This is a genomic window from Micromonospora sp. CNZ309 (assembly GCF_002846525.1).
Genome location: NZ_PJNG01000001.1, coordinates 5,739,272 through 5,853,019, shown reverse-complemented (window position 1 = coordinate 5,853,019; position 113,748 = coordinate 5,739,272). Strand labels below are relative to the sequence as shown.

The following is a 113,748-nucleotide window of genomic DNA, read 5'->3' as shown; positions in this document are numbered from 1 at the left end:
GAGGCCGATGCCGACGCCGATCGCCGTCTTCATCTGCGTCGGCACCGAGCGGAACACCGCCGTACGCAGGCCGGTCAGCACCAGCACCGCGATGATCACACCCTCGATCACCACGAGGCCCATCGCGTCCGCCCAGGTCATCTCCGGGGCGATCTCGTACGCGACCAGCGCGTTGACGCCGAGGCCCGCGGCGAGCGCCAGCGGGAACCGGCCGACCACGCCCATCAGGATGGTCATCAGGCCGGCGACCAGGGCGGTTGCCGCGGCGAGGGCGGCGATGGAGAGCTTCTTGCCGTCGCCGTCGACGGCACCACCGATGATGAGCGGGTTGAGCACCACGATGTACGCCATCGTGAAGAAGGTCGCCAGGCCACCGCGTACCTCGCGGCTCATCGTCGAGCCACGGGCGGAGATCTCGAAGTACCGGTCGAAACCGTTACGCGGGTGCGCTGGATCGGGTGGTGTGCCGTTCTCGGGCGGCGCTACTGACATCAGGTCCTCGCAGGTGATCTTCCGTTGTCGCGCGCATCGTCGCAGATCACCGGCCAGCAGGAAAAGTTGATCGCGTACGCTTGCCGCGTGCCGAAGGAGCAACCACCGCGGCCCGAGCCGCTCGACCCGCCGATGGTGCCGTTCGCCCTCGCGGGGATGGCCGCCTGGGCGCTCGCCGGGCTGGTGCTGCTGGTCTTCTTCCGCGACTGGCTGACCGCGCACGATCACCAGGACTGGCTGTGGACCTGCCTGGCCGGTTTTCTGTGGGGTTTCCCCGGTCTCGCCGTGATGATGCGGCACGACGCCAACCGGCGCCGCCGCCGCGCAGGCCGCTGACCTGCGACGACGTCGACCCGTCGGGCCGGCCCGCGCCCGGTCGCGTCAGGGGTGCCCGTACGGCTCCGCCGGCTCGGCCGCCTCGACGGAGCCCGGTGCCCGGCTGACCGCCACGGGCTCGACCGCGCTGTCGTCGTAGACCGTCGGCAGCTCCTCGACCGGGGTCTCGGCGGCCTCGATCAGGGTCTCCGAGTGTGCCCCGCAGCCGTGGTCGGCGCTGACCACCCGACCGTCGTCGGGGGCGTAGAAGTTGCCGCACGCCCCGAAGGCCTGCCGCAGGGCGCCGGCGAGCGGCAGGTAGAAGCCGCAGGTGCCGCAGCGGGCGGCGGCGGGGGCGGCGGCCGAGATCGCGGCGGACGGGCCGTGGTCGCCGTCGTACCAGCGCTGGGCGGCCTCGCTGCGCCCCTCGCGGGAGAGCACCCGGGCCCGGCCGAGACCGAGCTCCCACGCGGTCTCCTCGACCGCCGGGTCGTCGGAGAGCAGGTAGCCGGGCTGGAGCCGGTCGTCGTCGGCCGGGGTGGGCAGCAGGTCGCCGGGGCCGAGGTCGCCCGGCTTGAGCCGCTCCTGCCACGGCAGCCAGCCGGGCGCGAGCATCGCGTCCGTGCCGGGCAGCAGCACGGTCTCGCAGACCGTGACGTTGCGGCTGCGCGGCACGCGGGTGACGGTGACCGCCCAGCGCCAGCCCCGGTAGCCGGCGAGCCGACACTCGAAGTAGTGCGTGACGAGCCGGTCGCCCTCCGCGACAGCCTGCAGGTGGTCGCCGACGTCCGAGGCGTCGACCTCGGTGATGGCGTCACGCGCCACCTCGACGGCGGCGGCACAGACCTGGTCGAGACGAGCGGCACGGGCGGAGGCGGGCCTGGTCACCAGACCATTGTTCCCCATGCGTACGGCAGACCGACAGGCACCCGCCGATGACGTTCTGGGACAGTGGTGCGGCACGGACGGACCGGATGGGTGAGGATGGTGGGCATGCCGCTGTTCTCCCGCTCCGGGCGGTCCGTACTCGGGCGGACCGTCGGCACCGGCATCAAGGCCGTCCGCCTGCTGTTCCGGGGCTCGGTCAGCGGTGGGCGCTGGATGACCCGCCGGGCGGGCCGGGCGCGCGCCCGGGGCGCCGGGGGCGAGGTCGGCATGGTCCGCCTCTTCGACCTGCACGCGCTCTCCTGCGCCGGCGACACGCTGATCGCCATCGGCCTCGCCGGGACGATCTTCTTCAACGTCCCGCTCGGCGAGGCACGCAGCAAGGTCGCGCTCTACCTGCTGGTGACCATGGTGCCGTTCGCCATGCTCGCCCCGGTGGTCGGCCCGCTGCTCGACCACTTCCGCCACGGCCGGCGGTACGCGCTGGCCGCCACCATGCTCGGTCGGGCCTTCCTGGCCTGGCTGATCTCCGACTACATCCACGGCTTCGGCCTCTATCCGGCGGCCTTCGGTGTGCTGGCGCTCTCCCGGGCGTACGGGGTGGCCCGCTCGGCGGCGGTCCCGCGCCTGCTGCCCGAGGGGCTGGGCCTGTCCCAGGTGGGCGCCCGGGCCAGCGTCTACGGCACGGTGGCCGGCGCCCTGGTCGCCCCGATCGGGCTGGCTGCCTTCTGGTTCGGGCCGCAGTGGCCGCTCCGGGTCGCCTCGGTCATCTTCCTGGTCGGCATGGTGATCTCCCTGCGGCTGCCGCCGAAGGCCGACTCCGAGCCGCCGGAGCGGGTGCCCCGACCGCTGCGGGTGCTCGGCCGACGCAACGGCGACCGCCCGCTGGGCCGGGGACGACCGGCGGGCCGGCTCGTGATCGCCACCCTGATCGGCGCCGCGACGCTGCGCGGCCTGTACGGCTTCCTGCTGCTCTTCCTCGCCTTCGCGATCAAGGCCGGCGACCTGACCACCGTCGTCTTCGGCCGCGACCTGGGCGACGAGGGGGCGCTGGGCCTCGTCGGCGCGGCGCTGGCCGTGGGCACCTTCCTCGCCACCGCGATCGGCACCCGGCTGCGCATCCACCGACCCGTGGCGATCCAGTCCAGCGGCATGATCATCGTGGGCGGGGTGGCGGTCCTCGCGGCGCTGATGTTCTCGCTGCCGATGGTCGCCCTGCTCTGCCTGGTGGCCGCGCTGGTCAGCGGCATCGCCAAGCTCGCCGTGGACGCCTCGATCCAGGAGCGCATCCCGGAACGGCTGCGGGCCAGCTCGTTCGCCCACTCCGAGACCGTGCTGATGCTCGCGTTCGTCGCCGGGGGCGGGCTGGGGCTCGTACCCTTCGACGGCCGGATCGGCATCGCCGTCGCCGCCGGGGTCGGCACGCTGGCCGCCGTGCGCGGTGTGGTGGTGGCGGGCCGCCTGCGTGCCGAGCGGCTGGCCGGCCGCCCGCTCGCCGACGACGAACTGGCCGACGACGCGGGCGGGGACGACGGCAACGGCGGCAACGGCGCGCGCGACACTGCCGGCGCGCACACCGGCACGGCAGACGCGACCGGCACGCGCGGCACGGGCGGCGGCGCCGGCACGCGCACCGAGGCGCAGGCCGGTCCCGAGACCGGGGTCGCGCCCGTCTCGCCCGCCCCGGCGCAGGCCGGCCGGCCGCTGGACGACCCGTCCCTGGCCCCGCCCGGGTACCACATCTACCGGCCGTCCTCTGCCGTCGCCGGGACGGGCGGACCGGGCGGGACGGACGACGAGACCCGCCGGGAGCCGCAGGGACCCCTGCCGTGACGGGCCTGCTGGTCGTCACGGCGGTGCCCGCCGAGGCCGAGGCGGTCCGCGCGGGCCTTCCGGACCCGTCGACGGTGGTGCTGCCGGTCGGGGTCGGGCCCGCCGTCGCCGCCGCCACCACCGCCCGGCTGCTGGCGCTAGCCGAGGCGGCCGGGCGCTCGTACCGCGGTGTGGTCAGCGCGGGCGTGGCGGGCGGCTTCGCCGGCCGGGCGGAAGTCGGCGCGACGGTGCTGGGCTCCGTGTCCGTCGCCGCCGACCTGGGCGCCGAGTCGCCGGCGGGCTTCCTCCCGGTGGACGAACTGGGCATGCCGCCGGAGTGGCTCGGTGGCGGCCTCGCGCTCGCCGCCGACCCGGGGCTGCTGGCCGCGCTGCGGGCCGGGCTGCCGACGGCGACGGTGGGCGCGGTGCTCACCGTCAGCACGGTGACCGGCACCGCCGCGAGCACGGACGCCCTGCGCCGGCGTCACCCCGACGCCGTCGCCGAGGCCATGGAGGGGTACGGCGTGGCCGTCGCCGCCGCGCAGGCCGGCGTCCCGTTCGCCGAGCTGCGCACCGTCTCCAACCCCGTCGGTCCCCGCGACCGCGACGCCTGGCGCATGCGCGAGGCGCTCGCCGCCCTCACCACCGCCGCCGCGGCCCTGACCTGAGCCCGCCGGTCTGCCTGCTCCTGTGCCTGCCGGCCTCGGCTGCCGACCGGCCCAGCGATCATTCTCTGGGCCTCGGCCGTTGGTCGAACCGCAGGACCGCCGGCCGACTCGCCTCCATCTGATAGCCGCAGGCGATCAGGAAGTCGACGCCACCGACGCCGGCGATGGCGCGCACAGTTCGGATACCGGTCCGGTCCAGTTCCTCGCCGAGGAGCTGGAGCAACCGACGGCCGATGCCCAGGAAACGCAGCTGGGGCGCTACGAGGACACCGTCCAACACCATCTCCCGCCGATCGCCCAGGTCCTCGCCGAGCAGGAGGTCCTCGCTGCGTTCGTGTGCCCGGAGTTCGCCGACCAGCTCACCGCCCGGCAGTTGGGCCACGAGCCGCCAGCACCCGTCCGGCACCCCTTCCGTCACCCGACGAAAGCAGACGGCGGCGCGCGCCCGCTCCCGCACCCGTCGCTCGTCGCGTCGCCCACGATGAAGGTCGTACGTCATCTCCGGCACCCGCACCGGCCACTGCTCCCGCGGCACGTACCAGTGGCCCCACCACGCACCCGGCCAGTCCTTGAGCGTCCGGACCTCCCGGATGTCGAGGTGCGCGGGATAGCGGCGGCCACCCTCGTCGCGTCGTTCGTCGTGCGGAACGGGCCCCAGCGCGCCGCCGGTCCCCGGGCCGTCGGCGGTGGTGCGCTGGCCAGCGGTCGCGACGCCGACCGCCAGTTCCCCACCAGCGGCCCGGACCAACCGCTCCACCGTCCGCAGCCTCAGATCGACTCCCGGATCGGCCTCGATCCGCGCCACTGTGCTCTTGGGTACGCCCGACCGGCGCGCCAGCTCCCGCTGGCTCAGGTCTGCCCGGCGCCGGAGAGCGCGCAGCACCGTCCCCACCTCGATCGGACCGCCCCGCTCCGTCATGTGTTCGATCGTGACGACGGCACGAGCGCATTTCAACAAGCGCGGCACACCTGTGGATAAGCCTGTGGATAACCGCCTTGGGGTTGTGCAGCGGCGCGTCGCTTGTCGCGCGGCCCTCGGCCGGGTGCTCTTCGGCGCGCTGTCGAGCTGCCCCGTTTGTGCGACCACGTCGAACCAGGGCCAGCGAGACCCGTGGGGAGCCGGTCCACCAGCACCACTCGCTCATCTGCCGCGTCGCGGCTACCCCATCCATGAGGGCAGCTCGACAGGGCCGAACGGGGACATCAGTGCCGCCCCGCGTCTTCGCCGTCGAGGTCCCGCTCGGCCCATGACTCGCGCGTCGGCGGCAGCCCGGCTCGGCGCCCGCGTACCGGCTCGGCGTGCCAGTGGTGGCAGGGGCTCGGCCGCCCTCACCGCCAGGCCGCCGACGGCGGGGATACGGTGAGGGCGTGGCGCTCTCGCTGGCTATCTCGCCCTGCCCCAACGACACGTTCGTCTTCCACGCCCTGGTGCACGGCCTCGTGCCCGGCGCACCGCCGGTCGACGTCACGTACGCCGACGTGGACGTGACCAACACGGCTGCCGAGCGGGGGGCGTTCGACCTGGTCAAGGTGAGCTACGCGGCGCTGCCGTGGCTGCTGGACGACTACCACCTGCTGCCCTGCGGGGGTGCGCTCGGCCGCGGCTGCGGTCCGCTGGTGCTGACCCGCGGCGACCGCGACCCCGGCCAGCCCGACGGCTCCGCGCGGCCCGACGGCACGGACGCCCCCGACCTGAGTGGTGCCACGGTGGCGGTGCCGGGCGACCGGACCACGGCGTACCTGCTCTTCCGGCTCTGGGCTGCCGAGCGGCCCCCCGCGCGGATCGAGGTCGTGCCGTTCCACGAGATCATGCCGGGCGTCGCGGCCGGCCGGTACGACGCCGGGCTGGTCATCCACGAGGCCCGGTTCACCTACCCGCGGCACGGCCTGACCGCCCTGGTCGACCTCGGCGAGTGGTGGGAGGCCGACACCGGCCTGCCCATCCCCCTCGGGGCCATCCTGGCCCGGCGCGGCGCGGTCGACCCGGAGGCCGCCGCCGGGTGGATCCGCGAGTCGGTGCGCCGGGCCTGGGCCGATCCCGCCGCCAGCCGGGAGTACGTGCTGGCGCACGCCCAGGAGATGGAGCCCGACGTGGTGGACCGGCACATCGGGCTCTACGTGAACGAGTTCACCGCCGACCTGGGGGACGCGGGGTTCGCCGCCGTCCAGGCGTTGCTCGGCCGGGCCGCCGACGCCGGGCTGGTGCCTCAGACCTCCAGCTCGTTGGCGACCGCGTGGACCAGCTGAGCGATCTTCTGCGCCGTCTTGCGGTCCGGGAAGCGACCTCGGCGCAGGTCCGGCTGGACCTTCGCCTCCAGCACCTTAATCATGTCCTCGACGAGGCCGTGCAGCTCCTCCGCCGGCCGGCGGCGCAGCTCCGCCATCGACGGCGGGGCGTCGAGCAGCTTGACCCCCATCGCCTGCGCGCCCCGGCGGCTGTCCACCACGCTGAAGTCGACCCGCTGACCGCCCTTGAGGTCGGTGACACCCGTCGGTAGCGCGCCCTTGGGCAGGAACACGTCGCCACCTTCGTCGCTGGTGACGAACCCGTATCCCTTGGCCGCGTCAAACCACTTCACTCGACCCGTCGGCACCTGAGAACCCCTGCTTCGCTTGAGCTTGAGACGTCTACCGCTCCAAGGCTAGCCGGATCATCCCGTCGAGCGCCGCCGGGAATCCGGTGAGATCATCCAGCACCACCGCCGCCCCGGCCGCGCGCAGCTCGTCGGGGGTGCACGGGCCGGTAGCGACCGCGATCCCGGGTACGCCCGCCGCCCCCGCGGCCACCATGTCGGCCACGTGGTCGCCGACGTAGTGGGTCGCGCCGTGCTGCCGCAGCGCGGTCGCCTTCCCCTCCGCGAACAGGTCGCCGGCCACCTCGTCGACCACCAGCCCGAGGTGGTCGAGGTGCAGCCGGGCCAGGCGGCCGTGCTTGGCGGTCACCACCAGCACGCGGCCTCCGCTGTCGCGTACGGCGTCGAGCGCGGCGACGGCGCCGGGGAGCGGGACGGTGGGCGTGATGGCGTACGCCGGGTAGAGCTCGCGGTACGTCCGGACGACCTCGTCGACCTGCTCCGGCGGGAACCAGCGGGCGATCTCGGTACGCAGCGGCGGACCGAGCCGGGACACGACGGCCTCGACGTCCACGTACACCCCCGTGCGGGCGATCAACGCCCGGAAGGTGTCGGCGATGCCGGGACGGGAGTCGACGAGGGTCATGTCGAGGTCGAAGCCGACCGTGAGCGCTGCCATGCGGGAGAACGTACCCGCCCATCCCCGGGTCAGCCGGACGTCCGAGGGGCGCGAGGACCACCTGCCGGGCTAGCGTGGAACGACGATGACCACCTCACTCGCCGACCACCTGCGGTCGCTGCCCGACGAGTCGCTCGCCGCCCTCCTCCAGCTGCGGCCCGACCTCGTCGTACCCGTGCCGGCCGACGTCTCCGCGCTCGCCACCCGGGCCCAGTCCCGGGTCTCGGTGGCTCGCGCCCTCGACGCGCTGGACCAGTTCACGCTGCTGATGCTGGACGCCGCCCGGCTGACCCGGGACGCGGCCGAGCGGACCACCTCCACCGACACGATCCTCGCCATGGCGACCGCCGGGCCGCAGCCGCCCGCCCCCACCACCGTCCGCGCCGCCGTGAACCGGCTGCGCGCGCTCTTCGTGCTGTACGGCCCCGAGAACGCCCTGCGCGTGGTGGCGAGCGTCGACGAGGTCTCCCCGTACCCGGCGGGGCTGGGACGACCGGCGACGGAGCTGGACGCGCGGGCGGCGGCGCTCTGCGCGGACCCGGCGAAGCTGCGGCGGACGCTGCTGGCCGCGCCGCCCTCGGCCCGGGCGATCCTGGACCGGCTGGCCGCCGGACCGCCCGTCGGAAGCGTGCCGGCGGGCGCGTTGCAGGCGCCCGCGCTCGGCGCGGAGGACGACCTGCCGCCCGACCCGACCAACGGCGGCGCGCCGACCGGCTCGCCGGTGCGCTGGCTCGTCGACCACCACCTGCTGGTGCCGGTCTCCGGCGGCCGGGCCGGCGTCACCGGCACCGTCGAGCTGCCCCGCGAGGTGGGCCTGCTGCTGCGCCGCGACAGCGGCCCGCTCGGCCCGCTGCGCAGCAGCCCACCGCCGGTGGCCACCGCGCCGCGCGAGCCGAAGGCCGCCGACTCCGCCGGGGCCGGGCAGACCATGGAGGTGGTACGCCACACCGAGGCGCTGCTGGAGCAGCTCGCCGCCGAACCGGCGCCGGTGCTGCGCTCGGGCGGCCTGGGCGTCCGTGACCTGCGCCGGCTCGCCAAGGCCGTCGGGGTGGACGAGTCGGCGGCGGCCCTGCTGCTGGAGACGGCGTACGCGGGCGGGCTCGTCGGCGAGGTCGACCTGCCCGGGGCCACCACCACCCGGCACGGCGCCGACCAGCAGGTCCTGCCCACCGCCGGGTACGAGGTGTGGCGGGCCGGGACGCTCGCGCAGCGCTGGGAGCAGCTCGCCCGGGCCTGGCTGACCATGACGCGGCAGGCCGGGCTGGTGGGGCAGCGCGACGACCGGGACCGGCCGATCACGGTGCTCTCCGCCGAGGCGGAACGGGCCGGCGCGCCGGCCGCCCGACGGGCCGTGCTGGAGGTCCTCGCCGACCTGGAACCGGCCACCGGGCCCACCCCCGAGGAGGTGCTGGCGCTGCTCGACTGGCGGGCGCCACGGCGCAGCCGGGGGCGGGAGGCCGCGCACCGCGAGGTGCTGGCCGAGGCGGCCACGCTGGGCGTGACGGGGCTGGGGGCGCTCACCTCGTACGGGCGGCTGCTGCTCGCCGACGTGACGGCGGCCGACGAGCGTGGCGGCGACGACCCGCTCGGGCTGCGTTCCGACGCCGAGAGCGGCGACGCGTCCAACGCCGTACGCGCGCTCGACGCGCTGCTGCCCGCCCCGGTCGACCACTTCCTCGTGCAGGCGGACCTGACGGTGGTGGTGCCCGGCCCGCCCGATCCGGCGCTGGCCGCCGAGTTGGAGGTGGTGGCGGAGCACGAGTCGGCCGGTGGCGCGAGCGTGCACCGGGTCACCCCGGCGAGCGTGCGCCGGGCCCTGGACGCCGGCTACTCGGCCGACGACCTGCACGCCCTGTTCCGGCGGCGGTCCCGCACCCCCGTCCCGCAGGGGCTGACGTACCTGGTGGACGACGTGGCCCGCAAGCACGGCGGGCTGCGGGTCGGCTCCGCCGGTGGTTACGTGCGCAGCGACGACGAGGCGCTGCTGACGGAGGTGCTCGCCGACCGACGGTTGGAGCCGCTGGCGCTGCGCCGGCTGGCGCCGACGGTGCTGTCGACGCCGTACCAGGTGGGCCGGATGCTGATGGCGCTGCGCGACGCCGGGTACGCCCCGGTGCCGGAGGACGCGAGCGGGGCCGCGGTGCTGGCCCGCCCGAAGGCCCGGCGGGCCCCGGCCCGGGTGCCGGTGACGACCAGGACGCTCGACCCGCTGACCGCACCGAAGCTGGCGATGCCCCGCCTGCTGGGGGTGGTGGAGCAGATCCGGCGCGGCGACGCGGCGGCACGGGCCGCGCGGCGGGCGCCGGCCGTGGTCCGGGGCGGGGTGGGGCGCACCGGTCCGGCGCCGGTGCCCTCCCACAGCGACGCGATCGCCGTGCTCCAGCAGGCGGTCCGGGACCGGGCGCTGGTCTGGGTGGGGTACGTCGACGCGCACGGGGCGACCGCGTCCCGGCTCGTCCGGCCGGTCTCGATGGGCGCGGGCTACCTGCGCGCCGAGGACGACCGCACGGAGATGCTGCACACCTTCGCCCTGCACCGGATCACGGCGGCGGTGCTGGAGGACTGAGCGGGTCGGGTCAGCGCCGGCTGCGGCGTACGGTCCCGACGACGGAGACGATCAGCAGCAGCGTGAACCCGGCGCCGGCCGACTCGCCGACCGAGTCGACGAAGCCCTGTTCGAGCACCAGCCAGCCGAAGAGGAACCAGCCGACGAGCACCACCGCCGCCACCGCGTACGCGACCACGGTGGCGGTGGAGACCTCCTCCACGGGCGACCGGTCGTGCGCGGGACTGTGCTCCGGGACCACTTCGCGGTCGACCGTCATCTCCAGCCTCCCCGTCCGGTTCGACGCCTGAGGTCCAGCGTGACACCGCCGAGGCGCGAGTGACAGGGGATAAAACCCGGATCGGACGAGTTGTGCGATGCCGCGCAAGGCGTGTCGGGGTGGCCCGGGTGCCCCGGGCGGCTCAGGTGCCGGGGCGCCGCCCGACCAGCACGACCTTGCTGCCCACCTTGCCCAGCTCCCAGAAGCGGACGGCGTCGCCGGGGAGCAGGTTGACGCAGCCGTGCGAGCCGATCGACTTCTCGTGCAGGTAGGTGGTGGTCTGGTGAAAGCCCATGCCCCGGGTGAAGTGCTGCCAGTACGGCAGCCACACCTCGTACGGGTCGGACCACTCCTTGACGTTGCGGTAGTTGATCGTGAACGTGCCGGCCGGGGTGCGGTAGCCGGGCATGCCGGTGCGGGTGACGGTCGGCTTGACGAGCACCTTGCCGTTGCGCATGACCCAGGTGGTCTGCCGGGTCAGGTCGATGCAGAAGGTGGTGCCCGAGCCGGCCCGGCAGCGCGCCGTGTCGGTGGTGGCGAGCCGCTTCGCCACGTCGTACGTCGTGGGGCCGGCGCGGCCGTGGGCGGGGCGGATGTCGTACCGCTTCTGGAACTTCTTGATGGCCGCGCAGTCGGCGGCGGACTGGCGGCCGTCGACGGTCACCCGCCCGAACCCGCCCAGCCGGGCGAGGTGCGTCTCCACCGCGCGCTGGTGCTCGCCCTGCGGGCAGCCGGCGGCGGACGGCGACGTGGTGGGCTTCGTCGCGGGGCGCGTCGGCTTCACCGTGGGGCGCGTCGGTGCCGGCGTGCCCCGCGTCGGCTTGACCTTGGGCTTCGGCGGCGCCTTGCTGGGTTGCGCCCGCTGGTCCGGCCCGGGCGCACCGCTCGCCCCCGTTACCCGCTCCGCAGCCCCGGCCGCGACGGGTCCCCCGCCCCCGCCGCCGTCGGCCTGCGGATCGAACGTGCACGCACCGGCACCGACCAGCGTGACCACTGCCAGGGCGACGAGCCGGCTGCTGATCCGGACGTGTTTCATGCTGCCTCCCTGACAGGTGTCCCCTTTGCTAGACGTTGCGAGCGCCGCTCCGGTTGCTCCAGGTGAGCAGATTTTTCTGCCGTCACCCGGGTGCGTGCAACACTGGTGGGTCGGCCTGGGCGCGTCTATCGCCTCCCGGACAGCCGGCGACCCGAGGCGGAGGAGAGGCACTGGCGTGAGCGGTGGACCCCTGATCGTGCAGTCGGACAAGACCCTGCTGCTGGAGATCGACCACCCCGACGCGCAGGCGTGCCGGATGGCCATCGCGCCCTTCGCCGAGCTGGAGCGCTCCCCCGAGCACGTGCACACCTACCGGCTGACCCCGCTCGGGTTGTGGAACGCGCGCGCCGCCGGCCACGACGCCGAGGGCGTGGTCGACTCCCTGATCAAGTACTCGCGCTACCCGGTGCCGCACGCGCTGCTGGTCGACGTGGCCGAGACGATGGACCGGTACGGCCGCCTCCAACTCGCCAACGACCCGGCGCACGGCCTGGTGCTGCGGGCGCTGGACCGGGTGGTGCTGATCGAGGTCGCGAAGAGCAAGAAGCTCGCCGGGATGCTCGGCGCGAAGCTCGACGACGACACGATCGCGGTGCACCCGTCGGAGCGCGGCCGGCTCAAGCAGGCGCTGCTCAAGCTCGGCTGGCCGGCGGAGGACCTGGCCGGCTACGTCGACGGCGAGGCGCACCCCATCGAGCTGGCCGAGGCCGGCAAGGACGGTGGGAAGCCGTGGACGCTGCGGTCGTACCAGCGGGAGGCCGTGGAGGCGTTCTGGGCCGGCGGGTCGGGTGTCGTGGTGCTGCCCTGCGGCGCCGGCAAGACGCTGGTCGGGGCGGCGGCGATGGCCGAGGCGAAGGCGACCACGCTGATCCTCGTCACGAACACGGTCGCCGGCCGGCAGTGGAAGCGCGAGCTGATCGCGCGCACGTCGCTGACGGAGGAGGAGATCGGCGAGTACTCGGGCGAGCGCAAGGAGATCCGCCCGGTCACCATCGCCACGTACCAGGTGCTCACCTCGCGCAAGAAGGGCGCGTTCACCCACCTGGACCTGTTCGGTGCCCGCGACTGGGGCCTGGTCGTCTACGACGAGGTGCACCTGCTGCCCGCGCCGATCTTCCGCTTCACGGCGGACCTCCAGGCCCGCCGCCGGCTGGGCCTCACGGCGACTCTGGTACGCGAGGACGGCCGCGAGGGCGACGTGTTCAGCCTGATCGGCCCGAAGCGGTACGACGCGCCCTGGAAGGACATCGAGCAGCAGGGCTGGATCGCCCCGGCCCAGTGCACCGAGGTACGCGTGACCCTCACCGACGCGGAGCGCATGTCGTACGCGACGGCGGAGGCCGAGGAGCGCTACCGGATGGCGGCGACCGCCCGCACGAAGCTGCCCGTGGTGAAGGCGCTGGTGGACCGGCACCCGGACGAGCAGGTGCTCGTCATCGGCGGCTACATCGACCAGCTCCACCAACTCGGCGAATACCTGGACGCCCCGATCGTGCAGGGCTCGACCACCAACAAGGAACGCGAGCGGCTCTTCGACGCCTTCCGCTCCGGCGAGGTCCGCACCCTGGTCATCTCGAAGGTCGGCAACTTCTCCATCGACCTGCCCGAGGCAGCGGTGGCGATCCAGGTCTCCGGCACGTTCGGCTCCCGTCAGGAGGAGGCGCAGCGGCTCGGCCGGGTCCTGCGACCGAAGGCCGACGGTCGGCAGGCGCACTTCTACACGGTCGTCTCCCGGGACACCATCGACACGGAGTACGCGGCCCACCGGCAGCGCTTCCTGGCCGAGCAGGGGTACGCGTACACGATCGTCGACGCCGACGACGTCCTCGGCCCGAAGCTGCCGACGGTCGACTGACCTGCGCAACGTAGTCGGCTCAGTGCGCTTCGGCGGGCTCCTGACACACCCCGCGCTCGCTGTGGAGCTGATGTCGTAGACGATTCAGCCGCCCTCGACGGTCAGGCCGTGACTGGCTGTGCCGGACCTCGGCTGCCGGCGATGTAGTCCCCCCTCGCCTCGATACCCCACAGGTATTCTTATGCCGCGCAGGTATCAGCGCGCGGGGCCTCCGGTTGCGGTGTCGGCCGGAGTCAACGATTGCCACGGGGCGAGCGTGGCGCGTTGTCCGCGACGAAGACGCCCCGCCCCGGGCGGCCGACCAGCACACCCTGCTCCCGCAGCGTGGCGACCGCTCGCTGGATCGTCGAGTGGGAGACATCGTAGGAGTCGGCGAGAACGCGGCCTGACGGCAACTGACTGCCCGGCGGATACGTCCCGTCCTTGATCTTGCTTCGCAGATCGTCCAGCAGTTCATCCATGGTGGGCGGAATGGGCACAGCGGGGCCCCTTGCAGTCGGTTGGCCCACCCAGTATTGATCCATGGCCGACGAACTCGCCGTCGCGCAGACCGCCCTGGTCGCGGTGCAAGAGGAAAACGTACGGATCAAGAACGGGCTGCGCGCCTGGCAGAGCGCCCAGTCGACAAACCATCTCTACCGATGACCGACCGTTGGGTGATCCACCTGCCGGTCACCGCGCCCGACCTGCTCCGGGCCCGGATCCTCGCCCGGACCGCCGCCCGGGTGCTGGCGCGGCTCAGCGCCCGCGTCGAGCCCGGCGGGGTCACCGTGTCGGCCGAGGACCAGCAGGGCGTACGCCATTGGGTCTTCTGCGACCGGCCACCGCCCGGCGGCGCGCGGTGGCCGCTGCCGACCGACCACCTGTCGCCCTGCGCGAGGCGGGTGCGGCCGGGCATCTGATCCGTAGTTGGTGAACCAGATCGGGGAGCTTTCGCCCCAGATGCACGCGTGGGAACTGCCGTGCTCACCGTGGCCCGGATGCCGCCTTCTCGATGCGCGGGCGGTTGCGGGTCGCACCGGTACGGACGTGCGTCGCGTAGAGGGCGAGCCCCACGAAGACCAGGCCGCCCACGAGGTTGCCGACCACCGTCGGAATTTCGTTCCACAACAGGTAGTCGGTGAGCGAGAAGTCGCCGCCGAGCATCAGGCCAGCCGGGAACAGGAACATGTTCACCACGGAGTGCTCGAATCCCATGTAGAAGAAGACCAGAATCGGCATCCACATGCCGATCACCTTCCCCGACACCGACGTCGAGATCATCGCGGCGACGACGCCGGTGGAGACCATCCAGTTGCACAGGACACCACGGATGAAGAGGGTCAGCATCCCGGCGGCCCCGTGGTCGGCGTACCCGACCGTCCGCGACTCGCCGATCGTCCCGAGCCGCTGGCCGACCTCGTTCGGGTCCACGCTGAAGGCGAAGGTCAGAATCACGGCCATCATGAACGCGACGGTGAGCGCGCCGGCGAAGTTGCCGACGAAGACCAGGCCCCAGTTACGCAGGACCGAACGCACCCTGACGCCCGGCCGCCGGTCGATCAGCGCGAGGGGAACGAGGGTGAACACACCGGTCAGGAGGTCGAACCCGAGCAGGTAGAGCAGGCAGAATCCGACGGGGAAGAGAAGGGCCCCGACGAGGGGTTGACCCGTCTCCACGGTGACGCTGACCGCGAACGCCGCGGCGAGCGCGAGGATGGCACCCGCCATGTACGCGCGGATCACCGTGTCCCGGGTGGACATGAACACCTTCGACTCGCCCGCGTCGATCATCTTCGCGACGAACTCCGCCGGGGCCACGTAGGACATGGACGTCGCTCCCGTCAGACGTGGGCGAGTCGATTCGGCACCGCGCAGGCACGCACCGGCATCGACCCTCCCCAGGGCTTCGCAGCCAACGGACGACCCGCACCGTCGGCACCCGCCGGTCGGAGTGTGCATGATCCTCGATCGGCCCCGGGGTCCGCAATACCTACCGCTGGTTCACCGGCACGCTCCGCGGCCGAACTGGTCGAGCACCGCGTCCGGGACGGCGCTGAAGACCAGGAACCAGCCGAGCCAGAGCCCGGCGACCCAGGCCCCGAAGGTTCCCATCAGCACGCTGGTGCCGGCCCAGCGCAGCAGTCGGTGCCGTCGAGGGCCACGACCGGCAAGCCGGCGGGTCAGCCACCACATCCCCTGCGACACGCGCCGGGTGACCGGCCCCGCCCCGCCGGCCAGCGACAGGGTCGTCAGCGCCGCGTCCACGAGGACGATTCCCACCACCAGGACGCCGACCAGTACCGACAACACACGCACCGCTCCGCCCCCCCACCACAACTAGCGCCCGCCCGACCCCAGGTCGCCGCATTCGCTCAGGCCAACCGCTCCAACCTCAGGCCTTCCACGTGCCTGCGCAACTCGGACCGGGGCCGTGGCCAGGCCGGCAGGCCGTGGAGTCGCCGCGTGCGGCTGGACCGCAAAACAGCAACCACGTTGCTGCGATCACCGTCAGAACCAGAGCGGGACCGGCGACGACCTCCGTCACGACAGCCCAGGCCGGGAACGGGCCCCCGTCGTTCGGGACGCTCACGAGAAAGCCGCCATATGCCGATCGGACGAGGATCGGACCGATCGATAGATGAAGCAGGGCACGGCCGGGCCTGAGACGATGACGAACCAGCAGCCCACCGGCGGCGATCAGAACGGCCGCGCTGGTCACCGAGGTGACCAGCAGCATCAGCAGCAGGACGACGTCCGTTCCGCCGCCGTACATCGCCTCCGCGTCGAGCGCGTCACGCAGGACGATGCGGGCTCCGCTTGCTGTTTGCGCGAGAGCCAGCGCACCACCGACGAACAGCAGGAGGGAAGGACGCACGGGGCACGCTATCAAGCCGGACCGGGATCGAATTGCGTCGATAGTGGAACAGAGCGATGCACCCTCGAGTCACCTGGCCCCTGCCGGTTCCGGCTCACCGGCTCAGCACGATCTCCCTCTCCATGTGGGACAGCTTCTCGGGATTGCGTACCGCGTAGATCCCGGTGATGAGGCCGCCGTCGATGCGCACGGCCAGGACCGTGTCCATCTCGCCCCCGAGTTGGACGATCAGCGCCGGGTGGCCGTTGACCTGCGCCGGCCGCCACGACGTGCTGCCCGCGACCTTGCCCCACCCGCCGGCCAGCAGGCGGGCCACCTTGTCGGCTCCGAGGATGGGCCTCGGGACCGCCTGCTTGATACCGCCACCGTCGCCGAGCAGGACCACGTCCGGCGCGAGGATGTCGAGCAGGCTCTGCAGGTCGCCGGTCTCGACCGCCCGCTGGAACGCGTCGAGCGCGTACCGGGTCTCGGCGGCGGAGACGACGCGGCGGGGCCGGCGCGCCGCGACGTGTGCCCGTGCCCGGTGGACGATCTGCCGGACAGCGGCGGGGTTCTTGTCGACGGCTTCGGCGATCTCCTCGTAACCGAGGTCGAACACCTCGCGCAGCAGGAACACCGCCCGTTCGGTCGGTGCCAGCGTCTCCAGCACCAGCAGCATCGCCATCGAGACGCTCTCGGCCAGCGCGACGTCCTCGGCGACGTCCGGAGCGGTGAGCAGCGGCTCGGGCAGCCAGGGGCCGACGTAGGACTCCCTGCGGCGGCTGAGCGTACGCAGCCGGACGAGTGCCTGGCGGGTGGTGATGCGGACCAGGTAGGCGCGCCGGTCCCGGACCGTGCCCAGGTCGACGCCCGCCCACCGCAGCCAGGTCTCCTGGAGGACATCCTCCGCGTCGGCGGCGGAGCCGAGCATCTCGTACGCGACGGTGAAGAGCAGGTTGCGGTGGGCGAGGAACGCCTCGGTGGCCGGGTCCGGGCGATCGTCGGCGGCGGTCTGCGGCGTACCCACCATGGGTGGCTCCTGTTCCTCGCGACTGCGTCACCCATCAGATGCCGGACCGGGCCGTGCTGTGACACCTCCAGCTGTGGCAGTCGTCACCCCGGCCGCGCCGTCACACGGCGCTGCACGCCGGCATCTCGTGTTCGTCCAACCGAACCCCAGGAGTGAAGGACGGAAGCATGGACGCCCGATTCAACTTGTTCGACAACGAGGTCGCCGGGAAGTTCGCCAAGCGGTTCGCGAACGCCGGCCTGGTGATCCAGCAGTCGCCGCTGCCCAAGGCCACGCAGGAGCTGGTGTCGCTGCGGGCCAGCCAGATCAACGGCTGCGGCTGGTGCATCGACATGCACACCAAGGAGGCCGCAGCGGCCGGCGAGAGCGCGGTCCGGCTCAACCTGGTCGCCGCCTGGCGCGAGTCGACCGTCTTCACCGAGGCCGAGCAGGCCGCGCTGGCGCTCGCCGAGGAGGGCACCCGGCTCGCCGACGCCTACCAGGGCGTGTCCGACGAGACCTGGGCCGAGGTGCGCAGGCACTACGACGACGACCAGGTCGCCGCGCTGGTCGCGCTGGTCGCCCTGATCAACGCGGCAAATCGCCTCGCCGTGATCGTGCATCAGCGGGGCGGTTCCTACCAGCCGGGCATGTTCGCCGCCGCGTTCGACTGAATCGAGATCCGGCCCGGCCCGGGATCAGCCGGTCCGGGGCCGACGGTGGCGGCCGGTCGACGACCGGCCGCCACCCGCGCACTGCGTCAGCCGGCGCCGCCGGCCCGGAACGCGACCCAGGCGTCGCTCATCCGGTCCGCCTGGCCCGGCGTGAACATGTTCATGCAGGAGTCCTGCGTGTAGTCCATGAAGTTGTGGATCGGGTCCAGGCCGGGTGCGGTGCAGGAGTCCGCGCCCACCGGGCAGTTGAACTGCGGCGCCGCCTCGCGCGGGGTGTCCGCGACGAAGTCGCCGGAGGCAGAGCAGCCGTGCGCGAAGGTGTGCTCCAGCATCAGCCAGTGCCCGACCTCGTGCGTCAGCGTGTCGCCGAGGGCGTACTTGCCGGCCGTGCCGCCCGGCATCGACTCGTCGAGCATGACCACGCCGTCGATGTAGTCGCGGCCGTTGTTGTAGCCCTTCGGGAAGTACGCCCAGCCGAGCAGGCCGCCGCCGATGTTGGCCGCGTACACGTTGAGGGTCTCGGAGTCGCCGGTGTACAGCGCCTTCTTCATGTCGCGCTCGTTCTTGCCCGGCACGACCGTGTACCAGTCGCTGTTCACCGTCCACGTCGTGTCGACGAGGTCGAACCGGAACGGCGTGTCGGAGGCGTTGGCGGCGGTACGGCCCGCGAACGAGTCGTTGAGCACCTTCATCTGCGCCGCGATCAGGGTGTTCCACCTGGTCGTCTCGGCAGCGGTGAGCGGGTGGTCGGAGATCATGTGGAAGACCGTCGGCACGGTGACGCTGCCGTTGGCCAGGCGCGGGGCGTCCTTGATGACGCCGTAGGCGTTCGCCTCGTTCTTGGAGTACAGCTCCGGCTCCTGGGCGGTGGCGCCCTCGGCGAGGCGGGCCGCGCCGTGCCCGTGGGCGTCCGGCTCGCACTCGGCGGCACCCGGGGAGACGGGCACGGGCGCCGCCGACACCGCGCCGTAGGCGCCACCGGACGCCAGGAGCGTCGCGGCGGTGGCGGTGAGGACCGCAAGTCGGAAGATCGGTCTCCTGTGCATCGGTGCACCTTTCAGGAGGATGGGGGCGGTGCGGAGTCGACGCGGGGTTGCCACGACCAGGTCGATGACGTCGTCTTCCCGGTATGAGAACACGCCGATCGCGCATGCAACAGACCTGCGGAAAGGGCCTTCTCTTCCCTGTAACGCCAGGGGGCCGGGGAGCGCTGATCGAAGGTGCGCGGGGCGATCCGTGGGCCGCGCCGCGCCTGTTCGGGGCGTACCGGCGAGGCTCGTTTCGTCCTTTCGGACGGCTACGGTCGGCGGACCCGGTAGTAGAGGTGGGTGACCCGGTCGCCCTCGACGACCGTCGGGTCGGACAGCTCGACGGGGGCGTCGCGGACGTGGTCGAAGAACGGCACGCCGTCGCCGAGCAGCACCGGCACCAGGTTGACCCGGATCTCGTCGAGGAGCCCGGCCGCCAGGCACTGGCGGGCGATGCTGCCGCCGTTGACCGCGACCCAGCGCCCGCCCGCCAGCTCGCGGGCCCGCGCGACGGCGGCCTCGACGCCCCCGGTGACGAAGGTGAACGGCGCGCCCGGCCGGGGCCAGCCGTCCGGCACGTGGTGGGTGACGACCACGACCGGCTTGTCCATGGGGTGCCGGCCGTCCCAGCCGCCGACGAGGTCGAACAGTCGCCGGCCGACGACCAGGGCGCCGGTGTCGTCCAGGGTGTGCCGCAGGTGCCCGGCGCTCGCCTGCGAGGTGCGGAACGTCATCTCCGGCTTGGCGGTCGCCGTGGCGACGTCGCCGTTGCCGTACCACTGGAAGAGCCGGTCGAAGCCACTCTCGCCCGGGCCGGCGATGTAGCCGTCCAGCGACATGCTCGCCTCGGTGTAGACCCCGCCCATCTACAGCACCCGGGTGATCTGCTCGGCGGCGAGCCGGGCGTCGAGCCGGGCCGGGTCGAGGTTGGCACAGAGCACCACCGACGCGCCGACGGCCAGCGGCGCCAGCAGCCAGTAGACGGGCTGCTCGTGCTCGGCGACGTCGACCAGCAGCCGGTCGCCCGCCCGCAGGTCGAGCCGCTCCGCGACGGCCAGCGCCACGCTGCCCCACTGGCGGTAGCTCGTGCCGTCCGGGCTGGCCGCGTCGGTGCTGGTCAGCGGGGTGGACGCAGGCAGCGCGTCGGTGTGCCGGCCCACCTCGGCGAGCCAGTCCAGGTAGCCCAGGGGCCGCTCCCCGCGCGGCGTGGCGCCGAGGGAGAGCACGTAGCGGTGCCGCGCCTCGGGTACGTCCTCCAGCCAGTCGTCCAGCCGCTCCGCGCTGACGAAGAGCGCGTCGTACGGCCGGTCGGCGCCCGGTTCGAGCGACGGCAGTCCGGCGGTCGCCCGGGGCCGGAACGACACCGCCACCCCGGCCGACCAGGCGCCCAGCAGCACCGCGGCGCTCTGCCAGTGCGCCGGGAGCAGCACGGCCGCCCGGTCGCCGACGCCCAGCCCGCAGCCCTCGCGCAGCAGCCCGGCGGCCCGCGCCGCCCAGCCGCCCAGCTCCGTGGCGGTCAGGTCGACCCGCTCACCGGTCGCGTCGTCGAGGTAGGTGAGCAGCGGCCGGTCCACCTCCGCCGCCCGGCCTCCGGCCAGCGGCTCCCGGACGAGGGCATCGGTCATGTCCATGTCGTACTCCTCGGCAGGCTGCGGCCAGCCTACTGAAGTGCCAACGCGTCGGCGGGGCACCGACGCGCCCGCCCTGGACATTGACCGGCGTTGCCACACTCGGAACGCGGACGGTCCGCCGGCCGGGCCGGGAGTCGCCCCCGCGCCGTCGGGGCTGAGGGCGGCGACGTAGAGGCCAGGGAGGCTGCGTCATGCAGACGGACGAACGAGTGCCCCGACCCCGTCGAGGCAGGACGCTACGGGACGCCGTGGCGCTGGCCGTGCTGCTCGCCGGGGCGGCCCTGGCCCGGCCGGTGCCCGCCGCGGCGGAGCCGCTGCCGGACCCCAACCCCACGGTGACCGCCACGGTCTGGGCGCACTCCCCGACCACGGCCGAGTACCGCATCACCGGCGGCTACAGCGCCCACTCCGGCGACGGCGGCGTCGTCGTGCGGCGCACCGGCACCGGGGCCTACACGGTGGTGCTGGAGGGGGCGGCGACCAGCGGCGGGGTGGCGCACGCGGTGGCGTACGGGGGCGGGCCGGTCCTCTGCACGGTGGTGAGCTGGTACCGCAGCCCGATCGGCGCCCCCGACCTGCTGCTCCAGGTGCGCTGCTTCGCCGCGACCGGCAGCCCCGTGGACAGCCGCTTCGTGGTCACCTTCACCAACGTCCGGCAGGTCGGCCAGGGCCGGCTGGCGTGGTTCGTCACCGACCAGGCGCAGCCGACCGGCGTACGCACCCTGCCCGCCGCCTACCGCTACGACTCGACCGGCGGCACGATCTCCTACGAGCGCCTCGACAAGGGCCGGTACCGCTTCCTGATGAACCCGAACCCGCCCAGCGAGGGCGGGGCGACCTTCCCGATGGCGCACGTGACCGCGCTGGGCGGCACCGCCGTGCACTGCCAGCTCGATCCGCCGGACGTGTGGGTGGTGCACTGCGCGAACGCCGCCGGCAACCCGGTGGACGCCCGCTTCGTGGTCACCTACGGCTCCCGGGTGGACCTGCTGGGCCGGGCGTTCGGGCCGCGCTTCGCCAGCGGCGTGTTCTACGGCGAGGACGTACGCGACACCTGGATCGGCGGGGAGAGCTACAACTCGACGATCCCGGGCTTCGGCGGCGCGGCGGGCACGGTGCTCGGCACCGGCCGCTACCAGGTGCGTTTCGCCGGCACCGGGACCGGCTACGGCACCGCCTTCGTGAACTCCTTCGTGACCAGTCTCGATCGTCCGCCGCGCGGCTACTGCGTACTGGCCGGCTGGTCCGCGTCCGGGGCCGACACCGTCATCTCGGTCAACTGCTACGCCTGGCTGGGCGTGCCGGCCAACCTGAACGCGCGGATCTCGTACACCACCTGGCCGGCCGCCTGACGTCGCTGCCCGGCCGGCCCGCTCCCGCCGGCCGGGTGCTGTCAGGGGGCGGGCAGTTCGGGGCCGCCGTCGAGCAGCGGGGCCAGCAGGTCGCCCTGCTTCTCCACCCGCTTGAGCACCTCGCCCGCCGTGTACGGCTTCGTCGCCGGCCGCTTCCCCGCCGCGCCCGCCTCGACCTCGTCCCAGGTCAGCGGGGTGGAGACGGACGGCACGGACTGCGCCCGCAGCGAGTACGGCGACACGGTCGTCTTGGCCGCGTTGTTCTGGCTCCAGTCGATGAAGACCTTGCCGGGCCGCAGGTTCTTCGCCATCTTCGACACGATGAGCTTCGGGTGCGCCCGCTCCAACTCCTGCGCGATCCGCTTGGCGTAGGCCGAGACGTCCTCGGCGTCCTGGGTGCCGGCGACCGGGCAGCAGAGCTGCATGCCCTTCTTCCCGGACGTCTTCGGATACGCGGAGATGCCGTCGTCGGCGAGCCGGTCGCGCATCAGCAGCGCCACCTGGCAGCACTGGCGCAGCGCCGCCGGCGGACCGGGATCGAGGTCGACGACCATCATGTCGGGGTGCCCGCCGACCTTCCACTGCGGTGTGTGCAGTTCCAGCGCGGCGAGGTTCGCCAGCCAGACCAGGGTGGGCAGGTCGTCGGCGACCACGTAGTCGATGGTGTCCCGGCCCTTGCTGGACCCGGGCGCGGGCAGCGTCTCGGTGCGTACCCAGCCGGGGGTGGCGGCGGGGGCGTTCTTCTCGAAGAACGAGCCGCCCGTGACCCCGTTGGGGAAGCGGATGCGGGTGAGCGCCCGGTCGGCCAGGTGCGGCAGGAGCACCGGGGCGATCCGGGTGTAGTAGTCGATCACCTCGCCCTTGGTGAACCCGGCCTCGGGATAGAGCACCTTGTCCAGGTTGGACAGCTCCAGCGCGCGCCCCTCCACGTCCACCCGGAACCGCTCAGCCGGCATCGTCGACCTCCTCGGCGGGTTTGTCCGGCCGCAGCCGGAGCACCCGGGGGAACCGCAGTCGCCCGTCCGGGGTGCGCTGGCCGTACTTCACCTCCACCACGACCCGTGGTGTTACCCAGATCGCGCCCCGGGCATCCTCGCGCGGCACGTCCCCGGCGAACGGCGACGCCCCGCTGCGCAGCGGCTCCAGCTCGCGCAGCAGCTCCCGCTCGATGGCCGCGCCGATGCCGCCACCCACGCGCCCCCGGTAGGTGAGCCGGCCGCCCGGGCCCGGCACCCCGACCAGCAGACCGCCGATCCGGCGCGCACCGGGCCGCCAGCCGCCGACCACGAAGTCGCCGGTGACCTCCAGCTTGACCTTCATCCAGTCCGGGGAGCGCACGCCCGGCCGGTAGACCGAGTCGACCCGCTTGGCCATCACCCCCTCCAGGCCGTGCTCGCCGGCCGCCTCGTAGGTGGCCGGGCCGTCGCCGAAGACCGGCGACACCGCCCACCGGGCGCCGCCGAGCGCCAGGCCGTCCAGGGCCTCCCGCCGGCGGGCGTACGACCGGCCGGTCAGGTACTCGCCGTCGAGCCGGAGCAGGTCGAAGATCATGTACGTCACCGGGGCGACCGCCGCCAGCCGGGCGGCCTTGTTCCGGTCGCGCACGTGCATCCGCTCCGCCAGGGCCGTGAACGAGGGCTGGCCGGTCTCGCCGAGCAGCACCACCTCGCCGTCGAGCAGCGCGTCGCCCACCTGCTCGTGCAGGGTCGCCAGTTCGGGGTACGCGACGGTGATCTCCACGCCGCTGCGGGCGTACAGGTGCTGCCGGCCGCCGGAGATGTCGGCCAGCGCGCGGACGCCGTCCCACTTGAACTCGTACGCCCAGCCGGCACCCGCCGGGAGCTGCCCGGTCATCGCGAGCATCGGCTTGAGCGGCGCGCCGGGCACGTCCCGACTGTACTTGCGCACCGAAGCGCTCGCGTGGCCTTCGATCATTTGCGATCCTGGGCTGTACCGGCGAGAGGAGCACGGGGATGCGGGCCATCTGGAAGGGAGCCGTCTCGTTCGGCCTCGTCTCGATCGGGGTCAAGCTCTACTCGGCCACCGAGGAGAAGGACATCCGCTTCCACCAGGTGCACCGGGAGGACGGCGGCCGCATCCGCTACAAGCGCACCTGCCAGGTCTGCGGCGAGGAGGTCACCTACGACGACATCGCCAAGGGCTACGACATCGGCGGCGGCGAGATGGTGATCCTCACCGACGAGGACTTCGCCGAGCTGCCGCTGTCCAGCTCGCGCGCGATCGACGTGCTGGAGTTCGTGCCGGCCGAGCAGGTCGACCCGATCCTCTACAACAAGGCGTACTTCCTGGAGCCGGAGGGCACCGCCACCAAGCCGTACGTGCTGCTGCGCGACGCGCTCGCCGACTCGGAGCGGGTGGCGATCGTCAAGGTGGCGCTGCGCCAGCGGGAACAGCTCGCCACGCTGCGGGTCCGCGAGGGCGTGCTGCTGCTCAACACCATGCTGTGGCCGGACGAGATCCGCAGACCCGACTTCGGCTTCCTCGACGAGGACCTGAAGGTCCGCCCGCCGGAGCTGGCGATGGCCAGCTCGCTGATCGACTCGATGGCCGGCGAGTTCGAGCCGGACGCGTTCACCGACGACTACCGGGCGGCATTGCAGGAGGTCATCGACGCCAAGGTGGAGGGCCGCGAGGTCGTCCAGCCGGAGGAGGTCGAGGAGGCGCCGGCCGCCGCGGTGGACCTGATGGCGGCGCTGAAGGCGTCCGTGGAGCGCGCCCGCTCCGCCCGGGGCGAGGCGCCGGCCGGCGGCGGGGAGCCGACCCCGATCTCGGCCGCCCGCTCGGCGCAGAAGAAGGCCGCCGAGAAGAAGGCGGCGAAGGCCCCCGCCAGGAAGACCGCCGAGAAGAAGGCCGCGCCGAAGAAGGCCGCCGCCAGGAAGGCCGCCCCGAAGAAGGCCGCCGAGGGCGAGAAGAAGCCGGCGGCGAAGAAGGCCGCGCCGAAGAAGGCCGCCCGCAAGACCGCCTGACCCCGGTGGGTCGCGTCCCCCGTACGTCGGAGGCGTGGCGTACGCCGGAGGCGCCGCGCGGTCCGACGTTTGCCTTGACGCCGGTGGCAAGGTCTAGCGTCGGTCGGGTCGGACGAGGGAGGTCGGATGCTGATCGGTGAGCTGGCGGAACGCGCCGGCACGAGCACCCGGGCCCTGCGCTACTACGAGACGCACGGCCTTCTCCGGGCGGCCCGCTCGGCCAACGGCTACCGGGTCTACGACGAGGCGGAGCTGCCCGTCGTACGCGAGATCCGGGCCCTGCTCGCGGTGGGCTTCGGCCTGGACGACATCCGCCCGTTCGTCGCCTGCCTGCGGGCCGGCAACGCCTCCGGTCATGTCTGCCCGGACTCGGTGGCAGTGCTGCGACGCAAGCTGGCCGAGGTCGACGCCGGCATCGACCGGCTGCACGCGGTCCGCCGGGAGCTGCGCGACCAGCTAGCCCACGCCATCACCCACCGGGAGGAAACATGCTCGAGACTGCGTCGGACGGCTCGCTGACCGTCGTCACCGACGACACCTTCGCCACCGTGGTGCTCGCCGCCGACCGCCCGGTCGTGGTCGACTTCTGGGCCGACTGGTGCCCGCCGTGCCGGGCCGTCTCCCGCAGCCTCGCCGAACTCGCCAGGGAGTTCGCCGGGCGGATGGTCGTCGCCACGATCGACACCGACGCCAACCCGGCGGCCACCCGCGCGTACTCGGTGATGTCCCTGCCCACCCTCCTGGTGTTCCGCCACGGCACGGTGGTCGGCTCGATCGTCGGGTCCCGCCCCAAGCACCACCTGCGCCAGTCCCTGGCCCGGCATCTGGAGGGCTGAGCCACCGGCCGGTGTGGGCGGTCTCGCCCGCCACCGGCCACCGCGGGTACGCTCCGCCGGCCCCCGCCGCGAGAGGAACCCCATGCCGTACACCCCCGATCTGGACCGGCTGCTGACGCCCGGCGCCCGCTTCGCCGACGAGCACGCCACGTACGTCATGGAGGTGCACCCGGTGGGCGACGTCGTGCTGCCGACGGGGCGGGTGGTCGGCTGCGACCCGGTGGCCTGCCCCGAGGACGAACCGTTCACGGTCGAGGTGGCCCCCGGCCGCTACCCGGCGCGGGCGTGGGTGGCCGTGGTCCGGGGCGAGGACACCGAGGCGGACCGGCGGGTGGCCGCCCTCGAACTGGTGATCCACGACGAGCCGGCGGCCCGCTGGGAGATGGCGCTGGTCGGCGACCAGGACGTCGCGGACCTCAAGTCCGACGGCTGGTTCGGCTACGGGGTGGACACCGGCATCGGCACCCTGGCCGACCCCACCGCGCTGGCCGCCCTGGAAACGTGGGACGAGGACGCGGTGACGGACGTGTTCGTCGCGGACGAGCCGGCGGGCGGGCCGGTGCCGGGGCACGTCGCCGCGGTGCTCGACGAGACGACCGGGGCCAACGTGGTGACGGTCTGGTCCGGCTGGGGCGACGGCTGCTACGGCACCTGGATCGGGCGTACGGCCGACGGCCGGATCACCTCGTTCGTGACCGACTTCATGGTGGTGCCGGGGCCGGCGTGACCTGTGCGGTGAGGGCGGCCACCGTCGAGGGGGCGCGGTGGGCGGCCGGGCGGGTACCGTGTGCGTCGGCTTTCCCCCCGGCACTCCGATGCCGGCCACCACCTTCGCAGCAGGGAGTCGACGCCGTGAGCGAGCGTACGCAGAACCGGTCCCAGAAGTCGGAGCGGCGGCTGGCCGCCCAGTTGGCCGCCCAGAAGGCGGCCGAGGCGAAGCGCCGCCGGCAGGCCTGGGCCGGCGGGCTCGCCGGGGTCGCCGTCGTCGCGGTGCTGATCACCGTCTTCGTGACGATCGGGCGCAACAGCGACGGCGACAAGGACCAGACGGCCAGTGCCCCCTCGGCGGGCCCGTCCGCCAGCGCCCCCGCCGCCGACACGCCCCCCGCCCCGCAGCTGCCGGAGGGGGCCGACCCGGCCCTGGGCAGCAAGCCGACCGTCGCCGCTGGCAAGGGCGAGCTGAAGAAGCTCACCGTGACCCCGCTGATCAAGGGCAAGGGCCCGGCGGTGCAGAAGGGCCAGACGATCACCACGAACTACGTGGGCGTCTTCTACAAGGACGGCAAGGAGTTCGACTCGTCGTGGAGCGGCGGGCAGCCGGCGACCTTCGCCATCGGCGTCGGCCAGGTCATCCCGGGCTGGGACCAGGGCCTCGTCGGGGTGACCGTCGGCAGCCGCGTCCAGCTCGACATCCCGGCCGAGCTGGCGTACGGCAACGACGCCGCCGGCGGCCGTCCGGCCGGCCCGCTGCGCTTCGTGGTGGACGTGCTCGCGGCGCAGTGACCGTCGGTCCGCCCGTGACCGGGCCGTTCCCCCGGCCGGCCCCGTGTTCCCCCGTGACCGGGCCGTTCCCCCCTCGGTAGCGGCCCGGTTCGCCCGGGATGTCGCCCGTTGTTGATGCAGTAGCCCACATGGGGCTTCCGGCTCCTCACCCACTCGCAGTAGGTTCAGCGTCACCCCGGGCGGTCGGCCGTCCCGGGGTGACGACCGGACGCGGAGGTGCACGTGACGGCGCTGGACGACGCGGGGCGGGCCGCCCGGGTGATGTGGACGCACTACGAGCCCGTCCACGCGATCACCTACTTCCACCCCCGCGCCCGGGCCGCCTTCGAGGCGGTCGGCCTGCGGGGCTTCTGGCGCGGCTACTTCGCCGGCCGTGCCGCGCCGTTGGGGCCCGCCGAGGCCGCGCCGGTCACGGCGGCGTTCTTCAACTTCGCCCCGCACACCGTGGCGCGGGCGCTGCCGGCCGTCTGGCGGCTGGCCACCCCGGAGGAGGCGCTGCGGGCGCGGCTCACGGGCGCGGTGCAGGCGCTGGCCGAGTTGACCTACGAGCTGCCGGAGTCGCACCTGGTCGAGGCGGCCGAGCTGCTGGAGGCCGCCGCCGCCGAGGCGGAGCCGGCCGGCCGGGTGCTGGGCGCCGCCAACGCCGCCCTGCCGCGCGGCGAGTACCCGCTGGCCCGGCTCTGGCAGGCCGCCACCACGCTGCGCGAGCAGCGCGGCGACGGGCACAACGCCGCGCTGGTCGCGGCCGACCTCGACCCGGTGGAGACGCTGGCCTGGCGGGTCGCGGTCGACATCTCGCCGCTGAACCTGCTCGGGCGCGGCTGGTCGGAGGAGCAGTGGGCCGCCGCCCGCGCCCGGCTGGCCGAGCGGGGCTGGCTGACCCCCGACGGGGAGCCGACCGGGCAGGGTCGGGCCCGGTTCCAGGCGATCGAGGACGCCACCGACGCCGCCGCCGCCCGCCCGTGGCGCACGCTGGGCCCGGAGCGTACGGGTCGGCTGCGCGAACTGCTCGAACCGATCGCGCGCGCCGCGCACACCGTGATCCCCGAGGGCAACCCGATCGGCCTGCCCGCCCTGCGGACCTGACCGCCCGCCGCCGCCTGCCCGCTGCCCGCCGGTGGGGCAGGATGGGTTCGTGACGGATGCGGTGATCTTCGACCTGGACGGCGTGATCGTGGACTCCGAGCCGGTGTGGGAGGAGGTCCGGCGGGCGTACGTCGCGGCGCACGGCGGCACCTGGCAGCCCGACACGCAGCGCCGGCTGATGGGCATGAGCACCGGCGAGTGGGCCCGCTACCTCAGCGGTGAGCTGGGCGTCGACCGTAGCCCCGAGCAGGTCGCCATCGAGGTCGTCGAGGAGATGGCCCGGCGCTACGCGCAGCGCGTACCGCTGATCGACGGGGCCGACGAGGTCGTACGCCGGCTGGCCGAACGGTGGCCGCTGGGGCTGGCCAGCTCGTCGCCGACGCGGCTGATCGCGGCGGCGCTGGCCGCGACGGGCCTGACCGGGGTGTTCGGCGCCACGCTGTCGACCGAGGAGACCGAACGGGGCAAGCCGGCGCCCGATGTCTACCTGGCGGTCGCCGAGCGGCTGGGCGTCGACCCGGCCCGCTGCGCGGCCGTGGAGGACTCGTCCAACGGCGTCCGGTCGGCTGCCGCCGCCCGGATGGCGGTGGTGGCGGTGCCGCACGGGGCGTACCCGCTGGACCCGGACGCCGAGCGGCTGGCGGCCGTGGTGCTGGACGCCATCGGCGACCTGACCCCACAGGCCATCGACCGGCTCGGATAGGACCTATTTCAGAAGTGGTGCGGTCTGATCGCAGTCCTGGCGGCGTTCCGACGGCGTTCCGGCAGGCGGGAGGATCGGGCAGGCGCGCAAAGCTCGCCCCGGAACGCTGATATTTGTGCGGCATATAAATACCTGTGTGGTATCAGGCGCACGAACCACACCGTCGTCGTCGAGATCCTGCGCAGCCAGTCACGGCTCATGAGACAGACCGCAGGCCCCCTACACGCGGCCCGGGCGCGGCGCCCGGGTTGTCCGGGTTGTGGGGGGCGGGTCGGCATGAGCGGGGATCCGCCGGGTACCGCAGCCGACGGCGCCCCGCCGGGGGGCCGCCGCCGGGTGAGGAGACGGGGATGAAGGCGATCGTGTACGAGCGCACCGGCGACGCCTCGGTGCTGCAACTTCTCGACCGGCCGGTGCCGGAGCCCGGCCCCGGCGAGGTCCTGGTGCGGGTGGCCGTGTCGGGGGTGAACCCGACCGACTGGAAGGCGCGTCGGCAGGGGCCGCTGCCCGACGGCTGGCAGACGCCCGGGCAGGACGGCGCGGGAGTGATCGAGGCGGTCGGGGAGGGCGTCGACCGGGACCTGATCGGCGAGCGGGTCTGGCTGTGGGAGGCCGCGTGGCAGCGGCCGTGGGGCACCGCGGCCGAGTACACGGTGGTGCCGGTGCGGCAGGCGGTGCCCCTCGGCGACGCCTCCTTCGACCTGGGGGCCTGCCTGGGCATCCCCTTCCTCACCGCGCACCGCTGCCTGACGGCCGGCGAGTACACGCCGGACCGGCTGCACGCGGGCGCGCTCAGCGACCACACGGTGCTCGTGCAGGGCGGGGCGGGCGCGGTGGGCAACGCGGCCATCCAGCTCGCCCGGTGGGCGGACGCCTGCGTGGTCGCCACGGTCAGCAGCCCGGAGAAGGCGCAGTTGGCGGCGGCGGCCGGGGCGTCCTTCGTGATCGACTACCGGCGGCAGGACGTGGTCGAGGAGGTCCGCAAGATCGCGCCCGACGGGGTGCACACGATCGTCGAGGTCTCCGCGGCGCGCAACGCCGCCGACGACGTACGACTGCTGCGGCGTGGTGGCGCGGTCTGCGTCTACGCCGACGACGGCGGGGACGAGGTGACCCTGCCGATCCGGCCGTTGATGGCCCCGAACGCGCGGTTCCAGTTCGTGCTCGTCTACACGGAGCCGAAGGCGGCCAAGGCCCAGGCGGTGGTGGACGTGGCCGCCGCGGCGGCGCAGGGCGGAATCCGGGTGGGCGAGGAGGCCGGCCTGCCGCTGCACCACCATCCACTCTCGGCGGCCGGCGCGGCCCACCAGGCGGTGGAGAACTCGGTGGTCGGCAAGGTGCTGATCACGACCAGCGAGAGCGGGTGACGCCCCGCCACCCCGAATGCCTTCTGACCTGGGCAAATTTCCCCATAGTGGGCACGGAGGCGAACAACTTTCGCAACAATGACAGTGCGGGTCACCCGCATGGAGCGGGCGGCCCCGGCGCGGTGCGAACGCCGGGGCCGCCCCTGGGGAGGGATTTCAGGAGTGGTCCCTACCCCAACAGGCGACGATGCGCCTGAGAACGTTACGGGGCGGTCAGCTCCCGGACACTCAGTTCGCCCCCGGCGTAGCGGGAACGGACTACCTTCTTGTCGAACTTGCCGACGCTGGTCTTCGGCACCGCGTCGATGACGGCCCAGCGTTCCGGCAGCTGCCAGCGGGCCACCGACCCGGCCAGGAACTCCCGCAGCTCCTCGGCCGTCGCCGACGCCCCCTCGCGGAGCACCACCGTGGCCAGCGGCCGCTCACCCCAGCGCTCGTCGGGCACCCCCACCACGCAGGCCTCCAGCACCGCCGGGTGGGCCATCAGGGCGTTCTCCAGCTCGACCGAGGAGATCCACTCGCCGCCGGACTTGATGACGTCCTTCGCCCGGTCCGTGAGCGTGATGTAGCCGTCCGGCGAGAGGGTGCCGACGTCTCCCGTACGCAGCCAGCCGTCGCGGAACTTCTCCTCGTCGGGCACGTCGTCGCCGACGTACCGGGCGGTCACCCACGGCCCGCGTACCTCCAGCTCGCCGACGGCCGTCCCGTCGGCGGGCAGCGGCTCGCCCAGCGGGCCGACGATGCGGGCCTCGACCCCGGCCGGCACGCGGCCCTGCGTGTAGCGGTAGCGCCAGGCCTCCTCGCCGGTCGCGCCGGCCGGTGGCCGGGAGACCGAGCCCAGCGGGGACATCTCCGTCATCCCCCAGGCGTGGATGACGTCGATGCCGTGCCGCTCGGCGAACGCGTGCATCAGCGCCGGCGGGCAGGCCGAGCCGCCGACGATCACCTCCCGCAGCGAGGAGGTGTCCACGTCGTGGGCGTCCAGGTGGGCCAGCACGTCGTTCCAGATCGTCGGCACCGCGCCGGCCAGGGTGGGCCGCTCGGCGGCGATCATCTCCGCGATCGGCCCGCCCTGGAGGAACCGGTCCGGCATGATCAGCGACGCCCCGCAGAGGAAGGCCGCGTACGGCAGGCCCCAGGCCATCGCGTGGAACATCGGCACGATGGGCAGTTCCCGGTCGGTCGGGCCGAGGCCGAATCCCTCCGGCATGCAGACCTGGAGCGAGTGCAGGTAGATCGAGCGGTGCGAGTAGGCGACGCCCTTCGGGTTGCCGGTGGTCCCCGAGGTGTAGCAGAGGGCGGCGGCGTCGCGCTCGTCCACCTCGGGCCAGTCGAAGGTGTCCGGGCGCTCGGCCAGCAGCGCGTCCCAGTGGTGCACGGCGATCCGGTCGCCGGCCGCCGCCGTGAGCGGGGCCGGGTCGCCGCCGCCGACCACCACCACGTGCCGCACCGTCGTCATCTCGCCGATCACCCGGGCCAGCAGCGGGATGAGCGTCGAGTCGACCAGCACCACCCGGTCCTCGGCGTGGTTGGCGATGTAGGCGACCTGGTCCGGGAAGAGCCGGATGTTGAGGGTGTGCAGCACCGCGCCCATGCTGGGCACCGCGAAGTACGCCACCAGGTGCTCGGCGTTGTTCCACATGAAGGTGGCGACGCGCTCGTCGCCGGTGACGCCGCACTCCGCGCGCAGCGCGTGGGCCAGCCGGGCCGCCGTGCGCCCGACCTCGGCGTACGTCATCCGGCGCGGCTCGGCGCCCGTCCAGGTGACCACTTCCGCCGTGCCGTGCACGGTGGCGCCGTGGCCGAGGATCCGGGAAACCTGGAGGGGAGCGTCCATCATCGTGCTACGCATGGGTAACAAAGTAGTGTCGGCGGTCACAGGTTGGGAACCCTGGAATGCCGGTCGACCCCGAACCGGCCCCGTAAATTGTCCGGGTGAGCATCTCCTGGGCCGATTCGTACGTGGGACAACTACGCGCGCTCGCCGGTGACCGGACGCTGATGTTCGTCGGCGCCCGCGCCGTGGTCCGCGACAACGCGGGACGCCTCCTGCTGATCCAGCGCTCCGACAACGGCCAGTGGGCCCTGCCCGCCGGTGCGATGGAGCTGGGCGAGTCGATCGCCGACTGCGCCGTCCGCGAGGTACGCGAGGAGACCGGGCTACGCGCGCTGCGGGTCAGCGCCTTCGCCCTCTACACCGGCCCGGACCGCACCCACACCAACATGTACGGCCACACGTACCAGATCTTCACGACCGCGTTCCGCGTCGACGAGTGGGACGGCGAGCTTGCCCGGATCACGGACGAGACGATAGACGCGGGCTTCTTCCACCGGGCGCAGCTGCCGGCCCCGCTCTCCGCCAGCGTCGCCGAGACCCTCGCCGACCTGGACGTCTTCGAGCAGACCAACCGGCTGATCCTCAAGTAGGGCCAGCCTCGGGCGCGGGCCGGCCCGGTCAGAGCATGGTCTGGCTCTTCGCCTCCATCTCGGCGGCGGCCTCCTGCTTCGACTCCTTGGTCAGCGGCTTGCCGCCGGGTGCCGGTCCCTCGCCGCCCAGGCCGTCCGTGCCGCCCGTGGCGCCGCCCGGGCCCGCGCCGCGCAGCTTGTCGTTCGGCAGCGCCAGGGTGACCAGCACCGCCACGATCGCGATCAGGCCGGTGGTCAGGAAGACCAGGTGCAGCGACTCGACGAACGCCGCCTGGACGGCCTCGCGCACCGGCGCCGGGAGCGCCAGGATGGTCGCCGGGTCGTTCACCGAGACGTCCGCCCCGCCGCTCGCCGCCACGGCGGCCTGCTGCTGCGGCGGCAGTTGGGCGATCGCGCCCGGCATCCGGTCGGCGAGTTCCGAGGTGAGCCGCGACGACAGGACCGCGCCGAGGATGGCGACGCCGAACGAGCCGCCCAGCGACCGGAAGAACGTCGCCGACGAGGTGCCGGCACCCAGGTCCCGCATCGACACGGCGTTCTGCACGGCCAGGATCAGCGACTGCATGCAGAGCCCCAGCCCGACGCCGATCACGACCATGTAGCCGAAGGCCAGCCAGAGCGAGGTGTCCACCTCCAGCCGGGTGAACAGCAACATGCCGACCATCAGCACCGCCGCGCCGACCACCGGGAACCACTTGTAGCGCCCGATGCGGCTCATCGCCCGGCCCGTCAGCACCGAGGTGACGATGATGCCGGCCATCATCGGCAGCATCAGCAGGCCGCTGCGGGTCGGCGAGGCGCCCCGCACGATCTGGAGGTAGAGCGGGATGAAGATGATCGAGCCGAACATCACCAGGCCGAGCACGAAGCCGGCCGAGTTGGCCAGCGCGAACGTGGCGCTGCGGAACAGCCGCAGCGGCAGGATCGGCTCGGCCACCCGCGCCTCCTGGAGCACGAAGAGCACGCCGAGCACCGCGCCCGCCACGAAGAGGCCGACGATCACGCCGGAGCCCCACGCGTACTCGTTGCCGCCCCAGCTCAGCGCGAGCAGCAGGCAGCTCACCCCGGCGACCAGCAGCGCCGCGCCGATCCAGTCGATCGAGTGGTCACGCCGGGTGAACGGGATCAGCCGCAGCACCCGGGAGCACACGACGAGCGCCAGGATCCCCAGCGGCACGTTGATGTAGAAGATCCACCGCCAGTCGGTCTCGGCGAAGTAGCCGCCGACCAGCGGGCCGGCGACCGAGGAGAGGCCGAAGACCGCCCCGAACAGGCCCTGGTAGCGACCGCGTTCCCGGGGCGACACCACGTCCGAGATGATGGTGAACGCGAGCGTCATCAGGCCGCCGGCGCCGAGACCCTGGACCCCCCGGGTGACGATGAGCTGGGTCATGTCCTGCGACAGGCCGGCCAGCAGCGAGCCGAGCAGGAACGTGCCGATGGAGAAGAGGAAGACGGGGCGTCGCCCGTACAGGTCGGCCATCTTGCCGTAGAGCGGCGTCGAGGCCGTGGAGGCGAGCAGGTACGCCGTCACCACCCACGAGTAGTGGTTGATCCCGCCCAGCTCGCCGACGATGGTCGGCAGCGCGGTGCCGACGATGGTCTGATCGAGCGCGGCCAGCAGCATGCCGGTCATCAGGCCGAACATCAGCAGTCGGATCTGCCGCCCGCCGAGTGTCGGGGCTTGCGTGGTCATCCCGCCTCCTTTCCCCGCCCACCCGGGACATGCGCGAGGAACGGCGTACACCTCGTCGGTCGTGGGTCGGCGCCGTTGCGGGCCACCGATCCCACGACCGACGACCGGTCAGCGGGACGAGTGCGAGCCCTCGGCGAACTCTTCGACGATCCTGGCACAGAAGGCCGGCAGGTCGTCCGGCTTACGGCTACTGACCAGGTTGCCGTCCGTGACGACCTGCTCGTCGACCCAGGTCGCGCCGGCGTTCGTCAGGTCGGTGCGCAGGCTGGGCCAGGAGGTGACCCGGCGGCCCCGCACCACGTCCGCCTCGATGAGCGTCCACGGACCGTGGCAGATCACCGCGACCGGCTTGCCGGCGTCGAAGAACGCCCGCACGAAGCGGACCGCGTCCGGATCGGCCCGCAGGAAGTCCGGGTTCGCCACCCCGCCGGGCAGCACCAGCGCGTCGAAGCCGCCGGCGTCCGCGTCGGCCGCGGTCACGTCCACGTCGTACGTCTTGGACTGGTCCAGGTGGTTGAAGGACTGGATCGTGCCGGGCTTGAGCGAGACCAGCTCCACCGTGGCGCCGGCCTGCTCCACCGCCTCGCGGGGCTGGACGTACTCGACCTCCTCGACGCCGTCGGCGGCCAGGAACGCGATCCGCTTGCCCTGAAGTGTCGTCGCTGCCATGTCGGTGTCTCTCCTCTCCTCTCCGGGGTACCGTCCGTCCCTTCCCGGGGCCCGGTGCCCGAAACCCCGTCAGGGAGGTGGCAGGTGTGCGACCCGTCCCCGGTGGCGGCAGGTTTGGCCCGGATGCCCCGGGGGACCCGGGACGGCATGGCAGGAGGAGCAGCGGAACAGCGCCGGCTCGCCACGGTGGTGGAGGGCTGGCTCGGGCGTCCCGTCCTGGTTGTCGGTGACGCCATGCTCGACGAGTGGCGGTTCGCGGAGTCCGACCGGCTCTGCCGGGAGGCGCCCGCCCCCGTCCTCACCCTGCGCCGGCGGATCTCCGCGGCCGGCGGGGCGGCGAACACCGCCGTCAACGTCGCCGCGCTCGGCGGTCGGGCGGTGCTGGTGGCGCCGGTGGGCGCCGACGTGGCCGGCGACGAACTGCACGACTGTCTGGACCGGGCCGGCGTCTGGGACCGTACGGTCGCCCAGCCGGGCCGGCCCACGCCGGTCAAGCGGCGCATGCTGGCGGGCAACCAGATCCTGCTCCGGGAGGACTCCGGCGACGCCGACGACGCGCTCGACGACGACGGGGTGGCCCGGCTGCTCACCGCGTTGGACTGCGCCACCGAGGAGCTGCGCGCCGCCGGCGGCGAGGCACCCACCCTGGTGGTCTGCGACTACGGTCTGGGCGCGCTGTCCGCCGCCGTGCGCGCCTGGCTGGTGACCCACCGGGAGCGGTACGCCACGGTGGCACTCGACGCCCACGACCTGGCGGACTGGCGCGGCCTGGCGCCGACAGTGGTGACCCCCAGCTTCGCCGAGGCGACCCGGCTGCTCGCCCGGGCCGCCGGAACCCGGCCGGCGCCCGGTGCCGGGCTGCACCTGGACCATCCCGACGGCGACCCGGCCGACGGGCCCTCCGAACTCACGGTGGGCGTCTCCCCGGGCGGCACCCTGGCGCACCACGCCGCCCACCACCCCGGCCCGACGAACCCGACCGGTGAGCCGACGGCCGGCGAGGGCCGGGTGGCGATGACCGGGGACGGGCTCACCGTTACCGGCACCGGCGTCACCGTGAACGCCACGGCCGGCGAGGGCGTCGACCGGGCCGTCCTCGCCGAGTCCCGCCTCGCCGAGCTGCGCGCGCACACCGGCGCGGACGTGGTGGCGGTGACCCTGGACACCGAAGGCGCGGTGGTCGGCGGGGCGGACGGCGAGCCCCGGCGCAGCCACAGCACCCCGGTGCCGGCCAGCCACGCGGTCGGGGCGGGCGACGCGTACCTGGCGGCGATGACGCTCGCGCTGGCCGCCGACGCGCCCCTGCCCACCGCCGCCCAACTGGCCCAGCTCGCCGCCACCATCACCGTCTCGGACACCGGCACCTGCGTGTGCCGCCGGGAGGACCTGCTCGTGGCGCTGGACGCGCCGGGCGGGCGGGCGGGCCACCGGGCGCTGGTCGGCACCGACGAGCTGGCGGCGATCGTCGCGGAGCATCGCCGGGTGGGCCGGGCCATCGTCTTCACCAACGGCTGCTTCGACGTGCTGCACCGGGGCCACGTGCGCTACCTGGAGCAGGCCCGCGCGCTCGGCGACCTGCTGGTCGTGGCGGTCAACTCCGACGGCAGCGTACGCCGGCTGAAGGGCCCGGACCGGCCGGTGAACCCGGTCGAGGACCGCATCGCCCTGCTCGCCGCGCTGGCCTGCGTCGACCACGTGGTGGTCTTCGAGGAGGACTCCCCGGCGGAGCTGATCGAGACGGTCCGCCCCGACGTGTACGTCAAGGGCGGCGACTACCCGCCGGAGATGGTGCCCGAGGCGCCGCTGGTGCGCCGCCTCGGCGGGCAGGTCCGCACCCTCGGGTACGTACCCGACCGGTCCACCTCGGCGATCATCGACCGGATCCGGGCGCACGGCCAGGAGCCGCAGGAGGAGGACACCTCCCTGACGCCCGAGCCGTCGTGAACCGCCCGCTCGACCCCGGCACGGCCGGCGGGTTCCGCGCGGATCGGCTGCTCGACGTGCTGATCCCGACCCGCAACCGCCCCGCCGAACTGGCGGTCACCCTCTCCGGGCTGGCCGCCCAGGAGGGCGTGCCCGGCTTCGGCGTGGTGGTCAGCGACCAGTCCGACGGCGACGCCGCGTACCGGCACCCGGCGGCGGCCACCATGGTCCGGGTGCTGCGCCACCGGGGGCATCCGGTGCTGCTGACCCGCCGGCTGCCCCGGCGCGGGCTGGCCGAGCACCGGGCGTACCTGCTGGCCGCCTCGGCCGCCCGGTACGTGCTCTGCCTCGACGACGACGTCTGGCTGGAGCCGGGCGCGCTGCGCCGGCTGGTCACCGCCATCGACGAGCTGGGCTGTGGCTTCGTCGGCAACGCGGTGCACGGGCTGTCGTACGCCGACGATGTCCGGCCCGAGACGCACCGGCACTACGAGCAGTGGAGCGGCCGGCCCGTCCCGGAGCGGATCCGCCCGGGCACCCCGCAGTGGGACCGGGCGGCGATCCACTCGGCGGCGAACCTGCTGCACGTCACGCGCGAACTGGACCTGCCGCCGGGTGCCTGGCGGGCGTACAAGGTTTCGTGGATCGGCGGCTGCGTGCTCTACGACCGCGCGAAGCTGCTCGACTCCGGCGGGTTCGACTTCTGGCGGCGGGTGCACGAGAAGCACCAGGGCGAGGACGTCGCCGCCCAGCTCGCCGTCCTGGCGCGCTTCGGCGGCGCCGGCGTCCTGCCCAGCGGCGCGTACCACCTGGAGTCGCCCACCACGGTCACCGAGCGGGACGTGGAGGCCTGGGAGGTCGTCCTCGCCGAGGAGGAGTCGACCCAACCGGCCTGAGACCGACGCGGGCGTCCGGCCGCGCGGTGGCGGCAGACGTTGGCGCTCAGGGGGCGCCGGGTTCCGGGCGGAGCAGTTCGCGGGCCGCCTCCATGACCTCGACGACCGGCACGTCGGTGACGAAGGAGTCCCGGTGGGGGCACTCGCCGTCGCCGGGGCGGTGCGGGTAGATGCCCGGCGTGCAGTCCACCCCGCAGACCGGGCAGAGCACCGTCCACGAGCTGATCGGCCGGTGCCGGCCGCGCAGCAGGTTCGCCACCGTGATCAGGTTGCCGACCCAGTAGACGCCGACGGTCGCGGTGCCCACGGCGGCGGCCAGGTGCAGCGGGCCGGTGTCGTTGGAGACCACCAGCTCGCAGCCGGCGTAGCAACCGGCCAGCCCGCCGAGGCTGAGCGTGCCCACCTGCGGCCGGAGGGGCACCCCGGCCGCCGCGACCACCCGGTCCACCACCTCCTGCTCGGCGGGGGTGCCGGTGACCAGCACCTCGTACCCGTCGCCGACCAGCTCGCGGGCCACCTGCGCGAAGCGTTCGGCGGGCCAGCGCCGGCGGGTGTCCGTGGCGCCGGGGTGCAGCGCCACCCTGGGCCGCCGTGCCGGGCCGAGCACCTCGTCGGTCTCGGCCCGGTCGGCGTCGGTCACGGCGAGCGTCGGGACCATGGTGGTGGCGCCCGCGCCGACCAGCCCGGCCACCTCCAGGTAGCGGATCACCTCGTGCTGGTAGTAGACGTACCGGATCCAGCGGTCCAGCGGCGGCGCGTCCTCGGCGCGCAGCCCGGCGGTGACCCGCGCGCCGAGGGCGGCGACGAACGGGTTGGAGTTGGCGCCGCCGCCGTGCAGCTGCAACGCCAGGTCGAAGCGTTCCCGGCGGGCTGCGGCGAGGAAGTCGTCCGGCGCCGACTCCGGCTCGCCCGGATCGGGGCCCCGGATCCCCGGCGCGGGCGGCACCACCAGCACGCGGTCCACCGGCCCGGGCCGGTCGCGCCAGAGCTTCGCGTGCCACGGCGCCCCGAGCAGCACGATCTCCGCCTTCGGGTACGCGGCCCGCAACGCGTCCAGCGCCGGCAGGACGAAGATGAAGTCACCGAGCGCGTTGGCGCGCAGCACGGCGATCCGCTCGACGTCGGGCACGCGCCCGGTCGCCGGGCCGAGCAGGTCCGGGGTGACCACGCGGCTCGTTACGGCCGGTCGGTCTCGTCGAGGGCGATGTCCGGGCGGTGCATCTCCCGGTCCGCCGCCGGGTCGACGACGATCGGCGTACCCCCGGCGGGGCCGGCGGACCGGGGCCCGGTGCGGCCGACGGTGATGGAGCGCGGCGCGGGCCGGGCGGCCCGGGGCAGTCGCACCCGCAGCAGGCCGTGGTCCATGACCGCGTCGATGGCGTCGGGGTCCACCCGGGACGGCAGGTCGACGCGGTATTCGAAGCCCCGGGTCTCGAAGCCGCCGGGGATGCCGTGGTCGGCGTTGACCTCGGCCTCGGAGCGGGCCCGGACGCAGAGCTCGCGGTCGTCCAGCTCGACCGCCACCTCCTCCGGCGCCACGCCGGGCAGCCGCACCACGACCTCCCAGCCGTCGGCGGTCTCGCTCAGCTCGACGTCCGACGACCCGGGCCGGCCGCCGACCAGCCGGCGCAGCTCCGACCGCAGCGACTGGAGTTCGCCCATCGGGTCCCAGCCCTGCTGTCGGCCGCGCCAACTCCGGCCCGACCCGCCGCTCTGCTCGCTCATGACGCCCCTCCGCTGATGACTCGCTCGCTCAAGACGGCCCTCCCCCGCGCCCCGCTCATCGGGCCTCGCCGATCCGCTGGGTGGCCGCCGGGGGCCGTAGCGAACTGGGCGCGTCCAGTCCGGCCTCGCGGTCCACGCCGACACCGAGCCGGTCCACCAGTTCCCCGCCCAGCCAGGCGCTGACGCCGAGGATCGCCAGCGCGACCACCTCGATGGCGATCAGCGCGCCGCCGGCAGCCCGGGAGTCGGCGTTGAGCCGGACCACCCAGACCGCGGCGAAGAGCAGGATCACCGCCACGTTGGCGGCGGCGTGGGTCAGCGCCACCCGCTTCGCGCGGGTGGCCGACGGGATGGCCAGCAGGTCGAACGTCCCGGCCGCCGCCGCCAGCAGGCCGCCGATCAGGCCGACGGTGACGTTCCAGTACGCGACCTCGCCGAGGAAGTCCGGCCCGCCCACGGTGTCCACCAGGTCGAACAGGACCGCCGTGACCAGCAGGCCGACCGGGAACATGACCAGCATCGGGTGGACGGGGTGACCCAGCACCTTGAGTCGGCTCTCCATCGGGCCTCCACTGCTCGGTCTCTCCGGGCGGGTCGGGTGAGGCGGTACCCCCGGCCCGGAGGGACAAACCTCGCGCTGGTCGCGCTCTCCTAGGCTCGTGGGCGGCGGGTACGCCGCCACCGGGGTCAACGCACGGGGGAGGATCACGTGACGGTGGAGATCACCTCGCACGAGGAACTGCGCGAGCTGCTGGGAGCGCCCATGCCGCGCGCGCTGGCCAAGGAGCGGCCCGTCCTGCACCAACGGGACCGGGACTGGCTGGCCGCCTCACCGTTCTGCCTGGTGGCGACGGCGGGCGCGGACGGCAGCTGCGACGTCTCGCCGAAGGGCGACCCGCCCGGCTTCGCGCTGGTGCTGGACGAGCGGACCATCGCCGTCCCGGAGCGGCCGGGCAACCGGCGCGCCGACGGCTACCGCAACATCCTGGACAACCCGCACGTCGGGTTGATCTTCCTGATTCCCGGGCGCACCGACACGCTGCGGATCAACGGCCGGGCCCGGTTGGTGCGCGACGCCCCGTGGTTCGACGACATGGTGGTCAAGGGACACCGGCCGGTCCTCGCCGTGGTGGTGGAGGTCGAGCAGATCTTCTACCACTGCGCGAAGGCGTTCCTGCGCTCCGAGCTGTGGCAGCCGGAGAGCTGGCAGCCGGACGCGCTGCCGTCCCGGGCCCAGCTGATCAAGGAGGTCGAGAACCCGGCGGAGAGCCTGGCCGACCTGGAACGCCACTACGGCCCGCAATACGCCACCACCATCTACACCTGACGCCTCCCGCCAGGGACGCCCTCCCCCAGTGGGTTCCCTGGTGATCAGGACGCCATGGACGCTACCGAGCACTTTTGACGTCCACGCCGTCCTGATCACCTGCTGCGGTGTCGGGCGGCCTTTGGCGGGGGTGGGTGATGTGCAGGCGGGCGGCTGGGGCATTGCTAAAGGGTTCTTTATAAAGATAGCTTTAGAATATGTCGCTACCCGAGGTGAAACTCTCCGACCCCAAGGCCCTGCGCGGCTACGCGCACCCGCTGCGGATGGCGCTGATCGGGCTGCTGCGCCAGCAGGGCCCGATGACCGCGACCCAGGCTGCCGAGCGGCTCGGCGAGAGCGTGCCGAACTGCTCGTTCCACCTCCGGCAGCTCGCCAAGTACGGGCTCGCCGAGCGGGCACCCGGCGCCGACGCCCGCGAACGGCCCTGGCGGGCCACCGCCCTCAACACCTCCTGGGACGACGCCTCGGACGACCCGCAGACGCGCGCGGCCGTCGACGAACTGAGCGCCGTCCAGCTCGCCCTCTACGTCCGCAAGGCCGAGGAGTTCCTGTCCCGGCGCGTCGAGGAGTCGACGGCCTGGCGGGCGGTCACCGGCTTCGCCGACCGGCCGGTCTACGTCACGGTCGACGAGATGGCCGCGCTGAGAGCACGCATCGACGCCCTGCTCACCGAGTACGACGACCGCATCGCCGACCCCGCGAAGCGTCCCGCCGGCAGCCGGAAGGTCAGCCTCATCCATCTGGCGCTCCTCGCCGACGCCCCTGATCTCGGTGAGCAGGAGGGCGACCGGTGAGCGGTCAGGCGACCGGCACCCCGGTTGCCGCCGCGCCCGGCGGTCCCGCCCGGCGCGGCCCGCTGCCCCGGCTGCTGCGCGAGCGCGTGTTCCGTCGGTACTGGTCGGCGCAGACCGTCTCGTACTTCGGCGACGAGGTCTCCACCCTGGCCCTACCGCTGCTGGCCGTGCTGGTCTTCGAGGCGACCCCGGCCGAGATGGGCTACCTGACCGCCGCCGCGCTCGCCCCGAACCTGCTCCTCTCGCTGCTCGCCGGCGCCTGGGTCGACCGGTACCCGTACAAGCGCCGGCTCATGATCCTGACGGACCTCGGGCGGGCGCTGCTGCTCACCGCCGTGCCGGTGGCGTACGTGCTGGACCTGCTGACGATGCCGCAGCTCTACCTGGTGGCCTTCGCGGTCGGCACGCTCGCCGTCATCTTCGAGGTCGCCCGGGGGCCGCTCTTCGTCTCCGTCGTCGGGCGCGCCGACTACGTCGAGGCGAACACCCTGATCAACGGCAGCCGGGCGATGTCGCTGGTGGCCGGGCCGAGCGTCGGCGGCGTCCTGGTGCAGGTGCTCACCGCCCCGATCGCCCTGATCGCCGACGCGCTGTCGTACGTGGTGTCCGCGTACTTCCTGGTGCGGATCCGGCCGACGGAGCCGGCGCCCGCGCGCGGTGGCGGACTGGCCCTCGACGCCGGGCTGGGGTTCATCGCGCGGACGCCGATGATGCGCGCGCTCCTGCTCGGCACCACCACCGTCAACCTGTTCAACTTCATGTTCGCCGCGCTCTTCGTGCTCTACGCGACGCAGGAACTCGGCCTCGCGCCCGGCCTGCTGGGCGCGGTGCTGGGCGCGGGCGCGGTGGGCGGCCTGATCGGCGCGGCGCTGACGGGCCGGCTGGTGCGCCGCTTCGGCGTCGGGCCGACGCTGCTGGCCGGGTTCGTGCTCTTCCCCGCGCCCATGCTGCTGGTCCCCCTCGCCGGCGGGCCGACACCGCTGGTGCTCGGGATGCTCTTCGCCGCCGAGTTCCTCTCCGCCCTCGGGGTGATGCTGCTCGACATCACGGTCGGCTCGGTGCAGACCGCGCTGACCCCGGAGGCGCTGCTGGCCCGCGTGGCCGGGGCGCGGCGCACCGTCAACTACGGGATCCGGCCGATCGGCGCGCTGATCGGCGGCGCGCTCGGCAGCGCCCTCGGCGTACGGCCGGCGTTGTGGATCGCGACGGCGGGCGCGCTGGCCGGGGTGCTGTGGGTCGCCTTCTCGCCGGTACGCCGCCTACGCGGGCTCCCCGAACAGGCCGACTGACCGGCCCGGCCGCGCTGCGCCGCAACCGTCCGATGTGGCAGGTGGACCGGCCCGGCGATGGAGCGTCACGGCGATGTCGGCAGGTCCGGCGATTGAGCGTCCCCGGCCGGGGTAGGAGTTTCGTTGACGAAGACGGCTCTACCTGCCGAACGAGAAACGGTTCGACCTGACGAGGAGGATCACCCGTGACCACGAAGGTCGAGAAGTCCATCGAAGTACAGGTTCCGGTCAGCACCGCGTACAACCAGTGGACGCAGTTCGAGGAGTTCCCCCGCTTCATGGGGGGCGTGCGTGAGGTCCGCCAGCTCGACGACAGGCGGATGCACTGGGTCGCCGAGATCGGTGGCGTCCAGCGCGAGTGGGACGCCAAGGTCCTGGAGCAGGTGCCCGACCAGAAGGTGGCCTGGGCGGCCACCGAGGGCGTGACCAACGCCGGCGCGGTCTACTTCCAGCCCGTCGACGCCGACCGCACCGTGGTGCGGCTGCACCTGGAGTACGAGCCCGAGGGCCTGATCGAGAAGGCCGGCGACAAGCTCAACATCATCGAGCGGCAGGCCGAATCCGACCTGCGGAAGTTCAAGACGTACATCGAGGAGCGGGGCGTCGAGACCGGCGCCTGGCGCGGCTCGGTCGACAGCGGCCTCGGTGTCGGCGCCCCGGGCGTCGAGCACGCGGCGGCCACCCGCGGTGACAGTGGCAGCGCCGGCGTGTCCGGCAAGGCCGTGGCGGCGGGCGCCGCCGTGGCCGGGGCCGCGGCCGCCGGGGCCGCAGCGGCGGTGAAGCGCCGCGGCGACGCCGACGACCGGCCGGCCACCACGACGACCGAGACGGAGTACGTGGTGACCGAGGTCGAGGTCGTGCCGGAGCCCGGCACCGCCGGCTACCCGCACCGCACCCTCTGATCTCCCCGCACGCCTGCCCCTGTCAGCGGACGGCCCGGTTCCCCGTGAACCGGGCCGTCCGCTCGTCGCGGGGGTCGCCTCGGGGGCGTCAGTGCGCGTCGGCGAGCACCGTCCAGAGGTGACCGTCCGGGTCGGCGAAGGTGCCCGTGTAGCCCCACGGCTGCGCAGCCGGCTCGACGACGACCTGCGCGCCGGCGGCCCGTGCCCGCCCGACGAGGTCGTCGACCTCGGCCGGCGAGGCGGCCGGGAGGCTGACGACGCACTCGCTCTGCCCGCGCTTGGCCACCTCGTGGTCACCGATGACCCAGCCGAAGCCGCCGGTCGGCACCAGCATGACGCGCAGGCCGTCGTTGACGGCGTACTGGAGGGGCTCGGGGATGCCGTCCTCGGCCAGTTCGCCGACGGCCTCCAGGCCGAGCCCGTCGGAGTAGAAGCGGTACGAGGTGGGGCGATCGGCGATCGGCAGGGCGACGACGACGGGTGCGTACTGCATGAGGCTGCCTCCGGAGGGTTGACGACTGCGTACGGTCAGTATGCGGGCCGGCGCGCGAAACTCCTGGTGCCCCACCGGCTGGTGGGCACGGGTGTCGGGCACTCTCGGCCGGACAGATCAGTCACGCCGGGAGGATAGCGACCACGACCGACAGAAAGCCGTCGGTCGCCGACGTGCCCGCAGTTCCCGGCCCCGGGCGGCCCGCTCGGAGATCAACTGCCCGAACAGCCCGCCGGGCCGGCCGCAGTCGCCGCACAGGAAGTTGTCGTCGAGTCGCCCGCCGCCGCAGTGGTCGCAGCGACCCCGGTCGCGCGGGTCGTGGTAGGTCCGCGACGCCGCACCCGGCACGCCCACCCGCCCTGCCATCCATAGGGGCATCCGACCCGCCGGGCCTCCCCAGGTGTGCGGCCGATAGGGGTCTCCTCCCTATGGGATTGCCGGCATCATCGTGCCTGCGACGACCGTCCGGTCCACCAGCCGCCGGCGCCTGCGGGAACTCTCGCGAACCTCCTGGGAAGGGACTACCTTGTCCACTCGTCGTCAACTGCTGCGCCTCGGCGCGGCGTCGGGCATCATCGGGGCGACCAGCGGCCTGGCCAGCCTCGCCGGACGGTTGGGCGCAGCCCCCGCCGCGGCAGGGGTCGCCTCCCCGACGCCTCCGCCCGTGACCCCGTTCACCGTCCCGTTGACCGTGCCGCAGACCCTGCGTCCGGTGCTGCGGACCGCCACCACCGACTACTACTCGGTCACCATGCACCGCAGGCACCTGGAGATCGTGCCGGGCACCCGCACCGAGGTGTACACCTACAACGGCGACCTGCCCGGCCCGACGATCCGCGCCACGTCGGGTCGGCGGGTGGTGGTACGCCAGCGCAACCGGCTGGACATGCCCACGGCGGTGCACCTGCACGGCGGCGCCACCGCCCCCGGCGACGACGGCTCGGGCGACGCCACGATCCCGCCCGGCGGCGAGCGGGTCTACACCTACCCGAACCGGCAGCCGCACGCCACGCTCTGGATGCACGACCACACCCACCACATGGAGGCCGAGCACCTCTACCGGGGCCTGGCCAGCCTATACCTGCTCACCGACCGCACCGAGGCGGCGCTTCCGTTGCCCCGCGGCCGGTTCGACGTCCCGCTGGTGCTACGCGACGCGCACCTGGACGCCAACGCCCAGCTGGTCTGGACCATGGACGACGCCGACAACCGGACCACCCTGCTGGTCAACGGGCGGCCGTGGCCGCGCTTCGAGGTGCAGGCCCGCCGCTACCGGTTCCGCTTGGTCAACTCGAGCAACCTGCGGTTCTTCCTGCTGCGGCTCGCCGACGGCGGGGACATCACGGTGATCGGTTCCGACGGCGGCCTGCTGGAGGCGCCGGTCACCATGCAGCACCTGCTGTTCTCGCCCGGCGAACGGCTCGACGTGGTGATCGATTTCGCCCGTTACCAGCCGGGCACCTCGGTGGTGCTGCAGAACCTGATGGGGCCGGGCCCGGCCGAACAGGTGGGCCAGGTGATGCGCTTCGACGTCGTACGGGCGAAGGGGCCGGACCGCACCTCGGTACCGCAGCGGCTGCGCACCCTGCCTCCGCTGCCCACGCCGACCGTGCGCCGCAACATCGAGCTGCGGATGGACGAGCCGGGCTCCGGTGGGCACCAGGCGTACATCGACGGCAAGGTCTTCGATCCGGCGCGGATCGACACCACCATCGCCTGGGGCAGCACCGAGGAGTGGACGGTGACCAACGCCAACGCCTTCATGCCGCACAACTTCCACATGCACCTGGTGCAGTTCCGGGTGCTCGGCCGCAACGGCGCACCGGCCGATCCCACCGAGGCCGGCCTGAAGGACACCGTGATCGTCTGGCCCGGGCAGAGCGTGCGGCTCCAGGCCACCTTCGACACCTGGCGCGGGGTCTACCCGTACCACTGCCACATGGTCGACCACAGCGCGATGGGCATGATGGCCAATCTCAAGATCGTCTGATCCGACCCGCTCAGGAGAAACGAAGAAGCCCAGGTCGTTGACCTGGGCTTCTTCACCGAGCCGCCTGACGGAATCGAACCGTCGACCTACGCATTACGAGTGCGTCGCTCTAGCCGACTGAGCTAAGGCGGCAACGATCAGCAAGTGTACGGCACGACCCGCCCCACGGCCGAACGGGATCCCCATCCGGACATCCGGGCCCGATCCGTCGTCCGCCGGACAGCGACCGCCGCCGCCCGGGACTACGCTGCGGCGGGTGAACGACGATCGCGCCCCCGACGTGGCTCCGCAGGACGGCGCGGCGGAGAGCGCGCACGCGAGCGAGGCGGCCGGTGGGCGGGCCGCGCGTCGGCCGCGCGGCATCGACCCCCGGGAGCTGGGCTTCACGCCACGCAAGCCGGTGCCGTGGCTCGCGCCGTTCCTGTTGATCAGCACCGGCATCCGTACGCTGCTGGCGATGCTCTTCGGGGCGTACCTGGACAAGCGGGAGTTGCAGAACTCGCTCGACGCGGGCATCGCGCGGCAGGTCGGGCCGGACGGCGGGCTCTGGCTGGACTACGTGGCCGACCTGGGCGACGGCTTCAACGCCACCTACTCGGTGGCGTACCTGATCGCCCAGCCCGAACTGGAGGTGGACGGGCACCGGCTGCCCCGCGCGCAGACCCTGGTGATGGGCGGCGACCAGGTCTACCCGTCGGCGGCCTTCGAGGCGTACGAGGACCGGTGCAAGGGGCCCTACCAGGCCGCGCTGCCGGTCACCCCGCCCGAGCGGCCAACGCTGTTCGCGGTCCCCGGCAACCACGACTGGTACGACGGCCTGACCGCCTTCCTGCGGCTCTTCGTCCGGTCCCGGGACCGGCACTTCGGCGGCTGGGACACGGGCCAGTCCCGCTCGTACTTCGCGGTCGAGCTGCCCGCCGACTGGTGGCTGCTCGGCCTCGACGACCAGTCCGGCTCGTACCTCGACGATCCGCAGCTCACCTACTTCGACCGGGTCGCCGAGCGGCTGGGCCCGCAGAGCCGGGTGATCCTGGCCGTGCCGGCGCCGACGTGGGTCAAGGCCGTCGACCACCCCACGGCGTACGACTCGATCGACTACTTCATCCGTACGATCGTCGCGCCCACCGGGGCCCAGGTGCGGCTGCTGATCTCCGGCGACCTGCACCACTACGCCCGGTACGCCGGCCCGGAGCGGCAGCTGATCACCTGCGGGGGCGGCGGCGCGTACCTCTACCCGACGCACAAGCTCCCGGAGCGCATCGAGGTGCCGCCGCGCGACACCCTCGCCCGGCGGGCCAGTGCCTCCCACCCGTACGAGTTGGCCGGCCGCTACCCGGACGCCGCCCGCTCCCGGCGGTACGCCTGGGGCATCTTCCCCCGCCTGCCGCTGCGCAACCCGGGCTTCACCACGCTGCTGGGCACCCTGCAGACGCTGCTGATGCTGGCGATGGCCGGCGTCGCGAGCAACCCGGAGGGCATCGAGCAGCGGCTGTTCAGCGTGCCGCTGATGGTGATGCTGATCGTCACGATGCTCGGCGCCGCGTTCTTCGCCAAGCCGCCCAGCTCCGGCGGCAAGCGGCACGCCCGGCACTGGATCCTCGGCGTGGGCCACGGCCTGGCCCAGATCGGGCTGGGTGCCGTCGGCACCTGGGCCTGGCTGGCCCTGCCCTTCCACGACTGGCCGTGGCCGCTGCCGGCCGTCGCCGCGGCGGTGCTCTACGGTCCGGTGATCGGGCTGGTGTCGAGCCAGTTGGTGGCCGCGTACCTGCTGGTGGCGGGCGCGTTCGGGGTGAACGTCAACGAGCTCTTCGCGGGGCAGGGCATCGAGGACGCGAAGGCGTTCCTGCGGCTGCGCATCGACCCCGACGGCACCCTGACGATCTACCCGATCGCCGTCGACCGGGTCGCCCGCGACTGGCAGCTCAACCCGGACCAGTCCGCCGAGGCTTCCTGGCTGGCGCCGAGGCAGCCGCTGCGCCCCCGCCTGGCCGAGCCGCCCACCACCCTCACCCCCTGAACCCTCACCCCCTGAACCCTCACCCCTCCTCCCCGCCGGGGAAGGGACAACCGTCGATCATGCGGTTGGCGGCGGCGTTCGCGGTCAACTTCGCCGCCAACCTCATGATCGACCGCGTCGGTGTGGGTGTGGGGGTGGGTTAGGAGGTGTAGTGCTGGTCGTGGGCCTGGCGGGGGCCGCAGACCGAGGCGCGGGAGCAGGAGCAGCGGGAGCCGTCGGCGTCGAGACGCACCGTGACGGCGTCCCGGGGAACGCTGTGGCCGACCACCCGGCCGTCGCCCTCCGGCGTCGACACCCGCGTGCCGATCGCCGGGGCGGTCTCCTGGAACTTCTGGTACAGGGGATGTTCGTACTTGAGGCAGCACATGAGCCGGCCGCACGCACCGGAGATGCGCAGCGGGTTGAGCGGCAGGTCCTGGTCCTTCGCCATCCGGATGGTGACCGGCTCGAAGTCGGTGAGGAAGGTGGCGCAGCAGAGGTCCCGGCCGCAGGAGCCGATGCCGCCCTGCACCCGCGCCGAGTCCCGGGCGGAGAGCTGGCGCAGCTCGACCCGGCAGTGCAGGGTCGCGCCGAGGTCCCGCACCAGCGCGCGGAAGTCCACCCGGTGCGGGGCCGTGAAGTAGATGGTGCTCCGCTCGCCGCCGCCCTCGGCGGCCCCGAGGACGTGGTCGATCGCCACCACCTTCATCGGCAGGGCGTGCTCACGGATCAGCCGCTTCGCCGCGACCTTGGCCTCGGCCTTGCGGCGGCGCACCGTCTCGTCGCGGCGCAGGTCGTCCTCACCGGCCAGGCCGGCCAGCCGGGGAAAGCCGTCGGTCTCCTCGGTGACCCACTGCGCCGCCCAGACGCACTCGGCCACCTCCGGCCCGTCCTCGGTCGGCACCAGCACCTTGTCGCCGACCTGGGGCCGCAGCTCGCCCGGGTCCAGGTAGTAGAGGCGCCCGTACCGCTGGAAGCTGACCGCACAGAGCATGCCCATGCCTGACACCCTACGACGCGCGGGCCGGGGCGGCCCGGCCGGCCGTCGCGGCCCGACTACGGTGCGCAGCCATCCACGCCCGCTGAATCAGCGCGGTGCGGCGCGCGTCGTGCCGGCGCGAGCACGCCGGCAGCGGGGCGTCACCAGCCGACGCGGGTGGGGGTGTCGTAGCGGGGGCGTTCGGCGACCGGCTCGCGCCAGCGGGACTCGGCGAGGCTCGGCGCCCACTGACGCAGCAGGGTCTCGGCCCCGTCGTACGCGACGCAGAGCACCGCCAGCACCCGCGCGGCGATCTCGGCGGCCTCCGTCCCGCCCGGCCCCGCCGCCCCCGGCGCCCGGGTCGGCACCGACGTCGCGGCGACCACGGTCACCGCCTCGGCGCAGCGCAGGACGTCGGCCAGCGCCCGGGCCAGTGCCAGCCGGCTGCCCTCCACCCAGTCGGCGAGCGCGTCGGCGTAGCCGGCCGTCGACTCCAGGCGGCCGACCAGGCTCTCCGGCCCCTCGTCGAGGTGGCGCAGCAGGGCCGCCCGGGCCTGCCCGTACGACGACGCAGCCGGACCGGACCAGAGGACCGGGTCGGTCAACGCGGCGGAGGCCTCGTCGTAGCCCCGCACCAGGCGGCGGGCGGTGTGACCGGCGGTGGCCAGCGGCGCCGGATGCAGGTCGAGGAAGTTCCGCACGGCCTCGCCGGGAAGCACCTGCATCCGGCGCAGCAGCGGCCACACGCGGTGCCCCTCGGGCGCCCCGACGGCGAGCAGCGTGTCGACCCGGCGGAGCAGGTCGAGGCCGGGCTCGGCGAGCCGGTCCAGCGCGTCCATCACGCCTCCCCGGTCAGCCGGTAGCGCGCGGCGCGATCGACGTCGGCGTAGTGGTCGGCGGCGGCCCGCACCGCCGCCGCGACGGCGGCCAGCCGTTGGGCGGCGACGTGGGCCTCCCGGGCCCGGTCGCCGGTCGCGGCGGTCCACTGCCGGTGCAGGGCCCGCCCGATCTCCCCGGGCCGGCCGGGGGCGTCGGCGCCGAACGCGGTCTGGGCCGGGTCGCCTGCGGTGACCGTGCGGGAGACGGTGGTCATGGTCTCGCTCGCCTCGTCGAGCCGGGCGGCGAGGGCGCGCAGGCTGTCCATCTCAGGCTCCCGCCAGCGGCCGGTAGGCGGCGAAGGTCTCGTTGTGCAGTTTCTCCCGGGCCCACTGGGCCGCGTCGGCCGCCGCCGTGACGGCCGCCTGCACCGAGCCGGCGACGTCGCGCGGGTTGCGGGAGTGCAGCGGGCCCAGGAAGCGCACGTCGGTGATCCGCCCGCCGGCCGTGACCACCACCTCGACCAGCCCGTCGGGCGATCGGACGGTGACCTCGACGGTCGACACCGCCTGGTCGAACTCGGCCTGGAGGGACTCGATCCGGCGGTAGCGCCGCACCGCCTCCTCGATCCAGGCCTCGTCGATCTCCCCCCGCGGCATCGGCGGACTCCTCCCGGAACAGGGAATCACTGTGCGTGCCGCCACCGTCACCACGGCACACCGGACCGTACCGCACAGCAATCGAGCCTGTCGATGCCTGTGGACGGCCGGTCCGTCCGGCGGGACCCGACCCGCGCGGGACCAGCCCGCGCGGGTCGGCAGGCGGCGGGCTCAGCCCTTCCAGAGCGCGAGCATCATCGCCTCGACGGCGATGCGGGGCTTCACGTTGGCCTCGATGGCCGCCCGGCACTCCAGCACCGCCTCCAGGCGGCGCAGCGTCCCCTCGGCGTCCCATTTCTGGGCGCCCGCCCCGGCCAGCGCGGCGGTGTCGGTGTGCACCGGTGCCACGGGGGCGCGCAGCGCCATGGTGAGCGCGTCGCGGTAGAAGCCGGCCAGGTCGACCAACGCCCGGTCCAGCGCGTCCCGCTGCGCCCGGGTGGCCCGGGACCGCTGCCGCTTCTCCAGGTCCTTCAGCTGCCCGGCGGCGCCCCGGATCGCGCCGGCCGCCCCCCGCCCGGTGCCGCCGGCGCCGAGCGCGGTCTCCAGCGCCGCCCGCTCGGCCGCGTCGGCCTCCGCCACGGACGCCTCGGCCTCCGCCTCGGCCGCCTCGATCAGCGCCGACGCCGCGTCGAACGCGGCGCCCACGCCGGTCAGCCGGCGCGGCACCGCGAGCACGGCCTCCCGGCGCTTGCGCGCCTCCGGGTCGCGGGCCAGCCGCCGGGCCCGCCCCACGTGCCCCTGCGCGGCCGCCGCCGCCCACCGCGCCACGTCGGGCGTGACCCCGTCGCGGCGGACCAGCACCTCGGCCACCGCGTCGGGCGAGGGCTGCCCCAGCGGTACGACCCGGCAGCGCGACCGGATGGTCACGGAGATGTCCTCGGGGTGGGTGGACGGGGCGCAGAGCAGGAACACCGTCCGCGGCGGCGGCTCCTCGATGGCCTTGAGCAGCGCGTTGCCGGCCGCCTCGGTGAGCCGGTCCGCGTCCTCGATGACCACCACCTGCCAGCGCCCGCCCGACGGGGTGCTGGCGGCGCGCAGCACCAGCGCCCGCATCTCGTTGACGCCGATGGAGAGCCCCTCCGGCACCACCATCCGGACGTCGGCGTGGGTGCCCGTCATCGTGGTGTGGCAGCCGGGGCACGCGCCGCAGCCGGTGCCGTGCGCGCACTGGAGGGCGGCGGCGAAGGCCCGCGCCGCCACCGACCGGCCCGACCCGGGCGGCCCGGTGAAGATCCAGGCGTGCGTCATCCCCGCCCCCGCGTCGACGGCGACCGCCGCCTGCGCGTCGACGGACTCCCCGGCGAGGGCGTCGGACCCGTCCCCGTCGGCGGTCGTGGGCGCGACGGCGGCGGCGCGCAGCACGGCGGACGCCGCGGCGGCGGCGCGGCGCAGCGTGTCGACCGCCTCGTCCTGCCCGACCAGGTCGGCGAAGACGTCGGGCATCAGGTCCGGTGCTCCATCGGTACCAGCTCCGATTCGGATAACTCCGGCTGCACCGAGGTGTCCGGCCCGTGCGCGGGGCGGGGGTGCACGATGCCGCCGGGGGTGCCGAACATCTCCTCGATCCGCTGAGCCACCTGCCCGGCGATCTCCTCGACCGGGCGGGACGCATCGAGCACGAGGTAGCGCTTCGGGTCGGCGGCGGCGAGGTCGAGGAAGGCGTACCGGACCCGCTCGTGGAAGGCGACGGACTCGGCCTCCAGGCGGTCGGCCGCCTCGGCGCGGGCCGCCACCCGGGCCAGGCCGGTGCGCGGGTCGACGTCCAGCAGCACCACCAGGTCGGGCTTGAGCCCGCCGGTGGCCCAGGACGACAGCCAGGAGACCTCGTCGACGGGGAGCGTGCGCCCCGCCCCCTGGTACGCCAGGGACGAGTCGACGTACCGGTCGCTGATCACCACCGCGCCCCGGACGAGCGCCGGCCGGACGACGGTGGCGACGTGGTGCGCCCGGTCGGCGGCGTAGAGCAGCGCTTCGGCGCGCGGCGACGGCCCGTCGGAGCCGGGCGCGCCGAGCAGCAGCGACCGGATCCGCTCGCCGACGGCGGTGGCCCCCGGCTCGCGGGTCACCACCACGTCGCGCCCCTGCCCGCGCAGCCGCTCGGCGAGCGCGCCGAGCTGGGTGGACTTGCCGGCACCCTCGCCGCCCTCGAAGACCACGAAGAGGCCGGCGGAGACGAACGGCTCGGCCGGCATCAGCGGGCGGCCCCGGATCGAGCCCCAGAGGTCGGCCAGGACGGGGACGCCCTTCTTGTCGTCCATCTGCCCGAACGCGCTGATCCCGGCGAAGATGCCGGCGGCACCGGCGGCGAGCAGCAGCAGTCGGGTGGACGAGATCGACACGCCCAGGTCGGCAAGCTCCAGCCGGCGCGAGCCGCCGACGCCGGCGAGCAGACTGCTGAGGCCGATCGCGAGGATCAGCACCAGCCGGGTGCCGATCTGCACCACCGCGAAGACCCGGCCGCGTACCTCGTCGGCGATCTCGCCGCCGAGCAGGGTGGTGCCGGAGAGGAAGGCCATGCCGGCGCCCGCGCCGACGAGGATCGCGCCGACCATCGCCATGGAGAGGTGGATGGCGAAGGCCAGGGCCATCACCGAGGCGCTGGCCAGCACGATGCTCATGCCGAACCAGCGCCGCCGGGACATGTCCTTGACGATCATCGGGCCGAGCCCGATGCCGAGCGCGAGGCCGACGAAGATGGCGCCGAAGAGCAGGTAGAAGGCGGCGTCACCGGCACCGAGCGAGATGGCGAAGAACTTGGCGGTGCCGATCACGATGCCGCCGCCGGCGAACGCGCCGAAGATGCCGAGCACCAGGCCGCGGACCAGCGGGGTCTGGCCGATGTAGCGCCAGCCCTCCTTGAACTGGCGCAGCATGCTCTGCTCGCCCCCGCCCCGCTCGGCGGCCTGCCCCTGGCTGATCTCCTTGATGCCGTACGCCACCACGAGCGCGGTGGCCAGCCGGGAGAACGCGTTGAACCAGAGCGCCAGATTTGCCGGCGCGGCCCAGTCCGGCGCCGCGCCCCCGGTGGCCCCTCGCACGATCGCGTCGAGCGCGGCGAGGATCAGCGCGGCGAGGACCGGGGTGAGGCCATACGTGGTGATCAGCGTGAGCTGGTTGGCGGCCTCCAGCCGGGCGCGCGGGATCAGGTTGGGGACCGCGGCCTCCTTGGCCGGGATCCACAGCAGCGTGAGCGACTCGATCAGGAAGGTGGCGACAGCCGCCCAGGCGACCACCGCCCCGCCGGGGGCGCCGAGCAGCGCGACCAGCGGGATCGAGGCGAAGAGCAGGAACCGCAGCACGTCGCAGATGACCATCGTCCAGCGCCGGTCGAAGCGGTCGGCCAGCACGCCGGCGATCGGGCCGAGCACCAGCGCCGGCAGCAGCCGGACGGCGATCACGCCACCGAAGGCGGCACCCTTGGCGGTGCTCCCCTGGACCTGGGAGGCGGCGAAGACGCTGGTGGCGAGCAGGCCGAACCAGTCGCCGAAGGAGGCCGCGCCGAGCACGATCCAGAGCCGGCGGAACGGGGTGATCCGCAGCACCGAGCGGATGCCCGCGTAGCCGGACAGGTCGGCAGCGGGCTTCTCGGCGGCGCCGGGCGGGTTCGAGGACGGCGACACGCCGGGCGACTCGCCGTTGAACTGGCTTTCGATGGCCGTACCTCCACGTGCCGGCCCATCGCTGGGCAGTCCCGGTGGAACACTCTAGACCCGGCGGGGACCCGCCCCGCCGCGACATTCTCCTGTTCGCCGAGCCTAGGCCGCCGCGACCACCGCCCGCAGCCCGGACAGACGCGAGGGTATTTCGCATTGACTCCCAGACAGTTAGCGTGCACACGTGGCCATCGAAAGCGACAAACTTCGTGACCGCCTCGACCGGGCGACCGCGCACCTCGACCCGCCGTACGCCGTCGTCGACCTCGCGGCCTTCGACGGCAACGCCGCCGCGCTGGCCGACCGCGCCGCCGGCAAGCCGGTCCGGATCGCCAGCAAGTCGGTCCGCGCCCGGGACCTGATCGGCCGGGCGCTGGCGCGACCCGGCTGGGCAGGCGTGATGGCCTTCACCCTGCCCGAGGCGAGCTGGCTGGTCCGCACCGGCGTGACCGACGACGCGCTGGTGGCGTACCCCACGGTCGACCGGGGGGCGCTCGCCGCGCTCGCCGCCGACCCGGCGCTCGCCGCGGCCGTCACGCTGATGATCGACGGCACCGACCAGCTCGACCTCGTCGACGCCGTGTGCCCGCCCGGCCGCCGCCCCGAACTACGGGTCTGCCTCGACCTGGACGCCTCCTGGCGACCGCTGGGCGGGCGGGTGCACGTCGGGGTGCGCCGCTCACCGGTGCACAGCGCCAGGGCGGCCGGCGCGCTCGCCGCCACCGTCGCGGCCCGCGCGGGTTTCCGGCTGGTCGGGCTGATGGCGTACGAGGCACAGATCGCCGGCCTCGGCGACGCGCCGCCCGGGCGGGCGGTGCTCGGCTCCGCGATCCGGCTGGCCCAGCGCGGGTCGTACCGCGAGTTGCTGGCCCGCCGGGGCGCGGCGGTGGCCGCCGTACGCGAACACGCCGACCTGGAGTTCGTCAACGGCGGCGGCACCGGCAGCGTGGCCGCGACCAGCGCCGATCCCGCGGTCACCGAGGTCACCGCGGGATCGGGCCTGTACGGGCCGACGCTGTTCGACGCGTACCGCGCCTGGCGCCCCACCCCGGCGGCGGCCTTCGCCTGCGCGGTGGTGCGCCGCCCGGGGCCCGGCCTCGCCACCGTGCTCGGCGGCGGCTGGATCGCCTCCGGCCCGGCCGAGGACAGCCGGCTGCCCCGGCCGTGGCTGCCGGAGGGCCTGAAGTTGATCGGCACCGAGGGGGCCGGCGAGGTGCAGACCCCGCTGGCCGGCACGGCGGCCGGCGCCCTGCGGGTCGGCGACCGGGTCTGGTTCCGGCACGCGAAGGCCGGCGAGCTGTGCGAGCACGTCAACGAGTTGCACCTGGTCGACGGCGACACGGTCGTGGCCACGGTGCCCACCTACCGGGGTGAGGGCCACGCCTTCCTCTGATCCGCCGGCCCGGCGCGTCCCGGACCGTTCGCGCCCGGCACGAAGCCCGCAGGCGGGTGGCGGCGCGGCCGGGTCAGCCGGGCTGGCCGGCGTCGGCCGGCGCGTCGACCTGGCGGTGCAGGTACTCCCGGATCAGCGCCTTGGCCTCGGCCAGCACCCGGTCGTCGCCCTCGGGCAGCCGGCGGAACGCCAGCTTGATGAGCGCGTCGGCCGCCTCCACGGCGATCTCGAGGTGGAACCGGAGATCGGGGACGTCCAGCCCGAAGCGCTCGGCGAGCACGCGGGCCAACTGGTCCGCGATCACCCCGTTGTTGTCCCGCTGCTCGTCGAGCAGGTGCAGGTCGACCACGTCGCCGAAGTGCAGGGTACGGAATCCCGGAACGGTGCGGTGCATCGTGATGTACTCGTCGATGCCCGCGTCGACCCCGTCCCACCAGTGGGTCAGGTCGTCGGAGGCGAAGCGCTCGTCGAGCCGCTGGAGGTAGGACTCCATCGTGCGCAGGGTCAGCGCCTGCACGATCGCCCGCTTGTCCGGGAAGAACTGGTAGACCGACCCGATCGCCACCTCGGCACGCTCGGCGAGGAGGGTCGTGGTCAGTCCCTCGTACCCCACCTCGTCGACGAGTTCGGCGCAGGCGTCCAGCATCCGCTGGACCCGCGCGACACTTCGACCCTGCACCGGTACGCGGCGCAGCGGCCCGGCTGTGGCGGCTGGTGTGGACACTCGCCACCCCCCTTCGACGGATGAACATATCTGCACGTCACGGGTCCGTGACTACCGGTACAACGAGCAAACCTCGATTGCGGTATTTACCTGCTACAACGTTCCTGATATGAAGTCACTTCACGTTCATGTCGAGGAGTGCGCATGGCCGGCACCGCACCGCCCACCCTGGCAGGCTGGTCCAACTGGGCCGGCAACCAACGCGCCACCGCCACCGCCATCCTGCGCCCCACCTCCCTCACCGACGTGGCCGAGGCCGTACGCGCCGCCGCGACGACCGGGGACCGGATCAGGGCGGTGGGCAGCGGACATTCCTTCACCGGCGTCGCGGTCACCGACGGGCGGCGGATGGAACTGGCCGACCTCGACACCGGGGTACGGGTCGACGTCGATCGCCGACTGGTCACCGTACCGGCCGGGATCACCCTGCGCGCGCTCAACGATCTGCTCGCCGCCCACGGCCTGGCACTGCCCAATCTGGGCGACATCGACGCCCAGACGATCGCCGGGGCGATCTCCACCGGCACCCACGGCACCGGCGCCGGGTACGGCTGCCTCTCGACGTTCGTCGAGGCGCTCACGCTCGTCACCGGCACCGGCGAGGTGCTGCGCTGCTCCGCCGACGAGCACCCCGACGTCTTCGCCGCCGCCCGGGTGTCGCTGGGCGCGCTCGGCGTGCTCGTCGAGGTGACCCTGCGCTGCGTGGACGCGTTCGTGCTCCTCGCCCATGAACGGCCCGCGCCGCTCGCCGCCGTGCTCGACGAACTACCCTCGCTGGTGCGGGAGCACGACCACGCCGAGTTCTACTGGTTCCCCTACACAGACCGGGTGCAGGTCAAGACCAACGACCGGGTGCCCGCCGACGACCGGCCGCTGCCCCGGTGGCGCGGCTGGCTCGACGACGAGTTCCTGTCCAACACCGTCTTCGCCGGGGCCTGCCGGCTGGGCCGCGCCGTGCCGACGCTCGCCCCGGGCATCAGCGCCGTCTCCGCCCGCGCGCTCACCGAGCGCCGCTACACCGGCCGCTCCGACCAGGTCTTCTGCACCCCACGCCGGGTCCGCTTCGTGGAGATGGAGTACGCGCTGCCACGCGAAGCCCTCCGCGAGGCGCTCGACGCGCTGCGGCGGATCGTCGACGGACTGCCGTTCAAGGTGCTCTTCCCGGTCGAGGTGCGCTTCACCGCCCCCGACGACATCTGGCTCTCCCACGGCTACGGGCGCGAATCCGCGTACGTGGCCGTCCACCAGTACGTCGGCATGCCGTACGAGCCGTACTTCCGGGCCTTCGAGCGGGTCGCCGCGAGCCTCGGCGGCCGACCCCACTGGGGCAAGCTGCACTGGCGCGACGCGGAGTCGCTCGCCCCGGCGTACCCCCGCTGGGCGGACTTCCAGGCGCTGCGCGCCCGCCTCGACCCGCACCGCCTCTTCACCAACCCCCACCTCACCCGAACCCTGGGCTAACCCCACCGCCCGCCGCTCGCCGTTGGGGAGCGGCGAGATCTTGGCAAGCGGCGGCCCATGGGCCGGGACCTGCCAAGATCTCTCGCGGCAGCGGCCGCCGGCTGGCGGTGGGCGGTCAGTCGGGGCTGGTGGTGGCCTTTCTGGGGGCCGCCTTCTTGGCTGGGGCCTTCTTCGCCGCGGTGGCCTTGGCCGTCGTGGTCTTCTTCGCGGCCGTCGACTTGGTCGCCGCGGCCGTCTTCTTCGCCGCCGTGGCCTTCTTGGCCGGCGCCTTCTTCGCGGGTGCCTTCTTCGCGGCGGTCTTCTTCGGCGCCGGCCCCTTGGCCCGCTTCTCGGCGAGCATCTCGGAGGCCTCCTCGATGCTCAGCGCCTCCGGGGTCTGGCCGCGCCGCAGCGACGCGTTGGTCTCGCCGTCGGTCACGTACGGGCCGAAGCGGCCGTCCTTGATGACCAGCGGCTTCTCCGTCAGCGGGTCGACGCCCATCTCCCGCAGGGGTGGCGCGGCGGCCCGACGCTGGCGGGTCTTCGGGGCGGCCAGCAGGGCCAGCGCCTCGTCCAGCGTGACGGTGAACATCTTCTCTTCGGAGTCCAGCGAGCGGAACTCGTCGCCGCGCTTGACGTACGGGCCGTAGCGGCCGTTGTTGGCGAGCACCTCGGCGCCGTCCGGGGCCACCCCGATCACCCGGGGCAGGCTGAGCAGCTTCAGCGCCTCGTCGAAGGTCAGCGAGTCCGGCGACTGCGAACGCAGCAGCGACGACTTGCGCTCGCCGCTGGCCACGTAGGGGCCGAAGCGGCCCGACTTGAGCAGGATCGGCTCGCCGGTGGCCGGGTCGTCGCCGAGCTTGCGCTCGCCCCCGCCGCCGAGGAACAGCTCGTGCACCTTCTCGGGCGTCAGCTCGTCGGGCGCCAGCCCCTCGGGGATCGGCGCCCGGTCGCCCTGGCCACCGCCCTCCTCGCCCTCGGCGGCCGGCGCCTGCTGCTCGCCCGGCACCGCCCGCTGGAGGTACGGCCCGTAGCGGCCCACCCGCACGACGACCTCGCGGCCCTCGTCGTCGGTGAACAGCGGGATCGAGTTGACGCTGCGCGCGTCGATCTCGTTGAGGTTCTCGGTGACCAGCTTCTTCAGCCCGCCGGAGCGGGCGATGTCCTGGTCGCCGGCGCCGTTGGCGCTGCCGAAGTAGAACGCGGTGAGGAAGTCGACGGCCGCGTGGTCGCCGCCGGCGATCTCGTCCAGCTCGTTCTCCATGCTGGCGGTGAAGTCGTAGTCGATCAGGCGCGGGTAGTGCCGCTCCAGCAGGCCGATCACGGCGAACGCCAGGAACGTCGGGATCATCGCCTGGCCGCGCTTGGTCACGTAGCCGCGGTCCTGGATCGTCTGCATGATCGACGCGTACGTCGACGGGCGGCCGATGCCCAGCTCCTCCAGGGCCTTGACCAGCGACGCCTCCGTGTAGCGCGACGGCGGCTGGGTGTGGTGGCCCTGCGCGGCGAGCTCGTCGGCGGTGAGCGGCTGGTCCTTGACCAGGTTGGGCAGGCGACGCTCGGCGTCCTCGGCCTCGGCGTTCTCGTCGTCGCTGGACTCGACGTACGCCCGCAGGAAGCCCGGGTCGGTGATGGTCTTGCCGGTCGCGCCGAAGTCGGCCTCCTCCTGGGCGGAGGAGACGGCGCGGATGCGCACCGAGACGCTGGAGCCGACGGCGTCGGTCATCTGCGAGGCGATGGTGCGCCGCCAGATCAGCTCGTAGAGCTTGAACTCCTCGGCCGACAGCTCCTTGGCCACGTCGCCCGGGGTGCGGAAGTTGTCGCCCGCCGGGCGGATCGCCTCGTGCGCCTCCTGCGCGTTCTTCACCTTGCCGGTGTAGCGGCGCGGCTCCGGCGGCACGCTGCGCTCGCCGTACAGCTCGACGATCTGCCGGCGGGCCGCCGCGATGGCGGTCTCCGACAGGTTCACCGAGTCGGTACGCATGTAGGTGATGTAGCCGTTCTCGTAGAGGCGCTGCGCGGTGCGCATCGTCTGCTGCGACGAGAACCGCAGCTTGCGGGCCGCCTCCTGCTGGAGGGTGGAGGTGATGAACGGCGCGTACGGGCGGCGGCGGTAGGGCTTCTCCTCGACCCGGGTGACGGTGAACGGCCGGCCCTCCAGGCGGGCCGCGAGCCCCCGGGCGCCGCCGGAGTCGAGGTGCACGACGCCGGCGCCGGCCTTCACCCGGCCGGTGGTCGGCTCGAAGTCCTTGCCGGTGGCGATCCGGTCGCCGTTCAGCGCGACCAGGGTGGCGTTGAAGGTGCGCGGCCCCTCGCCGGCGTTCGCGACGGCCAGCGTGGCCAGGATGTCCCAGTATTCCGCCGTGCGGAAGGCCATCCGCTGCCGCTCGCGCTCCACCACGATCCGGGTGGCCACGGACTGCACCCGGCCCGCCGAGAGCTTCGGCATGACCTTCTTCCACAGCACGGGCGAGACCTCGTAGCCGTAGAGGCGGTCGAGGATGCGCCGGGCCTCCTGGGCGTCGACCAGGTCCCGGTCGATCTCGCGGGGGTTCGCCACCGCGGCCTGGATGGCCGGCTTGGTGATCTCGTGGAAGACCATCCGCTTGACCGGCACCTTGGGCTTGAGGGTCTCCACCAGGTGCCAGGCGATCGCCTCGCCCTCGCGGTCCTCATCCGTCGCCAGGAAGATCTCGTCGACCTCCTTGGCGAGCTTCACCAGCTTGCTGATCTGCTGCCTGCGGTCGGCGGAGACCACGTAGAGGGCGTGGAAGCCGTTGTCGACGTCCACCCCGAGGCGGGCCCAGGGCTCGCCCTTGTACTTCGCCGGCACGTCGGCGGCGTTGCGCGGGAGGTCCCGGACGTGGCCGAAGCTGGCCTCCACGACGTACCCCGGGCCGAGATAGCCCGAGATCGTCTTGGCCTTCGCCGGTGACTCGACGATGACCAGACGGGTGGTTCCAGCTTTGCTCGGCACGTCTCTCCCCGACCTCACTCCTGCTCCCACCGGCGCCCGGTTCGGGCCGCTTTCGGCCCGCCGACCCCCGGCGGTCCGGATGTCCAACGTAACGCGCCGCCCGCGTTTCGGGTTTCGCGGGCGGCAAACCGTCCCGTGGGGCGGCCTTCTCGATCCACCGGCGGCTGGGTGTGCCGGACGGCGCCACCGTACACCGTGCGTGTGCCGTCGGGCGGGACACTGTGACGATGGCGGACCCTCGGCCGAGGCGTCACCCGGCCGTTTTCTGCGAAAATGCGCACTTGCTGTCCCGCATCGGACAGGCCCGTGGGCCGTCAGGAGCGGGTCGGCCAGGCCGTCGCGGGGGCGGCGGGCGGCGGGTCGCCGACCAGCTCGGCCAGGCGCGCGAGCCGCCGGCGGCCGGTGATCCGGTACGCCGGCCCGCCCTCGCCGGGCCCGAGCAACGCCCCGGAGAGGCCGACCGCGTCGAGCGCCCCACCGACCGGCCCCCAGCACTCCTCGTCGTCGGCGCCGAGCCCGAGCAGGAAGCCGGACGGCTCGGCGGCCCCGGCCGCGGCGAGCCAGATCCGCAGCCGCCGCCCGTTGAGGTGGAAGCCGGCGGGCGGGCGCTTGCCGGTGCCGCGCAGCCAGGCCACCGCGAGCGGCTTGAGGGTGCGCGCGTACGAGGTGCGCACCGCGTGCCGGCCGTCGGCGGTCGCCTCCCAGGTGGCCGCCACCCCGCGCAGCGCCAACTCGGCGACGAGCACGTGCACCCGCCAGGCGGCGTCGACCACGACCGAGAGCCGGGCCGTGCCGCCCATCCGGACCACCTCGCCCGGGCCGGCCAGCAGCCCGGCGAGGTCGGCGAGGGACGGGTCCGCCGCCTCAGCGCCGAAGAAGGTCAGCTGCCGGACGGAGTCGTCGACGTCGGCCGGCGGGGGTGCGGCGGTACGGCGGGCGGCCGGCGCGACCCGCTCCGCGGGGGCCGGGAAGAGCACGGGCGGCGCCTCGCCGCCCGCCGGGTCACCGGTCCCGCTCAGCGACACTCCGGCACCTCGTCGAAGGCGCGTTTCAACTCCTCGGAGTTGAGCCGGCTGGTGTCGAGGGCGCTGGCGTCGTACTCCTTGTTCAGGGTGTCCACGGCGGCGCGGACGCCGTCGTAGAAGGCGGTGGGCTGGCCGGTGCCGAGCCCGTCGATGGTGTCGCGGGCCCTGCCGTACGCGTCGCGCACCTTGGCCAGCGACGCGCGGAAGCCGGCGGAGACCTCCTCGCCCTGCTCGGCCTCCGGGACGCCGGCCTCCTCGACCTTGCGCCGGGCGGTCTCGCTGGCCTGCTCGGCGCCCCCGAAGAGCCGCACCAGGTTCTCCTTCGCCTGCGCCGGGGTGGTCTGGGCGGTCATCTGCTGGTCGGTGCTGCGGGTCAGCTTGCTGATCTCGGCCCGCCACGGGGTGAGCGCGGAGCAGACCGACGCCGCCCACGCCCGCGGGCTGGGGCCGCCGCCGCAGCCGGCGAGCACGAGTACGAGCGTGGCCAGGACCACCGTGAGCTTTCCGGCGGCTGCCGCCCGGCACGTGCGCATGCGTTGCAGCGTACGGCCTCTGTCGAGTCCCGGCACCGGACAGGTTTGCCGGGCGGACGGGCGGTCCCCGGCCGGCCACGTGGGCCGACCGGGGACCGGGACACCGGACGGATCAGGCGTTGACCGCCTCCGGCCGCTGGCCCGGGCTGCCCGCGCCCGAGCCCGAGTCGGAGTCCGACATCGCCACGCCCTTGCGCTTGCTGAACACCACCGCCGCGACGATGATCAACGTCGCCACCACGGCGATCCCCACCCGCAGGCCGGTGTTCCGCTCGTCGCCCACGCTCCAGGCCACCACGGCCGGCGCGATCAGCAGCGAGACCAGGTTCATCACCTTGATCAGCGGGTTGATCGCCGGACCGGCGGTGTCCTTGAACGGGTCGCCGACGGTGTCGCCGATGACCGTGGCGGCGTGCGACTCGGAGCCCTTGCCGCCGTACGCGCCGTCCTCGACGAGCTTCTTGGCGTTGTCCCAGGCCCCGCCGGAGTTGGACAGGAAGACCGCCATCAGCGTGCCGGCGCCGATCGCACCGGCCAGGTACGCCGCCAGCGCGCCCGGCCCCAGGCCGAAGCCCACCGCGATCGGCGCGAGGATGGCGAGCAGCCCGGGGGTGATCAGCTCGCGCTGCGCGTCCCGGGTGCAGATGTCGACGACCTTGCCGTACTCGGGGCGCTGGGTGCCGTCCATGATGCCGGGCAGTTCGCGGAACTGCCGGCGTACCTCCATCACGACCGCGCCGGCCGAGCGGGAGACCGCGTTGATGGCCAGGCCGGAGAAGAGGAACACCACCGCGGCGCCGATGATCAGGCCGACCAGGTTGCGCGGGTTCGCCACGTTCAGCGAGTTGAGGATCTCGGTACCCACGTCGCCCACCCCGGCGTCGGAGTACGCGCTGCGCAGCGTGTCGGTGTACGAGCCGAACAGCGCCGTCGCGGCGAGCACCGCCGTGGCGATCGCGATGCCCTTGGTGATCGCCTTGGTGGTGTTGCCGACCGCGTCCAGTTCGGTGAGCGTCCGGGCGCCGTGCTCGTCGATGTCGCCGGACATCTCCGCCACGCCCTGGGCGTTGTCGGAGATCGGGCCGAAGGTGTCCATCGCGACGATCACGCCGACCGTGGTCAGCAGGCCGGTGCCGGCCAGCGCCACGGCGAACAGCGAGAGCGTGATGGAGCTGCCGCCGAGCAGGAACGCGCCGAACACGCCGGCGCCGATCAGCAGCGCCGAGTAGACCGCCGACTCCAGGCCGACGCTGATGCCGGCGAGGATGACGGTGGCGGCGCCGGTCTGCGAGCTCTTGCCGATGTCCTGCACCGGGCGCCGGTTGGTCTCGGTGAAGTAGCCGGTCAGCGCCTGGATCGCCGCCGCCAGCACGATGCCGATGACGACCGCGCCGATGGCGACGGTCCGCGGGTTCTCGCTGACGTCGGTCAGCCCGCCCTCCAACTCGGCGAAGGTGGCCGGCAGGTAGGCGTACGTGGCGATCGCCACGAGCACCGCGGAGAGCACCGCCGAGATGTAGAAGGCCCGGTTGATCGCGGTCAGGCCGTTGCGGTCGGAGGCGCGCAGCCGGGTGATGAAGACGCCGACGATCGCGATGAGCACGCCGATGGTGGAGACGATCAGCGGGAACACCAGGCCCTGCTCGCCGAACGCGGCGCGGCCGAGGATCAGCGCGGCGACCAGGGTGACCGCGTACGACTCGAAGAGGTCGGCGGCCATGCCGGCGCAGTCACCCACGTTGTCGCCCACGTTGTCGGCGATGGTGGCGGCGTTGCGCGGGTCGTCCTCGGGGATGCCCTGCTCGACCTTGCCGACCAGGTCGGCGCCGACGTCGGCGGCCTTGGTGAAGATGCCGCCGCCGACCCGCATGAACATGGCGAGCAGCGCGGCGCCGAAGCCGAAGCCCTCCAGCACGGTCGGCGCGTCGCTGCGGTAGAACAGCACGACCAGCGCGGCGCCGAAGAGGCCGAGGCCGACGGTGAGGAAGCCGACCACGCCACCCGTACGGAAGGCGATCTTCATGGCGGCCTCCCGGCCGCCCTCGCGCTCCCGGGCGGCGGCGGCCACCCGAAGGTTGGCCCGGGTGGCCAACCACATGCCCGCGCCGCCGATGAACGCGCTGAACAGCGCGCCCACGACGAAGAAGACGGACCGGCCGATCTTCACCGCCGTCTCACTGCCGTCGGTGTCGTGCACCGGCAGCAGGAAGAGCAGCACCACGGCGACGACCACGAAGATCGCCAGGGTCCGGAACTGCCGCAGCAGGTAGGCCGAGGCGCCCTCCTGGACCGCACCGGAGATCTCCTGCATTTTGTTGGTGCCCTTGCCGGCGGCCAGCACGGCCTTCGTCAGCGCGCCGGCGAAGGCGAGCGCCACCAGCGCGATGACCGCGGCGATGACGACGTACGTGACGTTGTTTCCGGTGAGGGAGATCCCGCCGCCCTCGGCGGCCAAGGTGTCGGACATCTGTGTCCTCCTGTACCGAACGCTCGCGCCGGCCGGTGGAGACGCACCGCCCGGCGCCTGGATGCGGAGTCGCAAGCGCGCGCCACCCCACCCCGGGCGGACCAGCGATGAACAACCGTTCCCGCTGGCTGCGGGATGGATCACTTGCTGACAACCCGCGTACTGTAGCCCTCCACAGTGTTGGAGGTCACACCGAGGGGGCACCCCGGGTCGATGATCTTCGTCGCTGTGTTATGAGGAAAAATCTGATATAGGAGCCCATCCATGCCAGAGAGACCGCGCCCCGGCGGGACACGGCCTCTCACGGCGTACGACGCCCTCGGTGAGGGCAATGGAAGATCAGCTCAACGGCCGACGGGCCAGACCATCCGCACCTCGGTGCCGACGCCCTCCTCCACCGGGCGGACCTGGAGATCCTCGACGAAGCCGGCCAGCAGGGCGAAGCCGACGCCGGTGGTCAGGTCGTCCTCGTTGAGCGACTCGTTGGCGAGCTGGTCGGCGTTCAGCGCGGCCAGGCCGAGACCCGCCTCGATCGGCGCGCGGTCGACGACGCGCACCGCGTACACCCCCGAGTCGGACATCTCCACGAGCACGGGCTCGGGCACGTTGTACTGGCGGTGCAGGGCGACCGCGCGCGTGCACGCCTCGCCGATGGCCAGCCGTACCTCGTCGAGCAGCTCCTCGCGGACCCCGGCCCGCCGGGCGACCGCCACCCCGACCAGGCGCGCGGTGCGCACGTGCACCGGGGCCGGCGAGAAGGAGAGCTTGACGGTGGCCATCAGACGCCGGAGCCGGCCGGGCCGGCGCCGATCGCCGCGTCGACCGTGGGATGCAGCGGGAAGACCTGGTCGAGCGCCGTGATCCGGAAGATCTTGAGCAGCGGCTCCTTGTCGCAGACCAGCGCGAACGAGCCGCCGGCCGCGCGCAGCCGCTTGAGCGCGCCGACCAGCACGCCCAACCCGGTGGAGTCCAGGAAGTCGACCCGGCCCAGGTCGACCACGACGTGGCGGGCCCCGCCGTCGATCAGCTCGAGGAGCCGTTCCCGCAGCCGCGGCGCGGTGTAGACGTCCACCTCACCGCCGACCTCGAGCACCGTGTGCTCGCCCACGGTGCGGGTCGTCAGCGACAGCTCCATCGGTCCTCCCTCGCAAGAGCCGTAAACTCTCCTGGGCATCTAACCATCCCCGCCGGAGACCGGCTCTGCTCACCGGCGGAGGCCTCCCCATACCCCGGCCCCCCGTATTCCATCTCCGAACACCAGTGCGAGAGTGCAGGACGTGACCTCCGACCCGGCGCGCCGCAACCCGGGGCCGTCGTCCGCAGCCACCGTAGTCGCAGGTGGCGGGCTCGGGCGAACGCCGGCCGACCTGCTGGGCAGGCTGCGCGCCCGCACCGGCGCCGACCCGGTCACCCACGTCGAGCGGGTGCCGGCACGGGCCGGCGAGCCCGCCGGATGGCCGGACTGGGCGCCCGAGGAGCTGCGCGCGGCGTTCGCCCGCCGCGGCGTGGTCGCGCCCTGGCGGCACCAGGCCGAGGCGGCCACCCTGGCGTACGACGGCCGGCACGTGGTGGTGGCCACCGGCACGGCGTCCGGCAAGTCCCTGGCCTACCAGCTTCCCGCGCTGGCCACCCTGCTCGCCGACCCCCGCGCCACCGTGCTCTACCTGGCGCCGACGAAGGCGCTCGCCGCCGACCAGTTGCGCGCCGTCGCCGCGCTGGAGCTGGAGGGCGTACGCCCGGCCTGCTACGACGGCGACACCCCGCGCGCCGAGCGGGAGTGGATCCGGAAGCACTCCCGGTTCGTGTTGACGAACCCGGACATGCTGCACCACGGCATCCTGCCCGGGCACGCCCAGTGGTCCGGCTTCCTGCGCCGGCTCACGTACGTCGTGATCGACGAGTGCCACACCTACCGCGGCGTCTTCGGCTCGCACGTCGCGCACGTGCTGCGCCGGCTGCGGCGGCAGTGTGCCCGGTTCCGCAGCACGCCCGTCTTCGTGCTCGCCTCGGCCACCTCCGGCGACCCGGCGACGGCGGCCGGGCGGCTCACCGGGCTGCCCGTAGCCGCCGTCACCGAGGACACCTCGCCGCGCGGCGGGGTGACGTTCGCGCTCTGGGAACCACCGCTGCTGCCGCCGGACTCCGCCGCCGACCAGCAGGCGGACCTCACCCAGGTCCGCCGCTCGGCGCTGCGGGAGACGGCCGACCTGCTCGCCGACGCGGTCGCCGAGGGCGTACGCACGCTCGCCTTCGTGCGTTCCCGGCGCGGCGCCGAGGTGGTCGCCGCGAACGCCCGTCGCGCCCTCGACGAGGCGGTACCGGGGCTCGGCGACCGGGTGGCCGCCTACCGGGCCGGCTACCTGCGCGAGGAGCGGCGCGAACTGGAACGCGCGCTGCTGCACGGCGACCTGCTGGGGCTGGCCTCGACCAACGCGCTGGAGCTGGGCGTCGACCTGGTGGGCCTCGACGCGGTGCTCATCTGCGGGTACCCGGGCACCCGCGCCTCGCTGTGGCAGCAGGCCGGCCGGGCGGGGCGCTCCGGGCAGGAGGCCCTCGCCGTGCTGGTCGCCCGGGACGATCCGCTCGACACCTACCTCGTGCACCACCCCGAGGCGGTCTTCGGGCGGCCGGTGGAGGCGACCGTGCTCGACCCGGCCAACCCGTACGTGCTGGCCCCGCAGCTCGCCTGCGCGGCGGCCGAGGCGCCGCTGACCCCCGACGACCTGGCACTCTTCGGCGACGGGGCGAAGGAGGCGGTGGACCAGCTGGTGGCGGCCGGGGCGCTGCGGCAGCGGCCGACCGGCTGGTACTGGCGGCACCGGGAACGGCCCGAGGTCGACCTGCGCGGCGAGGGCGGCGCGCCGGTCTGCGTGGTCGAGGCGGCGACCGGGCGGCTGCTCGGCACCGTCGACGGCGGCTCCTCGCACTTCCTGCTCCACCCCGGCGCGGTCTACCTGCACCAGGGCGTCTCGTACGTGGTCGACTCGCTCGACCTGGCCGACGGCTGCGCGCTGGTGCACCCCGAGGAGCCGGACTGGTCCACCCACGCCCGCGACGTCACCTCGCTGTCGGTGGTTAGCGTGCGCTCGTACGTGGACGCCGGTCCCGTCGGGCTCTTCCTCGGCGAGGTCGACGTGACCAGCCAGGTGGTGTCGTACCAGCGGCGGCGGATCGCCACCGGCGAGGTCATCGACACCCGTCCGCTGGTCCTGCCGGCCCGGGAGCTGCGTACCGTCGCGGTCTGGTTCACCCTGTCGCCGCAGTCGCTGACGGCTGCCGGCGTGGAGCCCGCCGACGTACCGGGCGCGCTGCACGCCGCCGAGCACGCCGCGATCGGCCTGCTGCCGCTCACCGCGACCTGCGACCGCTGGGACATCGGCGGGCTCTCCACAGCGGTGCACCCGGACACCGAGGCCCCGACCGTCTTCGTCTACGACGGGCACCCGGGAGGGGCCGGCTTCGCCGAGCGCGCGTACGGGACGGCGGCGGCCTGGCTGCGCGCCACCCGGGACGCGATCGCGGAGTGTGGCTGCGAGGCGGGCTGCCCGTCCTGCGTGCAGTCCCCGAAGTGCGGCAACGGCAACAACCCGCTCTCCAAGCCGGACGCCGTCCGGGTGCTGGACGTGGTGCTCGCCAACCTGCCCGACGGCGTACCGGCCCCCGGCCCGTCCGAGGGCCGGCCGGGCGACCCTCCGGTTCCGGCGGGACGCGCCGCTCCGGACGACGACGCCGCCCCCGGTGCCCCGAGCAGGCCGGGTGCTCAGCGCGATCCGGATGCTCGACTCGGTCCGGGTGCTCCGGGTGCGCTGGGCGCGCTGGGCGCGCTGGGCGCGCTGGGCGCGCTGGGCGCGCTGGGCGATCCGGGCGGCCCGTCCCGGCTCGCGGAGGCGGGCTCGGGGGACGTCGCCGTCCCGGGTGGTGGAAAGCAGGCATAGAACCCCTTCGCTCGGGGCAACGAAGGCATGGGAGCGCTTCCATCGGTGCTCGCGGATCATTAGCCGTCCTTGCCGTCCTCGCCGTCGAAGGAGGAGTCGTGGCCGACACCATCGCCGAGACCGTCGACCTGCTCTACACGATCAACCAGGAGAAGCTCACTCCCGACCAGCAGATCGCCCTGGGCACCGCGCTGGCCAGCCTGGCGCAGGCCGAACGCCTGGAGCAGATCAACGAGCGGCTGCGCAGCATCCACCAGGTCCTCAACGCGTGGGCGCTCAAGGCGACCGTCGACGGGGGCCGATGAGCCCGGCCACCCCGGAGCAGCGAGGGTCCCGCGCCCGAGGTCGTGGCGGGGCTACGCCGGCCATCGCGGGTTGCGCGGGCGTGGCGCATTGCGCGGGCGTGGGCGCATCGCGCGGGCGTGGCGCATCGCGCGGGCGTGGCGCATCGCGCGGGCGTGGCGCATCGCGCGGGCGTGGCGCATCGCGCGGGCGTGGCGCATCGCGCGGGCGTGGCGCATCGCGCGGGCGTGGCGCATTGCCCGGCGGAGCGGGGCAACCGGTGGTCGGGCGGGGCGGCAGCCGGGTGGCGGGCGGTAGCGGCGGATAGGGGTGGATGGTCGGCTCGGCGCGCCGAACATTCGGTCGGGCAGGCGCATGACCTGCGGGGAGGCCGCGTGACCTGTCGGCGGCGGCGCGGTTGAAGCTGTGCGACACTCCGGCGACCCCTCGAAGGAGAACCCATGCAACTCGACAACCTGCAGGCCCAGCAGCAGTTCCACATCCGGCAGCGGCTCCGGATGATGGTCAACCAGTACGAGGTCCACGCCGTCGCACCGGACGGCTCCGAAGGCGGGCTGCTGGCGTTCGCCCAGCAGAAGCGGCTCGCCTTCAAGGAGCAGGTGACGATCTACACCGACGACTCGAAGCAGCAGCCCCTGCTCGGGTTCAAGGCCCGCCAGCGCCTCGACATCGGCGCCACGTACGACGTGACCGACCACGCCGGCAACCCGATCGGCCTGTTCCGCAAGGACTTCGCCCAGTCCCTGCTGCGGTCCACCTGGCACGTCGAGCAGCCCGGCCTGCCGCAGGTCACCGGCCAGGAGCGCAGCATGCCGGTGGCGCTGCTGCGCCGGTTCGTCGACTCGCTGTCCTGGCTGCCCTACCACTTCGACTTCGTCGCCGGCGATCAGCCGGTCTTCTCCGTCATCAAGCAGTGGGGCCTGCGCGACCGGTACGTCGTGCAGATCCACAACCCGCAGGTCGACCGCCGCCTCGTGATCGCGATGGCCGTCGCCCTCGACGCCCTTCAGGGACGCTGACCCGCCCGGGTCGGGGTGCCGAATGCCGTCGCCCCGGCCTGGTCGCGTCCGATCACCGACCGTGTGGCGGGGCGCGGCGGATCGTGTCGGTCGCCGGCCGAGCCTGCGGTAGCGGCCCGCGTGCCGCTCAGCCACGGACGGGGCCAGCGCGGGCGCTCGCCGTCGCCACCCGCGCCAGGCCGGGCAGCGGAGTGACGGCGACCTCGGCGGTCACCAGGAGGTCCAGGCCGTCGAGCCGACAGGCCAACAGCCGCCCACCGTTGGCGCCGGCGATCTCGGCAGCCCGACCGCAGGCCGCCGGCTCGCCCAGGAGGGCCTGACCGGCACCGGCGAGCGCGCCGAAGTCCGCCGCCACCCGGGCCTGCTGCCGGGCCGTGCGGGCCGCACCGACGGCCGCGCCGAACAACCCGACCATGACGAACGCCAGCCCCACGGCGAGCAGGCAGACGGTCGCCCCACCATGCTCTCCGGCAGGCCGCGCCCCATCCCCCCGCGCTTGCGCCGAGCCGCCGCGCTCGTGACCGGCGCCCCTGCCCCGCCCGGCAACCGCCCGCCCTCCCCCGGCTCGACGGTCGGCGTCGCGACCCGTGCGGCACCGGTGGCCGGCGCCCCTGGGCCGCCCGGTCACGGCCCGCCCTCCGCCGGCTCGGCGACCGACGTGGCGGACTCCGCGACACCGGGCGGCGCCGACGCCCCGAAGGTGGTCGACCGGACGGGCCCGCCGGCGGACTCCACGACGCCGGGTTCGATGGCTGCCACCGCCGTGGCGGTCACGGAGATCCGGGGCAGCCGGGAGCCGAGCGCGCGTACGGGCGCCCGGACGGTGGCAACGACCCGCTGGCCGTCGACGGTGACGGTCACCTCCGCTCCCGGCGGGGTCGCTCGGCTGGCTGCGGCCACCCCGTCGGCGCCCCGGGAGGCGGCCAGCGCCGCCTCCCGGGCCGCGTGCAGGCAGCCCGCCCTCGTGCCGACGGCGTTGACCGCCGACAGCCCGGCGAGCAGGAGCAACAGGAGCGCCGGCAGGCCGGCCGCCAGTTCGGCCGTGAAGGAACCCCGGTCACGGCCGGCCGGCCGGCGCCGGTTCACTTGAGTGCCCGGTCGATGACGGCGGTCAACGCGGACTGCACGTTGCCTGAGGTCAGCACCTTCAGCAGGATCCCGGCGAAGGCGACTGCGGCCAGGGTGCCGACGGCGTACTCGGCGGTGTTCATTCCGGCGTCCCCGCGCAGGCGGGCGAGCAGTTTGCGCACGTTCTGGTCCTTTCTCGGAGGTGGTCAGAGCACGTCGCCGAGGACGGCGACGATCACCGGCACCAGGCCGGCGAGAATGAAGGCCGGCAGGAAGCAGAGCCCCAACGGCAGGACGATGAGCACACCGGCCCGGCGCGCGGCCGCCTCCGCGGCGGTGGCCCGGTCGGCGCGCAGGTCGTCGGCGAGTCGGGTCAGCGCGCCAGCCAGCGCGGCTCCGCTGTTGGCGCTACGCAGCACGGCGGCGGTCAGCCGGTCGGCTCCCGGCACCGCCGCGAGCGGCGCCCACGCCTCCTCGGGGCCGCCGCCGAGCCGCAGCAACCGGCCGACCCGGGCGAGCCGGTCGGCGAGCGGCCCGTCCAGCGCCCCCGCCACGGCCAGGACCGACCTGTCCACGGGCGCCCCCGCCCGCATCGCCGCCGCCAGCAGGTCGGCGGCGAGCGGCAGGTCGGCCGCCTCCCGCAGCCGCCGGTTCCGTACGGCCGGGGGCTCGATGCGACGGAGCAGCCGGTCGAGCAGCAGCGTCGTCGGCAGGGCCGCCACCATCCCGGGCCAGCCACCGACGACGACCACCACCGCCACGCCGCCCAGGCCGGCGGCGACCCGGATGGCGTCCGGCCGCCGCCGGAAACGGGCGCCATCGGTCGCGGCGTCACCGGGCCCGGCAGGTCGGCGGGGCGGCGCGGCCGGGTGGACGCCGACGGGTGCCCTGCGCAGGGCGCGCAGCCGGCGCAGGGGCCGCCGGCCCGCCGCGAGCGTCACGGCGAGCAGGGCCACCGCCACCACAAGGCCCACCACCAGCGTCAGCCGGGGCATCAGCTCGCCCGTCCCGGCGTCGCGCCGAGCCGTTCGGCCCAGAACAGCCCCGCGACCTGGAGTGCGATGGCGACGACCGCGCACGCGCCACCGACAGGGGTGTGCAGCAGGACCGCCACCGGATCGACGCCGATGCCGTAGCCGAGTCCGATGCCGCCGAGCGGCAGAGCGGCGAGCAGCAGGGCGGTGGCACGCGCCCCGGCCGCCTGCGCCTCCGCCGCGGCCAGTCCACGGTCCGCCGAGCGGGCGTCCGCCTCGATCCGCTCCAGCAACTCCGCCAGCGGCGCACCCGTCTGATCGGCGAGACGTACGGCGGCGCGGGCCAGGTGGTCCAGGCGTCCCGGCCGACCCCGCTCGTCGCGGCCGGCCGCGTCGCCGCCCGCGGTTCCGCCCCCGCCCGGACTGCCACCGTCGCCTGTGGTTCCGCCCCCGCCCGTGGTGCCACACCTGCCCGGGATTCCGCCGTCCCCGGAGGTGAGCTGCTCGGCGGCGACCGGCACCGGCAGGCCGGCCCGGAGGTCGGCGGCCAGCCCGCAGAGCTGGTCCAGCCGGCGCCGCCGGGCCCGGACGGCGTACCGGCCCTCCCTGCGTCGGAGGAGCGCGCGGGCGGCCAGCGTGCCGTAGGCGCCGACGGCCACCGCCGCGACCGGACCGGCCAGCAGCAGACCCACCCCGGTGCCGGCCGACGCGGCGAGCAGTAGGATGCGCCCCCGCGACGCCGTCGACGCGTACGACCGCAGCCACGCCGGTCGCCGGTCCTCGCCGGGCGGACCGGTAGCCGCGCCGGGCCGGCGAGTCGAGGCAGCCGTCGGGGCAGGCGTCCCGCCGGGACGTCGGGCGTCCCGCCGGGCCGGTGGCCGCAGCCGATCGGGACCGCCGCCCCCGGGTCTGGTCGATCCCGTCGCGCCACGGTCGTCTCCGGCCGGCCAGGGCCACGGCGACTGGTCGACCGCGTCCCACGACGCCCACCGGGCCCCGCCTTCCGCCTCGCGCCCACCTCGGAGGGTGCCGCCGGCCGGGACGCTCGGAGGCTGCTCCGGACGGACCGGAGGTTCGTCGCACGGGTTCCGACGGTCGGCGGCACGCGGACGAGAGACGCCCCCGGCCGCGCGCGCCGCCGCAGCGGTCTCGGCGCCCTGATCGGGTGTCCGGCGCAGCTCGGTGATCCAGGCGACGAGCGGGTCCTCGGTGCCGGCGCCTGCGCTTCCCCCGCCGACGGCCAACACGCCCCGCCGGTTGCGACCGCCACGCACCACCCCGGCCACCAGCACCGCTGCGGCGAGCGCGGGAAGCAGCGCCACCAGCGCGTACGGGGCGGTCACCTCGGTCCCGCCGATCCGGGCCACGGCTCGGTCAGAACCGGCGGCACCGGTACGCCCCGCTCCCGCAGCAGCTCGGCGAGCGCCGGTGCGGCGAGGTCGGGCCCGCGCCCGCGTACCCAGGCGGGAACCGCCGTGACCAGCCGGTCCGGGCCCTCCGGCAGGAGCAGGCAGACCGACTCCAGCACACGTCCCTCGGCACCGCGGCGCACCTGGAGCAGCACCTGGAGCGCGGCGGCCACCTGGGCGTGGAGCGCCGGGCGCGGCAGCCCGCCGAGCATCCCGAGCGCCTCCAGCCGCGCCGGCACGTCCGACGGGGTGTTGGCGTGCAGGGTGCCGGCGCCTCCGTCGTGGCCGGTGTTCAGGGCGGCGAGCAGGTCGACGACCTCCCCGCCCCGGCACTCGCCGACGACCAGCCGGTCGGGCCGCATCCGCAGGGCCTGCCGCACCAGGTCGGTCAGCCCGACCGCGCCGGAGCCCTCAACGTTGGCCGTCCTCGCCTGCAACCCGACGACGTGCGGGTGCCGGGGGTGCAGCTCGGCCGCGTCCTCCACCAGCACGATCCGCTCGGTGCCCGGGACCAGCCCGAGCAGCGTGTTCAGCAGGGTCGTCTTGCCCGAGCCGGTGCCGCCGGTCACCAGGTACGCCAGCCGGGCCGCCACCACGGCGGAGAGCACCGGCGCCACCGGGCGGGGAACCGTCCCCTGGCTCACCAACTCGTCGAGGGTGAATGGCCGCTGCCGGAAGGTCCGCAGGGACAGGTAGGGCCCGTCGGTCGCCACGGGCGGCAGCACGGCGTGCAGCCGGGTGCCGTCGGGAAGCCGGGCGTCCGCGTACGGGGAGCCGTCGTCGAGCCGCCGGCCGGCGCTGGCGGTGAGCCGTTGCGCGAGTCGGCGTACGTCGTCGACCGTGCCGAGCGGCACCGCGACCTGGTGCAGGCCCCGCCCCCGGTCCACCCAGACCCGCACGCCGTTGACCAGCACGTCGGTGACCTCCGGGTCGGCCAGCAGCGGGGCGAGCGGCCCGGCTCCCACCAGGTCGTCGTGCACCTGGTCGGCCATCCGCAGTACGGCGGTGTCGCCGAGGACGGCGGCGGTGGGCTCCGCCCGTACGGCGGACACGATCGCGGCGGGGGTGACCGGGGCCGCGGCGGCCGCGATGCGCTGTCGCACCCGGGCGGCCAGGGTCCCGCCCTCGGACGGCCCGGTCATGCCGCACCCGCCGCCGGCGCGCCGGTCAGCTCCGCGACGATCCGCTGGCAGAGCGCGGCCAGCGGCCCCCGACCGTGCGCGGCAGGTGCCTCGCCCCGCTCCAGCCCACGGGTCAGCGCGGGTTCCGGGCGCAGCGTGCCGGCCAGCGGCAGCGCGAGCGCCCGGGCCACCTCCGCCGCGCCGAGGCGGCCCGGTGCCGGACCGCGCACGATCACCGACATCGCGGCGCAGTGCGGAGCGGCGGCGGCCACCACCCGGGCCGCAGCGGCGGTGGCCCGCAGCTCGGCCGGGACCACGACGTAGACGTGGTCCGCCGCCTGCAACGCGGTCACGGCCGCGTCGTCCAACTGCCGAGGCAGGTCCACCACCACGAAGTCCCGGCCCCGCCGGGCGGCGTCGACGGTCGCGGCCATCGCCTGGGCGGGAAGGGCGAGCAGATCGCCCCGGTCCCAGGAGAGCACCACCAGGTCGCCCCGGCTCGGCAGGGCCCGCACCAGCGCCGGCGCGTCCACCCGGCCGTCGGCGCCGGTCAGCGCCGGCCAGCGCAGCCCCTCCAGTTGCTCCCAGCCGAGCACCAGGTCGAGCCCGCCGCCGAGCGGGTCGGCGTCGACGAGCAGGGTGCGCAGCCGGGCCCGGGCGGCGGTGACGGCGAGCCCGCCCGCCAGGATGCTCGCGCCGGCACCGCCCCGCCCGCCCAGGACGGCGACGATCCGGGCGCCGCCGCGCTCGACGCCCTCCGGCCCACACTCGGCGAACCGGTCGACCAGCCAGGGCTCGGCGGCCGGCAGCGTCGCCACGTGCTCCGCGCCGATCAGCTCGGCGACCTGCCAGCCTGGGTCGAGCTCCCCGGACCGGCCGACCAGCACCATCCGGGGCCGCTGCGGCAACCGCGCCCGCAGGCAGGGCTGGGCCTGGTCGGCGCCGACCAGCACGAGCGGGGCGGGCACCCAGCGGGTGCGGGCCGCGGCGGGGTCGGCGGCGAGTTCCACCTCGACGCCGCCCGCCGCGGCGAGTCGGAGCAGGTCGTCGAGCAGGTCGCCGTCCGAGGTGACGAGCAGCGGCAGGGGCCGGTGCGGCGGGACGGAGGTACGGGGTGGCATCGCGGCCTCCAGCGGTCGGGGTTGCTGACCCGAGACCCTGCTCCGGTGCCGCCCCGGTCGCCGCCCCGTCCCCACAGCCTGTGGACAACCGCATGCCCTGTGGACAACGCCCGCCGGGTGAGTCGATCTGCTATGGACTCCGGCGCCCGGACGCGCTCCCAGCTCCGGATCCACCTCGACCACCGCGACGGCGGCGGGCACCGGACGAGCCGCAGAAATCGATAGTCTGCGTTGCATGCACCGCAGCCGCGTGTACGCCGTCCTGATCGACACCCCTCGTGCGGAGGCTGCCCGGGCGGCGTCCTTCTGGTCGGGAGCCCTGGGTGTCCCAACCGAGTCCGACCCGTCGTATCCGCAGTTCATCGGCCTGCATGACGCCCTGCCCGGGCTGGTCATCGCCGTGCAGGAGGTCGACGACGAGCCCCGCTTCCACCTCGACTTCGAGACCGACGACGTCGAGGCCGAGACCGCTCGCCTGATCGCTCTCGGCGCCACGCAGGTCGCGCAGTGGCAGGAGTGCCGGGTGCTGCGCGTACCCGGTGGGCATCTGGTCTGCGTGCTGCCGGTGGAGAGCCCGCCGGAGGTCTTCGACGCGGAGGCCCGGACCTGGCCGTGACACCTGTGCCGGCACACCGAGAGTCGGGGCCGTCCACGTCCGGCCCTGCTGTCGCTGTGGCTGTCGACAGCCACCCACGCCACGCCCGGGCACGAAGATCAGGCCTGGTCGGCGGACGTAGAATCATGAAGTGACGCACGCCCGCCTTCGCAGGTTGTCGGCTGTCGTTGGCTGGGCGCTCTACGTCGCATCGGGCATCGGGCTGTGGCTGCGCTGGGGTCTCGCAGCCTGGCTCCTCACGGGCGCAGGGATGCTCGCCATTCAGTGGTCCTATGGTTTCAGCCGGCCCGAGTCCTCCCGCACGACGGGCGTGGAGGGGGACGACAATGAGCGGGAAACGGGAGTAGTCGAAGCCGCGGAGAAGGTTCTGAGGTGGTACCCGAAGTGGTGGTAGGTCAGAGCCGGCGTGTCTGGCTGCCCTCGCCGGTGCGTCCCGGGCTGCTCGGCCGGGTCGTCAGCACCGGCCCGCATCGGTCCCGCCCCGCTGGCCGGACCGGGATGGTGTCGAGTGGGCCGCCGAGTTCATCACCGAGCGGGAAGCAATCGTCTGCGCGGCGCCGAAGGCGAGGCGGGACGCGGTTCCACGACCTGAGACACGCCTACGCCACCTGACCGGTCACCGATGGCGTCCCGATCAACGTGGTGCAGCGGGTCGGTGAGTCGCGAGCAGGCGTCAACGACGCTCAATCGTTATAGGCACCCCCGGAGGACTACGCCGTCCGGATTTCGGCCGCCTACAGCCTCTCTGCCGCCTCCGGCCGAGAATCCGCCTCCGGAGAGCGGCCTCCACGGGGACGGAGACGACCTGCGACCTGGGCAGAAGCGCTCCCGGAGGAAAGGGACGACCCCCGTCGGGGGGAAAGTGACCTGACGTAACAGCGAGTGTGATCAAGTGCCGTACCGCGTGGTCAGACGTACCGGTCGTGCCGTCGAGCATGATCGAGTCCGGCTAAGCGGTACGGCGTTCGCTGACGATCCGCTGACTCTTCGATGACGCGCTGCGGGCGCCCGAGGACGGCCGGAGGCCGCCCGCAGGGCAGTCCACGAGCGCGTGGCTGGCAACCGGCCCTTGCCTTCCAAAGATCAAGAGTTCTGGCGGCATGCGTGGGTGACCGCCGCTCACCTGCTCGCAAGTGTCACCTAGCGCCGGCCCAAGCTGTCCGCAGGCTCGGCCGTACGGACGGCTGCACGGAATGAGCGGACCGTCCGACTGAAAATCGGAAGGTCGGCGGTTCGACCCCGCCCCTGGCCACATAGCCTTTCGCCGGGCTAAAGAGATCCCCACCAGCGGAAACGCCGGTGGGGATCTTCTTGTATGCCCTCCTGGCGCATCGATCGGCGTTGCCCGTGGTTGACCACTCCTGACCCCTGATCGCCGCCGCTAGTTGCACGTTCGCTGCACGCGCCCTCCTGGCTACTGAGGGACAGTTTGGGCATGGCTGCATACCATCGATGGCATGACGACGGTGGTGGTGATCCTCGTGGTACTCGTGGCGCTGTCTATCGGGGCGTTCGTCCTTGTGGGCTGGCGAGACAGACAGCGGCTCTCCTCATCCGAGGATTCGGCTGCTGTCCGCGACGCGCGAGCCGACCAAGAGCGGTATGCGGCAGAGCGTCATGGAGAACAGGGCGAAGTATGGCGCCGCGGCCAAACCCAGGGCATGTAAACGACGCCGCCCGCTCCTGCTGCCATCCCGTCTGCCGCCGACCCACACACCGTGGAGCGGATCAGGGCCAGGGTGACAAGGTGGAGCACCCCACTGTCTGAACGACCTTGTCACCCTGGCCCTGATCTGCTCGGCTTGCCTGGGTCGGTGGTAGACGGGATGGCAGCTCCCCAACCACCCACCCACCGCAACCGTTCGGCAACCATCCTGGAGTCGTCTGGCCCCCGCCGGAGGCACAAGCTCTAACCCCGCCCCCTTCCTCACCCCCCGCCCCCTCCACCACCCCTGCCCCTTCCCTCCCTGGGGCCTCAGCGGCTTCGCGCGAGCCGTTCGGCAACTCGTCCTGCCCGTGGTGGCTCCGGCCCTCTCTGGGCCTCTGGAACGTCGGAGAACGGGTGAAGGCGTGTCCGCATGGCACCGGTCACACCGGGACTCGTCACCGGGTCACCTCACTGACCCAGGGGTGACGCGCGGGGCGGGGCGTGGTTTGCGGGCCGGCTGACTTTCCGCCCCGGCGCCGTAGGCGGCCGGGGCGGCGGCTCCGTAGGAGCCGGTTGCCGCGCCCCGGCCCGCGCCGCGCGGAGCGCCTTGATCCTAAAGAGAGTGTTTCGGCAACGTCGGGCGTAGACCCTGCCAGGTCCTGCGAATCACGAGTTGGTCCCCGCGCAGTCACACCACCTGGCCCGCGTGCGTGACGTCCTGTCAGCGATCGCGACCGTCCGCTTCCGCTCACCGGTTTGGCTGATCGCTTGGCTGCTCGCCAGAACTCTGACGCCTCGATTGCAAGCTCTGTGCGATGCGTCCGCATCCGTCCGGGCACGGCCGCACGCTCGGAGTCCCGTCCATGCCAGCCCTCGTCAGCGTGCCGCCGTCCGCCACCGTTGCTGTCAGCGTTGCTGTCGGCAGCCATTCCGCCAGACCCGCGTTCAGGCGCCACCTCCAGCCGTCTGAACCGGCCGCGCCCTAGAACAATCCTGAGCCCTCGCGATGACCGGCCCGGTCAGCCGTACCCATTGCCAGCACACGGCGTTTCTGTCTGAGAGGTGCCAGGGGTTGTCGTCAATCTGTGCCACTCAGACACTTCCGCTCCGTACAAGCGTTCGACATGATGGCTTGATCACGAGGATGGAGCAACCATGGCAGACAGAAGCTCGATCGAGTGGACCGAAGCTACCTGGAACCCCACGACGGGATGCGATCGGATCTCAGATGGTTGCGACAACTGCTATGCCCTGACGCTCGCGAAGCGGCTGAAGGCTATGGGATCGCGCAAGTACCAGAATGACGGCGATCCCAGGACTTCCGGGCCTGGCTTCGGCGTAACGGTTCACCCAGACACCCTTGCCACGCCGCTGCGCTGGAAGGAGCCACGGGTGGTCTTCGTCAACTCGATGAGCGACTTGTTTCATGCCCGAGTCCCCTCACCCTTCGTCAGGCAGGTGTTCGAGGTCATGGAGGCTACGCCTCGGCATACCTACCAAATCCTGACCAAGCGAGCCGCTCGACTTCGCAAGCTAGCCGGAACGCTGCCCTGGCCACCGAACGTGTGGATGGGAGTGAGCGTAGAGGACTCCTCGGTGTTGAGTCGGATAGACGACTTACGGACCGTCCCGGCCGCGGTCCGCTTCATCTCCGCAGAGCCGCTCATCGCACCCCTCGGCCGCCTGAACCTTGAAGGAATCGACTGGCTGATCGCCGGGGGCGAGTCGGGTCCGGGAGCCCGACCGGTGGAATCGGACTGGGTCCGCCAGCTTCGTGACCAGTGCCACATGGCAGGCACGGCCTTCTTCTTCAAGCAGTGGGGAGGGCGCACCCCGAAGGCCGGCGGCCGCTCTCTCGATGGATGCACTTGGGATGAGATGCCGCAACCCAAGCGCCGGGAGGTGGTCGGCGCACTCTCAAGCTAAGCCCCGACCCTCTTCCCTTGACCCTCCGCGTGACGCAAGATGGATCAACCGAGCGTGCTGATTCGAGTACAGAGGGCTTCGCGCCGATCGGGGGTCACCATCGCATGCCACCACCTCAGGACACACTGTGGCGCAGTCAGCCTAGAGTCCTCATCAAGCATCAAGTGTATCGACACTACTTGCAGTGCTGGATGGGCAAGATTTGCAGGTCTTTTGAGCAATCCAGCATCGTTGATGCATTCTCTGGACCCGGCCAGTACAGCGATGGCCCTGACGGCTCACCGCTCGTAATTGCAAAAACCTTCTTGGAGCACTCTGCCTTTTCGCAGTTCAATACACTGCGACTCATATGCAACGAGAAGCGAGAGGATCGTCGGGAGCACCTAACCCGCAAGATGAAGGAGTTGCCACCAACTCCAAAACTCCAGTTCCACTCCGCAGAGCCTGCGGAAACAGCGCAGACCTTCGACGTCTTGGACGACCTGGCCCACAGCGGCAGCCGCAAGGACATCCCCACCCTATGGATACTGGACCCCTTCAATCTGGGTGGGGTGCCCTTCGAGTTGGTGCGCAAGTGTCTGCGCGGATCTCGCGATGAAGTACTCATCACCTGGTTTGCTGACGAGATTTACAGGTTCTGCGAAGATGCCAGCAAGGCAAACGCAATGACTCGCCACTTTGGCGGCGACCACTGGAAGGCCGCGCTGAATAGCAGGGGAGAGACAGCCCGGAAGGATGCCCTGCTAGCGGCATACCAGGAAGGTTTACAGTCTCTCGGCTTGCTCACAAACGCTGTTTCTATCTCAAGCCGGAACGAGACGGCTCGATATTCGCTTGTTTTCGCCACACATAACGAACGCGGCCTTGAATGCTTTAACCCCGTCAAATGGCGTCTAGATCCAGTCAAAGGCTCAACCATCAACGAAAATAGGGGAATGCAGCAAGCTGACTTGTTCTCCGAGCTGCCAGTAGTCGACGAGCTGCGGACCTACCTTGAGTCTCTAGAAGGCAAAGCGGCCCCGTTTGTCGCCCTGGCCCGAGAAGCTCAGCGCTTGGGCTATCTGGAGAAGCACTTGAGAGCGACACTGGACGAACTCGCAGTTGATGGCCGCGCAGTGCGGGAAACCCCGTTGAAAGCCCCAACCCGCTGGCCTGCCGAGTCGGTGATTCGCTTTTACCCGGCTGTATGATTACGCCAGCACGACCCAGATGCGATCCCCGATACTCCTATGGATGTCAAGATCCGTCGGCCATCCTCTCGCCGGCGGAGCTTGACCCCTTCGCCCGGAAAGATGACCAGTCGCCGATGAGTTGAGCGAGCGGTCAGGGCGGGCTGCCAGAACAGTCCACCATCCTCCTGGGCGTTCCGGCACCGGTCGCCGCGGTCCTCACCCAGCTGGTCACCCTGCCCGACACTCGGCGCTGTTCGGCGACCAGGCCACGCAGCGCTCAGCCAGATGTCAGTCCTCGGGGCTGCCGAGGTGCGTCAAATAAGCCTGCAAGCAATCGCCAACCCACACCTCAACTACCGAGAGTCACCGACGGGTTCCGTCGGACTTGGATTTGCAAGTGGCCAGCAAGTAAGACTACCTCGACAAAAGACCAGGCCAGGACGGGTGTGGGAGCCTGGAGAACCTTCGCTTCCGACTTGGCCGCAAGTGAAGTCCGCTAACTCTCTGTAGTCTTGGCTGTGGCCCAGAAGGGTACATAGTCCCGGTACCTCGGCGAGGCTGAGGGGTCTCGGACGGCGATCTTGCCGTCCTCAAGGGCTTCCTTGATGATGCGTGAGGCCTTGGATATGTCCGAGTCCGGTATGCCGAACCGCTCTCGCACCGACGCGTTGGTTACCTTCTCTCGGTTTACCCATCGGAGAACCGTATGCAGGTACGTCGCTCGGACCCTGTCCTCACGGTCCATGTCCTTCAAATCGCGATGACCGAACAGAACAACGCGAGTGTTATCATTAACCACCTCAACCAAGGGCGCAGGAAGCTGGAATGCTTCAATTTGCACGGCAACCTTATCCCAACCGCTGCCGCGCTCTTCGCAGATTCCGGCACGCCTCATGAAGCCGGCCAATCTTTCGTTTCGCGACCTCGGCGGAGTATCAACGAAACGCCAATGATCAACGAGGGGTTCCCCGGGGTTTGAGATTTCGAGGCGATCGTCAAATATTTCCACCATTGGCCCTGCGCCCGAAATCGAAAAGTCCTGGTGGATCAAGGCGTTTGCAAGCAACTCACGAACCGCCAAGTCTGGGAACATGCGAACGATTTGGCGTAGGGCGACCTTGATTACTTCGTTCGAAGGCAGCCTGCTGAGTAGATAATCAATCGCACCTTCAAATCCTTTGGCGTATCCGAATTGTCCAATCTGCTCCCGGATAGTTTCCACCCTGCTCGTTCCACGGTAGTGGATAATCCGCAAGGCTTTGCGACCCAAGGAGCCAAAGTCATCCAAGTTGCGAGCGAATAACACGGCACCCATGTTGGTAATATTCCAACGTCCGGTGGTCGTTTTGGTTATGAGGAGGTCTGAGGCCAGAGTCTCCAATACGTCTGCGGGGTCGGCCGGGATTGGCACGTCCAGCAGATGAAAGTAAGAGGCGACGTCGATAAAAGCCGAGACTTCAGCGGATGGCACATCAGCCTTCGCTGTACCCAGTTCAAATCCCGTCCGCTGGAAAACCTGCCACAGCCGACGCTCGTGATCCGGGTAACTCTGCAGCCTCTTCTTGTATGAGCCAACCCGGATATATTCCACGCCCTTGAATGCGACTGGTCGATGCTCCGCAGGCGCTATCTCCCACAAAACCAAAGGCTTGCCATCTACCTGGAATTCGAAGAACTCGAAATAAATCTGCGGCTCCAGCGACCGCGTCAGCCAATGCAGGAAATCTTCGTTTCCAACTTTCTGATCTCTTGGCCGAAAGGACGTACCCACGACGGCGTGACTCTCATCGTTGATACCCCAGACCATATATGAGCGATCCTTGCCATGGAGCGCGGCCGAGTTGGCTAGTGCTGACGCATACTGACCAATCCCGTCTAGGTCGGAGTAGTTCTCCTTGAACTCGACCCACTCTTCCTCTCGGGGCAGGGCACTCAGGGCGCGCACAAGCTCTTCGAGCTGCTCCTGACTCTTGCTCACAAGTCCGCTCCCCTCTGCCCTAAGCCCCTACACCGGGTGCCGGCATCATTCAAGGCCAGGGTTTACATGCGTGAGGCTAACCTACCGGCGAGGTACGACTGCCCATCCCGCCTGCTGTCGACCCGCCCTCCTGGGAGCGGGCCGCCGCCCCGGCCCGCCACGTCAAGCGGACCTTGACGCACGTTCGGACGCTGGCGGGCCGGGCGGCGGCGCGTGCGGCCCGTCAAGGGCCGCCTTGAACCCGTGTCGAAAATCTGGGCTAGAGGACGTCGCCGTGCTCCGCGTAAACAGCGTTGCCACTGCTGCGAGCTGCGATCGCCGTGCGGAGTCTCCGAGTCAGTCGAGGCGGTCCGTGATGCTCCAGATCGTCTGCTGCCACGTAGCGCCATTCGGTGAGTTCCCCGTCCGCGAAGCGGATGGCCTGTTCCTGCTCTGCAGTAAGAGCCCCGGCGTCGAAGACGAAGAGGAGCTTGTCTCCCTCGTGCTCAGCCGGTGCCCAGTCGACGATGAGCATGGGGCCGACGGCAGTAGTGAGGCCGAGTTCCTCCTCGATCTCGCGTATACATGCCGCACGGGGTGACTCGCCGGGTTCGACGTAACCGCCGGGAATGTCCCAGTGCTTCTTGTAGCTGGGGCGTACGAGGAGCACGCGGCCCTTGTCGTCAAAGAAGAGGGCGCCTGCGGCGACGCGCGGGGTCGCCATGGGTGGCATCTCGTTGGCCGTCACCAGGGCAGCCTAGATGGGCTGGGATCAGTCGAGCACCTTGAGCCGGCGGGCCAATCCGACCAGTTCAGCCGAGGGCTTGCCTCGTTGTCGGCGGATCCAGGTCAGGGCGAGTTGGCGGCTGAGGAAGTGGTGGCGGACCTGCTCGGGTGCCATCTTCTCCGCGTCGAGCAGCACGGTCTGGGCGTCGTCGAGGCGGTTCCACGAGCTGTAGGCGCGGGCGACTTCGAGGGCGTGCCGTACCCGGCGTTCCATCGGTAAGCCGGCGGTGTCGACGCGTGGCCCGAGGTCGATGGCGACTTGCAGGTCGCCCAGCTCGGCGGCGGTGGCGACGCGGTGGATGGCGACGTTGGTCGGCCCGAACGCGGTCCAGAGGTGGTTGGCGTCGGCTCCGAGCTGGCTGGCGGCGTGGTCGGCGGCGGCAAGGAAGGTGCGGGTGGTGGCGGCGTCGTTCGATCGGGCGGCGGCCATCGAGCCGGACAGGAACAGGGTTCCGTAGACGGAGAGCAGCGCAGGCGTGGCGTGCTTGAGGTGGGGCTCAAGGTAGCCGGCGGCGTCTTCCGTGAGGCGTACGGCTTCGGCGTAGCGGCCGGTGGCGTGTAGGGCGTGACCGACCGAGCGGAACAGGGAGCCGGTGACGAGAGGGTCGCACGTGGGACGGACTGCGGCCAGTCCACGGTCGGCGGCGATCCAGGCGAGATCACTCTCCCCGAGCTTGGTGAGCTGGGTCGCTGCGAGCTGGTACGCGAGGCCGAGTAGCCGGCGGGCGTGGTCCTGGTCGTCGCCGTCGTGGTGGTCGGCGGCGGCCTGGGCTCGGTGGAGCAGGTCGGGCAGGCGGCCGGTGACGTACCCGAATCGTGAGTCCTGGTAGGCGTCCCAAAGGGCGCCCACCTCCTTCTTGAGTACGGCGACGCTCGGCGGCTCCGCGTCCGTGCCGCCGCCGAACGGACCGAGGGCGCGGTAGTTCATCAGGGCGGCGCGCAGCGTGGGGACGGTTTCGGTGCCGCTGTCGCCGGTCCAGTCGAGCAGCGAGGGTTCGCCGAGTAGATCGCCGAGAGAGACGTCCAGGACTTCGGCCAGGGACTTGATGACGGAGAGCCGGTCCAGCTCGATCCGGTTGTTCTCGATCTTGCCCAGCCAGTCAGCGGTACGGCCGATGAGTCCGGCTAGGACTTCCTGGGACAGGCCGCGTCGTCTGCGGTACCAGGCGACGCGTTCGCCGATGGTCAGGGTGTTGGTCGTCCCGCGCACCGGTTCACTGTCTCCCCTCGGTCGACTGCGACCCCGGAAGGATTTTCCGGGTCACTGGGCGGTATGTGCCACAACCTGTCTGCATGACGGGGCTGAACGTATCGAGCAACTGCCAATCCTGCTCCGGCGCGGGCTGGAAGTACACCCTTGCCCGCACCGCCATCCGCGGAATTGGGCGGGGGTCGGAGCGGACTCGTTCCCTGGCCCGGCGGTCCTGCCTGGACTGCGCGGGTTCCGGTCGCGCGGCGACCTGCTGAGGCTGGCCCGGGGTGGGTGCTGGCGTGGGACCGCGACCCAAACGACGGCCCGTGAATGGCCCGCCCGCCTCGGCGCTTCGCACACCGGCGCCGCGCCGGCCGGGCGTGCCGGCACCTGGCGACCTGGTGCTGATCGACGGCCGGGCGTCGGTGCAGTTCGGCGGCGATCGCGCGCTGTGGCTGCGGGTGACGTCGGTGTGCGACAAGCCGACCTACTACGGCTGGGTGTGGCTCACCGGCTACGCCATCGACCTGGCCACCGGTAAGGCGCTGGCGCGGCGGGAGGTCTTCGCGCAGATCGCCGGCCTTCAGATCCAGCGACGCACTACCGAGAGCGCGCCGCCTCGCAACGTGGCGCCGGTGATGAGGAGACGCGGTGTTTGACGTTCGGGTACGACTCGGCGCGGTGCTGACGATCGATGCAGCCGATCGTCTCCTGCCGTCGGACGGGCCGGTGACGTTGTGGGTGACCGGGGTTCGGCTGGTGGCCAACCGTCCGCCGCAGGATGAGTGGATCTGGGTCGAGGGATTCAGGCTCGGTCCGTCCGGCCGTCACGGTCGGCAGGCGCAGATCCTGGTACGCGCGAGCAAGCTCCCGCCGGATGGGGCGGCCCGGTGAGCACCTACCTGTCCAGTGCGGTGCGCGACCAACTCCATGCGGCACAGGCGCAGCTTGACCAGCACACGCCGTCGAGCGCGGACGGGCGCTGCGCCACCTGTGGCGAGGAGGGTCCGTGCCCGCAGCGTCAGGCAGCGTTGCGGGTGTTCGGCCGGTACGGGTGCCTGCCGCGTCGGTGGCCGGGTGCGACTCGTCCGGAGTCGGTGGGAGCGCCGTCGTCGTGGTCGGGGTGGCTGGCCGCAGCGGTCGGGCGTGTGACGCCGGACGGCTGAGCGGACTTGTTCTGTCATGCAAACAACTCATAAGCTGCTGAGATTCATGCAGCGTTCATAGGTGGGGTGCCCGCGATGGCGTACGAAATTCCGACGCCGAAGTACCTGCGCGTGTTGAACACGCTGCGGAAGCGCATCGAGGATGGCGACTACGCCCCCGGTGCGGCACTGCCGTCGGAGAACCAGCTCTGTACGGAGTTCGGGGTGTCCCGCCCGACGGTGCTCAAGGCGCTGGGGATTCTCAAGCAGGACGGCTGGATCGAGTCGCAGCAGGGCAAGGGCAGCTTCGTTCGCGGCCGGCCCGCCTCCGGCCGCACCTCGCCTGAGTACGCCCGCGACGCGGTCGAGCTGGACGAGACCGGGGAGACGGAGCTCCTGCACGTCGGCCCGGTGCTCGCGTCACCGCGGATCGCGGCGGAGTTGAAGATCCCGGATGGCACGCCGGTCTACGAGCGGCGCCGCCGGACCGTTTCGGAGGCGGGGCCGGTGGACCTGGTCGCCACGTTCGTGCCGGTGGACATCGCGGTCGGCACCGACATCACCAGGCCGGACCCGATCGCGGGCGGGCTGCTCGACCTCATCGCCCGCCACAAGGGTCTACGACCCGACTACGCCACCGAGCGGATGACCGCCCGTCGGGTCAGCGACGTCGAGGCTGAAGCGTTGGACGTGCCGGCCGATGAGTCGGTGATGAGCGTCGTCATCACCGTCCACCAGGCATCCGGCGATCCGATCATGACGTCGGTGCTGGTGATGCCTGGCAGCCGCCACGAGATCGAGGACACCTACGCCCTGTCCTGATCCACTGCGTCTGCCCGGCCAGCGGCTCACGGCACATCTCGCCAGCAGTCCGCGTGACTCGCCCGTCTCCCCGATCGACGCACATTTCGCTTGTCGTGCAGTCGATCCAGTAGGTCTGCCCGGGCTCGATGAGCACTGGCTGGTCCAGGTGAAACCATCGGCCAACAGTGTTCACCAGCGTCAGGCGCTCGGCTGTCTCCCGCTGCGGCATCGCGCCCTCCTCCATGTTGGTCCTGGCAACCCGGGCCAGCTCTCCACATTGTGCAATCGGTTCACCTTCGATCTTGCTTGTACTTACAAGCTGACGTAACTTGTTAGCTCAACCGGTTGTCAGGGAGACGACTGGTGAGGCTAGGAGGCTGCCGAAGTGGTTCCGATGACGTTGAAGGTGCCCGTCCCGTCCGAGTACGTGTTCCCCGCCGGGGCTCTCTGCCTTGGTGTGTCGCCGCAGATCGACTTTGAGCGGCGTGGTGAGGCGGACAACCAGGCGCGCGACAAGGAGACCGGGGAGCGGGTCTGGGTGGTGCGGGTGATGGACCTGGACCCGGAGGCCGGAAAGTTCGGTCGGTCGACCGAGGTGAAGGTGAAGGTGGTCGCTGGGCAGCAGCCGGTGCCGCCGCCGTCGACGGTGCCGGGTTACCCGCCGGCGGTGGAGTTCGAGGGCTTGACCCTGACGCCGTATGTGGATTCGCAGCGGTGCAAGCCGGGCCGCTCGTCGGGTGACTGCCGCTCCCGCATGGCGTACTCGCTGCGCGCCACCGCGATCCGTCCGGCGTCGAGCATGCCGGGTTCGGTGGCTGCCTGACTGGTCGTTGTTTGGCGCGCGGGGCGGGTCGTTTCCCCGCCAAGAGTCCCGACCCGTCCCGCGCTCTCCCATCCCTCAACTGATGAAGGAGGGCGTGATGCCCACCGTAGTTCCCCTTGCCCTGAACCGCCCTGAGGGCCGCTGCTCGTCGGGGTGGTGGTCCTGATGTCCCGTACCCGTCTGGTCGGCCTGCGGCACGCCTACCGCGAGGTGGAGGCGGCCGTCCGGTCGGCGCTGCGGTTGCCGCCGGCTTCAGCGCGGGTGTGCGCGATCCGCTGCCCCCGCTGCGAGGAGTGGGTGAAGCCGCGCCGCTTCGACCTGCGTCGCATGTCCTGCCGCTCCTGCATCTCGACCCTGGCGCGTCCTGGCAGGGGTGGGGATCTGTGCCTCTGATCAACATCATCCCCGGGGAGAAGATCCCCGTCGCGCCGATGAACATGCGCCTTCCGGCGTGGCGGGTTCCGGGTTGGCTGCTGGTGTTCTGGTGGCTGGCCCGGGGCCTGTTCCGCCTCACCGTGCTGGCGGTGCGGTACTGGTGGCTCACCACCCCGACCGTGGCCGCTCTGTGGGTGCGAGTCGAGTACGGGGGCCTGGTCCTGGCCGGCGTCGTCCTGGCGCTTGCCGCCGGCTGTGCGGCCTGGTGGCGGTGGCATCCGTCGTCGTGGCTGCGCCTCGGCTGGTACCCGATCGTCAGCCGCGTCCGCGCCCTGGTGGTCTATCGGCGGCGGTGGGCTTCGGTCATGGCGACGTGTGGGCTGGCAACGGCGTTCGCCGGTGACCGGTACGTGCCGCAACTGCTGCGGGTGCGCTGTGACCGCTACGGCGATGAGGTGACCGTGCGGATGCTGCCCGGGCAGATCCCGGACGACTGGGGGCAGGCCGCAGAACGTCTCGCCTATGCCTTCCGCCTCCGGCAGGGGCAGGCACGGTCTACGGACCGGGCGGATCAGGTCGTGCTGCGGTTCCTGCGTCGTGACCCGCTCGCTGCTGTCGTCGGTCCGCTGCCGGTGCCGGTGGTGCCGGAGCTGGGCGGGCTGGCGCTCGGTGTGTGTGAGGACGGGCAGCTCTATGGGCTGCGGTTGACCGGGTCGCACGTGCTGATTGCGGGGGCGACGGGGTCGGGCAAGGGGTCGGTGTTGTGGTCGCTGATCCGCGCCCTGGCCGGCGGTGTGCGGTCGGGGTTGGTGGAGCTGTGGGCGTTCGATCCCAAGGGCGGCATGGAGTTGGCGGCGGGGGTGCCGCTGTTCGCCCGGTTCTCCTATGAGGACCCCGACGGCATGGCCGGCGTCCTGGAAGAGGCTGTGAAGCGGATGCGGTTGCGGGCGGCCCGCCTGCGCGGCGTGGCCCGCCAGCACACGCCGACGCCGGATGAGCCGCTGATCGTCCTGGTGGTTGACGAGCTGGCGGCGCTGACGGCGTATATCACCGATCGGAAGGTCCGCGACCGGATCAAGGAAGCCCTCGGCCTGCTCCTGTCCCAGGGGCGCGCGGTCGGGGTGCACGTGGTGGCGGCGTTGCAGGACCCCCGCAAGGACGTCCTGCCATTTAGGGACCTGTTCCCCACCCGCATCGGGCTGCGGCTGACTGAGCCAGAGCAGGTGGACATGGTCCTCGGCGATGGGGCCCGCGACCGGGGCGCGCTGTGCGACCGCATTCCCGAATCGACACCCGGTGTGGGCTTCGTGGTCCTCGACGGCGTCCGTGAACCCGTGCGGGTCCGGTTCGCCTACCTCACCGACGACGACATCCGCCAACTCGGCCGCGACTACCGGCGGCTCTGCGACGACACCGACAACGACGAGCAGGAGGTGACCCGGTGAAGGCCAACGCGGACCGGGTGGAGGGCGTGGTCCTGGTGCTCATCGTCCTGACCGTGGGCGGGCTGGCCGGGGCTGCGTCGTTCACCCACGTCCACGACTGGACCATGGCCAACTCCCCAGCCGGTACCGGGGACTGGTTCGGCTGGGCCAACGCCGCCATATCCGAACTACTTCCCCTCGCGGCTTTGCTGACGATCCGGCGGCGGCGCCGCACCGGCGGGTCGATCGGGTACCCGATGTTTCTGCTCGTCTGCGCCGTCGCCCTGTCGCTGTCGGCGCAGCTCGCTGTGGCCAAGCCGGGCGTGTCTGGGTGGCTGCTGTCGGCCGTGCCGGCGCTGGCGTTCCTCGGCCTGTCCAAGCTCATCTTCTCCACCACCCCCGCCGCCCCGGCAGGGGTGCCCGTCGACAAGCAGGCAGACGCCGACGGCTGGGGCGACGTCCCGCCCGGCTACAACCCTGTCGACGACCGGCCGCCCTTCGACGTCGCCGACGAGGACCAGGCGGTGACCCTCGCCGTCGTCGACGAGGAGCAGGCAGTGAACGTCGCTGTGGAGGCCACCGACGAGCAGCCTCGCGCGGCGGCGTTCCGCTCGGTTCCGGTGGTGCCGGTGGAGCGGCGGCCGGGACTGGTGCCCGTGCCGGCGGCGGCGTTCGCGCCTCGCAACGGGAGCGTCTTCGGCGGGGAGCGTGACCGGTGAGCCAACTTGAACTCGTCCCCACGACTCCCGTTGAGCAGCCCCGACCGGGGTCACGGGCGGACCGGATGCGCAAACCCTTGGCCAAGGACGCGCTCAAGCAGCTCGCCGAACAGAACGGCGTTTGCGTCCGTCCCCTCGCCCTGCGGCGCACCGACACGGCTACCGGTCTGACCGAGGTGGTGGAGGTGCCCTGCGGGGCGACCCTCGCCGTCAAGTGCAAGCCGTGCGCGGAGCGGGGCCGGCGGCTGCGCATCCAACAGATCCGCGAGGGCTGGCACCTCGCCGACGAACCCGCCGTCCGCCCCGACCAACCCGGTGAAGACGTCCTCGCCCTCGTGCGGGTCCGGGCACACCTGGAATTCGAGCGCGAGGCCGCGCAGTACCAGCCGATGACCCCCGACGAGCGGGCCGCCCACCTGGCCGAGATCGATGCTGCGATAGCCGAGCTGGACGAAGCCCTCGCCGAAACCAGCCTGCGTGGGCACCTCACACCGAAGGACCGGGACGAGCGGCCCCGGCGCAAGCGGTCGACCCGGCGGCGGCAGGACTCGCCGGACCTGCCCCGGCTGCCGGTCGACCCCCGCACCGTGGGCCGTGCCTACTCTGGCAAGGCCGGCAAAACCCACCGCCCGTCAATGCTCGTCACGCTCACCCTGGGCTCGCACGGGCCGGTCCACTCCCACCTACGGCGCGGCGCCTACGTCGCCCCGTGCGAGTGCGGCATCCGCCACGGCCAACACGATGACGTGCTCGGCACTCCGGTCGCCCCGTCTGCATACGACTACCGGCGCGCAGCCCTGGACGCGATCCACTTCGCGCGGGTCCTCGACCGGTGGTGGCAGAACGTCCGCCGCGCCGCCGGCTGGAACGTCCAGTACGCGGGCGCCGTCGAGCTGCAACGCCGGCTCGCTCCGCACGCGCACTTCGCGATCCGCGGCACGCTGCCCCGGCGGCTGCTCAAGCAGATCGCGGCGGCCACCTACCACCAGGTGTGGTGGCCGCCCTTCGACGAGCTGGCCTACGCGGTCGACAAGCCACCGGTCTGGGACGTCGACCGACAGGCGTACGTCGACCCGAAGACGCGCGAGCCGCTGCCCAGTTGGGGTGAAGCCCTCGACGCCTTGGAGGAACCCGACAGCCGACCCGCCTACGTCGCCCGGCTCGGTCGGATCGACGCGCGGGGGATCGAGCAGGGCACCAAGGATGCGGAGCGGTCCATCCGCTACGTGACGAAGTACGTCACCAAGGACCTGACTGACCAGGCCAAGCCGCGCTCCGACGCGCAGAAGGCGCACTTCGACCGGCTCCACGCGGAACTCGCTGTCCTACCGTGCTCGCCGACGTGCGCGAACTGGCTGCTGTACGGCGTCCAGCCCGACGGGGTCAAGGCCGGCTTGACCCCCGGACGGTGCACCGGGAAGGTCCACCAACGCTCCACCCTCGGCTTCACCGGCCGGCGCGTGCTCGTCTCCCGGCAGTGGTCCGGCAAGACCCTGGCCGACCACCGCGCCGACAACCGGTCCTGGGTCCGGGCCATCCTGGCCGGCGGTATGGCCGACACGGAGGAGCACGACCAGGCGGCCGACGACGCGGACGGGTCGAAGCGGTACCGGTTCGAACTCGCCCGACCCGAAGACCCCGACGTGCCACCGCTGGAACACCGGCTCTTGCGCGCGATATCCGCCCGCATCCGCTGGCGCTCTGACCTCGACACCGCCCGGCTACGAACAGCCGCCGCCGTTTCGGCAACCGATCAACCCGCCGCGCTCGCGGCCTGAACCCTGGGGAGGAAATCATGTCCATCATCGTGCCGTTCGCGCCTCGGCAGGCCGGGCCTCGTGCTGGCGACGTCGCCCCCGGCGACTGCCCGCCTCAGCCGGTCCGGGCCGTCTACACGGTCAAGGAAGTGGCCGCGATGCTGTCCCTGTCGGTCAGCTCGGCCTATGCGCTGGTCCGGGCCGGGCAGATCCCCGCCGAACGGCTGGGGCGGCGCTGGGTGGTGCCACGTAGCCGCTTCCACGCCTGGCTGGACGGCGCCTCCGGTCAGCTTCCGGCAACGGGTACCGACACGCCGCGCGGGGGCTGGTGATCGTGGGCTTCGTGAGCAAGACGCCGGCCGGTACGTACCGGGCGAACTGGCGTGACTCGGCTGACCGGCAGAAGGCCAAGACGTTGCGCACCAAGAAGGAGGCGAACGCCTTCCTGGCCGAGGTGGAGGGCGCGCTCAACCGGGGGACGTACGTCGACCCGCACGCGGGCCGGATGCGGTTCGGTGAGTTCGTGACGCGCTGGCTGGCCGGGCGGTCGGTGGAGGCGCGGACGGCCGAGCGGACGGATTCCATGCTGCGGGCTCATCTGCTGCCGCAGTGGGCGGACTGGCCTTTGGCAAAGATCGACTACCTGGCGGTACAGGAGTGGGTGACCACCCTTGGCCGGACTCTGGCGCCGTCGACGACGGCGAAGCACCTCGGGATGCTGTCGATGATCATGCAGACGGCGATCCGGGCGCGCCTGATCGCGGTGAATCCGTGCGAGGGGGTGCGGGTGCCGCGTAACCGGGCGCGGGAGGCTCGCGCCGGCACGATCAGCCGGGAGGCATTCTTCGGCCGGCTGCTGCCCGCCGCGCCGGCCGAACACCGGGGGATCGTCTGCGCCGCCGCCGGGGCGGGACTGCGCTGGGGTGAGTGCGCGGGCCTGCCGTGGGAAGCGGTCGACCTCGATCGGGGGTTGCTGCACGTCGCCCAGGTGGCGGTGGAGACCCACGGCGGAATCGTGCTGCGGGCGTACCCGAAGACTCGGGCCGGCGTGCGGACGGTGCCGATGCCGCCGTTCCTCGTCGACGAGCTGCGTCGGCGGCGCGGAGCCGCGGCGCCGGACGGGCGGGCGTTGGTCTTCGCCGACCGGGACGGCGGACCGCAGCGGCGGTCGAACTTCCGGCGGCGGGTGTGGCTGCCGTCGTTGGTGCGGGCCGGGCTGCTCGGACGGGTGGCCGAGGTGGCGCCGGGCCGGTGGGTGGCGTCGTGGCCGGACCGGGACGGCCGGGAGCAGCGGGCGGAGTTCGCCGACGAGGCGGCGGCGGTGGCGCACGCGGCGGCCTCGGCGTTCGGCGGGCTGCGGTTCCACGACCTGCGGCACTCGTACATCACGTGGTTGGTGACGGACGGGGTGCCGGTCAACGTGGTGCGGCGGGTCGTGGGGCACGAGAAGGCGTCAACGACGCTCAATCGTTATACGCACACCCCGGACGACTACGCCGATCGGGTGCGGCTGACGTTCGCTGACGATTCGCTGACTTTCCGCCCGGCGCCCCGCCCAGTCGGCCTCGGAGAAGTGCCTCTACCAGGTCGGGAGCGCTTCCGGGAAAGGGACGACCCCCGTCGGGGGGAGACGGGGGTCGTCGAAGGTTCGGCTCCGGGGGGGTCGAGCCGAACCCACTCGGCGGTCACGGGGGGTGCAACCGCCGAGGGTCTGCCTGTTGTACGAGATGTGAACACTCGTCGCGTCGTCAAGTCTGCCTGAGTGGACCTGTATACGTCGAGTGGTGTTGCCTCCACTCCCCGCGAAATAATGTTCGCAGAGTGTGACCATCGTCACTATGCGCGAAGGTGGGTGGGGGCCGGCCCGCAGGTCCGAGGGGTCGCCGGGCCCCGGGCACCCGCCGACCATAGACCATCCGGCTAGACTTTCGCGCCGTGGGCCGAAGTGCCGCTTTCTTCGATCTGGACAAGACCGTCATCGCCAAGTCGAGCGCCCTGGCGTTCGGCCGGCCGTTCTACCGGGACGGCCTGATCACCCGGCGTGACGTGGTCAAGTCGGCGTACGCGCAGCTGATGTTCCGGCTGGGCGGCACCGACGAGCAGACCATGGCCAAGACCAGGGACTACCTCGCCGCGCTCTGCAAGGGCTGGCAGGTGGAACAGGTCCGCCAGATCGTCGCGGAGACGCTGCACGAGCTGATCAACCCTTACGTGTACGCCGAGGCCGCCGCCCTCATCGAGGAGCACCAGGCCGCCGGGCGGGACGTCGTCCTGGTCTCCGCCTCCGGCGAGGAGATGGTCCGGCCGATCGGTGTGCTACTCGGGATCACCGACGTGATCGCCACCCGGATGGGCGTGGTCGACGGCCGCTACAGCGGCGAGGTCGAGTTCTACGCCGCCGGCCCGAGCAAGGTCGACGCGGTCGGCGAGCTGGCCACCGAGCGCGGCTACGACCTGGCCGACTCGTACGCCTACTCCGACTCGTACAGCGATCGGCCGCTGCTGGAGTGCGTCGGCCACCCGTCGGTGGTCAACCCCGACCGGCAGCTGCGCCGGCTGGCGGTAGAGAACTCCTGGCCGGTGCTGGAGTTCCGGCACCCGATCCCGCTGGGACGGCGGCTGCGCGAGCGCCCGGCCGTGCCGGTCGCCGCCGCGGCGCTGGGCGTGGGCGTCGGCGTGGCCATCGGCATCGCCTGGTACGGCCGCCACCGCCGTACCCGCACCACCCCCGCGCCCGCCTGAGCCTGAGCGCCTGAGCCGCGAGGACGGTGGCCGGCGCCGCCAGCCGGGGCCGCGCCGACCTGAACTCTGCGGCGGCGTGCACCCAGGCGGCACAACGCGCGCAGCCCGACAACCGGGCACAACGCGTGGACGGGCCAGAGCCGGCTTCCAGGCGTCGGCCGGCTCAGGCCGCCGCGAGGACCTCGTCGCCGATGGCGGTGAGCTGGTCGGCGCCCACCTCCACCGCCGCCATGTAGTGGCGCAGCCAGGAGCGCAGGCCGTCCGGGGTGCCGGTGGCGAAGGCGCCGGCCGAGCCGACGTACTCGGGCTCGCGCTCGTGGTGGCCCACGTCCACGGCGAGCAGGCCCCGCGGGTCGAGCCCGCTGGACAGCAGCACCAGCCGGGCGGCGCCCCGGGCCACCACCCCGGACGGCCCGGCGAAGGGGCGCAGGTTCAGCAGCTCGCCGTGCACGACGGCGGCCAGCACCAGCGGCGGGACCTTCGTGCCACCGGCGACGAGCCCGGCCAGCGCGTCCAGCCGGGCAGCGACGACCGGGTCCGCCACCGGCCGGCCCAGCTCAGCCTCGCCGACGACGTCGCGGGCGGCGAGCACGTGCAGCCGGGCCAGCGCCTGCCGGGGCGCCTTCGGCCAGAGTTCGGACAGCCCGGGCAGCGCCCCGGCGACCCGCAGCGCGCCCTGCACCACCGGCTCGGTCACCGTTCCGGCGCGTACCGCCTCGCGCTCGCGGGCGTACCCCTCCAGGGCGGCGCTGGCCACCGCGGACCGGAGGCTGACCTCGGCCGCGACCTGGCCACCGTGGCGGCGCAGCGCGCGGTGCCCCAGTGCCTGGTCGAACCGCTCGCGGGCCCGCTCCACGGCGGGAGCGACGTCGGCGAGCGCGAGCAGCGGGGCGAGCGGGTCAGCGGTCACCCCGTCACGCTATCGACTGCCCGGCGCGACCCGCCGGCGAGCCGCCCGGAAGCGACCACCGCCACCCGCGGCCGGTCGGCCGGCGAGCCCTCCCGGACAAATGGCGTCGGCACGGCGGCCCGCGTCGCCGTCCGGCGCGCGGTGGGGGCCGCTCGGCGCGCGTCGGCCGGACCGGCGGTCGCCCGCACCGGCCGCCACGACTAACCTCGTGCCCTAGAGAGACGCAGGTCACCTGAGCGACGAGGGAGTACGGCATGAGCGAGGCATTGGCCAATCTGCTGAACGAGACGCGCCAGTTCCCGCCGCCGGCCGAACTCGCCGCGAACGCCAACGTCACCGCCGACGCGTACGCGGAGGCCGAGGCCGACCGGCTGGCGTTCTGGGAGCGACAGGCCGGGCGGCTGACCTGGGCGCGGCAGTGGGACCAGGTGCTCGACTGGTCGAAGCCGCCGTTCGCGAAGTGGTTCGTCGGCGGGCAGCTCAACGTGGCCTACAACTGCCTGGACCGGCACGTCGAGGCCGGGCTGGGCGACAAGGTCGCCATCCACTGGGAGGGCGAGCCGGGCGACACCCGGACCATCACGTACGCCGACCTGCACCGGCTGACCTGTCAGGCGGCGAACGCGCTGACCGACCTGGGCGTCACCGCCGGTGACCGGGTGGCGATCTACCTGCCGATGGTGCCGGAGGCGGCGGTCGCGATGCTCGCCTGCGCCCGGATCGGGGCCACGCACAGCGTGGTCTTCGGCGGCTTCTCGGCCGACGCGCTGACCAACCGCATCCAGGACGCCAGCGCGAAGGTGGTGATCACCGCCGACGGCGGCTACCGCCGGGGCAAGCCGTCGGCGCTGAAGCCGACCGTGGACGAGGCGGTGGCGAACTGCCCGTCGATCGAGCACGTGCTGGTGGTCCGGCGTACCGGCGAGGAGGTCGCCTGGTCGGCGAAGGACCGCTGGTGGCACGAGACGGTCGAGACCGCGTCGGCCGAGCACGCCGCGCAGCCGTTCGACGCCGAGCACCCGCTGTTCATCCTCTACACCAGCGGCACCACGGCCCGTCCGAAGGGCATCCTGCACACCACGGGCGGCTACCTGACCCAGACGTCGTACACGCAGCACGCGGTCTTCGACCTGAAGCCGGAGACCGACGTCTACTGGTGCACGGCCGACATCGGCTGGGTGACCGGGCACTCCTACATCGTCTACGGTCCGCTCTCCAACGGCGCCACCCAGGTGATGTACGAGGGCACCCCGGACACCCCGCACAAGGGCCGGTTCTGGGAGATCGTCGACAAGTACAAGGTCAGCATCCTCTACACGGCGCCGACGCTCATCCGCACGATGATGAAGTGGGGCGAGGACATCCCCGCCGGCTACGACCTGTCCTCGCTGCGCCTGCTGGGCAGCGTGGGCGAGCCGATCAACCCCGAGGCGTGGATGTGGTACCGGCAGCACGTCGGCGGGGGTGAGCTGCCCATCGTGGACACCTGGTGGCAGACCGAGACCGGGGCGATCATGATCTCGCCGCTGCCGGGCGTGACGGCGACCAAGCCGGGCTCGGCGATGACGCCGCTGCCCGGGATCGTCGCCGACGTCGTCGACGACCAGGGGCAGTCGGTGCCGAACGGCGGCGGTGGCTACCTTGTGCTGCGCGAGCCGTGGCCGTCGATGCTGCGCACCATCTGGGGCGACGACAACCGGTTCATCGAGACGTACTGGTCGCGCTTCGAGGGGATGTACTTCGCCGGGGACGGGGCGAAGAAGGACGACGACGGGCACGTCTGGCTGCTCGGCCGCGTCGACGACGTGATGCTGGTGTCCGGGCACAACATCTCCACCACGGAGGTGGAGTCGGCGCTGGTCTCCCACCCGTCGGTGGCCGAGGCGGCGGTGGTCGGCGCGACCGACCCGACCACCGGGCAGGCCATCGTCGCGTTCGCCATCCCGCGCGGCACCACGGACACGGCGGGCGAAGCCGGCGAGAAGCTCATCGCCGAGCTGCGCAACCACGTGGCGAAGACGCTCGGCCCGATCGCCAAGCCCCGGCAGATCATGCTGGTGCCGGAGCTGCCGAAGACCCGTTCGGGCAAGATCATGCGCCGGCTGCTACGCGACGTCGCGGAGAACCGCTCGCTCGGTGACGTCACCACGCTCCAGGACTCGTCCGTCATGGACCTGATCTCGTCCGGCATGGGCGGCGGGAAGTCCGACGAGGACTGACCCGCGTACGCCCCGATGGGTGACGGCCCGCGCGGGCCGTCACCCATCGTCGTTTCTTACGCGTGGGCGACCGGCCGGATGCGGGCTGTCACATCGGTCGGTCGGGTGAGTCTGGAGAAGCTGAACGTACACAGGCAGACGTCGACCCCTGTCGTTCCCCTGTTTTCTGTTCTAGGTTCACGCACGTCGGGTCGGTTCGATGGACGTCACATCGATGGAGGGCCGGCCGACTTCCTCCTCCCCCATGCCCGAGAAACGGAGCGGCATGAACAGAAACCCGCAATCCGGGTCGCGTCGACGCCTGCTCGTCGCGCTGCCCGCCATCGCCCTCGCCGCCACGTCACTGACCGTGACCGGTGGCGCGGCGGCGGCGGAGCCCGGCCCCGCCCGAGCCACGATCGGGGCGGACGAGCACTACATCAACTACGCGGAGCCGGCCGTCCAGCCGGACAGCAGCGGCCGCGAGGTCAAGGGCAAGGGCGGCGTCTACGCCCCGGCGGTCGAACAGGCGCGCGCCTTCGACCGCAAGTACGCCCGCGGCAACCCGGTCGCGGCCGAGCAGCTCGCGAAGCACGAGGCCAAGTCGATCATGACGGGCAAGAGCCCGCGGCAGATCAAGAAGGCCCCGACCACCCAGACCGCCAAGCTGCTCACCCTGCTGGTGGAGTTCAACGACCAGGCCAACGACGACTTCACCGGCGTCATGGTGCCGAAGACGGTCTTCGAGGACCGGACCTGCGTCCCCGGCACCGTGCAGAACGGGCCGAAGCACAACCGGATCCCGAACCCGGCGAACCTGCCGCACGAGGACAACAACTCGATGTGGGTGCCGGACTTCTCGCCCACCCACTACGACAAGATGCTCTATTCCAAGAAGGGCATCACCGAGCGGGTCCGCAAGGACCTGCGGGGCCCCGACGGCAGGCGGGGCATCGACCTGACCGGCCGCACCATGCACAACATGTACCTGGAGATGTCCAAGGGCGCGTACACGGTCGACGGGCAGGCGAGCCCGTGGATCACCGTTCCGCACTCCGAGGGCTGGTACGCGGCCTCGCGCTGCTTCCAGGACGAGAACGGCGACTGGGTCCCCGGCCGCCAGCAGTCGATGAACGGCCACCCGGACAACCCGCAGGGCGCGGGCCGGCTCGCCACCGACGCGATCGACGCCCTCGCGAAGATGGACCCGAACTTCCCGTGGGCCGACTACGACATCGAGGACCAAGGCGACCGCGACGGCGACGGCAACCTCTTCGAGCCGGACGGCGTGATCGACCACCTCGTGCTGGTGCACGCCGGGCAGGGCAAGTCCCGCGGCGGCGGCGCCGAGGGCACGTACGCCGTCTGGGCGCACTCGTCGACGGTGGCCGGCGGCTACACCATCCCCGGCACCAGCCTCCAGGTGTCGAACTACATCGTGCAGCCGGAGGACGCCGGCGTCGGCGTCTTCGCCCACGAGTTCGGCCACGACCTGGGCCTGCCGGACCTCTACGACACCTCCGGCAACGCCGACTCCGACGTCGACTTCTGGGACCTGATGGCCTCGGGCTCGCACTCCGGCGAGATCTTCCAGGCGCTGCCGACGCACATGGGCCTGTGGGACAAGTGGGTGCTCGGCTGGGCCGACCCGCTGACCTTCGCGCCCGGCTCGGACCCGCGTGCCGTGCAGCTGGGCCAGACCTCGCGGACCCCGCGCGGCACCCAGGACGGCATCAAGGTCGACCTGCCGGACAAGGTGATCACGCTGGCCACGCCGCACAGCGGCGCGAACATGTGGTACTCCGGCGCCGACCAGGACTGGGCGGACGTCAAGATCGCCCGTCAGGTGGCCGTGCCGGCGGCGGCCGACGCGAAGTTCTGGATGTGGAACAACTTCGTCATCGAGGCCGACTGGGACTACGGCTTCGTCGAGGTCTCCACCGACGGCGGCACCACCTGGACCGAGCAGAAGGTCTACGACTCGACCGGCAAGCTCGTCACCACGAACGACGGCTACGCCGACCCGAACGGCCGGATGGTGGACTTCGGCAACAAGAAGTACGGCCTGACCGGTGACACCCACGGCTGGCGGCACGACTACGTGGACCTGTCGGCGTACGCCGGGCAGACCGTGCAGCTGCGGCTGCGCTACGCCACCGACGAGGCGTTCGCGGAGCGCGGCTGGTTCGCCGACGACTTCTCGGTGACCGGCGGTGGCGCCACCACGTGGAGCGACGACGTCGAGGGCGGGGCCAACGGCTGGACGGCGACCGGCGGCACCTTCGTCGACACCACCGGCCAGGGCTGGCACATCGACACCGGCACCTCGATCCAGGCGCACTACTACCTGGCCGAGTGGCGCAACTTCGACGGCTTCGACAAGGGCCTGAAGTACACCTACGACACGATCTACTCGCGCGACGCGTGGAAGGTGGACCGGGTCTCCTACAACGCGCCGGGCATGCTGGTCTGGTACCGCGACACGGAGCGGGGCGACGTCAACCACACCACGGCGCAGATGACCGCGCTGCCGAGCTACGGCGCCAAGGGCGGTCTGCTGATCGTCGACTCGCACTTCGACCCGTACCGCCGCACGGGTGAGGCGGCCGTCAAGGACCCGTCGGTGCTGGACAACCTGCCCAGCCGCCCGCAGTCCGCGAACGCGGCCTTCTCGCTCAAGCCCACGTACCCCTTCAAGGAGTGCCTGGAGGCGGCGGACGAGCCGTACAGCGAATACTGCACGAGCTTCGGCCCGCAGGCGCCGGTGCGGGGCTTCACCGACGCGAAGGGCTGGTACCCGGGCATCGAGATGCGCGACGGCTCGCCGTACGCGCGGGACAACGACGCCTCCGTGGTCGTCCCGTCGAAGGGCAACGCGCCGTACACGACCCGGGTCACCAACCCGGACGGTACGCCGGCGACGTCCTACTACGGGGTCACCCTGGGCGGCGGGGCGATCGTGCTGGGCACCGGCAACCCGGGTGACCAGGGCGTGTCCTACGGCGTCACCATCACCATCAAGCGCGCCGCGTGGGACAACTCGTACGCGACGGTGTACGTCACGCCCGCGAGGAACTGACCCGAGGGTCGGCCGAGCGGTGACAGGCGGGGCCCGTCCGGGAGCACACTGCTCTCCGGGCGGGCCCTGCCCCGTGTTCGCGGAGGCCGCGCTCCCGCGAGCCGGAGTCGAGCCGACGGCCCACCCCGTGACGATTTCCGGGTTCCCAGCGCTCCCCTAAGGGGACCTCAGAACCGCCGTCACTCACAGTGATCGTGGCCAAAACGTGATGGGAAAACACGTCATCCGTGGGCGGCTTTTGGATCGCATTTATGCGCATTTACGGGCCCAGACGTGCGTTCTCCAGCGCCAGTCAACCCGTGACAAGCGCCCACGCGCTCTGTAATGGTGAGTGCCGCATCACATGACGGGCGCGGCTCGTACCGCCCTCGTCATGTAACAGATCCACAAAGGAGGAGGACCTTTGAGGAGACGAGTCACAGCCGGTCTGGCCTCGGCCGCGGCCGCGCTGCTGGCGGCGGGAGTCGTGTCGGCGCCGGCCTCCGGCGCACCGGCCGCGGACCCGACCCCCGGTTCCGACAAGGCGAAGCACCGCAGGGACAACCTCCCCGATCCGAAGTCGGATCAGCAGCGGGAGCTCCGGAAGAAGGCCATCGCCGACCTGCTCTCCGGCAAGGCCAAGCTTCAGACACGCAACGGCTCGAAGGTCATCCAGGTCAAGGACGACCTGTTCGTCGAGTACCAGCAGGCACCGAAGACCGACCCCATCTTCACGATGCTGGTCGAGTTCGGCGATCAGACCGACCCCCGGACCGGTGGAGCTGCCGGCCCGGCGCACAACCAGATCGCCGAGCCGGACCGCAACTGGGACGGCAACTCGACCGACGACAACAGCACGCTGTGGCGGCCGGACTTCAACCGGGCGCACTACCAGGACATGATGTTCGGTCCTGGCGAGTCGATGCGGGACTTCTACCACAAGCAGTCCGGCGGGCGCTACACCGTCAACGGTGACGTGTCCGAGTGGGTGCAGGTTCCGTTCAACGAGGCCCGCTACGGCAGCAACGCCATCCCCGAGTCCGACGGGTACTGGAACTTCGTCAAGGACACCGCCACCGCCTGGTACCAGTCCCAGGTGGCGGCCGGCAAGACGCCGGAGCAGATCAAGCAGTACCTGGCCCAGTTCGACATCTGGGACCGGTACGACTTCGACGGCGACGGCGACTTCAACGAGCCCGACGGCTACATCGACCACTTCCAGGCGGTGCACGCGGGCGAGGGCGAGGAGGCCGGCGGCGGCGCCCAGGGCGAGGACGCCATCTGGTCGCACCGGTGGGCGGCGTTCCCGAACCTGGCCGGCAGCGCCGGTCCGGACGCGAACAAGGCCGGCGGTGTCCAGATCGGCGACACCGGCATGTGGATCCGTGACTACACCACCGAGCCGGAGAACGGTGGCCTGGGCGTGTTCGCCCACGAGTACGGCCACGACCTCGGCCTGCCGGACCTCTACGACACGGCCGGCGGCGACAACGGCGTGGGCTTCTGGAGCCTGATGTCCTCCGGTTCGTGGCTGAGCCGCGGCAAGGACGACATCGGGTCGACCCCGGGTTACATGGACCCGTGGTCGAAGCTCTACCTGGGCTGGCTGAACTACTCGGTGGTCGAGGAGAACAGCGGCACCACCCGGGTCACGCTCGGCCCGGCCGGCGACAGCGACGGGCCGAAGGCCCAGGCGGTCGTGGTCAACCTGCCGGCGCAGACCCAGACCACCAGCTACAACACGCCGTTCGGCGGGTCGTACGAGTGGTGGGGCGGCAGCGCGGACGACCTGAACACCACGCTGACCCGTCAGCTGGACCTGACCGGCACGACGTCCGCGTCGATCACCGCCAAGGCCTGGTACGACATCGAAGAGGACTACGACTACCTCTACGCCGAGGTGTCGACCAACGGCGGTGCCACCTGGACGGCACTGAGCAACTCGTCGGTCGACGCCGGCGAGACCGGGGTCGACGGCTCGACCAGCGGCGCCTGGGTGGACCTGGCCTACGACCTGTCCGCGTACGCCGGGCAGACCGTGCAGTTCCGCTACCGCTACCAGACCGACGGCGGCGTGCACCTCGCCGGCGCCTTCCTGGACAACGTGTCGCTGGTCAAGGGCGGCACCGTCGCCTGGACCGACGACGCCGAGACGCTGGCCGCCGAGTGGACCGCCAAGGGCTTCACCCGGATGACCGGCGCGGTGACCGACTCGTACCCCCGCTTCTACATCGCGGAGAACCGGTCCTACGTCGGCTACGACGACACGCTGCGGACCGGCGGGTACAACTACGGGTTCAACAACACCCGCCCGAACTGGGTGGAGCGGTTCTCGAACCACCCGGGCATGCTGGTCTGGTACGTGAACTACGCGTACGGCGACAACAACACCTCGCAGCACCCGGGCTACGGCCTGAACCTCCCGGTGGACGTCCGGCCGAACAAGATCACTGTGGATGGCCAGGGCACCATCACCAACCGGCGCAACGGCTTCGACGCCACGTTCAGCCTGTACGCCAAGCCGGCGCAGACCTTCCACCTCAACGGTGTCCCGGTCACGCTTCCGGCGCTCGCCCCGCAGCCGGTCTTCTCCGACAGCGGGCCGAACAGGTACTGGACGGCCGGCAACCCCTGGAACTCGGTGAAGGTGGCCGGTTCCGGCACCCGGATCGAGATCCTTCAGCAGGGCACCAACCCGACCGACGACATGGTCGTCAAGGTCAGTAACTGACGATCGGGGCACTCGTGGGGCCGGTGGCGGTGACGCCACCGGCCCCACTTTTCGCGTACGCGATCACTCCTATCGAAAACCGTCTCTTTCTTCTCCGGGCCGGCCGTTCGCGCTGCTCACGGCGTCGATGAACGGCCGGCATGTGACGGTGAAAAGCATTCCCAACAAAACTTTGCAACAAATCGACGCACGCATCTTCCCACCGGTCACACGAGTGTCTATGTTCACCATTGGTCCCACTAGTGGGATCGGTCTCCACCGGCCCGTACCCCCGTTGGGCCGGTTCCCTCACACCGGAGGTACCACGTGCGCAAAGTCGCAGTGGGTCTGCTCGGGCTTTCGCTGACGGCGACGGGACTGGCGTTCGGTTCGTCCGCCACCGCCGCGCCGCAGCCGAAGTTGCCGACGGCCGCTCCGTCGGTCGCCGAGCCAGCCCATGTCGACCACGACCTGCCGAACCCGCTGGAGGACAAGCGTCGCGCCCTGCGCCAGGAGGGCCTGAGCGACGTCCTCTCCGGCCGGGTCAAGCCGCAGAAGGTCAACGGCAGCACGGTCGTCAAGGTCGGCAAGACCCAGGCCGAGGGGGCCAACGCCCGCTCGACCCGGGCCAACGCCGCCACCCAGACCGAGGACCAGTACGTCGAGCTCTCCCGGGAGAAGACGGACCGGATCTTCGTCATCCTGGCGGAGTTCGGCAACGAGCGGCACCCGAACTACCCGGACCAGGACACCGACCCGGACACCGCGGGTCCGACCCGGTTCGACGGGCCGCTGCACAACGAGATCCCCGAGCCCAACCGGGCGGTGGACAACTCCACGGTGTGGCAGGCGGACTACAACGCCGACTACTACCGCAAGCTCTACTTCGGCACCAACCCCGGTGACGAGTCGGTGAAGCAGTACTACGAGGCCCAGTCCTCGGGTCGCTACAGCGTCGACGGCACCGTCACCGACTGGGTGAAGGTGAAGTACAACGAGGCCCGCTACGGCCGCTCCGGCGGCTACCCGTGCGCCTCGAACGTCTGCACCAACACCTGGGCGCTGGTCCGCGACGCCGCGAACCAGTGGGTCGCCGACCAGAAGGCCGCCGGCCGCACCGACGCCCAGATCGCCGCCGACCTCAAGGCGATGGACGAGTGGGACCGGTACGACCACGACTCGGACGGCAACTTCAACGAGCCGGACGGCTACATCGACCACTTCCAGATCGTCCACTCCGGTGGCGACGAGGCCGACGGTGACCCGTACCAGGGCGAGGACGCCATCTGGAGCCACCGCTGGTACGCCTTCGCGTCCGACCAGGGTTCGACCGGCCCGGTCGGCAACCCGCTCGGCGGCACCCAGATCGGCAACACCGGCCTCTGGATCGGCGACTACACCATCCAGCCGGAGAACGGTGGCCGGAGCGTCTTCTACCACGAGTACGCCCACGACCTCGGTCTGCCGGACGACTACAACGTCACCAGCGGTGGGGACAACAACAACGAGCACTGGACCCTGATGGCCCAGAGCCGGCTCGGCGCCAAGAACGACGCCGGCATCGGTGACCGGGGTGGCGACCTCGGCGCGTGGAACAAGCTCCAGCTCGGCTGGCTCGACTACGAGGTGGTCGTCGCGGGGCAGAAGCGGACCATGACCCTCGGCCCGCAGGAATACAACAGCGACGAGGCGCAGGCCGTCGTCGTGGTGCTCCCGAAGCGTGACTACACGTTCGAGCACGGCGCCCCGTTCGAGGGCTCCAAGCAGTTCTTCTCGGGCAACCGGGACGACCTCAACAGCACGATGACCCGGACCCTGGACTTCACCGGGAAGTCGTCGGCGTCGCTGTCGATGAAGGGCCGCTACAACATCGAGGCCGACTACGACTACCTGTTCTTCGAGGCGTCGCTGGACGGCGGCCAGTCCTGGGTGACCCTGCCCGGCACGGCCAACGGCCAGCCGCTGAAGGAGATCTCGGCCGGCCGCTACGCGCTGGACGGCAGCAGCGGCGGCGAGTGGGTCGACGTCGTCATCCCCATGGACGTGGCGGCGGGCAAGGTCGCGCAGTTCCGGCTGCGCTACCAGACCGACGGCGGCGTCTCCGAGGGTGGCTTCTACGGTGACGCGATCACCGTGACGGCCGACGGCCAGACCGTCCTCTCCGACGGCGCCGAGACCGGTGCCGCGGGCTGGACGCTCGCCGGTGGCTTCGAGACCGCCGAGGAGAGCTACACCAAGGCGTACGACAACTACTACATCGCGGGCACCCGGCAGTACATCTCGTACGACAAGTACCTGAAGACCGGCCCGTACTTCTTCGGCTACCAGAACACCCGCCCGGACTACGTGGACCACTACGCGTACCAGGAGGGTCTGCTGATCTCCTACTGGAACACCCGCTGGGCGGACAACGACACGTTCGCGCACCCGGGTGAGGGTCGCAACCTGATCATCGACGCGCACCCGCGGCCGATCTACAACCTGACCGGCCAGCCCTGGCGGTCCCGCGTCCAGGTCTACGACGCGCCGTTCAGCCTGAAGAAGGCCGACTCGTTCACGCTGCACCTCAACAGCCAGCCGCAGTACATCCGTGGCCAGGCCGCGCAGCCGCTGTTCGACGACACCAAGCAGTACTGGTTCCCGGAGCTGCCGAACCACGGCGTCAAGCTCCCGGCCACCGGCACCAAGATCAAGGTCCTGGAGAAGGACGGCCTCAACACCAAGATCCGCATCTCCTGATCCGCTGATCCCGCACCACCAGCACCACGCGATGCCCGGGCAGGTCACCTGCCCGGGCATCGCCCTTTCCACCCGCACCGGGGCGGGAACCGACGCGGCGCGCGGCGCGTCGGATGGGTCGTGACCCCCTCCATCCGTGCGACCCTACGCACGCTCGGCCCCGGCGTCGCGCTCACACTGGCGCTGTCCGGCTGCGCCGGGTCGCGGAACGGAGACGTCGTGTCCGCCGAGCAGACCCCCGGCGCCCCATCGACCGGCGCAGCCGGTTCCGACCCGACCGCCGGTTCCGCCGACGCCGCGCCGACCGCCGGCGCCACCGGTGCCGCCCCGTCCGCTCCGGACCCGACATCCCCCTCCGGCCGGAGCAGACCGCCGCTGTCGGCGACCCGGCCACCCACCCTCGGTCCGCCGACGGCGCCGCCCAGGTGGCCCAGCGACCTGCGCAAGGCCAACGTCCTGGCCGGGCGGATCACCCGGGGCGGCGCCGGCCCCTGCTACGGCCTGGTCACCGATGACGGCCGCGAGTACGCCCTGCACGGCCCCGACAGGGGCACCTTCGCCACGGGTGCCTGGGTACGGGTGACCGTCGGCCCCGCCGACCCGACGGCGAACTGCGGCCCGGGCACCCCGGCCAGCATCGTGAAGATCGATCCGGTCGGCTGACCGGCCGCCCCGCCCGCCCGTCCCCACGCGGCACCGCTGCGCCGGCACCCCAATCCCGACCGGTTGCAGACGCCCGCCAGGTCGGGCCGGCGAGCGGTCCCGGCCACCCCCACGGGTCGGCGACGGAACGGACCGGCGACGGGGTCCTAGGCTGTCCCCATGACCGAGCAGCGCGGCGGGCCCGTCGACGAGTCGTGCGTCCTCACCGAGGGGCCGTGGACGCACCGGTTCGTCGGCGCCAACGGCAGCCGCTTCCACGTCGTGGAGGCCGGCACGGGACCGATGGTGCTCTTCCTGCACGGCTTCCCCGAGCACTGGTGGGCCTGGCACGAGATGCTGCCGGCCGTCGCCGACGCCGGCTTCCGGGCCGTCGCGGTCGACCTGCGCGGCTACGGTGCCAGCGACAAGCCGCCCCGGGGGTACGACGGCTACACCCTCGCGGCCGACGTCGCCGGGCTGATCCGGGCGCTCGGCGAACGCTCCGCCACCGTGGTCGGCACCGGCGTCGGGGGCATGATCGCGTGGACGGTGGCCTCGTTCCACCCGTCGCTGGTGCGCCGGCTGGTGGTGCTCGGTGCCCCCCATCCGCTACGGCTGCGGGCCGCGATCTTCGCCGATCCGCGCGGGCAGTTCGCCGCCGCCACGCCCACCCTGAAGTTCCAGCTCCCCCGCTACGAGCACGTGCTGACCCGCGACGACGCGGCGGCCGTCGAGGAGATGCTGCGCCGCTGGGGCGGGCCGCGCTGGGTCGGTGGGCCGGGCTTCGAGGCGTACGCCCAGCGGTGCCGGGAGGCCATGCGCATCCCGCAGGCGGCGTTCTGCGCCCTGGAGGGCTACCGCTGGGCGTTCCGCTCGGTGCTCCGCCTGCACGGCTACCGCTTCGTCCGGCTGATGCAGAAGCCGCTCGTCACGCCGACCCTCCAGCTGCACGGCGCGCTGGACGAGGCCTCCCTGCCACGTACCGCCCAGGGCTCCGGCCGGTACGTGGTGGCGCCCTACGAGTGGCGGCTCCTGGACGACATCGGGCACTTCCCGCACGTGGAGGCCGGCGACCTGGTGTTGGGCGAGGTCCTGCGCTGGGCGAAGTCCTGAGTCAGACCCGCTGCTCGCGCAGGTCGGCGACCTCGGCGGCGGGCGCCCAGCCCTGGTAGACGCCGAAGTCGAAGACCTCCAGCCCCATCGCCCGGGCCACCGGCCAGCGTCCGCCCGTGTACTCCACCCGCAGCCAGCCGTCGTGCTCGCCGAGGACGATGAACGGCTGCCCCTGCCAGGTGCAGGTGGTCCGCACGTACGCCAGGTCGTCGAGCTCGGTGGCCGGCAGCACCCGGACGTAGCGGCCGGGGCGGATCTCCTCGAAGCCCTCGCCCGGCTCCGGCTGGTAGAGCCGGACGTCGTCGCCGTCCGGACTCGCCTGGTACTCCCGGCCCTTCCAGCGGGCCACGTAGCCGTCGCGCGTCACTGCTCACCGACCTGTCGCCACCGCAGCGCGTCCGTGTCGAGGATGGCGACCACCCGTTCGGTGCCGTCCGCGCCGATCCGCCACAGCTGCGCGCCGTGCGGCAGCCGGGCGCTGTCCACCTTGAACTCCGCCACCACGTCACTGCTCTCGCCGGGCGCGAATCCGTTGCCCCGGAACGGCGGGCGCTCGATGACCCAGCCCTCCATGGCCCGCATGGCGGCCTCGTTCTGCCCGCCGTACGGGATGCGGTAGAGGCTCGGCCGGTGCGCGGGCCAGCGCAGCACGTAGATCTCCCCGGCGTCGCGGGCGAAGGGGGAGTCGGGGTAGCCGAGGCCGAGCGCGTCGTGCAGCTGGGCGGGGGTCGTGAGGTGGGCCAACTCGCCGGCCCGGTGCACGAAGCCGGAGACCCGGTCGTAGCCCCGCTCCAGGTAGTACGCGAGCTGGCTGGGCGCGACCGCCTTCTGCATCACGATGGGGCGCGCCGGATCGGGCGCGGGCGGGGCGTAGCGGGGGCGGCTGACCGGCTCCTCGGCGGCGGGCGGCTCGGCCTCGGTCCCGGTGTCGTCGCCGAGGCCCACCTCGGCCGCCCAGTTGGCCAGCCCGACGATCTGCTCACCGGGCAGCTTCGCCCCGACCGGGGTGCCCGGGTTGACCGCGAACGACCAGGCCTCGTCCGGCCAGCGCCGGATCAACTGGACGAACCTGACCTCGATGGTCTCGACGGTCGCGTCGGTGTGGTCGGCCAGCCGCTCCGTCGAGGTGTGCACGACGACGAACGTCTCGCCGTCCAATTCCTCCGTACGCCACACGAAGCCGGGCTCGCCGGGCCGGCTGCCCGGCGCGGAGTCGGCCGCGACCGGCAACAGCACGCGGGCCAGCAGCAGGGTCGACAGGAACGTGTCGGTGCTGCCGGCGCCGGCGGCGTCGAGGAGGTTCTCCTCGACCTCGTTGGCCGGCTGGAAGCCGACCGGTTCGGAACCGGCACCCGACGACCCGTCCGCGGTCCCGGTCAGGGGCGCGGTGACCTGCTCGTCGGCGATCGGACCAGGGTCCTCCGGCGGCCCGACGCCGGAAACCTCTGCGTCGGTCGCGGCCTCCTGCCGGACGGCGTCGTCCGCCGCCGGTGCGGGTACGGCGACGCTGGTCGGCACCGTCGGATCACCGGACCACGTGTCGGCAGTCGGCGCGGGATCGAGGGACACGGTCGGGTCCAGGGACACGGTCGGGTCGCCCGACGACACGACCGGCTGCGTCCGATCCAGGGACACCGTCGGATCCAAGGACACCGTCGCATCCCCCGACGACACAACCGGCTGCGTCCGATCCAGGGACACCGTCGGATCCAAGGACACCGTCGCATCCCCCGACGACACAACCGGCTGCGTCCGATCCAGGGACACCGTCGGATCCAAGGACACCGTCGCATCCCCCGACGACACAACCGGCTGCGTCCGATCCAGGGACACCGTCGGATCCAAGGACACGGTGGCGTCGCCGGACCACGACGGGGCGGGGGACCGCACGGTGTCGGCGGGCGACGACGGATGGGCGGGCGCCGTCGGTGCGGGTTCGGCGGTCACCGGTTCCCGGCGGCGCCGGACCGGCTCGAACAGCGAGACGGTCTCTTCGGCGGGCGGGGCGGGCTCGGGGGCGGGCGGCCCGGTGAGGTCCCGCGACTCGATGATGGTGCCCTCGATGACGATGGGCGTGAACCCGCGTCGGGAGGCGGGTGGCCCGGAGACCGGTTCCGCGTCCGCCGCCGGCTCCGGCCCGACCGGTTCGGGGGTGGTCTGCCGGCGCGGCAGCGACTGGGTGAGGTCCTCGGCCGGCTGCGGTCGGTCTGCGCCGTACCCCGGTGGCGGCGGCCCGGGATCCGGGGCGGGAGCCCGGAGGTCCCGGGTGGCGTCCTCGCCGGGCCCGCGCGGCGGCAGCACCTGCGTGGCCTCGCCCCCAGGCATCGCGAAGGCCCGGGTGGGCTCGGCGCCGGGCGCCGTGAAGGCGTGGGTGGGCTCGGCGCCGGTCGGGGTGTTCGGGATCGGGCGGGTCGGTTCCCCGGCAGGTGCCGTGAAGGCGTGGGTCGGCTCCCCGGCGGGCGCCGTGAAGGCGTGGGTGGGCTCGGCGCCGGTCGGGGTGTTCGGGATCGGGCGGGTCGGTTCCCCGGCAGGTGCCGTGAAGGCGTGGGTCGGCTCCCCGGCGGGCGCCGTGAAGGCGTGGGTGGGCTCGGCGCCGGTCGGGGTGTTCGGGATCGGGCGGGTCGGTTCCTCCGGCACCGGCTCGCCGAGCGGCCGGCGGCGGGGGAACGGCTGGCTGCCCGCCGCGAGGCGGGACGGCGGCACCGCCCGCTCGCCCGAGCGCAGCGCCTCCTGCCGGTGCGCGGCGGCGCGGCCGGAGGCCGGTTCGAAGAACGACCGGTTGGGTCGCTCCGGGGCCTCCCCGGCCGGGCGGCCGTTGGTTCCCGGCGCGGGGTGGGCGTCGGGCGTCGGCAGGCCCCTCGGGCGCTCGGTGAGCGGCGAGGGACGCGGCGGCGGGACCCGCTCGGGGGCCGCCACGGCGTCGGTCCGCGCGGGTCCGCCGGCCGTCGGGTCGCCGCGCCGCGGATCGAGGTGTTCCGTCGGGAAGGCGGGCGGGCGGGCCGGCTCGGCCGGCGCGCCGCCCGGGGCGGGCGCGGGGACCCGGCCCGTGCTCGACGCGGCCGTCGGCGCGGGCCGGAGCGTGCCGTTGGGCCGGGCCACCCCGGTGGTCGGCCCGGCGTCCGGCCCGGGCGGCAGGTCGTGACCGGCCGCCTGGGCCCGCGCCCGGGCGGCCGTCTCCACCCGTTCCAGCCGGGCCCGCGCACCCATGGTGCGGCCGGGCAACCGGACGTCGCCCCGCGAGAGCTGGGCGACGAACCAGGCCGGCAGGTAGCCCTCGATGGGCAGCCCGGGGTTCACCGCCAGCCACCACTCGTGGTTGGGCCAGCCGTCGGCCAGGTCCGGGTACGAGACACGCCGGACGGCGCCGCCGTTCTCACCGAGGCAGGCGCGTACGGCCGCCCCGGAGGTGAACGCCAACACGTGGGTGCGGCCGCCCGTGGTCCAGGTGCCCCAGCCCACCGGCGCCGTCCCCGCGAGCACCTCGGCGGAGACCGGCAGCAGCAGTTCGGTCCGGGCCAGGACGCGGAAGTAGAGCTGCTGGTCGTTCGCGCGCAGCGCGTCCCGCATCGCCGCCTCGGCGTCGGTGGCCGGCTCCCACTCGGTCACGGCCACCCCTCCTCCCGCGAACAGGCCATACGTATCGCGTACAACCTACAAGGTAAAAGCAAGATCACAATCGCTGGCCGGCGGCGGTGCGCCTACTGCCGCCGGAGGCGCTAACATCCCGTTCCGGAGTCGACACGATACGGAGGCGGTCGATGTCCCGGTCCCCCGCGCGCCAGCTTCTCGCCGCCCTCGCGACGGCGTTGCTGACGGCCCTCCCGGCCACCGCCGCGCCCGCCGGACGCCCGGCCGGATTCGCCCCCGGCCCGGTGCCGGCCGGCCGTTCCGCGCCCGCGCCGACCGCCGCGCGTGCGGTCCCCGGCTGTGCCTCCCCCCTCGCCCCGGTCCGGCCGGTGTCCGCGCGTCCCTGGCCCCAGCAGCGGTACGCCCCGGAGCGCCTGGCGGCGCTCGCCACGGGCGCCGGGGTGACGGTCGCGGTGGTCGACTCGGGCGTGGACCGACGGCACCCGCAGCTGGCGGGCCGCGTACTCGACGGAACGGACCTGCTCGACGCCGGCGGCGACGGCAGCCGGGACTGCGCCGGTCACGGCACCGGTGTGGCGAGCATCATCGCCGCCGCCCCCCGCGACGGGGTGGCGTTCCGTGGTTTGGCCCCGGGCGCCCGGATCCTGCCCGTACGGGTCAGCGAGCAGCAGGTGGTCGAGGGGCGGGAGTCGGGGCGCACGGTCAGCGCCGGGGACTTCGCCCGAGCCATCCGCTGGGCCGTCGACCACGACGCCGACGTGCTCAACCTCTCCGTCGTCCTGTACGCGGACGACCCCGCGGTGCGCGCCGCGATCGGCTACGCGGTCGACCGGGACGTGGTCGTGGTGGCCGCCGCCGGCAACCTGCACGACGCCGGCGATCCCCGGCCCTACCCGGCCGCGTACGACGGGGTGCTCGGGGTGGGCGCGATCGGGGCGGACGGGTCGCGCGCCCCGTTCTCCCAGACCGGCGCGTACGTCGACCTGGTCGCCCCGGGCAGCGACGTGCTGATGGCCGCCCCCGGTCAGGGCCACCACCGGGCCGAGGGCACCAGCTACGCGGCGCCCTTCGTGGCGGCCACCGCCGCGCTGCTGCGCGAGTACCGGCCGGATCTGACTGCGGCGCAGGTGGCGCAGCGGATCGCGGCGACCGTCGATCCGGCCCCGGGCGACGGTCGGGGCGGCGGGTACGGCGCGGGGGTGCTGAACCCGTACCGGGCGGTCACGGAGACCGGGGGCGGGGTGCCGGAGCGGGTACGCCAGGTCACGGCGCTGGCGGACGACCGGGCCGAGCCGGCGGTGCTGGCGCAGCGGGCCCGCCGGGCGGCGGCGCGGGACCGGGCGTTGCTGGTGGCGGGGGTCAGCGGAGCGGTGGTGGCCCTGGCGGCACTGCTGGCGCTGGTCGTGCCGCGCGGGGCGCGCCGCCGCTGGCGGCCGGCCGGACCGGCCTGACCGGACCGGACGGTCGGGCCACGGCCCAGGTCGCCGGTGCGGTGGATGGTTGCGCCGCCCCGGACGGCCGATGGTGGCGCCGACCGGCTCACGGTCGACGCCACCACCGGGCGGGGCTCACTGGAACAGGCCGACGTTCTTCTTCTCCGTGTCGAGGTAGTCGGTGGCGGAGTCGTTCACCGCGAGCTTGATGTCGCGCAGCATGGCCTGGAGGTCCTGCGAGGCGGAGCGCCAGCGGGCCTGGCGCTGCTCGTAGGCCTGGCGGGCCTCGCCGGACCAGCTCGCCACGAGCGGGGCGGCGTCCCGTTCGAGCTGCCCGAGTTGCGAGTCGAGCGCGTTCAGCGCCTTCTGGATGTCC

At 72.7% G+C, this 113,748-nt stretch carries 101 protein-coding genes, 2 tRNA genes and 5 pseudogenes (2 of these 108 only partly in view); 55 read left to right on the top strand and 53 right to left on the bottom strand.

Translation table 11 applies throughout. From position 1 onward, the window contains the following. Positions 1–492 carry the start of an NCS2 family permease gene (locus CLT72_RS25075; RefSeq protein WP_101413864.1) on the bottom strand. The gene continues 987 nt to the left of window position 1, outside the view, so the window shows 492 of its 1,479 coding nt (coding positions 1–492); its start codon is at positions 490–492; its stop codon lies off the left edge, out of view. An 87-nt stretch (positions 493–579) separates the two neighbouring features. Between CLT72_RS25075 and CLT72_RS25070 the strand changes: the two genes are divergently transcribed. Next, positions 580–828: a DUF2530 domain-containing protein gene (locus CLT72_RS25070; RefSeq protein ID WP_089002323.1), complete on the top strand. Its 249-nt coding sequence runs from the start codon at positions 580–582 to the stop codon at positions 826–828. Between the two features lie 45 nt (positions 829–873). Here CLT72_RS25070 and CLT72_RS25065 read toward each other — a convergent pair whose 3' ends face one another. Then, on the bottom strand, positions 874–1,713 hold the full coding sequence (locus CLT72_RS25065; RefSeq protein WP_101413863.1) for a DUF3027 domain-containing protein: 840 nt from the start codon (positions 1,711–1,713) through the stop codon (positions 874–876). Between the two features lie 87 nt (positions 1,714–1,800). On the opposite strand from CLT72_RS25065, the gene CLT72_RS25060 reads away from it, so the two are divergent. Together CLT72_RS25060 and CLT72_RS25055 are read left to right on the top strand one after the other, a co-directional pair. Then, positions 1,801–3,525 carry an MFS transporter gene (locus CLT72_RS25060; protein ID WP_101415376.1) on the top strand — a complete coding sequence of 575 codons (1,725 nt, stop codon included), beginning with the start codon at positions 1,801–1,803 and terminating at the stop codon, positions 3,523–3,525. Next, on the top strand, positions 3,522–4,172 hold the full coding sequence (locus tag CLT72_RS25055; protein WP_101413862.1) for a futalosine hydrolase: 651 nt from the start codon (positions 3,522–3,524) through the stop codon (positions 4,170–4,172). The genes CLT72_RS25060 and CLT72_RS25055 overlap by 4 nt, the downstream gene beginning before the upstream one ends. A 58-nt stretch (positions 4,173–4,230) precedes the next feature. On the opposite strand, the gene CLT72_RS25050 is transcribed toward CLT72_RS25055, so the two are convergent. After that, complete coding sequence (locus CLT72_RS25050) at positions 4,231–5,091, bottom strand: helix-turn-helix domain-containing protein (RefSeq protein WP_101413861.1); 861 nt, start codon at positions 5,089–5,091, stop codon at positions 4,231–4,233. A gap of 449 nt (positions 5,092–5,540) precedes the next feature. On the opposite strand from CLT72_RS25050, the gene CLT72_RS25045 reads away from it, so the two are divergent. Next, positions 5,541–6,419, top strand: coding sequence for a 1,4-dihydroxy-6-naphtoate synthase (locus CLT72_RS25045; RefSeq protein ID WP_101413860.1), 879 nt, complete (start codon positions 5,541–5,543; stop codon positions 6,417–6,419). Here the strand turns inward: CLT72_RS25045 and CLT72_RS25040 are convergent. Continuing rightward, on the bottom strand, positions 6,380–6,766 hold the full coding sequence (locus CLT72_RS25040; protein ID WP_101413859.1) for a cold-shock protein: 387 nt from the start codon (positions 6,764–6,766) through the stop codon (positions 6,380–6,382). The genes CLT72_RS25045 and CLT72_RS25040 overlap by 40 nt on opposite strands. 34 nt (positions 6,767–6,800) lie before the next feature. Continuing rightward, the gene (locus tag CLT72_RS25035; RefSeq protein WP_101413858.1) at positions 6,801–7,424 is read right to left on the bottom strand and encodes an HAD family hydrolase; all 624 of its coding nucleotides are present in this window, start codon (positions 7,422–7,424) and stop codon (positions 6,801–6,803) included. Between the two features lie 85 nt (positions 7,425–7,509). Here CLT72_RS25035 and CLT72_RS25030 point away from each other — a divergent pair, with 85 nt between their 5' ends. Then, complete coding sequence (locus tag CLT72_RS25030; protein ID WP_101413857.1) at positions 7,510–9,990, top strand: helicase-associated domain-containing protein; 2,481 nt, start codon at positions 7,510–7,512, stop codon at positions 9,988–9,990. 10 nt (positions 9,991–10,000) lie between these two features. On the opposite strand, the gene CLT72_RS25025 is transcribed toward CLT72_RS25030, so the two are convergent. Beyond that, positions 10,001–10,249 (bottom strand): hypothetical protein, encoded by a 249-nt coding sequence (locus CLT72_RS25025; RefSeq protein ID WP_101413856.1) that lies wholly within the window; start codon positions 10,247–10,249, stop codon positions 10,001–10,003. Positions 10,250–10,391: 142 nt separating this feature from the next. Beyond that, entirely contained in the window at positions 10,392–11,285 is an 894-nt protein-coding gene (locus CLT72_RS25020; protein WP_101413855.1) for a L,D-transpeptidase family protein, read from the bottom strand. A gap of 175 nt (positions 11,286–11,460) precedes the next feature. Here CLT72_RS25020 and CLT72_RS25015 point away from each other — a divergent pair, with 175 nt between their 5' ends. Beyond that, complete coding sequence (locus CLT72_RS25015) at positions 11,461–13,140, top strand: DNA repair helicase XPB (RefSeq protein ID WP_089002333.1); 1,680 nt, start codon at positions 11,461–11,463, stop codon at positions 13,138–13,140. Between the two features lie 233 nt (positions 13,141–13,373). On the opposite strand, the gene CLT72_RS25010 is transcribed toward CLT72_RS25015, so the two are convergent. Beyond that, positions 13,374–13,601, bottom strand: a complete 228-nt coding sequence (locus CLT72_RS25010) for a winged helix-turn-helix domain-containing protein (RefSeq protein ID WP_101415375.1) — start codon at positions 13,599–13,601, stop codon at positions 13,374–13,376. A gap of 61 nt (positions 13,602–13,662) precedes the next feature. On the opposite strand from CLT72_RS25010, the pseudogene CLT72_RS33050 reads away from it, so the two are divergent. Both CLT72_RS33050 and CLT72_RS25005 read left to right on the top strand, forming a co-directional pair. Further along, positions 13,663–13,785: pseudogene (locus tag CLT72_RS33050) on the top strand (hypothetical protein); the annotation flags it as partial. Next, positions 13,782–14,042: a hypothetical protein gene (locus CLT72_RS25005; RefSeq protein WP_101413854.1), complete on the top strand. Its 261-nt coding sequence runs from the start codon at positions 13,782–13,784 to the stop codon at positions 14,040–14,042. The pseudogene CLT72_RS33050 and the gene CLT72_RS25005, both read left to right, overlap by 4 nt. Positions 14,043–14,106: 64 nt before the next feature. On the opposite strand, the gene CLT72_RS25000 is transcribed toward CLT72_RS25005, so the two are convergent. The 4 genes from CLT72_RS25000 to CLT72_RS24985 form a co-directional block, all read right to left on the bottom strand. Next, positions 14,107–14,949 carry a formate/nitrite transporter family protein gene (locus CLT72_RS25000; protein ID WP_101413853.1) on the bottom strand — a complete coding sequence of 281 codons (843 nt, stop codon included), beginning with the start codon at positions 14,947–14,949 and terminating at the stop codon, positions 14,107–14,109. 174 nt (positions 14,950–15,123) lie between these two features. Next, positions 15,124–15,438: a hypothetical protein gene (locus CLT72_RS24995; protein WP_144082325.1), complete on the bottom strand. Its 315-nt coding sequence runs from the start codon at positions 15,436–15,438 to the stop codon at positions 15,124–15,126. A gap of 76 nt (positions 15,439–15,514) precedes the next feature. Next, positions 15,515–15,997, bottom strand: coding sequence for a hypothetical protein (locus CLT72_RS24990; RefSeq protein ID WP_144082324.1), 483 nt, complete (start codon positions 15,995–15,997; stop codon positions 15,515–15,517). A gap of 94 nt (positions 15,998–16,091) precedes the next feature. Next, complete coding sequence (locus CLT72_RS24985) at positions 16,092–17,006, bottom strand: RNA polymerase sigma-70 factor (protein ID WP_101413850.1); 915 nt, start codon at positions 17,004–17,006, stop codon at positions 16,092–16,094. A gap of 167 nt (positions 17,007–17,173) precedes the next feature. Here CLT72_RS24985 and CLT72_RS24980 point away from each other — a divergent pair, with 167 nt between their 5' ends. Continuing rightward, a complete protein-coding gene (locus CLT72_RS24980) occupies positions 17,174–17,659 on the top strand; it encodes a carboxymuconolactone decarboxylase family protein (RefSeq protein ID WP_101413849.1) in 486 nt (161 codons plus the stop codon). Between the two features lie 86 nt (positions 17,660–17,745). On the opposite strand, the gene CLT72_RS24975 is transcribed toward CLT72_RS24980, so the two are convergent. From CLT72_RS24975 to CLT72_RS24965, 3 genes are all read right to left on the bottom strand, one after another. Then, the gene (locus CLT72_RS24975; protein WP_101413848.1) at positions 17,746–18,705 is read right to left on the bottom strand and encodes a zinc metalloprotease; all 960 of its coding nucleotides are present in this window, start codon (positions 18,703–18,705) and stop codon (positions 17,746–17,748) included. Between the two features lie 251 nt (positions 18,706–18,956). Further along, positions 18,957–19,553 carry a dihydrofolate reductase family protein gene (locus CLT72_RS24970; RefSeq protein WP_101413847.1) on the bottom strand — a complete coding sequence of 199 codons (597 nt, stop codon included), beginning with the start codon at positions 19,551–19,553 and terminating at the stop codon, positions 18,957–18,959. Next, a complete protein-coding gene (locus CLT72_RS24965) occupies positions 19,554–20,318 on the bottom strand; it encodes a TIGR03089 family protein (RefSeq protein WP_486484323.1) in 765 nt (254 codons plus the stop codon). A 191-nt stretch (positions 20,319–20,509) separates the two neighbouring features. Between CLT72_RS24965 and CLT72_RS24960 the strand changes: the two genes are divergently transcribed. Continuing rightward, entirely contained in the window at positions 20,510–21,670 is a 1,161-nt protein-coding gene (locus CLT72_RS24960) for a hypothetical protein (RefSeq protein WP_144082323.1), read from the top strand. 41 nt (positions 21,671–21,711) lie between these two features. On the opposite strand, the gene ligD (CLT72_RS24955) is transcribed toward CLT72_RS24960, so the two are convergent. Together ligD (CLT72_RS24955) and ligD (CLT72_RS24950) are read right to left on the bottom strand one after the other, a co-directional pair. Next, complete coding sequence (ligD, locus tag CLT72_RS24955; RefSeq protein ID WP_101413845.1) at positions 21,712–22,626, bottom strand: non-homologous end-joining DNA ligase; 915 nt, start codon at positions 22,624–22,626, stop codon at positions 21,712–21,714. Continuing rightward, positions 22,616–23,557 carry a non-homologous end-joining DNA ligase gene (gene ligD / locus CLT72_RS24950; protein WP_101415373.1) on the bottom strand — a complete coding sequence of 314 codons (942 nt, stop codon included), beginning with the start codon at positions 23,555–23,557 and terminating at the stop codon, positions 22,616–22,618. The genes ligD (CLT72_RS24955) and ligD (CLT72_RS24950) overlap by 11 nt, the downstream gene beginning before the upstream one ends. Positions 23,558–23,643: 86 nt before the next feature. Between ligD (CLT72_RS24950) and ku the strand changes: the two genes are divergently transcribed. The 8 genes and pseudogenes from ku (at position 23,644) to CLT72_RS24910 (ending at position 30,152) form a co-directional block, all read left to right on the top strand. Further along, entirely contained in the window at positions 23,644–24,657 is a 1,014-nt protein-coding gene (ku, locus tag CLT72_RS24945; protein WP_101413844.1) for a non-homologous end joining protein Ku, read from the top strand. Positions 24,658–24,783: 126 nt separating this feature from the next. Continuing rightward, entirely contained in the window at positions 24,784–25,176 is a 393-nt protein-coding gene (locus CLT72_RS24940; protein ID WP_101413843.1) for a MerR family transcriptional regulator, read from the top strand. Further along, positions 25,146–25,493 carry a thioredoxin family protein gene (locus CLT72_RS24935; protein ID WP_101413842.1) on the top strand — a complete coding sequence of 116 codons (348 nt, stop codon included), beginning with the start codon at positions 25,146–25,148 and terminating at the stop codon, positions 25,491–25,493. Before CLT72_RS24940 ends, CLT72_RS24935 begins: the two co-directional genes overlap by 31 nt. 82 nt (positions 25,494–25,575) lie before the next feature. After that, entirely contained in the window at positions 25,576–26,220 is a 645-nt protein-coding gene (locus tag CLT72_RS24930; protein WP_101413841.1) for a DUF4241 domain-containing protein, read from the top strand. A gap of 88 nt (positions 26,221–26,308) precedes the next feature. Beyond that, positions 26,309–26,996: pseudogene (locus tag CLT72_RS24925) on the top strand (FKBP-type peptidyl-prolyl cis-trans isomerase). Positions 26,997–27,257: 261 nt separating this feature from the next. Further along, entirely contained in the window at positions 27,258–28,082 is an 825-nt protein-coding gene (locus CLT72_RS24920; protein WP_101415372.1) for an SCO6745 family protein, read from the top strand. A 49-nt stretch (positions 28,083–28,131) separates the two neighbouring features. Further along, positions 28,132–28,785 (top strand): HAD family hydrolase, encoded by a 654-nt coding sequence (locus tag CLT72_RS24915; RefSeq protein ID WP_101413839.1) that lies wholly within the window; start codon positions 28,132–28,134, stop codon positions 28,783–28,785. A gap of 350 nt (positions 28,786–29,135) precedes the next feature. After that, complete coding sequence (locus CLT72_RS24910; protein WP_101413838.1) at positions 29,136–30,152, top strand: NADPH:quinone reductase; 1,017 nt, start codon at positions 29,136–29,138, stop codon at positions 30,150–30,152. A gap of 202 nt (positions 30,153–30,354) precedes the next feature. Here CLT72_RS24910 and CLT72_RS24905 read toward each other — a convergent pair whose 3' ends face one another. Beyond that, entirely contained in the window at positions 30,355–31,989 is a 1,635-nt protein-coding gene (locus CLT72_RS24905; protein ID WP_199184799.1) for a fatty acid--CoA ligase, read from the bottom strand. A 98-nt stretch (positions 31,990–32,087) separates the two neighbouring features. Between CLT72_RS24905 and CLT72_RS24900 the strand changes: the two genes are divergently transcribed. Beyond that, the gene (locus CLT72_RS24900; RefSeq protein ID WP_101413836.1) at positions 32,088–32,579 is read left to right on the top strand and encodes an NUDIX domain-containing protein; all 492 of its coding nucleotides are present in this window, start codon (positions 32,088–32,090) and stop codon (positions 32,577–32,579) included. Between the two features lie 28 nt (positions 32,580–32,607). Here the strand turns inward: CLT72_RS24900 and CLT72_RS24895 are convergent, their stop codons facing one another. Continuing rightward, complete coding sequence (locus tag CLT72_RS24895; RefSeq protein ID WP_101413835.1) at positions 32,608–34,275, bottom strand: MDR family MFS transporter; 1,668 nt, start codon at positions 34,273–34,275, stop codon at positions 32,608–32,610. Between the two features lie 108 nt (positions 34,276–34,383). Next, the gene (locus CLT72_RS24890; RefSeq protein WP_101413834.1) at positions 34,384–34,944 is read right to left on the bottom strand and encodes a type 1 glutamine amidotransferase domain-containing protein; all 561 of its coding nucleotides are present in this window, start codon (positions 34,942–34,944) and stop codon (positions 34,384–34,386) included. A 147-nt stretch (positions 34,945–35,091) separates the two neighbouring features. Between CLT72_RS24890 and rfaE2 the strand changes: the two genes are divergently transcribed. Beyond that, on the top strand, positions 35,092–36,888 hold the full coding sequence (gene rfaE2 / locus CLT72_RS24885) for a D-glycero-beta-D-manno-heptose 1-phosphate adenylyltransferase (RefSeq protein WP_101413833.1): 1,797 nt from the start codon (positions 35,092–35,094) through the stop codon (positions 36,886–36,888). Then, positions 36,885–37,763: a glycosyltransferase family 2 protein gene (locus CLT72_RS24880; protein WP_101413832.1), complete on the top strand. Its 879-nt coding sequence runs from the start codon at positions 36,885–36,887 to the stop codon at positions 37,761–37,763. The genes rfaE2 and CLT72_RS24880 overlap by 4 nt, the downstream gene beginning before the upstream one ends. Positions 37,764–37,809: 46 nt before the next feature. Here CLT72_RS24880 and CLT72_RS24875 read toward each other — a convergent pair whose 3' ends face one another. The 3 genes from CLT72_RS24875 to CLT72_RS24865 are packed head-to-tail and all read right to left on the bottom strand — an operon-like array spanning position 37,810 to position 40,050. Continuing rightward, the gene (locus CLT72_RS24875; protein ID WP_101413831.1) at positions 37,810–38,931 is read right to left on the bottom strand and encodes a glycosyltransferase family 9 protein; all 1,122 of its coding nucleotides are present in this window, start codon (positions 38,929–38,931) and stop codon (positions 37,810–37,812) included. 8 nt (positions 38,932–38,939) lie between these two features. After that, positions 38,940–39,488, bottom strand: a complete 549-nt coding sequence (locus tag CLT72_RS24870; protein WP_101413830.1) for an Hsp20/alpha crystallin family protein — start codon at positions 39,486–39,488, stop codon at positions 38,940–38,942. Positions 39,489–39,543: 55 nt separating this feature from the next. After that, a complete protein-coding gene (locus CLT72_RS24865) occupies positions 39,544–40,050 on the bottom strand; it encodes a DUF2231 domain-containing protein (protein WP_101413829.1) in 507 nt (168 codons plus the stop codon). A gap of 147 nt (positions 40,051–40,197) precedes the next feature. Between CLT72_RS24865 and CLT72_RS24860 the strand changes: the two genes are divergently transcribed. From CLT72_RS24860 to CLT72_RS33045, 4 genes and pseudogenes are all read left to right on the top strand, one after another. Next, positions 40,198–40,815, top strand: coding sequence for a pyridoxamine 5'-phosphate oxidase family protein (locus CLT72_RS24860; RefSeq protein WP_101413828.1), 618 nt, complete (start codon positions 40,198–40,200; stop codon positions 40,813–40,815). Between the two features lie 197 nt (positions 40,816–41,012). Continuing rightward, a complete protein-coding gene (locus CLT72_RS24855) occupies positions 41,013–41,609 on the top strand; it encodes a winged helix-turn-helix domain-containing protein (protein WP_101413827.1) in 597 nt (198 codons plus the stop codon). After that, positions 41,606–42,898, top strand: coding sequence for an MFS transporter (locus CLT72_RS24850; RefSeq protein ID WP_434089769.1), 1,293 nt, complete (start codon positions 41,606–41,608; stop codon positions 42,896–42,898). Before CLT72_RS24855 ends, CLT72_RS24850 begins: the two co-directional genes overlap by 4 nt. A gap of 185 nt (positions 42,899–43,083) precedes the next feature. Then, positions 43,084–43,533 (top strand): annotated as a pseudogene (locus CLT72_RS33045) (SRPBCC family protein); the annotation flags it as partial. A 355-nt stretch (positions 43,534–43,888) separates the two neighbouring features. Here the strand turns inward: CLT72_RS33045 and CLT72_RS24840 are convergent. Together CLT72_RS24840 and CLT72_RS33040 are read right to left on the bottom strand one after the other, a co-directional pair. Further along, the gene (locus CLT72_RS24840) at positions 43,889–44,293 is read right to left on the bottom strand and encodes a VOC family protein (protein WP_101413825.1); all 405 of its coding nucleotides are present in this window, start codon (positions 44,291–44,293) and stop codon (positions 43,889–43,891) included. A gap of 117 nt (positions 44,294–44,410) precedes the next feature. Continuing rightward, positions 44,411–44,629, bottom strand: a pseudogene (locus tag CLT72_RS33040) (hypothetical protein); the annotation flags it as partial. Between the two features lie 190 nt (positions 44,630–44,819). Here CLT72_RS33040 and CLT72_RS24830 point away from each other — a divergent pair. Then, positions 44,820–46,283 carry a multicopper oxidase family protein gene (locus tag CLT72_RS24830; protein ID WP_101413823.1) on the top strand — a complete coding sequence of 488 codons (1,464 nt, stop codon included), beginning with the start codon at positions 44,820–44,822 and terminating at the stop codon, positions 46,281–46,283. A gap of 58 nt (positions 46,284–46,341) precedes the next feature. On the opposite strand, the gene CLT72_RS24825 is transcribed toward CLT72_RS24830, so the two are convergent. Next, a tRNA-Thr gene (locus CLT72_RS24825) sits at positions 46,342–46,415 on the bottom strand. Between the two features lie 46 nt (positions 46,416–46,461). Here CLT72_RS24825 and CLT72_RS24820 point away from each other — a divergent pair. Next, on the top strand, positions 46,462–48,300 hold the full coding sequence (locus tag CLT72_RS24820; protein ID WP_486484389.1) for a metallophosphoesterase: 1,839 nt from the start codon (positions 46,462–46,464) through the stop codon (positions 48,298–48,300). Between the two features lie 139 nt (positions 48,301–48,439). Here CLT72_RS24820 and CLT72_RS24815 read toward each other — a convergent pair whose 3' ends face one another. From CLT72_RS24815 to tmk, 6 genes are all read right to left on the bottom strand, one after another. Beyond that, positions 48,440–49,279, bottom strand: a complete 840-nt coding sequence (locus CLT72_RS24815; RefSeq protein WP_101413821.1) for a regulatory iron-sulfur-containing complex subunit RicT — start codon at positions 49,277–49,279, stop codon at positions 48,440–48,442. Between the two features lie 140 nt (positions 49,280–49,419). Next, positions 49,420–50,097 carry a hypothetical protein gene (locus tag CLT72_RS24810; protein WP_101415370.1) on the bottom strand — a complete coding sequence of 226 codons (678 nt, stop codon included), beginning with the start codon at positions 50,095–50,097 and terminating at the stop codon, positions 49,420–49,422. Beyond that, entirely contained in the window at positions 50,097–50,402 is a 306-nt protein-coding gene (locus CLT72_RS24805; RefSeq protein WP_101413820.1) for a hypothetical protein, read from the bottom strand. Before CLT72_RS24805 ends, CLT72_RS24810 begins: the two co-directional genes overlap by 1 nt. Position 50,403: 1 nt before the next feature. Further along, the gene (locus tag CLT72_RS24800) at positions 50,404–50,733 is read right to left on the bottom strand and encodes a YbaB/EbfC family nucleoid-associated protein (protein ID WP_101413819.1); all 330 of its coding nucleotides are present in this window, start codon (positions 50,731–50,733) and stop codon (positions 50,404–50,406) included. Between the two features lie 171 nt (positions 50,734–50,904). Continuing rightward, positions 50,905–52,176, bottom strand: a complete 1,272-nt coding sequence (locus CLT72_RS24795) for a DNA polymerase III subunit delta' (RefSeq protein ID WP_101413818.1) — start codon at positions 52,174–52,176, stop codon at positions 50,905–50,907. Then, positions 52,176–54,239, bottom strand: coding sequence for a dTMP kinase (gene tmk / locus CLT72_RS24790; protein WP_101415369.1), 2,064 nt, complete (start codon positions 54,237–54,239; stop codon positions 52,176–52,178). Before tmk ends, CLT72_RS24795 begins: the two co-directional genes overlap by 1 nt. Positions 54,240–54,570: 331 nt before the next feature. Here tmk and CLT72_RS24785 point away from each other — a divergent pair, with 331 nt between their 5' ends. After that, on the top strand, positions 54,571–55,779 hold the full coding sequence (locus CLT72_RS24785) for an alanine racemase (RefSeq protein WP_101413817.1): 1,209 nt from the start codon (positions 54,571–54,573) through the stop codon (positions 55,777–55,779). Positions 55,780–55,852: 73 nt separating this feature from the next. Here the strand turns inward: CLT72_RS24785 and CLT72_RS24780 are convergent, their stop codons facing one another. Further along, positions 55,853–56,425 carry a TetR/AcrR family transcriptional regulator gene (locus CLT72_RS24780; protein ID WP_101413816.1) on the bottom strand — a complete coding sequence of 191 codons (573 nt, stop codon included), beginning with the start codon at positions 56,423–56,425 and terminating at the stop codon, positions 55,853–55,855. Between the two features lie 222 nt (positions 56,426–56,647). Between CLT72_RS24780 and CLT72_RS24775 the strand changes: the two genes are divergently transcribed. Then, positions 56,648–57,964, top strand: a complete 1,317-nt coding sequence (locus tag CLT72_RS24775) for a D-arabinono-1,4-lactone oxidase (RefSeq protein ID WP_101413815.1) — start codon at positions 56,648–56,650, stop codon at positions 57,962–57,964. 115 nt (positions 57,965–58,079) lie between these two features. Here CLT72_RS24775 and topA read toward each other — a convergent pair whose 3' ends face one another. From topA to CLT72_RS24745, 6 genes are all read right to left on the bottom strand, one after another. After that, the gene (gene topA, locus CLT72_RS24770) at positions 58,080–60,920 is read right to left on the bottom strand and encodes a type I DNA topoisomerase (protein ID WP_101413814.1); all 2,841 of its coding nucleotides are present in this window, start codon (positions 60,918–60,920) and stop codon (positions 58,080–58,082) included. Between the two features lie 314 nt (positions 60,921–61,234). Beyond that, a complete protein-coding gene (locus tag CLT72_RS24765) occupies positions 61,235–61,945 on the bottom strand; it encodes a hypothetical protein (RefSeq protein WP_199184637.1) in 711 nt (236 codons plus the stop codon). Beyond that, entirely contained in the window at positions 61,936–62,478 is a 543-nt protein-coding gene (locus CLT72_RS24760; protein ID WP_101413813.1) for a hypothetical protein, read from the bottom strand. The genes CLT72_RS24765 and CLT72_RS24760 overlap by 10 nt, the downstream gene beginning before the upstream one ends. A 112-nt stretch (positions 62,479–62,590) precedes the next feature. Continuing rightward, complete coding sequence (locus CLT72_RS24755) at positions 62,591–64,945, bottom strand: sodium-translocating pyrophosphatase (RefSeq protein ID WP_101413812.1); 2,355 nt, start codon at positions 64,943–64,945, stop codon at positions 62,591–62,593. 344 nt (positions 64,946–65,289) lie between these two features. After that, positions 65,290–65,724: an ATP-binding protein gene (locus CLT72_RS24750; protein WP_101413811.1), complete on the bottom strand. Its 435-nt coding sequence runs from the start codon at positions 65,722–65,724 to the stop codon at positions 65,290–65,292. Next, the gene (locus CLT72_RS24745; RefSeq protein ID WP_101413810.1) at positions 65,724–66,080 is read right to left on the bottom strand and encodes an STAS domain-containing protein; all 357 of its coding nucleotides are present in this window, start codon (positions 66,078–66,080) and stop codon (positions 65,724–65,726) included. The genes CLT72_RS24750 and CLT72_RS24745 overlap by 1 nt, the downstream gene beginning before the upstream one ends. 142 nt (positions 66,081–66,222) lie before the next feature. On the opposite strand from CLT72_RS24745, the pseudogene CLT72_RS24740 reads away from it, so the two are divergent. The 3 genes and pseudogenes from CLT72_RS24740 to CLT72_RS24730 form a co-directional block, all read left to right on the top strand. Further along, positions 66,223–68,595 (top strand): annotated as a pseudogene (locus CLT72_RS24740) (DEAD/DEAH box helicase); the annotation flags it as partial. A 383-nt stretch (positions 68,596–68,978) separates the two neighbouring features. Beyond that, complete coding sequence (locus tag CLT72_RS24735; protein WP_089002398.1) at positions 68,979–69,185, top strand: hypothetical protein; 207 nt, start codon at positions 68,979–68,981, stop codon at positions 69,183–69,185. Between the two features lie 438 nt (positions 69,186–69,623). Beyond that, complete coding sequence (locus CLT72_RS24730) at positions 69,624–70,202, top strand: LURP-one-related family protein (protein WP_101413809.1); 579 nt, start codon at positions 69,624–69,626, stop codon at positions 70,200–70,202. Positions 70,203–70,329: 127 nt separating this feature from the next. Here the strand turns inward: CLT72_RS24730 and CLT72_RS24725 are convergent, their stop codons facing one another. From CLT72_RS24725 to ssd, 7 genes are all read right to left on the bottom strand, one after another. Further along, the gene (locus tag CLT72_RS24725) at positions 70,330–70,830 is read right to left on the bottom strand and encodes an Rv3654c family TadE-like protein (RefSeq protein ID WP_101413808.1); all 501 of its coding nucleotides are present in this window, start codon (positions 70,828–70,830) and stop codon (positions 70,330–70,332) included. After that, positions 70,827–71,288, bottom strand: coding sequence for a TadE family type IV pilus minor pilin (locus CLT72_RS24720; RefSeq protein WP_358168603.1), 462 nt, complete (start codon positions 71,286–71,288; stop codon positions 70,827–70,829). The genes CLT72_RS24725 and CLT72_RS24720 overlap by 4 nt, the downstream gene beginning before the upstream one ends. After that, the gene (locus CLT72_RS24715) at positions 71,285–71,413 is read right to left on the bottom strand and encodes a DUF4244 domain-containing protein (RefSeq protein ID WP_208418639.1); all 129 of its coding nucleotides are present in this window, start codon (positions 71,411–71,413) and stop codon (positions 71,285–71,287) included. Before CLT72_RS24715 ends, CLT72_RS24720 begins: the two co-directional genes overlap by 4 nt. A 63-nt stretch (positions 71,414–71,476) precedes the next feature. Further along, positions 71,477–72,265: a type II secretion system F family protein gene (locus CLT72_RS24710; protein WP_101413807.1), complete on the bottom strand. Its 789-nt coding sequence runs from the start codon at positions 72,263–72,265 to the stop codon at positions 71,477–71,479. Then, positions 72,265–73,611 carry a hypothetical protein gene (locus tag CLT72_RS33035; protein ID WP_350820953.1) on the bottom strand — a complete coding sequence of 449 codons (1,347 nt, stop codon included), beginning with the start codon at positions 73,609–73,611 and terminating at the stop codon, positions 72,265–72,267. The genes CLT72_RS24710 and CLT72_RS33035 overlap by 1 nt, the downstream gene beginning before the upstream one ends. After that, positions 73,584–74,795: a TadA family conjugal transfer-associated ATPase gene (locus CLT72_RS24700; protein WP_101413806.1), complete on the bottom strand. Its 1,212-nt coding sequence runs from the start codon at positions 74,793–74,795 to the stop codon at positions 73,584–73,586. Before CLT72_RS24700 ends, CLT72_RS33035 begins: the two co-directional genes overlap by 28 nt. After that, on the bottom strand, positions 74,792–75,895 hold the full coding sequence (gene ssd, locus CLT72_RS24695; RefSeq protein WP_101413805.1) for a septum site-determining protein Ssd: 1,104 nt from the start codon (positions 75,893–75,895) through the stop codon (positions 74,792–74,794). The genes CLT72_RS24700 and ssd overlap by 4 nt, the downstream gene beginning before the upstream one ends. A 235-nt stretch (positions 75,896–76,130) precedes the next feature. Here ssd and CLT72_RS24690 point away from each other — a divergent pair, with 235 nt between their 5' ends. The 5 genes from CLT72_RS24690 to tcmP all read left to right on the top strand — a co-directional run bounded on the left by CLT72_RS24690 (position 76,131) and on the right by tcmP (position 81,275). Continuing rightward, positions 76,131–76,511, top strand: a complete 381-nt coding sequence (locus tag CLT72_RS24690; RefSeq protein WP_101413804.1) for a VOC family protein — start codon at positions 76,131–76,133, stop codon at positions 76,509–76,511. A 1,170-nt stretch (positions 76,512–77,681) separates the two neighbouring features. After that, a tRNA-Ser gene (locus CLT72_RS32040) sits at positions 77,682–77,763 on the top strand. Between the two features lie 205 nt (positions 77,764–77,968). Beyond that, on the top strand, positions 77,969–78,178 hold the full coding sequence (locus tag CLT72_RS24675) for a hypothetical protein (protein ID WP_101413802.1): 210 nt from the start codon (positions 77,969–77,971) through the stop codon (positions 78,176–78,178). Positions 78,179–79,314: 1,136 nt separating this feature from the next. Beyond that, positions 79,315–80,085: a phage Gp37/Gp68 family protein gene (locus tag CLT72_RS24670; RefSeq protein WP_101413801.1), complete on the top strand. Its 771-nt coding sequence runs from the start codon at positions 79,315–79,317 to the stop codon at positions 80,083–80,085. 104 nt (positions 80,086–80,189) lie between these two features. Continuing rightward, entirely contained in the window at positions 80,190–81,275 is a 1,086-nt protein-coding gene (gene tcmP, locus CLT72_RS24665) for a three-Cys-motif partner protein TcmP (protein ID WP_101413800.1), read from the top strand. 478 nt (positions 81,276–81,753) lie between these two features. On the opposite strand, the gene CLT72_RS24660 is transcribed toward tcmP, so the two are convergent. From CLT72_RS24660 to CLT72_RS24650, 3 genes are all read right to left on the bottom strand, one after another. After that, positions 81,754–83,235, bottom strand: coding sequence for an ATP-binding protein (locus tag CLT72_RS24660; protein WP_199184636.1), 1,482 nt, complete (start codon positions 83,233–83,235; stop codon positions 81,754–81,756). Between the two features lie 259 nt (positions 83,236–83,494). Continuing rightward, positions 83,495–83,962, bottom strand: a complete 468-nt coding sequence (locus CLT72_RS24655; RefSeq protein ID WP_101413799.1) for an NUDIX hydrolase — start codon at positions 83,960–83,962, stop codon at positions 83,495–83,497. A gap of 24 nt (positions 83,963–83,986) precedes the next feature. Beyond that, entirely contained in the window at positions 83,987–85,210 is a 1,224-nt protein-coding gene (locus CLT72_RS24650) for a helix-turn-helix domain-containing protein (protein ID WP_101413798.1), read from the bottom strand. A gap of 383 nt (positions 85,211–85,593) precedes the next feature. Here CLT72_RS24650 and CLT72_RS24645 point away from each other — a divergent pair, with 383 nt between their 5' ends. From CLT72_RS24645 to CLT72_RS24585, 11 genes are all read left to right on the top strand, one after another. Next, entirely contained in the window at positions 85,594–85,851 is a 258-nt protein-coding gene (locus CLT72_RS24645; RefSeq protein WP_486484322.1) for a hypothetical protein, read from the top strand. Further along, positions 85,844–86,086, top strand: a complete 243-nt coding sequence (locus CLT72_RS24640; protein WP_101413796.1) for a hypothetical protein — start codon at positions 85,844–85,846, stop codon at positions 86,084–86,086. The genes CLT72_RS24645 and CLT72_RS24640 overlap by 8 nt, the downstream gene beginning before the upstream one ends. Before the next feature lie 347 nt (positions 86,087–86,433). Continuing rightward, a complete protein-coding gene (locus tag CLT72_RS24630; protein WP_101413795.1) occupies positions 86,434–87,159 on the top strand; it encodes a GntR family transcriptional regulator in 726 nt (241 codons plus the stop codon). Between the two features lie 376 nt (positions 87,160–87,535). Then, positions 87,536–87,964, top strand: coding sequence for a hypothetical protein (locus CLT72_RS24625; protein WP_486484321.1), 429 nt, complete (start codon positions 87,536–87,538; stop codon positions 87,962–87,964). 165 nt (positions 87,965–88,129) lie between these two features. Continuing rightward, complete coding sequence (locus tag CLT72_RS24620) at positions 88,130–88,357, top strand: hypothetical protein (protein ID WP_486484320.1); 228 nt, start codon at positions 88,130–88,132, stop codon at positions 88,355–88,357. Then, the gene (locus CLT72_RS24615) at positions 88,348–89,784 is read left to right on the top strand and encodes an FtsK/SpoIIIE domain-containing protein (protein ID WP_101413793.1); all 1,437 of its coding nucleotides are present in this window, start codon (positions 88,348–88,350) and stop codon (positions 89,782–89,784) included. The genes CLT72_RS24620 and CLT72_RS24615 overlap by 10 nt, the downstream gene beginning before the upstream one ends. Beyond that, on the top strand, positions 89,781–90,482 hold the full coding sequence (locus CLT72_RS24610) for a DUF2637 domain-containing protein (RefSeq protein WP_101413792.1): 702 nt from the start codon (positions 89,781–89,783) through the stop codon (positions 90,480–90,482). Before CLT72_RS24615 ends, CLT72_RS24610 begins: the two co-directional genes overlap by 4 nt. Positions 90,483–90,547: 65 nt before the next feature. Continuing rightward, positions 90,548–92,260 (top strand): replication initiator, encoded by a 1,713-nt coding sequence (locus CLT72_RS24605; RefSeq protein WP_486484319.1) that lies wholly within the window; start codon positions 90,548–90,550, stop codon positions 92,258–92,260. A gap of 17 nt (positions 92,261–92,277) precedes the next feature. Beyond that, on the top strand, positions 92,278–92,571 hold the full coding sequence (locus CLT72_RS24600) for a helix-turn-helix domain-containing protein (RefSeq protein WP_101413790.1): 294 nt from the start codon (positions 92,278–92,280) through the stop codon (positions 92,569–92,571). An 11-nt stretch (positions 92,572–92,582) separates the two neighbouring features. Beyond that, on the top strand, positions 92,583–94,001 hold the full coding sequence (locus CLT72_RS33030) for a tyrosine-type recombinase/integrase (protein ID WP_486484318.1): 1,419 nt from the start codon (positions 92,583–92,585) through the stop codon (positions 93,999–94,001). A 173-nt stretch (positions 94,002–94,174) separates the two neighbouring features. After that, the gene (locus CLT72_RS24585) at positions 94,175–94,981 is read left to right on the top strand and encodes an HAD family hydrolase (RefSeq protein WP_101413789.1); all 807 of its coding nucleotides are present in this window, start codon (positions 94,175–94,177) and stop codon (positions 94,979–94,981) included. A gap of 163 nt (positions 94,982–95,144) precedes the next feature. On the opposite strand, the gene CLT72_RS24580 is transcribed toward CLT72_RS24585, so the two are convergent. After that, positions 95,145–95,891: a Fic family protein gene (locus CLT72_RS24580; protein ID WP_101413788.1), complete on the bottom strand. Its 747-nt coding sequence runs from the start codon at positions 95,889–95,891 to the stop codon at positions 95,145–95,147. Positions 95,892–96,145: 254 nt separating this feature from the next. Between CLT72_RS24580 and acs the strand changes: the two genes are divergently transcribed. The 6 genes from acs to CLT72_RS24550 all read left to right on the top strand — a co-directional run bounded on the left by acs (position 96,146) and on the right by CLT72_RS24550 (position 108,351). Continuing rightward, on the top strand, positions 96,146–98,110 hold the full coding sequence (gene acs, locus CLT72_RS24575; protein WP_101413787.1) for an acetate--CoA ligase: 1,965 nt from the start codon (positions 96,146–96,148) through the stop codon (positions 98,108–98,110). Positions 98,111–98,375: 265 nt separating this feature from the next. Beyond that, the gene (locus tag CLT72_RS24570; protein ID WP_101415365.1) at positions 98,376–101,168 is read left to right on the top strand and encodes an immune inhibitor A domain-containing protein; all 2,793 of its coding nucleotides are present in this window, start codon (positions 98,376–98,378) and stop codon (positions 101,166–101,168) included. Between the two features lie 403 nt (positions 101,169–101,571). Continuing rightward, on the top strand, positions 101,572–103,878 hold the full coding sequence (locus CLT72_RS24565) for an immune inhibitor A domain-containing protein (RefSeq protein ID WP_101413786.1): 2,307 nt from the start codon (positions 101,572–101,574) through the stop codon (positions 103,876–103,878). Positions 103,879–104,199: 321 nt separating this feature from the next. Next, the gene (locus CLT72_RS24560) at positions 104,200–106,596 is read left to right on the top strand and encodes an immune inhibitor A domain-containing protein (protein ID WP_101413785.1); all 2,397 of its coding nucleotides are present in this window, start codon (positions 104,200–104,202) and stop codon (positions 106,594–106,596) included. A 219-nt stretch (positions 106,597–106,815) separates the two neighbouring features. After that, positions 106,816–107,259, top strand: coding sequence for a hypothetical protein (locus CLT72_RS32035; protein WP_158242070.1), 444 nt, complete (start codon positions 106,816–106,818; stop codon positions 107,257–107,259). A gap of 159 nt (positions 107,260–107,418) precedes the next feature. Continuing rightward, on the top strand, positions 107,419–108,351 hold the full coding sequence (locus CLT72_RS24550) for an alpha/beta fold hydrolase (RefSeq protein ID WP_101413783.1): 933 nt from the start codon (positions 107,419–107,421) through the stop codon (positions 108,349–108,351). A gap of 1 nt (position 108,352) precedes the next feature. On the opposite strand, the gene CLT72_RS24545 is transcribed toward CLT72_RS24550, so the two are convergent. Both CLT72_RS24545 and CLT72_RS24540 read right to left on the bottom strand, forming a co-directional pair. Next, complete coding sequence (locus CLT72_RS24545; protein WP_101413782.1) at positions 108,353–108,718, bottom strand: hypothetical protein; 366 nt, start codon at positions 108,716–108,718, stop codon at positions 108,353–108,355. Further along, the gene (locus CLT72_RS24540; RefSeq protein ID WP_101415364.1) at positions 108,715–111,957 is read right to left on the bottom strand and encodes an SseB family protein; all 3,243 of its coding nucleotides are present in this window, start codon (positions 111,955–111,957) and stop codon (positions 108,715–108,717) included. Before CLT72_RS24540 ends, CLT72_RS24545 begins: the two co-directional genes overlap by 4 nt. A gap of 152 nt (positions 111,958–112,109) precedes the next feature. On the opposite strand from CLT72_RS24540, the gene mycP reads away from it, so the two are divergent. Further along, complete coding sequence (gene mycP, locus CLT72_RS24535) at positions 112,110–113,390, top strand: type VII secretion-associated serine protease mycosin (RefSeq protein ID WP_101413781.1); 1,281 nt, start codon at positions 112,110–112,112, stop codon at positions 113,388–113,390. Positions 113,391–113,507: 117 nt separating this feature from the next. Here the strand turns inward: mycP and CLT72_RS24530 are convergent, their stop codons facing one another. Beyond that, positions 113,508–113,748, bottom strand: the 3' portion of a protein-coding gene (locus CLT72_RS24530) for a WXG100 family type VII secretion target (protein ID WP_089002411.1). Its footprint extends 53 nt past the window's final position; 241 of the gene's 294 nt are visible here — the last part of the coding sequence; its start codon lies off the right edge, out of view; it ends in the stop codon at positions 113,508–113,510.

What these genes read in the sequence shown, in the direction of transcription:
- CLT72_RS25065 (WP_101413863.1), bottom strand. Translation starts at nt 1,713, where the DNA reads ATGGGGAACAATGGTCTGGTGACCAGGCCCGCCTCCGCCCGTGCCGCT.
- CLT72_RS25060 (WP_101415376.1), top strand. Translation starts at nt 1,801, where the DNA reads ATGCCGCTGTTCTCCCGCTCCGGGCGGTCCGTACTCGGGCGGACCGTC.
- CLT72_RS25050 (WP_101413861.1), bottom strand. Translation starts at nt 5,091, where the DNA reads ATGACGGAGCGGGGCGGTCCGATCGAGGTGGGGACGGTGCTGCGCGCT.
- CLT72_RS25035 (WP_101413858.1), bottom strand. Translation starts at nt 7,424, where the DNA reads ATGGCAGCGCTCACGGTCGGCTTCGACCTCGACATGACCCTCGTCGAC.
- CLT72_RS25030 (WP_101413857.1), top strand. Translation starts at nt 7,510, where the DNA reads ATGACCACCTCACTCGCCGACCACCTGCGGTCGCTGCCCGACGAGTCG.
- CLT72_RS25025 (WP_101413856.1), bottom strand. Translation starts at nt 10,249, where the DNA reads ATGACGGTCGACCGCGAAGTGGTCCCGGAGCACAGTCCCGCGCACGAC.
- CLT72_RS25020 (WP_101413855.1), bottom strand. Translation starts at nt 11,285, where the DNA reads ATGAAACACGTCCGGATCAGCAGCCGGCTCGTCGCCCTGGCAGTGGTC.
- CLT72_RS25010 (WP_101415375.1), bottom strand. Translation starts at nt 13,601, where the DNA reads ATGGATGAACTGCTGGACGATCTGCGAAGCAAGATCAAGGACGGGACG.
- CLT72_RS25005 (WP_101413854.1), top strand. Translation starts at nt 13,782, where the DNA reads ATGACCGACCGTTGGGTGATCCACCTGCCGGTCACCGCGCCCGACCTG.
- CLT72_RS25000 (WP_101413853.1), bottom strand. Translation starts at nt 14,949, where the DNA reads ATGTCCTACGTGGCCCCGGCGGAGTTCGTCGCGAAGATGATCGACGCG.
- CLT72_RS24985 (WP_101413850.1), bottom strand. Translation starts at nt 17,006, where the DNA reads ATGGTGGGTACGCCGCAGACCGCCGCCGACGATCGCCCGGACCCGGCC.
- CLT72_RS24980 (WP_101413849.1), top strand. Translation starts at nt 17,174, where the DNA reads ATGGACGCCCGATTCAACTTGTTCGACAACGAGGTCGCCGGGAAGTTC.
- CLT72_RS24975 (WP_101413848.1), bottom strand. Translation starts at nt 18,705, where the DNA reads ATGCACAGGAGACCGATCTTCCGACTTGCGGTCCTCACCGCCACCGCC.
- CLT72_RS24970 (WP_101413847.1), bottom strand. Translation starts at nt 19,553, where the DNA reads ATGGGCGGGGTCTACACCGAGGCGAGCATGTCGCTGGACGGCTACATC.
- CLT72_RS24965 (WP_486484323.1), bottom strand. Translation starts at nt 20,318, where the DNA reads ATGGACATGACCGATGCCCTCGTCCGGGAGCCGCTGGCCGGAGGCCGG.
- CLT72_RS24960 (WP_144082323.1), top strand. Translation starts at nt 20,510, where the DNA reads ATGCAGACGGACGAACGAGTGCCCCGACCCCGTCGAGGCAGGACGCTA.
- ligD (WP_101413845.1), bottom strand. Translation starts at nt 22,626, where the DNA reads ATGCCGGCTGAGCGGTTCCGGGTGGACGTGGAGGGGCGCGCGCTGGAG.
- ku (WP_101413844.1), top strand. Translation starts at nt 23,644, where the DNA reads ATGCGGGCCATCTGGAAGGGAGCCGTCTCGTTCGGCCTCGTCTCGATC.
- CLT72_RS24940 (WP_101413843.1), top strand. Translation starts at nt 24,784, where the DNA reads ATGCTGATCGGTGAGCTGGCGGAACGCGCCGGCACGAGCACCCGGGCC.
- CLT72_RS24935 (WP_101413842.1), top strand. Translation starts at nt 25,146, where the DNA reads ATGCTCGAGACTGCGTCGGACGGCTCGCTGACCGTCGTCACCGACGAC.
- CLT72_RS24930 (WP_101413841.1), top strand. Translation starts at nt 25,576, where the DNA reads ATGCCGTACACCCCCGATCTGGACCGGCTGCTGACGCCCGGCGCCCGC.
- CLT72_RS24920 (WP_101415372.1), top strand. Translation starts at nt 27,258, where the DNA reads ATGTGGACGCACTACGAGCCCGTCCACGCGATCACCTACTTCCACCCC.
- CLT72_RS24910 (WP_101413838.1), top strand. Translation starts at nt 29,136, where the DNA reads ATGAAGGCGATCGTGTACGAGCGCACCGGCGACGCCTCGGTGCTGCAA.
- CLT72_RS24905 (WP_199184799.1), bottom strand. Translation starts at nt 31,989, where the DNA reads ATGGACGCTCCCCTCCAGGTTTCCCGGATCCTCGGCCACGGCGCCACC.
- CLT72_RS24895 (WP_101413835.1), bottom strand. Translation starts at nt 34,275, where the DNA reads ATGACCACGCAAGCCCCGACACTCGGCGGGCGGCAGATCCGACTGCTG.
- CLT72_RS24890 (WP_101413834.1), bottom strand. Translation starts at nt 34,944, where the DNA reads ATGGCAGCGACGACACTTCAGGGCAAGCGGATCGCGTTCCTGGCCGCC.
- rfaE2 (WP_101413833.1), top strand. Translation starts at nt 35,092, where the DNA reads ATGGCAGGAGGAGCAGCGGAACAGCGCCGGCTCGCCACGGTGGTGGAG.
- CLT72_RS24870 (WP_101413830.1), bottom strand. Translation starts at nt 39,488, where the DNA reads ATGAGCGAGCAGAGCGGCGGGTCGGGCCGGAGTTGGCGCGGCCGACAG.
- CLT72_RS24865 (WP_101413829.1), bottom strand. Translation starts at nt 40,050, where the DNA reads ATGGAGAGCCGACTCAAGGTGCTGGGTCACCCCGTCCACCCGATGCTG.
- CLT72_RS24855 (WP_101413827.1), top strand. Translation starts at nt 41,013, where the DNA reads ATGTCGCTACCCGAGGTGAAACTCTCCGACCCCAAGGCCCTGCGCGGC.
- CLT72_RS24840 (WP_101413825.1), bottom strand. Translation starts at nt 44,293, where the DNA reads ATGCAGTACGCACCCGTCGTCGTCGCCCTGCCGATCGCCGATCGCCCC.
- CLT72_RS24815 (WP_101413821.1), bottom strand. Translation starts at nt 49,279, where the DNA reads ATGGGCATGCTCTGTGCGGTCAGCTTCCAGCGGTACGGGCGCCTCTAC.
- CLT72_RS24810 (WP_101415370.1), bottom strand. Translation starts at nt 50,097, where the DNA reads ATGGACGCGCTGGACCGGCTCGCCGAGCCCGGCCTCGACCTGCTCCGC.
- CLT72_RS24805 (WP_101413820.1), bottom strand. Translation starts at nt 50,402, where the DNA reads ATGGACAGCCTGCGCGCCCTCGCCGCCCGGCTCGACGAGGCGAGCGAG.
- CLT72_RS24800 (WP_101413819.1), bottom strand. Translation starts at nt 50,733, where the DNA reads ATGCCGCGGGGGGAGATCGACGAGGCCTGGATCGAGGAGGCGGTGCGG.
- CLT72_RS24795 (WP_101413818.1), bottom strand. Translation starts at nt 52,176, where the DNA reads ATGCCCGACGTCTTCGCCGACCTGGTCGGGCAGGACGAGGCGGTCGAC.
- CLT72_RS24780 (WP_101413816.1), bottom strand. Translation starts at nt 56,425, where the DNA reads ATGCTGGACGCCTGCGCCGAACTCGTCGACGAGGTGGGGTACGAGGGA.
- CLT72_RS24775 (WP_101413815.1), top strand. Translation starts at nt 56,648, where the DNA reads ATGGCCGGCACCGCACCGCCCACCCTGGCAGGCTGGTCCAACTGGGCC.
- CLT72_RS24760 (WP_101413813.1), bottom strand. Translation starts at nt 62,478, where the DNA reads ATGCGCACGTGCCGGGCGGCAGCCGCCGGAAAGCTCACGGTGGTCCTG.
- CLT72_RS24755 (WP_101413812.1), bottom strand. Translation starts at nt 64,945, where the DNA reads ATGTCCGACACCTTGGCCGCCGAGGGCGGCGGGATCTCCCTCACCGGA.
- CLT72_RS24750 (WP_101413811.1), bottom strand. Translation starts at nt 65,724, where the DNA reads ATGGCCACCGTCAAGCTCTCCTTCTCGCCGGCCCCGGTGCACGTGCGC.
- CLT72_RS24745 (WP_101413810.1), bottom strand. Translation starts at nt 66,080, where the DNA reads ATGGAGCTGTCGCTGACGACCCGCACCGTGGGCGAGCACACGGTGCTC.
- CLT72_RS24730 (WP_101413809.1), top strand. Translation starts at nt 69,624, where the DNA reads ATGCAACTCGACAACCTGCAGGCCCAGCAGCAGTTCCACATCCGGCAG.
- CLT72_RS24715 (WP_208418639.1), bottom strand. Translation starts at nt 71,413, where the DNA reads ATGAACACCGCCGAGTACGCCGTCGGCACCCTGGCCGCAGTCGCCTTC.
- CLT72_RS24710 (WP_101413807.1), bottom strand. Translation starts at nt 72,265, where the DNA reads ATGCCCCGGCTGACGCTGGTGGTGGGCCTTGTGGTGGCGGTGGCCCTG.
- CLT72_RS24700 (WP_101413806.1), bottom strand. Translation starts at nt 74,795, where the DNA reads ATGACCGGGCCGTCCGAGGGCGGGACCCTGGCCGCCCGGGTGCGACAG.
- ssd (WP_101413805.1), bottom strand. Translation starts at nt 75,895, where the DNA reads ATGCCACCCCGTACCTCCGTCCCGCCGCACCGGCCCCTGCCGCTGCTC.
- CLT72_RS24690 (WP_101413804.1), top strand. Translation starts at nt 76,131, where the DNA reads ATGCACCGCAGCCGCGTGTACGCCGTCCTGATCGACACCCCTCGTGCG.
- CLT72_RS24675 (WP_101413802.1), top strand. Translation starts at nt 77,969, where the DNA reads ATGACGACGGTGGTGGTGATCCTCGTGGTACTCGTGGCGCTGTCTATC.
- CLT72_RS24670 (WP_101413801.1), top strand. Translation starts at nt 79,315, where the DNA reads ATGGCAGACAGAAGCTCGATCGAGTGGACCGAAGCTACCTGGAACCCC.
- tcmP (WP_101413800.1), top strand. Translation starts at nt 80,190, where the DNA reads ATGCCACCACCTCAGGACACACTGTGGCGCAGTCAGCCTAGAGTCCTC.
- CLT72_RS24630 (WP_101413795.1), top strand. Translation starts at nt 86,434, where the DNA reads ATGGCGTACGAAATTCCGACGCCGAAGTACCTGCGCGTGTTGAACACG.
- CLT72_RS24625 (WP_486484321.1), top strand. Translation starts at nt 87,536, where the DNA reads ATGACGTTGAAGGTGCCCGTCCCGTCCGAGTACGTGTTCCCCGCCGGG.
- CLT72_RS24620 (WP_486484320.1), top strand. Translation starts at nt 88,130, where the DNA reads ATGTCCCGTACCCGTCTGGTCGGCCTGCGGCACGCCTACCGCGAGGTG.
- CLT72_RS24605 (WP_486484319.1), top strand. Translation starts at nt 90,548, where the DNA reads ATGCGCAAACCCTTGGCCAAGGACGCGCTCAAGCAGCTCGCCGAACAG.
- CLT72_RS24600 (WP_101413790.1), top strand. Translation starts at nt 92,278, where the DNA reads ATGTCCATCATCGTGCCGTTCGCGCCTCGGCAGGCCGGGCCTCGTGCT.
- acs (WP_101413787.1), top strand. Translation starts at nt 96,146, where the DNA reads ATGAGCGAGGCATTGGCCAATCTGCTGAACGAGACGCGCCAGTTCCCG.
- CLT72_RS24570 (WP_101415365.1), top strand. Translation starts at nt 98,376, where the DNA reads ATGAACAGAAACCCGCAATCCGGGTCGCGTCGACGCCTGCTCGTCGCG.
- CLT72_RS24550 (WP_101413783.1), top strand. Translation starts at nt 107,419, where the DNA reads ATGACCGAGCAGCGCGGCGGGCCCGTCGACGAGTCGTGCGTCCTCACC.
- mycP (WP_101413781.1), top strand. Translation starts at nt 112,110, where the DNA reads ATGTCCCGGTCCCCCGCGCGCCAGCTTCTCGCCGCCCTCGCGACGGCG.